108 protein-coding genes, 3 tRNA genes and 3 pseudogenes (2 of these 114 running past the window's edge) are annotated in these 112,042 nt (G+C 67.4%); 78 read left to right on the top strand and 36 right to left on the bottom strand.

The window, feature by feature from the left end:
* On the bottom strand, window positions 1–349 hold the 5' end (the start) of the coding sequence (gene alr / locus ABL308_11135; GenBank protein ID XBQ15506.1) for an alanine racemase. 743 nt of this gene lie to the left of the window's left edge; 349 of the gene's 1,092 nt are visible here — the first part of the coding sequence; it begins with the start codon at window positions 347–349; its stop codon lies beyond the left edge, outside the window.
* 166 nt (window positions 350–515) lie between these two features.
* Between alr and ABL308_11140 the strand changes: the two genes are divergently transcribed.
* The 3 genes from ABL308_11140 to ABL308_11150 are packed head-to-tail and all read left to right on the top strand — an operon-like array spanning window position 516 to window position 1,760.
* Complete coding sequence (locus ABL308_11140) at window positions 516–1,070, top strand: RNA polymerase sigma factor (GenBank protein ID XBQ15507.1); 555 nt, start codon at window positions 516–518, stop codon at window positions 1,068–1,070.
* Window positions 1,063–1,455: a DUF6768 family protein gene (locus tag ABL308_11145; GenBank protein ID XBQ15508.1), complete on the top strand. Its 393-nt coding sequence runs from the start codon at window positions 1,063–1,065 to the stop codon at window positions 1,453–1,455. The genes ABL308_11140 and ABL308_11145 overlap by 8 nt, the downstream gene beginning before the upstream one ends.
* Window positions 1,455–1,760 (top strand): hypothetical protein, encoded by a 306-nt coding sequence (locus ABL308_11150; protein ID XBQ15509.1) that lies wholly within the window; start codon window positions 1,455–1,457, stop codon window positions 1,758–1,760. The genes ABL308_11145 and ABL308_11150 overlap by 1 nt, the downstream gene beginning before the upstream one ends.
* Here the strand turns inward: ABL308_11150 and ABL308_11155 are convergent.
* From ABL308_11155 to rpsF, 6 genes are all read right to left on the bottom strand, one after another.
* A complete protein-coding gene (locus ABL308_11155; protein ID XBQ15510.1) occupies window positions 1,732–3,216 on the bottom strand; it encodes a replicative DNA helicase in 1,485 nt (494 codons plus the stop codon). The two genes, ABL308_11150 and ABL308_11155, sit on opposite strands and share 29 nt — an antisense overlap.
* 186 nt (window positions 3,217–3,402) lie before the next feature.
* Window positions 3,403–4,062, bottom strand: coding sequence for a hypothetical protein (locus tag ABL308_11160; protein ID XBQ15511.1), 660 nt, complete (start codon window positions 4,060–4,062; stop codon window positions 3,403–3,405).
* A gap of 82 nt (window positions 4,063–4,144) precedes the next feature.
* Window positions 4,145–4,633, bottom strand: a complete 489-nt coding sequence (locus ABL308_11165) for a GNAT family N-acetyltransferase (protein XBQ15512.1) — start codon at window positions 4,631–4,633, stop codon at window positions 4,145–4,147.
* 77 nt (window positions 4,634–4,710) lie between these two features.
* A complete protein-coding gene (rplI, locus tag ABL308_11170) occupies window positions 4,711–5,337 on the bottom strand; it encodes a 50S ribosomal protein L9 (GenBank protein ID XBQ15513.1) in 627 nt (208 codons plus the stop codon).
* A gap of 12 nt (window positions 5,338–5,349) precedes the next feature.
* Window positions 5,350–5,604, bottom strand: coding sequence for a 30S ribosomal protein S18 (rpsR, locus tag ABL308_11175; protein XBQ15514.1), 255 nt, complete (start codon window positions 5,602–5,604; stop codon window positions 5,350–5,352).
* Window positions 5,605–5,613: 9 nt separating this feature from the next.
* Window positions 5,614–6,009 (bottom strand): 30S ribosomal protein S6, encoded by a 396-nt coding sequence (rpsF, locus tag ABL308_11180; GenBank protein XBQ15515.1) that lies wholly within the window; start codon window positions 6,007–6,009, stop codon window positions 5,614–5,616.
* Between the two features lie 233 nt (window positions 6,010–6,242).
* Between rpsF and ABL308_11185 the strand changes: the two genes are divergently transcribed.
* The 13 genes from ABL308_11185 to ABL308_11245 all read left to right on the top strand — a co-directional run bounded on the left by ABL308_11185 (window position 6,243) and on the right by ABL308_11245 (window position 16,793).
* Window positions 6,243–7,178, top strand: coding sequence for a DUF5996 family protein (locus tag ABL308_11185; protein XBQ15516.1), 936 nt, complete (start codon window positions 6,243–6,245; stop codon window positions 7,176–7,178).
* 61 nt (window positions 7,179–7,239) lie between these two features.
* Window positions 7,240–7,836 (top strand): class I SAM-dependent methyltransferase, encoded by a 597-nt coding sequence (locus ABL308_11190; GenBank protein ID XBQ15517.1) that lies wholly within the window; start codon window positions 7,240–7,242, stop codon window positions 7,834–7,836.
* 73 nt (window positions 7,837–7,909) lie between these two features.
* The gene (gene fabD / locus ABL308_11195; GenBank protein XBQ15518.1) at window positions 7,910–8,851 is read left to right on the top strand and encodes an ACP S-malonyltransferase; all 942 of its coding nucleotides are present in this window, start codon (window positions 7,910–7,912) and stop codon (window positions 8,849–8,851) included.
* A gap of 5 nt (window positions 8,852–8,856) precedes the next feature.
* Entirely contained in the window at window positions 8,857–9,594 is a 738-nt protein-coding gene (gene fabG / locus ABL308_11200) for a 3-oxoacyl-[acyl-carrier-protein] reductase (GenBank protein XBQ15519.1), read from the top strand.
* Window positions 9,595–9,775: 181 nt separating this feature from the next.
* On the top strand, window positions 9,776–10,012 hold the full coding sequence (locus ABL308_11205) for an acyl carrier protein (GenBank protein XBQ15520.1): 237 nt from the start codon (window positions 9,776–9,778) through the stop codon (window positions 10,010–10,012).
* Between the two features lie 10 nt (window positions 10,013–10,022).
* Complete coding sequence (fabF, locus tag ABL308_11210; GenBank protein ID XBQ15521.1) at window positions 10,023–11,309, top strand: beta-ketoacyl-ACP synthase II; 1,287 nt, start codon at window positions 10,023–10,025, stop codon at window positions 11,307–11,309.
* 23 nt (window positions 11,310–11,332) lie between these two features.
* A complete protein-coding gene (mltG, locus tag ABL308_11215; GenBank protein ID XBQ15522.1) occupies window positions 11,333–12,385 on the top strand; it encodes an endolytic transglycosylase MltG in 1,053 nt (350 codons plus the stop codon).
* A 3-nt stretch (window positions 12,386–12,388) separates the two neighbouring features.
* Window positions 12,389–13,267, top strand: a complete 879-nt coding sequence (locus ABL308_11220) for a YicC/YloC family endoribonuclease (GenBank protein XBQ15523.1) — start codon at window positions 12,389–12,391, stop codon at window positions 13,265–13,267.
* A gap of 2 nt (window positions 13,268–13,269) precedes the next feature.
* The gene (gmk, locus tag ABL308_11225; GenBank protein XBQ15524.1) at window positions 13,270–13,923 is read left to right on the top strand and encodes a guanylate kinase; all 654 of its coding nucleotides are present in this window, start codon (window positions 13,270–13,272) and stop codon (window positions 13,921–13,923) included.
* A gap of 69 nt (window positions 13,924–13,992) precedes the next feature.
* A complete protein-coding gene (locus tag ABL308_11230) occupies window positions 13,993–15,258 on the top strand; it encodes a DUF2254 domain-containing protein (GenBank protein XBQ15525.1) in 1,266 nt (421 codons plus the stop codon).
* 144 nt (window positions 15,259–15,402) lie between these two features.
* Window positions 15,403–15,816 (top strand): NADH:ubiquinone oxidoreductase subunit NDUFA12, encoded by a 414-nt coding sequence (locus ABL308_11235; protein ID XBQ15526.1) that lies wholly within the window; start codon window positions 15,403–15,405, stop codon window positions 15,814–15,816.
* A gap of 3 nt (window positions 15,817–15,819) precedes the next feature.
* Window positions 15,820–16,275: an outer membrane lipid asymmetry maintenance protein MlaD gene (gene mlaD, locus ABL308_11240; protein XBQ15527.1), complete on the top strand. Its 456-nt coding sequence runs from the start codon at window positions 15,820–15,822 to the stop codon at window positions 16,273–16,275.
* A gap of 41 nt (window positions 16,276–16,316) precedes the next feature.
* A complete protein-coding gene (locus ABL308_11245; GenBank protein ID XBQ15528.1) occupies window positions 16,317–16,793 on the top strand; it encodes a DUF2155 domain-containing protein in 477 nt (158 codons plus the stop codon).
* Here ABL308_11245 and aat read toward each other — a convergent pair.
* From aat to aroQ, 4 genes are all read right to left on the bottom strand, one after another.
* Complete coding sequence (gene aat / locus ABL308_11250; GenBank protein XBQ15529.1) at window positions 16,760–17,410, bottom strand: leucyl/phenylalanyl-tRNA--protein transferase; 651 nt, start codon at window positions 17,408–17,410, stop codon at window positions 16,760–16,762. The two genes, ABL308_11245 and aat, sit on opposite strands and share 34 nt — an antisense overlap.
* Window positions 17,411–17,520: 110 nt before the next feature.
* Window positions 17,521–18,870, bottom strand: a complete 1,350-nt coding sequence (gene accC, locus ABL308_11255) for an acetyl-CoA carboxylase biotin carboxylase subunit (GenBank protein ID XBQ15530.1) — start codon at window positions 18,868–18,870, stop codon at window positions 17,521–17,523.
* A gap of 10 nt (window positions 18,871–18,880) precedes the next feature.
* Window positions 18,881–19,378: an acetyl-CoA carboxylase biotin carboxyl carrier protein gene (gene accB, locus ABL308_11260; protein ID XBQ15531.1), complete on the bottom strand. Its 498-nt coding sequence runs from the start codon at window positions 19,376–19,378 to the stop codon at window positions 18,881–18,883.
* 4 nt (window positions 19,379–19,382) lie between these two features.
* A complete protein-coding gene (gene aroQ, locus ABL308_11265; protein ID XBQ15532.1) occupies window positions 19,383–19,844 on the bottom strand; it encodes a type II 3-dehydroquinate dehydratase in 462 nt (153 codons plus the stop codon).
* Window positions 19,845–19,939: 95 nt separating this feature from the next.
* On the opposite strand from aroQ, the gene thiS reads away from it, so the two are divergent.
* Window positions 19,940–20,149, top strand: a complete 210-nt coding sequence (gene thiS, locus ABL308_11270) for a sulfur carrier protein ThiS (GenBank protein XBQ15533.1) — start codon at window positions 19,940–19,942, stop codon at window positions 20,147–20,149.
* Here thiS and ABL308_11275 read toward each other — a convergent pair.
* A complete protein-coding gene (locus ABL308_11275) occupies window positions 20,146–20,370 on the bottom strand; it encodes a hypothetical protein (GenBank protein XBQ15534.1) in 225 nt (74 codons plus the stop codon). The genes thiS and ABL308_11275 overlap by 4 nt on opposite strands.
* Before the next feature lie 117 nt (window positions 20,371–20,487).
* On the opposite strand from ABL308_11275, the gene ABL308_11280 reads away from it, so the two are divergent.
* Window positions 20,488–21,279 (top strand): thiazole synthase, encoded by a 792-nt coding sequence (locus ABL308_11280; protein XBQ15535.1) that lies wholly within the window; start codon window positions 20,488–20,490, stop codon window positions 21,277–21,279.
* A gap of 2 nt (window positions 21,280–21,281) precedes the next feature.
* Here the strand turns inward: ABL308_11280 and ABL308_11285 are convergent, their stop codons facing one another.
* From ABL308_11285 to ABL308_11295, 3 genes are all read right to left on the bottom strand, one after another.
* Window positions 21,282–22,028, bottom strand: coding sequence for a DsbA family protein (locus ABL308_11285; GenBank protein ID XBQ15536.1), 747 nt, complete (start codon window positions 22,026–22,028; stop codon window positions 21,282–21,284).
* A gap of 79 nt (window positions 22,029–22,107) precedes the next feature.
* A complete protein-coding gene (locus ABL308_11290) occupies window positions 22,108–23,517 on the bottom strand; it encodes a M48 family metalloprotease (protein XBQ15537.1) in 1,410 nt (469 codons plus the stop codon).
* A gap of 156 nt (window positions 23,518–23,673) precedes the next feature.
* Window positions 23,674–26,271, bottom strand: coding sequence for a ribonuclease E/G (locus ABL308_11295; GenBank protein XBQ15538.1), 2,598 nt, complete (start codon window positions 26,269–26,271; stop codon window positions 23,674–23,676).
* A 557-nt stretch (window positions 26,272–26,828) separates the two neighbouring features.
* Between ABL308_11295 and ABL308_11300 the strand changes: the two genes are divergently transcribed.
* The 3 genes from ABL308_11300 (at window position 26,829) to prfB (ending at window position 31,906) form a co-directional block, all read left to right on the top strand.
* A complete protein-coding gene (locus ABL308_11300; protein ID XBQ15539.1) occupies window positions 26,829–28,055 on the top strand; it encodes an N-acetylmuramoyl-L-alanine amidase in 1,227 nt (408 codons plus the stop codon).
* 114 nt (window positions 28,056–28,169) lie between these two features.
* Window positions 28,170–30,701, top strand: a complete 2,532-nt coding sequence (locus ABL308_11305) for a penicillin-binding protein 1A (GenBank protein ID XBQ15540.1) — start codon at window positions 28,170–28,172, stop codon at window positions 30,699–30,701.
* 79 nt (window positions 30,702–30,780) lie between these two features.
* A protein-coding gene (gene prfB, locus ABL308_11310) for a peptide chain release factor 2 (GenBank protein ID XBQ15541.1) occupies window positions 30,781–31,906 on the top strand; the annotation gives its coding sequence in 2 pieces (ribosomal slippage) (window positions 30,781–30,849 and window positions 30,851–31,906; 1,125 coding nt in all).
* A 49-nt stretch (window positions 31,907–31,955) separates the two neighbouring features.
* Here prfB and ABL308_11315 read toward each other — a convergent pair.
* The 4 genes and pseudogenes from ABL308_11315 to bcp form a co-directional block, all read right to left on the bottom strand.
* Window positions 31,956–32,453: a polymer-forming cytoskeletal protein gene (locus ABL308_11315; protein XBQ15542.1), complete on the bottom strand. Its 498-nt coding sequence runs from the start codon at window positions 32,451–32,453 to the stop codon at window positions 31,956–31,958.
* 61 nt (window positions 32,454–32,514) lie between these two features.
* Complete coding sequence (locus tag ABL308_11320; protein ID XBQ15543.1) at window positions 32,515–33,750, bottom strand: M23 family metallopeptidase; 1,236 nt, start codon at window positions 33,748–33,750, stop codon at window positions 32,515–32,517.
* A gap of 158 nt (window positions 33,751–33,908) precedes the next feature.
* Window positions 33,909–34,699 (bottom strand): annotated as a pseudogene (locus tag ABL308_11325) (ferritin-like domain-containing protein).
* A complete protein-coding gene (bcp, locus tag ABL308_11330) occupies window positions 34,690–35,157 on the bottom strand; it encodes a thioredoxin-dependent thiol peroxidase (GenBank protein XBQ15544.1) in 468 nt (155 codons plus the stop codon). The pseudogene ABL308_11325 and the gene bcp overlap by 10 nt, the downstream one beginning before the upstream one ends.
* 107 nt (window positions 35,158–35,264) lie before the next feature.
* Between bcp and ABL308_11335 the strand changes: the two genes are divergently transcribed.
* Window positions 35,265–38,726, top strand: coding sequence for an AsmA-like C-terminal region-containing protein (locus ABL308_11335; protein ID XBQ15545.1), 3,462 nt, complete (start codon window positions 35,265–35,267; stop codon window positions 38,724–38,726).
* Complete coding sequence (locus ABL308_11340; protein XBQ15546.1) at window positions 38,723–39,895, top strand: anhydro-N-acetylmuramic acid kinase; 1,173 nt, start codon at window positions 38,723–38,725, stop codon at window positions 39,893–39,895. Before ABL308_11335 ends, ABL308_11340 begins: the two co-directional genes overlap by 4 nt.
* On the opposite strand, the gene ABL308_11345 is transcribed toward ABL308_11340, so the two are convergent.
* Window positions 39,826–40,509 carry an alpha/beta hydrolase gene (locus ABL308_11345; GenBank protein XBQ15547.1) on the bottom strand — a complete coding sequence of 228 codons (684 nt, stop codon included), beginning with the start codon at window positions 40,507–40,509 and terminating at the stop codon, window positions 39,826–39,828. The genes ABL308_11340 and ABL308_11345 overlap by 70 nt on opposite strands.
* Window positions 40,510–40,739: 230 nt before the next feature.
* Here ABL308_11345 and ABL308_11350 point away from each other — a divergent pair, with 230 nt between their 5' ends.
* The 11 genes from ABL308_11350 (at window position 40,740) to ABL308_11400 (ending at window position 49,157) form a co-directional block, all read left to right on the top strand.
* Complete coding sequence (locus ABL308_11350; protein XBQ15548.1) at window positions 40,740–41,201, top strand: Rrf2 family transcriptional regulator; 462 nt, start codon at window positions 40,740–40,742, stop codon at window positions 41,199–41,201.
* Window positions 41,198–42,334, top strand: coding sequence for a cysteine desulfurase family protein (locus ABL308_11355; protein XBQ15549.1), 1,137 nt, complete (start codon window positions 41,198–41,200; stop codon window positions 42,332–42,334). Before ABL308_11350 ends, ABL308_11355 begins: the two co-directional genes overlap by 4 nt.
* An 18-nt stretch (window positions 42,335–42,352) precedes the next feature.
* Window positions 42,353–43,855, top strand: a complete 1,503-nt coding sequence (sufB, locus tag ABL308_11360; GenBank protein ID XBQ15550.1) for a Fe-S cluster assembly protein SufB — start codon at window positions 42,353–42,355, stop codon at window positions 43,853–43,855.
* On the top strand, window positions 43,852–44,175 hold the full coding sequence (locus ABL308_11365) for a hypothetical protein (protein XBQ15551.1): 324 nt from the start codon (window positions 43,852–43,854) through the stop codon (window positions 44,173–44,175). Before sufB ends, ABL308_11365 begins: the two co-directional genes overlap by 4 nt.
* Window positions 44,168–44,932 carry a Fe-S cluster assembly ATPase SufC gene (sufC, locus tag ABL308_11370; GenBank protein XBQ15552.1) on the top strand — a complete coding sequence of 255 codons (765 nt, stop codon included), beginning with the start codon at window positions 44,168–44,170 and terminating at the stop codon, window positions 44,930–44,932. Before ABL308_11365 ends, sufC begins: the two co-directional genes overlap by 8 nt.
* A 12-nt stretch (window positions 44,933–44,944) precedes the next feature.
* The gene (locus ABL308_11375; GenBank protein ID XBQ15553.1) at window positions 44,945–46,021 is read left to right on the top strand and encodes a SufD family Fe-S cluster assembly protein; all 1,077 of its coding nucleotides are present in this window, start codon (window positions 44,945–44,947) and stop codon (window positions 46,019–46,021) included.
* Window positions 46,018–47,259: a cysteine desulfurase gene (locus ABL308_11380; GenBank protein XBQ15554.1), complete on the top strand. Its 1,242-nt coding sequence runs from the start codon at window positions 46,018–46,020 to the stop codon at window positions 47,257–47,259. Before ABL308_11375 ends, ABL308_11380 begins: the two co-directional genes overlap by 4 nt.
* A gap of 6 nt (window positions 47,260–47,265) precedes the next feature.
* The gene (locus tag ABL308_11385) at window positions 47,266–47,697 is read left to right on the top strand and encodes an SUF system Fe-S cluster assembly protein (GenBank protein XBQ15555.1); all 432 of its coding nucleotides are present in this window, start codon (window positions 47,266–47,268) and stop codon (window positions 47,695–47,697) included.
* Between the two features lie 72 nt (window positions 47,698–47,769).
* Window positions 47,770–48,126, top strand: coding sequence for an iron-sulfur cluster assembly accessory protein (locus ABL308_11390; protein ID XBQ15556.1), 357 nt, complete (start codon window positions 47,770–47,772; stop codon window positions 48,124–48,126).
* A gap of 91 nt (window positions 48,127–48,217) precedes the next feature.
* Window positions 48,218–48,820 carry a glutathione S-transferase gene (locus ABL308_11395; GenBank protein ID XBQ15557.1) on the top strand — a complete coding sequence of 201 codons (603 nt, stop codon included), beginning with the start codon at window positions 48,218–48,220 and terminating at the stop codon, window positions 48,818–48,820.
* 1 nt (window position 48,821) lies between these two features.
* Window positions 48,822–49,157: a TfoX/Sxy family protein gene (locus ABL308_11400; protein ID XBQ15558.1), complete on the top strand. Its 336-nt coding sequence runs from the start codon at window positions 48,822–48,824 to the stop codon at window positions 49,155–49,157.
* Here ABL308_11400 and ABL308_11405 read toward each other — a convergent pair.
* The 10 genes from ABL308_11405 to ABL308_11450 form a co-directional block, all read right to left on the bottom strand.
* Window positions 49,141–49,872 carry a TMEM175 family protein gene (locus ABL308_11405; protein ID XBQ15559.1) on the bottom strand — a complete coding sequence of 244 codons (732 nt, stop codon included), beginning with the start codon at window positions 49,870–49,872 and terminating at the stop codon, window positions 49,141–49,143. The genes ABL308_11400 and ABL308_11405 overlap by 17 nt on opposite strands.
* A gap of 56 nt (window positions 49,873–49,928) precedes the next feature.
* On the bottom strand, window positions 49,929–50,981 hold the full coding sequence (locus ABL308_11410; protein ID XBQ15560.1) for a GGDEF domain-containing protein: 1,053 nt from the start codon (window positions 50,979–50,981) through the stop codon (window positions 49,929–49,931).
* A gap of 94 nt (window positions 50,982–51,075) precedes the next feature.
* Window positions 51,076–52,527, bottom strand: a complete 1,452-nt coding sequence (locus ABL308_11415; protein XBQ15561.1) for a DEAD/DEAH box helicase — start codon at window positions 52,525–52,527, stop codon at window positions 51,076–51,078.
* Between the two features lie 186 nt (window positions 52,528–52,713).
* A complete protein-coding gene (locus tag ABL308_11420; protein ID XBQ15562.1) occupies window positions 52,714–53,991 on the bottom strand; it encodes an amidohydrolase family protein in 1,278 nt (425 codons plus the stop codon).
* 1 nt (window position 53,992) lies between these two features.
* Complete coding sequence (locus ABL308_11425) at window positions 53,993–55,426, bottom strand: amidohydrolase (GenBank protein ID XBQ17735.1); 1,434 nt, start codon at window positions 55,424–55,426, stop codon at window positions 53,993–53,995.
* A 130-nt stretch (window positions 55,427–55,556) separates the two neighbouring features.
* Window positions 55,557–57,668 carry a DNA topoisomerase IV subunit B gene (gene parE, locus ABL308_11430; GenBank protein ID XBQ15563.1) on the bottom strand — a complete coding sequence of 704 codons (2,112 nt, stop codon included), beginning with the start codon at window positions 57,666–57,668 and terminating at the stop codon, window positions 55,557–55,559.
* 68 nt (window positions 57,669–57,736) lie between these two features.
* Window positions 57,737–58,345: a hypothetical protein gene (locus tag ABL308_11435; protein ID XBQ15564.1), complete on the bottom strand. Its 609-nt coding sequence runs from the start codon at window positions 58,343–58,345 to the stop codon at window positions 57,737–57,739.
* 196 nt (window positions 58,346–58,541) lie between these two features.
* Complete coding sequence (locus ABL308_11440; protein ID XBQ15565.1) at window positions 58,542–61,901, bottom strand: autotransporter domain-containing protein; 3,360 nt, start codon at window positions 61,899–61,901, stop codon at window positions 58,542–58,544.
* A 189-nt stretch (window positions 61,902–62,090) separates the two neighbouring features.
* Window positions 62,091–63,494 (bottom strand): type I glutamate--ammonia ligase, encoded by a 1,404-nt coding sequence (glnA, locus tag ABL308_11445; GenBank protein ID XBQ15566.1) that lies wholly within the window; start codon window positions 63,492–63,494, stop codon window positions 62,091–62,093.
* Between the two features lie 52 nt (window positions 63,495–63,546).
* Window positions 63,547–63,885 (bottom strand): P-II family nitrogen regulator, encoded by a 339-nt coding sequence (locus tag ABL308_11450; protein ID XBQ15567.1) that lies wholly within the window; start codon window positions 63,883–63,885, stop codon window positions 63,547–63,549.
* A gap of 146 nt (window positions 63,886–64,031) precedes the next feature.
* Here ABL308_11450 and ABL308_11455 point away from each other — a divergent pair, with 146 nt between their 5' ends.
* From ABL308_11455 to ABL308_11465, 3 genes are all read left to right on the top strand, one after another.
* Window positions 64,032–65,549, top strand: coding sequence for an NAD(P)H-hydrate dehydratase (locus ABL308_11455; protein XBQ15568.1), 1,518 nt, complete (start codon window positions 64,032–64,034; stop codon window positions 65,547–65,549).
* 65 nt (window positions 65,550–65,614) lie between these two features.
* Window positions 65,615–67,897: an NADP-dependent malic enzyme gene (locus ABL308_11460; GenBank protein XBQ15569.1), complete on the top strand. Its 2,283-nt coding sequence runs from the start codon at window positions 65,615–65,617 to the stop codon at window positions 67,895–67,897.
* A gap of 180 nt (window positions 67,898–68,077) precedes the next feature.
* Window positions 68,078–69,556: an MATE family efflux transporter gene (locus ABL308_11465; GenBank protein ID XBQ15570.1), complete on the top strand. Its 1,479-nt coding sequence runs from the start codon at window positions 68,078–68,080 to the stop codon at window positions 69,554–69,556.
* On the opposite strand, the gene ABL308_11470 is transcribed toward ABL308_11465, so the two are convergent.
* Window positions 69,553–70,167, bottom strand: coding sequence for a methyltransferase domain-containing protein (locus tag ABL308_11470; protein XBQ15571.1), 615 nt, complete (start codon window positions 70,165–70,167; stop codon window positions 69,553–69,555). The genes ABL308_11465 and ABL308_11470 overlap by 4 nt on opposite strands.
* Before the next feature lie 139 nt (window positions 70,168–70,306).
* On the opposite strand from ABL308_11470, the gene ABL308_11475 reads away from it, so the two are divergent.
* The 8 genes from ABL308_11475 to ilvE all read left to right on the top strand — a co-directional run bounded on the left by ABL308_11475 (window position 70,307) and on the right by ilvE (window position 79,963).
* Window positions 70,307–71,095: a hypothetical protein gene (locus ABL308_11475; GenBank protein XBQ15572.1), complete on the top strand. Its 789-nt coding sequence runs from the start codon at window positions 70,307–70,309 to the stop codon at window positions 71,093–71,095.
* 11 nt (window positions 71,096–71,106) lie between these two features.
* Window positions 71,107–71,916, top strand: coding sequence for a hypothetical protein (locus tag ABL308_11480; protein XBQ15573.1), 810 nt, complete (start codon window positions 71,107–71,109; stop codon window positions 71,914–71,916).
* A gap of 87 nt (window positions 71,917–72,003) precedes the next feature.
* Window positions 72,004–72,088: transfer RNA gene (locus tag ABL308_11485), tRNA-Leu, on the top strand.
* A 421-nt stretch (window positions 72,089–72,509) separates the two neighbouring features.
* Window positions 72,510–74,027 carry a trigger factor gene (gene tig, locus ABL308_11490; GenBank protein XBQ15574.1) on the top strand — a complete coding sequence of 506 codons (1,518 nt, stop codon included), beginning with the start codon at window positions 72,510–72,512 and terminating at the stop codon, window positions 74,025–74,027.
* A 93-nt stretch (window positions 74,028–74,120) separates the two neighbouring features.
* Window positions 74,121–74,744: an ATP-dependent Clp protease proteolytic subunit gene (locus ABL308_11495; protein ID XBQ15575.1), complete on the top strand. Its 624-nt coding sequence runs from the start codon at window positions 74,121–74,123 to the stop codon at window positions 74,742–74,744.
* Window positions 74,745–74,980: 236 nt separating this feature from the next.
* Window positions 74,981–76,249, top strand: coding sequence for an ATP-dependent Clp protease ATP-binding subunit ClpX (clpX, locus tag ABL308_11500; protein XBQ15576.1), 1,269 nt, complete (start codon window positions 74,981–74,983; stop codon window positions 76,247–76,249).
* A gap of 271 nt (window positions 76,250–76,520) precedes the next feature.
* A complete protein-coding gene (gene lon, locus ABL308_11505) occupies window positions 76,521–78,923 on the top strand; it encodes an endopeptidase La (GenBank protein ID XBQ15577.1) in 2,403 nt (800 codons plus the stop codon).
* Window positions 78,924–79,063: 140 nt separating this feature from the next.
* Entirely contained in the window at window positions 79,064–79,963 is a 900-nt protein-coding gene (ilvE, locus tag ABL308_11510) for a branched-chain-amino-acid transaminase (protein ID XBQ15578.1), read from the top strand.
* Window positions 79,964–79,967: 4 nt separating this feature from the next.
* Here the strand turns inward: ilvE and ABL308_11515 are convergent, their stop codons facing one another.
* Entirely contained in the window at window positions 79,968–80,603 is a 636-nt protein-coding gene (locus tag ABL308_11515; protein XBQ15579.1) for a peptidylprolyl isomerase, read from the bottom strand.
* Window positions 80,604–80,680: 77 nt separating this feature from the next.
* Here ABL308_11515 and ABL308_11520 point away from each other — a divergent pair, with 77 nt between their 5' ends.
* The 5 genes from ABL308_11520 to ABL308_11540 all read left to right on the top strand — a co-directional run bounded on the left by ABL308_11520 (window position 80,681) and on the right by ABL308_11540 (window position 83,596).
* Window positions 80,681–81,310 (top strand): TetR/AcrR family transcriptional regulator, encoded by a 630-nt coding sequence (locus tag ABL308_11520; GenBank protein ID XBQ15580.1) that lies wholly within the window; start codon window positions 80,681–80,683, stop codon window positions 81,308–81,310.
* A 171-nt stretch (window positions 81,311–81,481) separates the two neighbouring features.
* On the top strand, window positions 81,482–82,642 hold the full coding sequence (locus ABL308_11525; protein XBQ15581.1) for a prephenate dehydratase domain-containing protein: 1,161 nt from the start codon (window positions 81,482–81,484) through the stop codon (window positions 82,640–82,642).
* A 13-nt stretch (window positions 82,643–82,655) separates the two neighbouring features.
* Window positions 82,656–82,731: transfer RNA gene (locus ABL308_11530), tRNA-Val, on the top strand.
* A gap of 132 nt (window positions 82,732–82,863) precedes the next feature.
* The gene (locus ABL308_11535) at window positions 82,864–83,052 is read left to right on the top strand and encodes a hypothetical protein (protein XBQ15582.1); all 189 of its coding nucleotides are present in this window, start codon (window positions 82,864–82,866) and stop codon (window positions 83,050–83,052) included.
* 97 nt (window positions 83,053–83,149) lie between these two features.
* A complete protein-coding gene (locus tag ABL308_11540) occupies window positions 83,150–83,596 on the top strand; it encodes a hypothetical protein (GenBank protein XBQ15583.1) in 447 nt (148 codons plus the stop codon).
* On the opposite strand, the gene ABL308_11545 is transcribed toward ABL308_11540, so the two are convergent.
* Window positions 83,575–84,864: a hypothetical protein gene (locus tag ABL308_11545; protein ID XBQ15584.1), complete on the bottom strand. Its 1,290-nt coding sequence runs from the start codon at window positions 84,862–84,864 to the stop codon at window positions 83,575–83,577. The genes ABL308_11540 and ABL308_11545 overlap by 22 nt on opposite strands.
* Window positions 84,865–85,011: 147 nt before the next feature.
* Between ABL308_11545 and ABL308_11550 the strand changes: the two genes are divergently transcribed.
* A tRNA-Asp gene (locus tag ABL308_11550) sits at window positions 85,012–85,088 on the top strand.
* A 128-nt stretch (window positions 85,089–85,216) separates the two neighbouring features.
* On the opposite strand, the gene ABL308_11555 is transcribed toward ABL308_11550, so the two are convergent.
* The 3 genes from ABL308_11555 to ABL308_11565 are packed head-to-tail and all read right to left on the bottom strand — an operon-like array spanning window position 85,217 to window position 88,631.
* Window positions 85,217–86,470: an ABC transporter permease gene (locus ABL308_11555; protein XBQ15585.1), complete on the bottom strand. Its 1,254-nt coding sequence runs from the start codon at window positions 86,468–86,470 to the stop codon at window positions 85,217–85,219.
* Window positions 86,467–87,150, bottom strand: coding sequence for an ABC transporter ATP-binding protein (locus tag ABL308_11560; protein ID XBQ15586.1), 684 nt, complete (start codon window positions 87,148–87,150; stop codon window positions 86,467–86,469). The genes ABL308_11555 and ABL308_11560 overlap by 4 nt, the downstream gene beginning before the upstream one ends.
* Complete coding sequence (locus ABL308_11565) at window positions 87,150–88,631, bottom strand: efflux RND transporter periplasmic adaptor subunit (protein XBQ15587.1); 1,482 nt, start codon at window positions 88,629–88,631, stop codon at window positions 87,150–87,152. The genes ABL308_11560 and ABL308_11565 overlap by 1 nt, the downstream gene beginning before the upstream one ends.
* Window positions 88,632–88,957: 326 nt before the next feature.
* Between ABL308_11565 and ABL308_11570 the strand changes: the two genes are divergently transcribed.
* From ABL308_11570 to ABL308_11700, 27 genes and pseudogenes are all read left to right on the top strand, one after another.
* Window positions 88,958–89,323: an NADH-quinone oxidoreductase subunit A gene (locus ABL308_11570; protein ID XBQ15588.1), complete on the top strand. Its 366-nt coding sequence runs from the start codon at window positions 88,958–88,960 to the stop codon at window positions 89,321–89,323.
* Window positions 89,293–89,890 (top strand): annotated as a pseudogene (locus ABL308_11575) (NADH-quinone oxidoreductase subunit B family protein). Before ABL308_11570 ends, ABL308_11575 begins: the two are co-directional and overlap by 31 nt.
* A 25-nt stretch (window positions 89,891–89,915) precedes the next feature.
* Window positions 89,916–90,530, top strand: a complete 615-nt coding sequence (locus tag ABL308_11580) for an NADH-quinone oxidoreductase subunit C (protein ID XBQ15589.1) — start codon at window positions 89,916–89,918, stop codon at window positions 90,528–90,530.
* Complete coding sequence (locus ABL308_11585) at window positions 90,527–90,946, top strand: hypothetical protein (protein XBQ15590.1); 420 nt, start codon at window positions 90,527–90,529, stop codon at window positions 90,944–90,946. The genes ABL308_11580 and ABL308_11585 overlap by 4 nt, the downstream gene beginning before the upstream one ends.
* Window positions 90,939–92,129 carry an NADH-quinone oxidoreductase subunit D gene (locus ABL308_11590; GenBank protein ID XBQ15591.1) on the top strand — a complete coding sequence of 397 codons (1,191 nt, stop codon included), beginning with the start codon at window positions 90,939–90,941 and terminating at the stop codon, window positions 92,127–92,129. The genes ABL308_11585 and ABL308_11590 overlap by 8 nt, the downstream gene beginning before the upstream one ends.
* Window positions 92,129–92,512: a nuclear transport factor 2 family protein gene (locus tag ABL308_11595; GenBank protein XBQ15592.1), complete on the top strand. Its 384-nt coding sequence runs from the start codon at window positions 92,129–92,131 to the stop codon at window positions 92,510–92,512. The genes ABL308_11590 and ABL308_11595 overlap by 1 nt, the downstream gene beginning before the upstream one ends.
* Window positions 92,509–93,168, top strand: a pseudogene (nuoE, locus tag ABL308_11600) (NADH-quinone oxidoreductase subunit NuoE). Before ABL308_11595 ends, nuoE begins: the two are co-directional and overlap by 4 nt.
* A 291-nt stretch (window positions 93,169–93,459) precedes the next feature.
* Window positions 93,460–94,770 (top strand): NADH-quinone oxidoreductase subunit NuoF, encoded by a 1,311-nt coding sequence (gene nuoF, locus ABL308_11605; GenBank protein ID XBQ15593.1) that lies wholly within the window; start codon window positions 93,460–93,462, stop codon window positions 94,768–94,770.
* A 4-nt stretch (window positions 94,771–94,774) separates the two neighbouring features.
* The gene (locus tag ABL308_11610) at window positions 94,775–95,035 is read left to right on the top strand and encodes a DUF4258 domain-containing protein (GenBank protein XBQ15594.1); all 261 of its coding nucleotides are present in this window, start codon (window positions 94,775–94,777) and stop codon (window positions 95,033–95,035) included.
* On the top strand, window positions 95,032–95,226 hold the full coding sequence (locus ABL308_11615) for a DUF2283 domain-containing protein (GenBank protein XBQ15595.1): 195 nt from the start codon (window positions 95,032–95,034) through the stop codon (window positions 95,224–95,226). The genes ABL308_11610 and ABL308_11615 overlap by 4 nt, the downstream gene beginning before the upstream one ends.
* A gap of 21 nt (window positions 95,227–95,247) precedes the next feature.
* On the top strand, window positions 95,248–97,350 hold the full coding sequence (gene nuoG / locus ABL308_11620) for an NADH-quinone oxidoreductase subunit NuoG (protein XBQ17736.1): 2,103 nt from the start codon (window positions 95,248–95,250) through the stop codon (window positions 97,348–97,350).
* A gap of 3 nt (window positions 97,351–97,353) precedes the next feature.
* Window positions 97,354–97,557 carry a hypothetical protein gene (locus ABL308_11625; protein XBQ15596.1) on the top strand — a complete coding sequence of 68 codons (204 nt, stop codon included), beginning with the start codon at window positions 97,354–97,356 and terminating at the stop codon, window positions 97,555–97,557.
* 3 nt (window positions 97,558–97,560) lie between these two features.
* Window positions 97,561–97,755: a hypothetical protein gene (locus ABL308_11630; protein ID XBQ15597.1), complete on the top strand. Its 195-nt coding sequence runs from the start codon at window positions 97,561–97,563 to the stop codon at window positions 97,753–97,755.
* Window positions 97,755–98,813, top strand: coding sequence for an NADH-quinone oxidoreductase subunit NuoH (nuoH, locus tag ABL308_11635; GenBank protein ID XBQ15598.1), 1,059 nt, complete (start codon window positions 97,755–97,757; stop codon window positions 98,811–98,813). The genes ABL308_11630 and nuoH overlap by 1 nt, the downstream gene beginning before the upstream one ends.
* 13 nt (window positions 98,814–98,826) lie before the next feature.
* Window positions 98,827–99,315 carry an NADH-quinone oxidoreductase subunit NuoI gene (nuoI, locus tag ABL308_11640; protein XBQ15599.1) on the top strand — a complete coding sequence of 163 codons (489 nt, stop codon included), beginning with the start codon at window positions 98,827–98,829 and terminating at the stop codon, window positions 99,313–99,315.
* A gap of 110 nt (window positions 99,316–99,425) precedes the next feature.
* Entirely contained in the window at window positions 99,426–100,034 is a 609-nt protein-coding gene (locus tag ABL308_11645) for an NADH-quinone oxidoreductase subunit J (protein XBQ15600.1), read from the top strand.
* The gene (nuoK, locus tag ABL308_11650) at window positions 100,034–100,345 is read left to right on the top strand and encodes an NADH-quinone oxidoreductase subunit NuoK (protein ID XBQ15601.1); all 312 of its coding nucleotides are present in this window, start codon (window positions 100,034–100,036) and stop codon (window positions 100,343–100,345) included. Before ABL308_11645 ends, nuoK begins: the two co-directional genes overlap by 1 nt.
* A gap of 9 nt (window positions 100,346–100,354) precedes the next feature.
* Complete coding sequence (gene nuoL, locus ABL308_11655) at window positions 100,355–102,448, top strand: NADH-quinone oxidoreductase subunit L (GenBank protein ID XBQ15602.1); 2,094 nt, start codon at window positions 100,355–100,357, stop codon at window positions 102,446–102,448.
* A 7-nt stretch (window positions 102,449–102,455) separates the two neighbouring features.
* Window positions 102,456–104,003, top strand: a complete 1,548-nt coding sequence (locus ABL308_11660) for an NADH-quinone oxidoreductase subunit M (GenBank protein ID XBQ15603.1) — start codon at window positions 102,456–102,458, stop codon at window positions 104,001–104,003.
* Window positions 104,004–104,010: 7 nt separating this feature from the next.
* Entirely contained in the window at window positions 104,011–105,465 is a 1,455-nt protein-coding gene (gene nuoN, locus ABL308_11665) for an NADH-quinone oxidoreductase subunit NuoN (protein ID XBQ15604.1), read from the top strand.
* Between the two features lie 4 nt (window positions 105,466–105,469).
* Complete coding sequence (locus ABL308_11670; GenBank protein ID XBQ15605.1) at window positions 105,470–106,192, top strand: biotin--[acetyl-CoA-carboxylase] ligase; 723 nt, start codon at window positions 105,470–105,472, stop codon at window positions 106,190–106,192.
* Window positions 106,193–106,359: 167 nt separating this feature from the next.
* The gene (locus ABL308_11675) at window positions 106,360–107,145 is read left to right on the top strand and encodes a type III pantothenate kinase (protein ID XBQ15606.1); all 786 of its coding nucleotides are present in this window, start codon (window positions 106,360–106,362) and stop codon (window positions 107,143–107,145) included.
* Between the two features lie 80 nt (window positions 107,146–107,225).
* Window positions 107,226–108,839 carry a ribonuclease J gene (locus ABL308_11680; protein XBQ17737.1) on the top strand — a complete coding sequence of 538 codons (1,614 nt, stop codon included), beginning with the start codon at window positions 107,226–107,228 and terminating at the stop codon, window positions 108,837–108,839.
* 32 nt (window positions 108,840–108,871) lie between these two features.
* Entirely contained in the window at window positions 108,872–109,312 is a 441-nt protein-coding gene (gene mce, locus ABL308_11685; GenBank protein XBQ15607.1) for a methylmalonyl-CoA epimerase, read from the top strand.
* A complete protein-coding gene (locus tag ABL308_11690) occupies window positions 109,309–109,692 on the top strand; it encodes a DUF1467 family protein (protein XBQ15608.1) in 384 nt (127 codons plus the stop codon). Before mce ends, ABL308_11690 begins: the two co-directional genes overlap by 4 nt.
* 82 nt (window positions 109,693–109,774) lie before the next feature.
* Window positions 109,775–111,106: a proline--tRNA ligase gene (gene proS / locus ABL308_11695; protein XBQ15609.1), complete on the top strand. Its 1,332-nt coding sequence runs from the start codon at window positions 109,775–109,777 to the stop codon at window positions 111,104–111,106.
* Window positions 111,103–112,042, top strand: partial view of a lipoprotein-releasing ABC transporter permease subunit gene (locus ABL308_11700; GenBank protein ID XBQ15610.1) — the 5' portion only. The gene runs 380 nt beyond the window's last position; only the first 940 of its 1,320 coding nucleotides appear in the window; its start codon is at window positions 111,103–111,105; its stop codon lies beyond the right edge, outside the window. Before proS ends, ABL308_11700 begins: the two co-directional genes overlap by 4 nt.

The following is a 112,042-nucleotide window of genomic DNA, read 5'->3' on the forward strand; positions in this document are numbered from 1 at the left end:
GATCGGCCTCGGAGTTGAGGATCGCGCCCAGCCGCTCGGCGGCGTAGAGGTTCCGTAGATCGGCGCGATAGCCGTTGAACACCCAGATCTCCGCCTCCCCGCCGCCCAGCGCGCGGCGCAGCTCCGCGCCCTCTTCGGGCGTCGCGACGAAGAACGTCCGGCAGCCTTCGCGCACCAGCCGCCTGGCGACCGCCGCCGCGCCGAGCCCGTAGGCCTGCGCCTTGACCACTGCTGCGGTCTCCGCGCCGGGCGCGTTGCGCGCCAGGCTCTGATAATTGGCGGCGAGATTGTCGAGATCGATCACCAGGCGCGGGGAGATGCGCGGGTCGGGCGTGAAGGCGTCGGTCATGAAATCCTTCGCTGAGGCGGCGTCGGGCCAGATATGGCCCATTCGAGCCCGTTCGTCGCCCCCTGCGGGCTGTTTGACGCCCGGCCGCGAAGAAAAGTTCGTCCTCGATTGAACCGGATCGGCGGCGCAGCGCACCTTGATACCGTAACCGAGCCGGAGCGAACCCTTGGCGGATCGACATCTCGACCGGGCGCTTGACGCCTATCTCGCCGCCGCAGCGCGCGCCGGCGACCAGACCGCGCAGCGCGATCTGGTCAAACGCTGGCAGCCGCGCCTGAGCGCCCACGCCTGGCGTCTGCTGGGCGAGGCCGACGCTGCGCGCGACGTGGTGCAGGAGGCCTGGGCGCGCATCGTGCCGGGGCTGGGCCGTCTTAAGGACGACTACGCCTTTCCCGCCTTCGCCTACCAGATCGTCACCCGCTGCTGCGCCGCCGCGATCGCTGACAAGCGGCGGCGGCGGGCGCTGGGCGAGGCGGTCGCCGCCGAGCCTGAACCCGAGACCGCCGACCCTGACCGGGCGGCCGATCTCGACCGGACGCGCCGCGCCGTCGCTGCGCTTCCGGCCGATCAGCGCGCCGCGATCGCGCTGTTTCATTTCGAAGGATTGAGCGTGGCGGAGACCGCCGCCGCGCTCGACGTGCCGGCGGGCACGATCAAGACCCGCCTCATGCACGCGCGGCTGAAGCTGCGCGCGATGCTTCAAGGAGGAGCAGATGAGTAACAACCTCGACCGCATGATCGACCGGGCGCTGGAAGAAGAGCGCCGCGCGCCAGAAAGCGTGTTCGGCCACGAGCCGGGCCATTTCGAAGTCGGCCTGTCGCTGTTCAAGGGACCGCGCGGCTGGGTCCATCTGATCATGATGGCGGCGCAGACCCTGATGTTTGTCGCGGGCGTCTTTTTCGCCTGGCGCTTCTTTCAGGCCGGCGATCCGCTGACCGCGCTCAAGACCGGCCTGCCGGCCGCGACGCTTCTGATCCTGTCGCTGATCACGAAGACCGCGCTGACGCCGTTCATGGCGGAAAACCGGCTGCTTCTGGAGATGCGGCGGCTGGAGCTTCGCGTCGAACGGCTGCGGGCTGAGCTGGGGCGCGGAGAGGGGGCGTGATGCGCGGCGCGTTCCGCTTCGCAGGATGGCTGGCCGCAGCCGGCGCGCTCGCCGATCTCGCCGCGCTGGGCTGGCTGCTCGCCGCGGGACTGGCCTTCGAGGCGCCGCTCGCCAGGTTTCTGGCGAGCGGGCCGTCGATGCTCGACGCGGCCGGCGCCGGGCTGTCTTTGATCCTGCCCGAGCCTGTGTGGCGCGAGGTCGCCGGCTGGCCGGCGGGGCCGCTCTTCGCCTGCCGCGCCGCAGGGCTCGCCGCGCTTGCGCTGGTGCTGCTGACCGCTACTCGTAGCCGCTCTGCTGATAGCTGAGATCGAGATCGGAGAACTTGGTGCGTTCGGGATCGAAGGCGACCTTCACCGAGCCGATGGGACCGTGGCGTTGCTTGCCGATGATGACGTCGGCCTGGTTCCTGATCTCGCGCATCTCGTCTTCCCATTTGAGATGCTCTTCGGTGCCTTCCTTCGGCTCCAGGCGCTCCAGGTAATAGCTTTCGCGGTAGACGAACATGACCACGTCGGCGTCCTGCTCGATCGAGCCTGATTCCCGGAGGTCGGAGAGCTGGGGCTTCTTGTCGTCGCGCTGTTCGACCTGGCGGGAGAGCTGGGACAGGGCGATGACCGGAACGTTGAGCTCCTTGGCCAGCGATTTCAGCGCCTGGGTGACTTCGGAGATCTCCTGCACCCGGCTGTCGGACTTGCCCGAGCCGGTGACCAGCTGCAGGTAGTCGACCACGATGCAGTCGAGGCCCTTCTGGCGCTTCAGGCGCCGCGCGCGGGCGGTCAGCGCGCCGATCGAGATGCCGCCGGTGTCGTCGATATAAAGCGGGATCTGATTGATCTCGGCGACCGCGTCGCGGATGTCCTCGAACTGGGCCGCGTCGATCTTGCCCTGGCGGATGTGATAGCTCGAAATGCCTGAATAGTCGGCGATCAGACGGGTGGCGAGCTGCTCTCGGCTCATCTCCAGCGAGAAGAAGGCGACCACGCCGCCGTCCACCGTCTTGCGGACCCCGTCAGAACTTTCCTCGGCGCGATAGGCCTTGGCGACGGAGAAGGCGATGTTGGTCGCGAGCGAGGTCTTACCCATGGAGGGGCGGCCCGCCAGAATGATCAGGTCTGACCGGTGCAGGCCGCCGAGCTTGGCGTCCAGCGTCTTCAGGCCGGTCGAAATGCCCGAAAGGCCGCTGCCGCGCTGATAGGCGGCCGAGGCCATGGCGACGGATTCCTCCAGCGCCTCGTGGAAGGGACGCAGGGTTTTCTGCGTGCCGCCGGTCTCGGCCAGCGCGAACAGGGCGCGCTCGGTGTTTTCCAGCACTGCGGTGGCCGGGATTCCGTCCACCGAACCGATAGCGTTATGGGCGACTTCCTCGCCGAACCTGATGAGCTGGCGGCGCAGGGCGAGATCGTAGATCAGCCGGCCGTATTCCGCGGCGGAAGAGGATTCCGGCGCCTCGCGCATCAGGTCGGCCAGGTAAACCGGCCCGCCGATCTCGGCCATGCCGGGATCGCGCTCGAACTTGCTTTTGAGGACCACCGCATCGGCCAGCGAGCCGCCGATGATCAGCTGGGCGGCCGCCTCGTAGATGCGGCCGTGCAGGGGATCGTAGAAATGGTCGGGCTTCAGCCAGTCGCCGACGCGCTGATAGACCTCGTTGTCGAACAGCATCGCGCCGAGCAGCGCCTGCTCGGCCTCGATATTGTGCGGCGGGGCGTGCGGATCGGTCTCGGCGTCAGGGCCGGAGTCGTGAAGGGGATCGGCTGTCATGGGGCTGTGCTTAGCAGAGCCGTGACGGCGAATGCAGACTTGAATTCCGTGAGCGCTGAGTTTCGCGTTTCCACAGGTGGATGTGGAAAACCCCGAAGCGCCTTCAGCCGCCGCGATCTAGCCCGCAGAGGCGAAGCGGCGGCTGAGGCGAGGGCGATTCGCGAGGCTGTGGAAAAACAGCCGCGCTCAGTTTTTCAGACGGATCCGGCCGGCCTCATAAAGGCTCCGGCAGTCGGTCGCGTCCTTGAAGCGATGGTCGTCATTAAGCGTGATACCGAGCCATTCGTCGTCGCCGGTGAAGCGCGTGTCGTCGCACTCGCCGTCATTCGCCCAGGTGCTCGTGTCGTCACCGAAATTGATGCCGCCGTCGTCGTCCGCACCCAGGGCGGTGCGCACATACTCCGGATAGTTGCCGGCGATATTTGCGAAGACGGTGAAGTTCAGCGTCAGGTTCTCGAAGGTCTGACCGTGATCGAGGATGAGATAGCGCGTGACGTACACCGCGCCGTCGCTTCTTACAGCCGAGATCGCGGCGTAGCGAACGGAGAACCCGTTGACGACGTCAAGCGAGGGCGGCGAATCGAACTGCGCAATGAGATTCATTCCGGTGCAATCGCCGTCCGTGCAGCTCGTCCCAAAGGCGGTCGCGTTAAGCCCGTCGGGCGTCCGGAACTGCACGGTGGGCAGGGCGGCGTCGCCGCCTACGACCTCGTAGCCGGCCGCTTCGACCAGCCGTTCCATGTCGGCGTGCCGGACGCTGGTCAGAAGTTCCTGCGCCTGGGCGGCCGTAGCGGCGCCGGCTGCAAGCGCGGCGGCTAGAACGCCGGATTTGATTAAGTACGACATGCGTGGGACCCCCAGAAAATGGATGCAGGATCAGTACACTGCGCCCATCACACTGGATAATGCAAATTCCCCGCGACGCCGGTTATGAAGGCCCCGGCGGCCTGCCGAGCGCCAGTCGCATCCGGTGGTTTTCCATCGCCACGCCGTTCGGGCGAACGGTCTGCGTGGCGATCAGCGTCCAGCCGCGCTTTTCGAAGAAGCGGCGCGCGATATGGCTCGCCTGCACGGTGAGCGTTTCAAGCCCGCGCCGACGCGCCTCCGCGATGACCCCGTCATACAGGCGGCCCGCTAGGCCGTCGCCCTTCCGGTCCGGCCTGACATAGGCGAAGTCGATCTCGCCCTTAGCGGTCAGCGTGAAGAATCCGGCCGGGCCTGCCGCATCCTGGGCCATGACGATCCACTGCCCTCTCAGCCGCTCGGCCATCTCCGCTGCACTCCGTGGCGCAGGTGACCATGCGGCCTGCTGTTCCGGCGTGTAGGCGCCGGCGGCGCCCTCGTGCACGGCGTGGTGAAGCAGCGCGGCGAGCGCGGCCATGTCGCCGCAATGGGCGGTGCGGATCGTGTCGGTCATGGAGCGTGTCTCCCCATAACGAAAACGGGCGGCTCCAAGGAGCCGCCCGCGATCGTCGTCACGCGATGAAAAGCGGCTTACGCCTGCTCTTCGTCCTCGGACGCTTCTTCGCCTTCGGCGTCTTCGCCGCCTTCGAGGAGCTCTTCGGGCTCCTGGCCGGCTTCGAACAGGGCCGCAGCCTGGGCTTCGGCCAGGGCGCGGTCTTCCTCGGCGGCGGACTGGATGACGTCCTCGCCTTTGGCCTGACGCTCGGCTTCGTCCTCGGTGCGCGCGACGTTGATCGTCACGATGACGTCGACGTCGGGGTGCAGGACGAGGCGAACCTCGTGCAGGCCGAGGGTCTTGATGGCCACGTTGAGGTCGACCATGCCGCGGGTGACCGTCAGCTGGTCCGAGCTCGCCGCCTCGGCGATGTCGCGGGTGGACACCGAGCCGTAAAGCTGGCCGCTTTCGGACGCCTGACGGATCAGCACGAACTGCGCGCCGTCCAGGTGCGCGCCCTGCTGGCGGGCTTTCTCGGCACGCTCTTCGTTGAGCTTTTCGAGCGCTTCGCGCTCACGCTCGAAGCGGGCCATGTTGGCTTCGGTCGCGCGCAGCGCCTTGGCTTGCGGCAGAAGGAAGTTGCGGGCGTAGCCCGGCTTCACGTCCACCACGTCGCCGATGCCGCCGAGCTTGTCGACGCGTTCGATGAGAACGACTTGCATGGGTCTTCCTCCTTAATCGACCGCGTAGGGCAGCAGGGCGAGCACGCGGGCGCGCTTGATGGCGCGGGCGAGTTCACGCTGCTTCTTGGCGGAAACGGCGGTGATGCGCGACGGCACGATCTTGCCGCGCTCGGACATGTAGCGCTGAAGCAGCTTCACGTCCTTGTAGTCGATCTTCGGCGCGTTCTCGCCGGAGAACGGGCACACCTTGCGCCGGCGCTGGAAGGCGCGGCGGGCGGGAATGTTGGAAATCGAAAGGTCGGCCATGTCGTCCTCCTAGCGCCGGTCGCCACGGTCGCCGCGATCGCCACGATCGGGGCGGTCGCCGCGGTCGCGACGCTTGCGGTCGTCGCCCTTTTTCAGGATCGCGCTGGGCTCTTCGGTCAGCTCGTCCACCTTCACCGTCATGTGACGCATGACGTCGTCGGCGTATTTCTGCTTGTAATCGAGGGCCTCGAGGACGGCGTTGTCCGCCTCCATGTCCAGATAGCCGTAATGGCCTTTCCGGTTCTTGCTGACCCGGTAGGCGAGCGTGCGCAGACCCCAGTACTCGGTCTTGTTCACCTTGCCGCCTTTTTCCTCGACGAGGGCTTTGAGCTCCTCGATCGCAGATTCCATCTGCGCCGGAGACACGTCCGGACGCGCGATGAACACGTGCTCGTACTTGTTCATTAGACTTTTCGTCCCTTCGGTTAGGGCTGCGGCGCTGACGGTTCGAAGGGCCGGACCGCCCGCGTCGGTTCCCTCGATCCCCGCCCGGCCAAAGCCGGAACGGACCACGGACGAGGGACCGCAGCCGGTGAAGGCGCGGGCTATACGCCAAAGGGGCGGGCGGGGCAAGGCTGTACAACGTGCTGGGCGCCTCGCATCATAGCCTCATCGACACGTGCGCGAGAGGGGACGACATGACGGACTGGCCCGCTATTCCCTATGACCGGTTTCGCGCCACCGGCGCGTCGCTGCACATGTGGCTGCAGATCGCCGGCAAGCTTCGCCTCGCCATGGCGCCTTGGCTCAATCATTCCTGGCATGCGACGTTTTATGTGAACGCCCGCGGCCTGAGCAGCGGGTTCATACCCGGGGCCGGGCGCGGCCATGAAGTCGTGTTCGACTTTGTCGATCATCGTCTTGAAGTCCTGTCCACCCATGGCGAACGCAGCGGGTTCAAGCTCGCGCCGATGAGCGTCGCCGACTTCCGCGAGCGATTTATCGACGCCATCGAGCCTCATTGCGGTTCGGTCGACATGCATGGGGCGCCGAACGAGGTGCCGGACGCGACGCCGTTCGCAGAGCAGACCGAAATGGGCGCGTACGATCCGGCCGCGGCGCACGACTTCTGGCTGGCGCTCACACGGATCGCGCCCGTGTTCGAGACGTTCAGATCCGGCTTCTTGGGCAAGTCGAGCCCGGTGCATCTGTTCTGGGGGAGCCTCGATCTTGCTGTAACGCGCTTTTCGGGGCGGCGTGCGCCGCTCCATCCTGGCGGATTTCCGGCCTTGCCCGATGCGGTGACGCAAGAAGCCTATTCGCACGAGGTGAGCTCAGCCGGTTTCTGGGCGGGCGGGGGCGGGCTCGATGAGGCGGCGTTCTACGCCTACGCCTACCCGACGCCGGACGGGTTCAGGAACGCTGAGGTGGCGCCGGAGGCCGCCTATTGGCTCGATGCGCTCGGAGAGTTCGTACTGCCCTATGAAGCGGTGCGGTCGGCCCCCGACCCGGAGGCGGCGTTGCTGGCGTTTCTCACCTCGACCTATGCAGCAGCCGCCGATCTGGGCGCATGGGGCCGGGCGGCGCTCGAATGCCCCATGGGGATCCCGCGCACGCCGCGTCCGATTTCGTGAGAAAGACCGCTTTGGTGAGCCGGCGGCTGTCCGGCGCTTGGCGGGCAGACAAGGAGCAACCGTGATCGAGGGTGTTCAGGGCTATGACGCGGTCGGAGCAGACCGCCTCGCGGCGTGGGACGCCGTGCCGGTGGAGGCCGCGCCTGAGCCCGCCCTTGCGATGCTTTCCGGCCCTGCGGGCCAGGCGCTCGATATCGGGGCGGGCAGCGGACGGGTGAGCGCCTGGCTCGCGGCGCGGGGCTGGCGCGTGGACGCCGTCGAGCCGATGGCGGCGTTTCGCGCCCACGCCGAGGCGGCCCATCGCTCCGACGCGATCCGCTGGATCGACGGCGGCCTGCCTGATCTCGCCGGGCTCGACGCCGGCACCTATCAGCTCGCGGTCTGCTTCGCCGTGCTCGCGCATCTCGATGCAGACGCGCGCACCGCCTCGCTCGCTCGTATCGGCGGATTGCTTGCGCCCGGCGGCCGGCTCGTCGTCTCCTTGCGGATCGGCGACGGGCCGAAAGGCCGCCGTCATTATCCGATCGACGCCGAGGACTTCGCCGCCGCCGCTGCTGAGGCGGGCCTTGAGCGTGTCTTCCAGACCGAAGCGGACTCCCTGCAGGCGGAGAACCGGCGCTCGGGCGTGCGCTGGCTGTGGTTCGGCTTCACGCGCTGAGCCCCGCCTTGCCAGCCTCGCCCGCCCCGGTCTATCCCGCACCGGACAGACCAACGATCAGGGAGGCGCGCGCATGACGCTCGCATTCACGTTTCCGGGGCAGGGCAGTCAGGCCGTCGGGATGGGCAAGCCGCTGGCGGACGCCTTCGCCGGCGCGCGCGCGGTCTTCGACGAGGTCGACGACGCGCTGGGCCAGAAACTCTTCCAGCTGATGCAGGAGGGCCCGTCTGAGGAGCTGACCCTGACCGAGAACGCCCAGCCGGCGATCATGGCGGTCTCGGTGGCTGCGATGCGGGTGCTCAAGGACGAGTTCGGCGTGGACGTGACGGCGGCGAAATTCGTCGCCGGCCATTCACTGGGCGAATATTCCGCCCTGTGCGCTGCGGGCGCGCTGTCGCTGACCGACACCGCGAAGCTTCTGAAGCTGCGCGGCCAGTCGATGCAGAAAGCCGTCCCGGCCGGCGACGGCGCGATGGCCGCGCTGCTGGGCGCGGACATGGAGACCGCTGAAAAGGCCGTCGCCGCCGGGGGCCGCGAAGGCGTCATCTCCATCGCCAACGACAACGCCCCCGGTCAGATCGTGATCTCCGGCGCCAGGCCCGCTGTCGAGGCCGCGCTTGAAGCGGCCAAGGCCGAGGGGGTGAGGAAGGCGATGATGCTGCCTGTCAGCGCGCCCTTCCACTGCCCGCTCATGCTGCCCGCCGCCGACGTGATGGCCGAAGCTCTGGAAAAGGCCGACTTCAAGGATCCGGCCGTTCCGGTGGTGACCAACGTCTCCGCGTCCGCCGTCTCCGACGCCGGCACGCTCAGAAAACAGCTCGTCGAGCAGGTCACCGGCCGCGTGCGCTGGCGCGAGAGCGTCGACTACATGCACGGCGAGGGCGTCACCCGCTTCGCCGAGGCCGGCGCGAAGGTGCTCGTCACCATGCTCAAGCGTCACATCAAGGAGGCGGAGGGGATCGCGCTGGTCGAGCCGTCCGACCTCGAAGCCTTCGCCGCGACTGTCAAAGGATGACCGCCATGTTCGATCTCACCGGCAAGAAAGCCCTCGTCACCGGCGCGACCGGCGGTCTGGGCTCTGAAATCGCCCGCAAGCTGCACGCCGCAGGCGCGATCGTGGCCCTGTCGGGCACGCGCGAAGAAAAGCTCGAGGCGCTCGCCTCCGAGCTGGGCGAGCGGGCCCATGTCTGCCCGGCGAATCTATCCGACGCACAAGCCGTCGACGCGCTGCCCAAACAGGCGGGCGAGGCGATGGACGGGCTCGACATCCTCATCTCGAACGCCGGGATCACGCGAGACCAGCTTCTCATGCGGATGAAGGACGAAGACTGGGAGACCGTCATCAAGGTCAACCTCGAAGCCCACTACAGACTCTCCAAGGCCTGCTTGCGCGGGATGATGAAGCAGCGCTACGGCCGCATCATCGGCATCACCTCGGTGGTCGGGGTCACCGGAAATCCGGGCCAGACCAACTACGCCGCGTCGAAAGCCGGCATGATCGGCTTCACCAAGGCGCTGGCCCAGGAAGTCGCCTCGCGCGGGGTCACGGCCAACTGCGTGGCGCCGGGCTTCATCGAATCGCCGATGACCGACGCGCTCAACGAAGATCAGAAAAAGCTGATTCTCGGCACCATCCCTGCGGGCAAGCTGGGGACCGGCGCGGACATCGCGGCGGCCTGCGTCTATCTCGCTAGTGAAGAAGCCGGTTACGTGACGGGCCAGACCTTGCACGTGAACGGCGGCATGGCGATGATCTAGCCTCTGAAATCGCGGGCTGAACGCCGCGACTTGCCAGACGGGGGCCTGCTGGCGTACCTGCGGTGAGCGTGTTATCAGCCCGCACCACCCTCTCGGGGGCGCGAGCGTCCTCGACGCCATTCGATTACTCAGCCGCGGGCGCCGACACGGCCGGCCGCAAGACATTGGAAAAGGGTCCCACATGTCCGACGTTTTTGAGCGCGTGAAAAAGATCGTCGTCGAACACCTCGACGTCGAAGAAGACAAGGTCACCGAAAAGGCCTCCTTCATCGACGATCTGGGCGCCGACTCCCTCGACAACGTCGAGCTCGTCATGGCCTTCGAAGAAGAGTTCGACATCGAGATCCCCGACGACGCCGCCGAGCACATCCAGACCGTCGGCGACGCGGTGAAGTTCATTTCCGAAAAGCAGGGCTAAGGCCGGCCGCATGACCAAGCGCCGCGTCGTCGTCACCGGGCTCGGGCTCGTCACCCCGCTCGGCTGCGGAACCGACCATGTCTGGCAGCGCCTGATCGCAGGCGAGTCCGGGCTGGGCCGCATCGAGCATTTCGACGTGTCCGACCTGTCCAGCCATGTCGCCGGGATCGTCCCGCGCGTGGACGGGCGGAACGGCGGCGGCGCGGACGTCGCGGGGTCTTTCGACCCCGACGCGGTCATGCCCGCCCGCGAACGCAAGCGCATCGACGAGTTCATACTCTACGCGGTCGCGGCCGCGGACGAGGCGCTTGCGAGCTCGGGTTGGGAAGCGAAAAACGAAGACGAGAAGAACCGCGCCGGGGTCCTGATCGGATCGGGCATCGGCGGTCTTCAGACCATCTACGACGCTTCGGTCACCCTGCACGAGCGGGGTCCGCGCAAGCTGTCTCCGTTCGTCATCCCCGCCATGCTGATCAACCTCGCCTCTGGGCAGGTCTCGATCCGGCACGGTCTGAAGGGGCCGAACCACTCGGTCGTCACAGCCTGTTCGACCGGCGCGCACGCCATCGGCGACGCCGCCCGTCTGATCGCGTACGGCGATGCGGACATGATGGTCGCCGGCGGCGCGGAAAGCGCGATCACCCGCCTGGGATACGGCGGATTCGGCGCGGCCCGCGCGCTGTCCACCGATTTCAACGACAACCCCAAAGCGGCCTCGCGTCCCTGGGACAAGGACCGTGACGGCTTCGTCATGGGCGAAGGGGCCGGGGTCGTCATCCTCGAGGAATACGAGGCGGCCAAGGCCCGCGGCGCGACGATCTACGCCGAGGTGAAGGGCTACGGCCTGTCCGGCGACGCCTACCACATCACCGCTCCGGCCGACGACGGCGACGGCGGCTTCCGGGCGATGACCGCAGCGCTCAAGAGCGCCGGGCTCAGCCCCGCCGACATCGGCTATGTCAACGCGCACGGCACCTCCACGCCCAAGGGCGACGAGATCGAGCTGGGCGCGGTGGAACGGCTGTTCGGCGACGCGGCGAAGGATCTGGTCATGAGCTCGACCAAGAGCTCGATCGGCCATCTGCTCGGCGCGGCCGGCGCGGTCGAGGCGGTGTTCTCGATCCTGGCGATGGTGCGCGGCGTCTGTCCGCCCACGCTCAATCTGGACAATCCGTCGGTCGAGACCGTGATCAATCTCGCCCCGCATAAGGCCGTCGAGAAATCGTGCGACGCCGTTTTGTCGAACTCGTTCGGCTTCGGCGGCACGAACGCGTCGGTGGTGTTCGCCCGCGTCTGACGGGCCGCAGAAGGAGCCTCCGCATGGACGGCGACTCCGCAGACAAGACCGAAAAGAAAAAGCCCGGCGCTCTGGCGCGCGTTTTCGCGTGGCTGGCTGGCACGGCGATCGCGCTCGTCATCATCGCCGGCGCTCTTGCCTGGGGCGGCTGGACCTGGCTCGAAACGAAGTTCGAGGAGCCCGGCCCCGCTGGCGAGAACGAGACCGTCCAGCTGCCGCGCGGCTCGGGGCTCATCTCGATCGCCAACCAGCTCGAGCACGAGGGCCTCGTCTCCGACGCGCGCATCTTCCGGCTGATGGTGACGATCGACGGCGGGGACCGCGATCTCAAGGCGGGCGAATTCGCCATTCCGCCGGGCGCCTCGATGGCCGAGATCTACGAAATTTTGCGGGACGGCCAGACGATCCAGTACCCGATCACCATCGCCGAAGGGCTGACCAGCGCCATGGCGGTGCGCATCGTGGAAGCGTCCGAGTTTCTGACCGGCGAGATCACAGACCCGCCCGCCGAAGGCGAGCTTCTGCCCGAGACCTACATGGTCGACCGGGGAACCGACCGGCAGGCGCTGATTGACCGGATGGAAGCGGCCCAGGACGCGCTCATCGCCGAGCTGTGGCCGCAGCGCGCCGAGCAGCTGCCCTACAACACCCCCGAGGAAGCGATCATCATCGCCTCCATCGTGGAGAAGGAGACCGGCGTGGCCGAGGAGCGGCCGCTCGTCGCTGCAGTGTTCTTGAACAGGATGCGCCGCGGGATGATGCTGCAGTCCGACCCGACGATCATCTACGGGGTCAGCGGCGGCGAGCCGCTGGGCCGGGGCATCTACCGTTCCGAACTCGACGACGCGGACAACCCCTACAACACGTATCACTTTGTGGGCCTGACCCCGACGCCGATCGCCAATCCCGGCGAAGCGTCGATCCGCGCGGTGCTTAACCCGGTGCAGAGCGATTATCTGTTCTTCGTCGCGGACGGCACGGGCGGGCATGTCTTCGCCGAGACCTACGCCGAGCATAACCGCAACGTGGCCGCCTGGCGCCGGATAGAGCGCCAGCGCCGCCAGGCGGGGAACTAGGCCGTGGCCGCGCCGCTGTCGGGCATGACCGGATTCGCCCGCGCCGTTCGCACCGGCGCGTTTGGCGCGGTGACGATCGAGGCGCGCAGCGTCAACGGCAAGGGGCTGGACGTCCGCCTGCGCGCGCCGTCCGGGCTCGACGCGCTGGAGACGGCGATCCGCGAGATGGTCAAAGCGCGCTTTTCACGCGGTTCGGTCTCGATTTCGGTCAGCGTCGATCCGCCCGAGGGCGGCGCGGGCGTCTCCATCGACACCGCACGGCTGGAAGCTTACGCCCAGGCCGCCAAGGCGCTCGCCGACAAGGGTCTCGCAGCGCCCGCCACCGCCGGCGAGCTTCTGGCGATGAAGGGCGTGGTCCAGACCGAAGACCTCGAAGTCGATCCCGAAGCGCTCGCCGCCGCTGCGACCGAAGCCGCCGCCGAAGCGCTCGCCGGGCTTCAGGCCGCGCGCGAGGAGGAGGGCGCGGCGCTCGCGAGCGTGCTTGAGGAGCATCTGTCCGAGATCGAGGCGCTGCGCGAGGAAGCGGCTGCGAACGCCGCCGCACGCCCCGAAGCGATCCGCGACCGCATCAAGGCGAAGTTCGACGAGCTTCTGCCCGACGGCCTTGATCCCGACCGCCTCGCCCAGGAGGCCGCCGCGCTCGCGGTGAAGGCTGACGTGCGCGAGGAGCTCGACCGTCTGAGCGCCCATATCGACAGCGCCCGCGCGCTGATCGCCGGCGGCAGCCCCGCCGGCCGCAAGCTCGATTTCCTGTCCCAGGAATTCAACCGGGAAGCCAACACCCTGTGCTCGAAGGCGGCCGATCCAGCGCTCACGCGCGCCGGGCTCGCCATGAAGGCGGCCGTCGACCGGCTGCGCGAGCAGGTCCAGAACGTGGAGTAGTCATGAGTTCGGATCTCACCGGACCAGTGTTCCGCGGCCAGCGCCGCGGCCTGATGTATGTTCTGTCCAGCCCTTCCGGGGCGGGCAAGACGACGCTGTCCAAGCGCCTCATCTCGCTCAATCCCGACCTCGTGCTGTCGGTCTCGGCGACGACGCGCAGGCCGCGTCCCGGCGAGCAGGACGGCGTGGACTACCACTTCCTTGATGAGAAGACCTTCCTGGCTCGCGCCGAGGCCGGCGAGTTCTACGAATGGGCGAAGGTGTTCGACCACTATTACGGCACGCCGAAAGCGCCGGTCGAAGAAGCGCTCGACGACGGACGGGACGTGGTCTTCGACATCGACTGGCAGGGCGCGCGGCTTCTGGCAGAGCACAGCCCGGCCGACGTCGTGCGCGTCTTCATCCTGCCGCCTTCGATCAAGCTTCTGCGCGAGCGACTGAAGAAGCGCGCGCAGGATTCCGAGGACATCATCGAGGGCCGCATGGCCCGGGCGAAAGCCGAGATCGAGCACTGGTCGGAATACGAATACGTCGTGATCAACGACGATTTCTCCCGCGCGCTCGAGAAGCTCGGCGAGATCCTGCACGCCGAGCGCCTCAAGCGAGTCCGCCATCCCTGGCTCGAAGGCTTCGTCGAAGCGTTGATGGGCGAATAGGGCGGAACGGAACGTGCGCTGAGGCGTCGGTGAGGGGGGCGACCGAGCGCTCCGGCCGGACCCGCGCCCATGTTGTCAAAGCTCCGATTTGTCGCCGGCAAGATAACCGGCTCGCTCTGGTTCAGACCGGCCGCTTACGCGCTCGTCGCGTTGCTTGCGCTGGCCGCGACGCCGGTCGTCGAGCCGTTCGTGCCCTGGCAGTGGAAAGAGCTGGTCTCCTCGGAGACCAACGAGACCGTGCTCAGCATTCTGGCGTCGAGCCTGCTGGCGGTGGCGATTTTCTCGCTCTCGGCCATGGTGGCGGCGTTACGCGCAGCGTCGAATTCTGCGACGCCTCGTGCAAGGCCGCTTCTGGTGGGCGACGCAGCGGCGCAGAACGCGATCTCCACCTTCATTGGCGCCTTCCTGTTCAGCCTTCTGGGGGTGATCGGCACGCTTCTGGGCGTGTTCAGCCCGACCGGCCGCGTGCTCTTGTTCGTGGCCACGCTCGTGCTCGTGTTCATCGTGGTCGCGACCTTCATCAGATGGCTGCAGCGGCTGTCGAACATGGGCGACGTGATGGAGGCGATCCGCCGGGTCGAGCAGGCGGCTGACGCGGCGTTCAGGACCGGGGCGCCGCTTCGCCGCGCGGACGCGCCTGATCCCCCGCTTTATAAGGACGGCGCGGCGATCTACGCCGAACGCCCGGGCTTTGTTCAGGCGATCGCGCTCGAAAGCCTCGAAGGCCGCTGCGATGCGCTGGGCCGCCGCGCGAGGGTGACGGCGCGCATCGGCGACTTCGTCGACGCTCACGCTCCGCTTCTTCGGCTCGATGCGCCGGTCGCCGACGAGGATGAGGAGGCGCTCAGGGGCGCTCTCACGATCGGCGATGAACGCAGGTTCGACGAGGACCCGCGGCTGGGCCTGATCGTGCTCTCCGAGATCGCGTCCAAAGCGCTGTCGCCGGGCATCAACGATCCCGGCACCGCGATCGGGGCGATTCGCGCCGCCCAGCGCGTGCTCGACCGCTGGCGCCGCCGCGCCGAACCGCGAGAAGCGCTGGGCGGCGACACGCGCGTCCATCTGCCGCCGCTCAGTCCGGAAGAGGTTTTCGAATGCGCTTTCGGGCCGATCGTGTTCGACGGCTGGGATCGGCCTGAGGTCGCCTCGACCCTGCTCAGCGTCTACGCCGGTCTGCGCGACGCGCTTCCACGCCTTTACGGGCCTGCCGCCGAGGCCATGGCGGCAGACCTGATCGAGCGGTGCGGCGTTATGGACCATGAGGCGGACCGCAGGCGTATCAATGCCAAGGCGGCGCGGCTCGGGTTCGCGCCGGAGGGTGGAGGCCGGGCCTGAACAGCGTCGCCGCCGGCGGCAAGGTGCGGCTTAAACGCCGCGCCTTGCTGCGAACCGGGCCCGTCAGCGGCCCCGCGTACTGGACCGGGCCGGGCTCGCGTTGCATATACGAGGCGAAACCATAACCCCTGTCAGAGGACGGCCATGCTCGGTCTGCTCTCGAAAATCTTCACCTGGTGGAACGGCTCCACCGCCGGCGCGTCCTTCACGATCTGGCGCAGCGGCGAGCTTGTCGGTCAGGACGACTTCGGCAACCGGTATTTCCGGGAAAAGAAGGGCGGCACCGGCGCGGACGGCAAGCAGCGCCGCTGGGTGGTCTATAACGGCTACGCCGACGCCAGCCGCATTCCCGCCGACTGGCACGGCTGGCTGCACCACACCTTCGACGAGCCGCCCACCGAGGCGCCGCTGCCGCGCCGCGCCTGGGAGCTCGATCACCAGCCGAACATGACCGGCACGGTGCACGCCTACCGTCCCGGGGGCTCGCTCTGGGCCGGTCCGCAGCGCGAACGCCAGAAGACGGTCGGCGATTACGAGGCCTGGAAGCCGGGGGACTAGACGATGCGTGGTGGAGCGGTTCTGGAGACGGTGCTCGGAGTGCTGGTGCTGATCGCGGCCGGCGTCTTCACCGTCTATGCGCAGGGCCGGCTCACCGAAGGCCCGGGCCGCGACGGCTATACGGTCGTTGCGCGCTTTGATTCGGTCGGCGATCTCACTCGCGGCGCTGAAGTGCGCGTCTCCGGCGTGCCCGTCGGCGCGGTCGAGTCGATCTCGCTGGATTCCGAGACCTTTTTCGCGCGCGCCGAGCTCAACATTCGCGGCGACGTGCAGATCCCCGAGGACTCCACCGCCCGCATTGCTATGGCGGGCCTGCTCGGCGGCGCCTATGTCGCGATCGAACCGGGCGGGGCGATGGAGACGCTGGAGCCGGGCGGAGAGATCGAATTCACCCAAGGTGCGGTCGACATGTTCGACCTGATCGGCGAAGCGGTGATGAACCGCGGCGGGTCGAATTAGACGTCACGCTTTCGCCTGAAACCGGGGACAGGATCAGCACCATGCTTCGACCCATGCTTCTCATCGCCGGTCTGATCGCCGCCGCGCCCGCCCTTGCGCAGAACGTCGGCGCCGTTCAGGAGCCGCAGCCCCGTTCAGGTCTCGACGCGGTTCTGGCCGAGCGCGCAGAACGCCGACAAACCCGGAGCCAGGCGCCCGGCTCCGAGCCCGGCTCGATCGCGGTGCTGCGGGGCCTGGACAAGGTCACCGCGCGCACCCGCGACTTTGAAGCGCCGGTCGGCGAGACGGTCGAGTTCGGCGCGCTCGGGATCACAGTGCAGTACTGCCGCAAGCGGCCGCCTGAAGAGCCGCCCGAGGTGTTCGCCTTCGTCCAGGTCGACGACCGGCGCACCGACGGGTTCGGCGTGGAGACCGAAGGCCAGCGGATATTCTCAGGCTGGATGTTCGCGTCGAACCCGGCCCTCAATCCGCTCGAGCACCCCGTCTACGATTTCTGGGTCATCGACTGCAGGAGCTGAGCGCCCGGCAGGCCTTCGGGCAGGGCGAAGAGGTCCGCCTCTGAGTTCAGAGCCTCGGTCAGCATGCGCTGATAGCTGCGCCGGGGCACGGCGACCGCCCCGAAGCGCTCCAGATGCTCGGTCAGGAACTGCGCGTCCAGCAGCCTGAACCCGCCCGCCTTAAGTCGCGCCACGAGGTGCACCAGCGCCGTCTTCGAGGCGTCTGTGGCGCGGGAGAACATGCTCTCGCCGAAGAACGCCGCGCCCAGCTTCACGCCGTAAAGCCCGCCGACCAGATTTCCCTCAGACCAGCACTCGATCGAGTGGGCGTGCCCCTGGGCGTGCATGTCGAGATAGAGCCGCTCGATGCTCTCGTTGATCCAGGTTTCCTCGCGGCCCGGCGCGGGGCTCGCGCAGGCGCGGACAACAGCCGGAAAGCAGCGGTCGATGGTGACGTGGAAGACGTCCTTGCGGACGGTCTTCCTGAGGCTTTTCGAGATGTGGAAGGCGTCCAGCGGGATGACGCCGCGCTCGTCGGGTTCGAGCAGGAAGATGCGCGGATCGTCGCGCGCTTCGGCCATGGGAAACACGCCGCGCGCATAGCATCCCAGCAATTCCCTGACGCCGAATCCGCGCACCGCTCGCTCCCTTCGCCGCCGTCTCATGGCGGCGTCTGAAACGATGCTAACAGCGTGCAGGGTCCGCGGGGAGGGGGCCCGGCTGCAGTCCGCGCAGCCGGGCACAGGCCTCAGCCCTTGGCGCGGTCGGCCAGCCAGCTTTCCAGCCAGCGGATATGGTAGTCGCCGGCGAGGAAGGCCGGCTCTTCCAGAAGCGCCAGGTGCAGCGGGATCGTCGTCTCCACCCCGCCCACGACCATCTCGCCCAGCGCACGGCGCAGGCGCATCAGCGCCTCCTCGCGGCTGCGGCCGTGCACGATCAGCTTGCCGATCATGGAGTCGTAGTAGGGCGGGATCTGGTAACCGGTGTAGAGCCCTGAATCCAGGCGCACGCCGAGCCCGCCGGGGGCGTGGAACTCGGTGACCTTGCCCGGCGAGGGCGTGAAGGTCTCGGGGTTCTCCGCATTGATGCGGCACTCGATCGACCAGCCCTCGAACTTGATGTCGTCCTGCGTGAATTCCAGCGGCAGACCGGCTGCGACGCGGATCTGCTCGCGCACCAGGTCGATACGCGTGATGGCTTCGGTCACAGGATGTTCGACCTGCAGCCGGGTGTTCATTTCGATGAAGTAGAACTCCCCGTTCTCGTAGAGGAACTCCACCGTGCCCGCGCCGCGATAGCCGATCTTGCCGACCGCGTCGGTGACGATCTTGCCGATTTTCGCGCGCGCCTCGTCGTCCAGCGCGACCGACGGCGCTTCTTCGAGCACCTTCTGGTGGCGGCGCTGCAGCGAGCAGTCGCGTTCGCCCAGATGCACGACATTGCCGTGCTCGTCTGCGAGGACCTGGATCTCGATATGCCGCGGCTTGCCGAGATATTTCTCGATATAGACGGCGCCGTCGCCGAACGCGGCTTTCGCTTCAGACGAAGCGGTCTGAAGTGCGCTCTCTAGCGAGGCTTCGTCCTGAGCGACCTTCATGCCGCGCCCGCCGCCGCCCGAAGCGGCCTTGATCAGCACGGGAAAGCCGATCTCCTTGGCCACCCGGCGCGCTTCGCCCATGTCCTCGATCGCCCCGTCGGAGCCGGGCACGACCGGGATGCCGGCTTCGACCGCCGCCTTCTTGGCGGTGATCTTGTCGCCCATTAAGCGGATCGTGTCGGGCTTGGGACCGATGAAGGTCAGGCCGTGGGCTTCGACGATCTCGGCGAAGCGGGCGTTCTCGGACAGGAAGCCGTAGCCGGGGTGGATCGCCTGCGCGCCGGTCACCTCGGCCGCGGCGATGATCTGGGGCACGTTGAGATAGGACCGGCCGGCGGGCGGCGGGCCGATGCACACGCTCTCGTCGGCGAGCTTGACGTGCATGGCGCTGGCGTCGGCTTCGGAGTGCACCGCGACGGTCTTGATGCCCATCTCCTTGCAGGCCCTGTGGACCCGGAGGGCGATTTCGCCGCGATTGGCGATGAGAATCTTGTCGAACATGACCTGCGCCCTAGCCGATGATGAACAGGGCTTCGCCGTATTCCACCGGCTGGGCGTCGTCCACGAGCAGCTCGACGAGCTTGCCCGATTTCGGCGCGGTGATGGGATTGAAGGTCTTCATCGCCTCGACCAGAAGGATGGTCTCGCCTTCCTTCACGCTGTCGCCGGCCTTCTTGAACTGGTCCGCGTCCGGGCTGGGGCGCAGATAGACCGTGCCGACCATCGGCGAGGTGACCGCGCCGGGATGGCTCTTGGGATCGGCGGCGCCGGAGGCGGCGGGCGTTTCGGGCGGGCTGGACTGGGCCGGCGCGGGCGCCGCGGCGGGGGCGGGCGCGTGCATGGCGGGCGCGGCGTGGTAGACCGGCGCTGCGGTGATCTCGCGCGCCACGCGGATGCGCAGCTCGCCCTTCTCCACTTCGATCTCGGTCAGCTCGGTGTCCTTGAGGATGTCGGCGAGTTCGCGAACGAGCTTGGAATCGATCTGCGGGCGGGACGTGTTGGACGCCATGAGGTCAGGACCCTTCTTGTTCTTCAGATGCGCGCCGGACCAGCCGCGCGGCCGCTTCGAGGCCCAGCACGTAGCTGAACGCGCCGAAGCCGGTGATCGAGCCCTCGGCGGCCTTCGCGGCATAGCTCGTATGCCTGAAAGCCTCACGTCGGGCGGGGTTGGACAGATGCACTTCTACGGCCGGTACGTCCACCCCCTGCAGCGCGTCGAGCAGCGCGACGGAGGTGTGGGTGTAGGCGGCGGGGTTGATCACGATCGCCGAACCCTCGCGCCCGGCGCGCTGGACGAGATCGACCAGGCCGCCTTCGGAATTGGTCTGTTCGAACACGATGCCCACGCCCAGCCGCTCGGCGGTCTCGGCGCACAGCCGTTCGATGTCGGCCAGCGTGTCGCGGCCGTACACTTCCGGCTCGCGGCTCCCGAGCAGGTTCAGATTCGGGCCGTTCAGAACGAAGATCGGCTTCAACGGGACACTCCGGCGCCGCGCGCCTTGACGAAACGCGACGGTTCTACGACGTGAAGGCCTTGAACGACAAGCACGACCGGTAATCGGGAGCGGGCATGAGTGAAATCACGATCACCGTCAACGGCGAATCCCGGATCGCCCCGGCGGGCCTGACGCTCTCAGGCTTTCTGAACCATCTGGGGCTGGACCCGCGCAAGGTGGCCGTCGAGCGCAATCTCGAGATCGCGGCGCGGTCCGATTACGACACGGTCGAGATCGAATCCGGCGACCGGCTGGAGATCGTTCACTTCGTGGGCGGGGGCTAGGCCTTCGGCTTGAACGAGCCCGCCACCGACAGCACCACGCCGACCGCGGCGCAAACGAGACCGATGACCAGAAGCGTCAACGAGGCGCGATCCGGACCGCCCTCGAAGGTCCGCCAGAGGCTGTAGAGCAGGGTGACCGCGGCAAGGCCCCAGACGAACGCGACGATGTAGGCGACAGGTCCAGCGCTTTTCTTGACCGGCGTTTCTGGCGTCTCTGACATGACAGGCTCCCTCCTTTACCGTGCCGAATAAGGATATACGCGCTCACGCGCGCTGTCATTCGCTGCGGCGGCGCCGGGCGGGTGACGCCGCCTTCGCGGCGCGCTAGGAGACAGGCCATGACCCAGACCTCGACGCCTTCCACCGACACCCTGACCGTCGCCGGCCGCGAACTGAAATCGCGCCTGATCATCGGCACCGGCAAGTATGCGAGCTACGAGCAGAACGCCCGCGCGCTCGAAGCCTCCGGCGCGGAGATGATCACCGTTGCGGTCCGGCGGGTGAACCTGTCCGATCCCTCCCAGCCGCGCCTGGTCGATTTCATCGATCCTGAGAAATACGTCTTCCTGCCCAACACGGCGGGCTGTTTCACTGGGGAGGACGCCGTCAGGACGCTGCGCCTGGCGCGCGAGGCGGGCGGCTGGAGCCTTGTGAAGCTCGAAGTGCTGTCAGATCCCAAGCACCTCTACCCCGACATGGCCGAGACCCTGCGGGCCACCGAGATGCTGATCAGGGAAGGCTTCGAGGTGATGGTGTATTGCTCGGACGACCCGGTCTACGCCAAGCGCCTGGAGGAGGCGGGGGCCTGCGCGATCATGCCGCTGGGCGCGCCGATCGGCTCGGGCCTGGGCATCCAGAACCCGGTCAATATCCGGCTGATCATCGAAGGGGCGAAAGTGCCGGTGATCGTCGACGCCGGGGTGGGCACCGCGTCGGACGCCGCGATCGCCATGGAGCTCGGCTGCGACGCGGTTCTGATGAACACCGCCATCGCCGAGGCCAGGGATCCGATCTTGATGGCGAGCGCGATGAAGCACGCCGTCATCGCAGGCCGGCAGGCCTATCTCGCAGGCCGCATGCCGAAGAAGAAATACGCCGATCCGTCGAGCCCGCTGGCGGGATTGATCTGACCTCAGCTTTCCAGCTGACGGTCCAGAGCCTCCTGCAGGGCGTCGAGATCGGCGCCCGGGATCACCGCGTCGCCGACCACGAAGAAGGGCGTGCCGCGCACGCCGATCTGCCGGGCGAGGTCGTCGACCTCGGCGAGCTCTTCACGCACCGCGTCTGAGTCCATCGCCGCGCGCATGTCCGCCACGTTCACGCCCGACTGCTCGGCGAGCTCGTCGATACGCGCCGAGGGCAGGGGGCCGTTCGCGGTCATCAGTGCGTTGTGGAACTCGAGATAGGCGTCCGGCGCGATCTGCCAGACCGCGAGCGAAGCGCGCGCGGCCTCGAGCGACTGCTCGCCGCGCACCGGCCATTCCTTGAAGACGAACCGGACCTGATCGCCGTGCGAGGCGAGGGTCTGCTGCACCCAGTCGTTGGTCAGTGCGCAGAACGAGCAGCGATAGTCGAAGAACTCGACGATCGTCACGACGGGATCCGACGCGCCTGCGACCGGCGTTCCGCTGTCGCCTTCCAGAGCTGCGGCGTTGGCCGCGACCGCGTCCAGCGTGGCGCGCTGTTCGCGTTCGCGGGCGCGGCGCTGCAGCTCGATCAGGGCTTCCTCGATGATCTCCGGATTTTCCAGGATGTAGGCGCGAACGATCTCCTCGATCGCCTCGCGATCGCGCGGCTCGGCCTGGGCCGAGGCGTCGTCGCCGCCCGAACAGGCGGCCAGCGTGGCGGCGAAAAAGACGGCGGCGATCGCTCTGAACATCATAGGGCTCCGTAACATGGCCGGGCAGGTGTAACCGCTCGCGGTGCGGCGGTCCAACCGTTACGCGATCACGAGGGCGTCAGTTGAACGCGGGGTCGGTGAAGTTGGGCCTGCGCACGCGTTCGGCGCGGTTCCACTGGCGGATTTCGCGATCGCTCGGTTGTGTGACGGCGATGATCTCTGCGGCGCGGATCCAGGCCTCGGTGCCGCGCTCGAGCTCTTCCTTGGCGCGCTGAGCGAAGATGTGCGCCTGCATTTCGTCGCCGACATGATAGGCCCGCTCGGCGGTGGCCAGCTCGGCCATCGCGGTCTCGCCAAGCGCCTGATGGGCGAGCGATTTCTGGAACCAGCCGAACGCGTTGTCGGGCTCCTCGACCAGCGCCACGTTGAGATGGCCGACGGCCTCGCGCACGAGGTCTTCATCGCCCGAGGCGATCAGCGCGCCGGCGAGGCCGATCCGCAAGAGCGCCGCCTGCGGCAGGGCCTCCACCGCTACGCGATAGGGCGCGATCGAGTCCTCGATCCGCCCGCTCTCATAGAGCATCTGGCCCTTCAGCTCGTGAAAGAACGGGTTGTCCGGCTCTTCGGCCAGAAGGCCGTCGGCAGCCTCTACGGCGCGGTCGGTCAGCCCCTGCTTGTAATAGGCCACGGCGCGTGCGTATTGGGCTGGAACGGATTGGTCGCTTTCCGGATAGCGCTCGAAGGTCTGGGCGGGCGGCGCCATGAACCCGATGATCTTGGCCTGCAGCCGTCGAAGGGTGGCGATCTCCTCAGCCGTGTCCTCGACATCGGCGTAGGGGCTGCCTTCGACATTGCGGCGCAGGGCCGAAACCCGGTCCGCGCTGAGCGGGTGAGACCGGAAATACTCCCAGCGGCGCTGGAAGCTTACGCGCTCCTGATAGGCGAGGCGCTCGAAGGTCGCGACAAGACCGCGGCCTGACTGGCCGGTGGCGGTGAGGAAACGTACGGCTGCCTGGTCGGCGGCGGCTTCCTGGCCGCGCGAATAGCGCAGCATGTCCATGGTGGCGAACTGAGGCGCGGACGCGATGATCGCTGCTCCGGCGTCTCCCGCTCCGGCCAGCGCTGCGATGAGGCCGATGCCGATAGAGGCGGCCATGGTCGCCATGCCGCCGCGGGCGGCGTCCTGCATCCGCACGAGGTGGGCGCCTTCGATATGGCCGATTTCGTGCGCGATGACGCCTTTGATTTCATTTGGGTTGTGGGCGAGCACGATCGTGCCGGTGTTCATGAAGATGTTCTGCCCGCCCGTGACGAAGGCGTTGAACTCCATGTCGCCGACCAGATAGAAATCGACCGAGCGCGGATCGAGCTCCGCCGCTTGAAGAAGCGGGTCGGTATAAGCCCGCATCTCCATCTCGATTTCGGTGTCACGGATAAGGCCTTGGGCCGCAGCCGAGGCGGTGCCCAGGCTGACCGCGCCGAGCGCCGCAAGGGCGGTGCGTGTGATCGTTCGAACCAGTCCGGCCATCGCCGTCTCCGTCGCCGCGGCGCGCCGTCTTCAGCGCGCCTGCCGATCCCCCAGGCTTTCGATATATGCAAGACTAGCGCCGAATTAAGGCGCGAGGGACCCCTGTTGGCAGGAGCGGCCGCCGGGCGCCCCCTCGCGCCCGGCTCCGCCCGGTTCTCAGCTCAGGCCGAGAAATTTCGAAGATCGCTGCCACCAGCCGCGTTTGCGCGGCTTGGGCGAGCCGTCCTCGTCGGTTTCTTCACCGCCTGCAGCGCCGTCTCCGGTGGCGCCGGCCTTGCCCGGTTCCTGCTGGATAGAAGCGGGCGCTTCGGCTTTCGCCGCGGCCGGTTCGGGCGCGGGTTCGGGCCGGGGTTCGGCGGCGGGGCTTTCGTCGACGACGGGCGCCTCCGCAGTTTCGGGATCGGCCGCGGGTTCGGTTTTCTTCTTGCGAGTCCGGCGTTTGGGCTTGGGCTTTTCTTCAGCGGCGGGCTCGGCGGCGGGCGCCTCGTCGATCACCGGTGCGTCCGCTTCGGCGGGTTCAGCCGCTTCGGCTTCAGGCTCGGCGGCCTTGCGGCGGCGGCGGCGTTTGGGCCGCTCTTCGCTTTGCGGTTCGGGCGTCTCCTCGGCGCTGACGGGCGCGGACTCCACCGCCTCAGCCTCTGATTCCGCCTTTTCCGGCGCGGGTTTGCGGCGGCGGCTGCGGCGCGGCTTGCGCTCCCCCTCGGCGTCGGAGGACGAGGAGAAATCGTCGCCGCCGGTGGGTTCGACGACCTTCAGAACGTCGTCGGCATCATCCTGACCAGAGCGGCCGGCGTCATCACCGGAACCGCTTTCATCATCACCGCGGCCGTTTTCGTCGTGACCGCCGAGCGCGTCGTTCGCCTCGAAGTCGGACCGGCCGCTTTCCTCGCGGCGGCGGCGATTACGTCCGCCGCGCCGGCCGCGCCGGCGCCGCTTCTTGCCGTTCCCGTCGTCCTCGCCGGACGCCTCGCGGCGGTCGGAGCGGTCAGAGCGGCCCGATCGTTCGGACCGTTCGCTGCGTTCTTCTTCGTCGAGCTCGTCGATGACCTCGTCAGGCGTGGTCTCCTCGACGTCCGCAGCTGTGATAGCGGGCGCTTCAGCCGCGGCGACCGCTTCGGCGCGGGCGGCTTCCTTGCGGGTTTCCAGCCTGTCGAGCTTGCAGTCAGGGCGCACCAGGGAGGCGTCCGCGTCCACGGTCACGCGCATGTCGTAGCGCTGCTCGATCGCGTTCAGCGTCTCGCGCTTTTCGTTGAGCAGGTAGAGCGCGACTTCGGCGGGGCAGACCAGGCGCGCATGGGCGGTGCGGCCGCGCACGCCTTCTTCTTCCAGGGTGCGCAGGGCGACCAGGGCGCTTGATTCGATCGAGCGGACATGGCCCGCGCCGCCGCAATGCGGGCAGGTGTCGGTGGAGCCTTCGACCAGCGAGGTGCGCCGGCGCTGACGGCTCATCTCAAGAAGGCCGAACTGGCTGATCCGGCCGACCTGCAGGCGGGCGCGGTCGCGCTTGAGCGCGTCCTTCATCTTCTTTTCGACCTGACGGACGTTCTTGTTCTCGTCCATGTCGATGAAGTCGATGACCAGAAGCCCGGCCAGGTCGCGCAGACGCATCTGGCGCGCGGCTTCCTCGGCGGCTTCCAGGTTCGTGCGCAGGGCGGTCTGCTCGATATTGCGCTCTTTGGTGGACTTGCCCGAGTTCACGTCGATCGAGACCAGCGCCTCGGTCGGGTTGATCACGATATAGCCGCCCGATTTGAGCTGCGCGGTCGGCGAGTGGATCGCCTCGAGCTGGCTTTCCACCTGATGGCGCAGGAAGAGCGGGGTGGCGTCCTTGTAGTGCTGGACCTTCTTGGCGTGGCTGGGCATCAGCATCCGCATGAAGGCCTTGGCCTCCTTGTAGGCTTCCTCGCCCTCGACCTGCACCTCCTCGATGTCCTTGTCGTAGAGGTCGCGGATCACGCGTTTGACGAGATTGCCTTCCTCGTAGATCAGCGCGGGCGCGCTGCTTTCCAGCGTGGTGGTGCGGATGTTCTCCCACAGCCGGATCAGATACTCGTAGTCGCGCTTGATCTCGGCCTTGGTGCGGTCAGCGCCCGCGGTGCGAATGATCAGGCCCATGCCGCCGGGCACGTCGAGTTCGGCCACGGCGGACTTCAGCCGCTTGCGGTCGGCGGCCTGGGTGATCTTGCGCGAAATGCCGCCGCCCCGGGCGGTGTTGGGCATCAGCACCGAATACCGGCCGGCGAGCGACAGATAGGTGGTCAGCGCCGCGCCCTTGTTGCCGCGCTCCTCCTTGGCGACCTGCACCAGCAGAACCTGGCGGCGCTTGATCACCTCCTGGATCTTGTACTTGCGCATGAAGTTGCGGCGCTTCTTGGCCGCTTCGTCGACGAGATCGTCCTCGTCGTTCAGCGTTTCGGCCTCGTCGTCGCCGTCGCCCGATCCGCCGCTGTCGGAGAAATCCTTCGCCAGCTCGGCTTCCTGCTTGCGCAGCTCCTCGCGGTCGGCGTGCGGGATCTGGTAGTAGTCGGGATGGATCTCGTTGAAGGCGAGGAAGCCGTGCTTGTTGCCCCCGTATTCGACGAAGGCGGCCTGGAGCGAGGGTTCGACCCGCGTCACCTTGGCCAGATAGATGTTTCCTCGAATGGGCTTCTTAGAGGCGCTCTCGAAGTCGAATTCTTCAACGCGGTTGTTTTCGACCACGACCACCCGGGTCTCTTCCGGGTGGGCGGCGTCGATCAGCATCTTGCGGGACATGCACGAAAACTCCATGCCGAGCGCGTTCGGCCCGGGTCCTCGTCGGACACGGGCTGGAAAGGCTGCGGCGATTGCGGGAGCGCGCGGCGGGAGCGGGAGCCGAGGTCGGAATGATCTGAGCTGACTCGTGCGCTGCGCGCATGGGTTGGTTCGTCCTTCGAGGCCGCGTGCGGCGGAGGGCCGGCCTTCGCCGTTCCCTGCCGGACGCGCCGCGTCCCCGTAGCTTGTGTGGCGCCGGCGCGGGCGGGCTGAGCCGGCCTGCGCGTCGTCCAGGAAAATCGTTCGTTCCGGAGTTCGAGGGCGAGGGACGCCCCGGCGTCGTCCGGGTCTCCGAGACGCCCGAAGCCGCCTTTGCGAGGCGATCCGGACCGGTCTGCGGATAGCTCACATTGCACCATATCCGAAGCGATGAAAAGCGACCTTCGCCATGTTAGAAAGCGTTGACGGCTCGCTAACCGAATCGCAAGGCGTGCGGGTCTAGAGTGTGCTCCGATCGCGCGATCCGCCCGGCTTACAAGAGGCGGACGCGCAACGGCAGACCAAGGATGGTGACGGCCATGGCGCGGCTCGCAACAGCGTTTCTCGTGTTTGTCTTCGGCGCGCTCGGCGCGGCGCCGGCGTTCGCGGACGAGGTGACTGCGGTGCGATTCGGCGCGCACGCGGACTACACCCGCATCGTCATCGAGACGTCCGAGCCGGTGACGGCCCGCGCCTACACCCTGTCCGAACCCGTCCCGCGCCTGGTGGTGAGCTTCGACGCCGCCTCCTGGAACGTGGCCGGGCTGTCGAACGCCGCAGGCCGGGGAACCGGCGGGGTGGGGGCTTTCCGGTTCGACCGCGAGGCGCTGTCGCCGCGCATCGTCTTCAATCTCGACCAGCCCTACACCGTCACCCAGGAGCTGAGCCTGGAGCCCAACGGCGGAGGCTGGCGCACGGTCGTCGACATTGCGCCCGCCGCTGAAGCGACCTTCCAGCGCCTGTCGGGCTTTCCTGCGCCCGAGCTTACGCTCGACGACATTCTGATGCGCGAAGTCGGCGTCCTGCCGCCCAGCTGCGAGGCGATCAAGGTCGTCGTCGATCCCGGCCATGGCGGCCGCGATCCCGGCGCGACGGCGCGCTTCGGCGGCCTTCATGAAAAGGATATCGCGCTCGCCGCGGGCCTCGAGCTGCGCGATCTTTTGCGCGCGACCGGCCGCTATCAGGTGACCATGACGCGGGACACCGACGTGTTCGTCGATCTCTACGAGCGGGTGGACATCGCACGGCGGGCGAACGCGAACCTGTTCATCTCGCTTCACGCCGACGCTTCGCCCAACAGCTCCGGGCCGAGCGGCGCGACGATCTATTCGATGAACCCGCGTGCGGTCGCCCGCGCCCGCGACCGGGCCGAGCGCAACGGCGACTGGGTGGACTCCAACCGCCCGGAAGAGGTCACCGAGATCCTCCGCGACATGGTCGTCACGCTCAAGCAGAGCAATTCCGAGCAGTTCGCCGACGCGCTGCGCACCGAGGTGGGCCGGGCCGGTCCGCTGTGGAAGGACACGCCCATGCAAGCGAACTTCGCCGTGCTGACCGATCCCGAAGTCCCCGCCGTTCTGTTCGAGATGGGATTCATGACCAACCGGGCGGACTCCGCGCGGCTGAACAATGCGAACGAGCGCCGCCGGCTGATGAACGCCGCGCTGGCGGCCATCGAGTCCCACTTCGCCTATTGCGGCGGCGGCGAGCCTGCGCCGCGCTATGTCGCCCGCAACGGATCGGGCGCGGCCTCGACCGCGCGCTGATCGCGATGAGGCGGCGTTCGCCGCTGGTCTTTGGGGGCGGTCTCGCCATAATGTCGCCGACCGAGGGCGGCAGAAGTCCGGCGCGAGGGGCGCGTTCGGGCTGAAGAGGACGGCATGAAACTCCTGACGTTGAAGAACGCTTTGCGGCTGGTGCTGTGGGGCGGAGCGGCGGCGGCCGTGCTGGCCGTGGTCGGGCTGATCGCGGGCATCGTCTATGTCGTGCGCGTCACCGAGGACCTGCCTGACTACGAACAGCTCGCCGAGTACGAGCCGCCCATCATGAGCCGGGTGCACGCAGGCGACGGCGAGCTGATCGCCGAATACGCCATCGAGCACCGCGTCTTCGTGCCGATCGAGAACATTCCGCCCGACGTGATCGCCGCCTTCCTGTCCGCCGAGGACAAGAATTTCTACCAGCACGGCGGGGTCGATCTTCTGGGCATGATCCGAGGCGGCGCCCGCTCGGTGCTGACCCGGCTGCGCAATCCCGGCGCGCCGCTGCAGTCGGGCTCCACGATCACCCAGCAGGTGGCGAAGAACTTCCTTCTGACGGCTGATCAGCGCATCGAACGCAAGGTGCGCGAGATCGTCATCGCCCGGCGCATGGAGCGCGCCTTCACCAAGGACCAAATTCTCGAGCTCTATCTCAACGAGATTTATCTGGGGAACCGCGCCTACGGGATCGCGGCGGCGGCGCTCAATTATTTCGACAAGTCTCTCGACGAGCTGACGCTCGAAGAGGCGGCCTATCTCGCCGCGCTGCCCAAGGCGCCGAACAACTACCACCCGACCCGGCGCACCGAAGCTGCAGTCGGACGGCGCAACTACGTGCTCGGGCGAATGGCGGCGAACGGCTACATCTCCGAGGCTCGCGCCGAAGAGGCGATGGATCTGCCGCTGGTCACCGTCGACCGGCTGGAAGGCGAGCAGTATCTGGCCGCGGAATATTTCGTCGAGCAGGTCCGCCGCGAGGTGTTCGACCGCTATGGCGAGGACCAGCTCTATCGCGAAGGCCTGTCGATCCGCACCACGCTGGACACCCGCATGCAGCTCGCCGCGCGGCGGGCGCTGCGTGACGGGCTGGAAGACTATGACCGCCGGCACGGCTATCGCGGGCCGGTGGCGCGCATGGAAAACTTCGACGCCTGGCCGGATCAGCTCGCCGAAATCGAGCCGCCCGCCGACATCGACGAGGGTTGGACCCTGGCGGTGGTGCTGGAGCTGACCGAGGCTTACGCCGATATCGGCTTCGCCGACCGCTCGCGCGGCAAGATCCCGCTCTACGCCCTGCGCTGGGCGCGCGAGCCGGGCCGCGACGAGGACGGCTTCCCCCGGCTGGGTGCGCGCATCCAGCGCCCCGCCGACGCGCTGGAAATGGGCGACGTCGTTCTGGTCGAGAAGCTCACCGAGGAAGACGCGCCGGACGAAACCGTCGAGGCCGATCATTACGGCCTGCGCCAGATCCCCGAGGTGAACGGCGCGATCCTGGCGGTCGACCCGTTCACGGGCCGGGTGCTGACCATGGTGGGCGGGTATTCCTTCCAGCAGAGCCAGTTCAACCGCGCGGTCCAGGCCCAGCGCCAGCCGGGCTCGTCCTTCAAGCCCTTCGTCTACGCCGCGGCGCTCGATAACGGCTACACCCCGGTCTCGATCATCCTGGACGCGCCCTTCGTGGCCTCCGGCGACGAGTCCACGCGCTTCTACCGGCCGCAGAACTATTCGGAAGTCTTCTACGGGCCTTCGACCCTGCGCCGCGGGCTCGAGCTGTCACGCAACGTCATGACCGTGCGCCTGGCCCAGGAAATGGGCATGGGACCGGTCGCGCAGTACGGCGAGGCGTTCGGCATCTACGAGGACCTTCAGCCCACCCTGGCGATGGCGCTGGGCGCGGGCGAGACCCGGCTGATCGATCTGGTCGGCGCCTATGGCGCTCTGGTGAACGGCGGCCGGCTGGTCGAACCCTCCATCATCGACCGGGTGCAGGCGCGGTCGGGCGAGACCATCTTCCGCTCCGACGTGCGCGACTGCACCGGCTGCGACGTCGAGGAGTGGAGCGAGGGGCTGGCCGAACCCGACCTGCCCGAACCGGGCGAGCAGGTCGTCGATCCTGTCACCGCCTATCAGATCGTGCACATGCTTGAAGGCGCTGTGGAACGCGGCACCGCGACCGCGCTCAATAGCCTCGGCCGGCCGCTGGGCGGCAAGACCGGCACCACCAACGATTTCCGCGACGCCTGGTTCGTGGGCTTCTCGCCGGACCTGGTCGTGGGCGTCTATGTCGGCTTCGACACCCCGCTGCCGCTGGGTTCGGGCGAGGCGGGCGGCCGGGTCGCTGCGCCCATCGCGCGCGACTTCTTCGAGCCGGTGCTGGAGCGCTATTCGGTCGCGCCGTTCCGGGTGCCCGACGGGGTCAATCTCGCCCCGGTGGACCGCGAGACCGGCGAGCCTGGCGTGATCGGCCGTCCCGGCGTGATCCTGGAAGCCTTCCGTCCGGGTACCGAGCCGAGCCGCGGCGCTTCCAACGCCGAGGAATCGCTGAGCTTCGGCGCAGGCGCGCTTGGCGCGGGCTCCGGCAGGCGGTCCGGCGAAGGCGATCAGGCCGTTGACGAGGACGACGGCGAGGACGAGCTCGGCGATCTGTACTGATCGCGCTTGAACGCCTGCGCCGGCTCTTGGTAAAGCCGCGTGCCCAAACCTGTTTTCAAGAAGACCGAGGAGCGCCGCCATGCGCGCTGAAATCGCCGAGCTGAAATCCGCCGTCTCCGCGTCCACCGCCCTCCTACGGAGGCGTCTTTGACTGGGATACAGCCCAGAAACGCCTCGACGAGCTGAACGCCAAGGCTGAAGACCCGACGCTCTGGGACGATCCTTCGAACGCGCAGTCGCTGATGAAAGAGCGCAACAAGCTCGAAGCGGCGATGCGCGAGGTCTCAGAGATCGAGGCCGAGCTCTCCGACAATCTCGAAGTCGCCGAACTCGCAGACGAGGACAGCGACGAGGCGCTGCTCGAGGAAGCGCTGAGCGCGCTCAAGGCACTGAAGATGCGCGCCGGCAAGGCCGAGCTTCAGGCGCTCCTGTCCGGCGAAGCGGACGGCAACGACGCCTATCTCGAAATCCACCCCGGCGCGGGCGGCACCGAGGCCCAGGACTGGGCGGAGATGCTCGCGCGCATGTATACGCGCTGGGCGGAAGGCTCGGGCTACAAGGTCGAGGTGATCGAGGCCCAGGCCGGCGAGGAGGCGGGGCTGAAATCGATCACCCTGCTGATCAAGGGCGAGAACGCCTACGGCTGGCTGAAGACCGAGGCCGGGGTGCACCGGCTGGTGCGCATCTCGCCCTATGACAGCTCGGGCCGGCGGCACACCAGCTTCGCCAGCGTCTGGACCTATCCGCTCGTGGACGACACGATCGAGGTCGAGATCGAGGACAAGCACGTGCGTGTGGACACCTACCGGGCCTCCGGCGCGGGCGGTCAGCACGTCAACAAGACCGACTCCGCGGTGCGCCTGACCTACGACATGCCCGGCGAGGAGAACCCGATCGTCGTGCAGTGCCAGAACGAGCGCAGCCAGCACAAGAACCGGGCGAACGCCTGGGCGATGCTGCGCGCGCGGGTCTACGAGATCGAGCTTCAGAAGCGCGAGGCGGCGGCCCAGGCCGAGGCGGACTCCAAGACCGATATCGGCTGGGGCCACCAGATCCGCTCCTACGTTCTGCAGCCCTATCAGATGGTCAAGGACCTCAGGACCCAGGTGGAGACCTCCGACACCCAGGGCGTGCTCGACGGCGATCTCGACGACTTCATGGCCGCAGCCCTCGCCCAAAGGGTGGGCGCGGAGAACGAGGCGTAAAAAAAGGCGGGCCGGGCGGCCCGCCTTTTTCGTTCGGGCTGGTCGAGCCCTAGGTCTTGCTCAGAAACGGATCGCCGCCAGCCGCTTTCGGCGCGTCGGATTTCGCAGCCGTGGAAGGAGGCGGAGCGGAAGACGCCGCGGTCGCCGCAGGTGCGGAGGGACGGGTCGCTTCGGCTTTCGGCGCGGCGCTCTGCACGCGGGCGCCGGAGGAGGACTTCTCGCTCAGCGGATCGGAGCTGCGCTTGCAGTGACCGTCGAAATACGCGCCGCTCTCGATCGAGAGGCTGGCGTGAATGACGTCGCCTTCGACCCGGGCGGTGGAGGCGAGCTGGACCTGGCGGGCCCGCACCGAACCTTCGACCCGGCCGCGCACCGTGACGGTCTCGGCGACGACCTCGCCCTTCACCGTGGCTTCCTCGCCGATGGTGAGGTTGGCCGCGCGCACGTCGCCGTCGACAGAGCCGTCGAGCTGGACTTCGCCTTCCGAGCTGATCGAGCCGGTGACCGTCAGGTCGGCGCTGAGGATGGAGGGGGCTCTCGATTTCATGGCGGACCTCTTGGACGGCGCCGGCGCGGCGGCGGATTCGGCGGGGGCGGAACTGTCTTTTTTACTGAACATAGTAACCAGCTCTGATGAAGCTTTCGGGATCGGTGTGGTCGCCTCTGAACCACACCTCGTAATGCAGGTGCGTGGCGGTCGACCGGCCGGTGGAGCCCATGCCCCCCAGGCGCTGGCCGGCGACGACCATGTCACCGCGCCGAACGTCTATCGAATGAAGATGACCATACCGTGTCCGGAAGCCGTAACCGTGATCGACTTCCACGGTCCGGCCGTAACCCGCGCGCCAGCCCGCATAGACCACGCGGCCCGGCGCGGGCGCGATGATCGGGGCGTTGCGATAGGCGGCGAAGTCCGCGCCGGCGTGCATGGCCAGGCGCCGGGTGAACGGGTCGATCCGCGTACCGTAGGGCGAGGTGCGGCGGAACTCGCCCTCCACCGGCACGCCCAGCGGCGCTGAGGACAGGAGCTGTTCGAGCTGCTCGCTCTCGGCCAGGCGCGAGGCGATGCGGGCGACGCGGGCGTTGAACGGGTCTTCGAGATTGAGCCCGTCGGAGAACAGCGGCGCAGCGTCGATGTTCAGAAGCGGACCGCCGGTGCCGCCGTCGCCATCCAGCGGGCCTTCGTCCAGCGCCTCGTCGACGCGCATTCCCGTCAGGCGCAGCACGGCGCGCAGGTTTTCAAGTCGGCGCTCGGCGTTGTTCTCGGCTTCGGCCAGCGCGGCGTCCTGATCGGACAGAAGGGCCGCGACGCGTTCTTCGGCGAGGCCGTCGCCGGGGTTTTGCGCGGCCAGATCGATCAGCGCGCCCCGCGGATCGGGATCGGACGGGGCCGCGGCCATCAGGATGCGCCCTTCGTCGATGGACGGGCTCTGCCGGTCCTCGCCGACCGATAGGTCGTCGGCGAAATCGAGCAGGCGGCGCAGCGTGTCGTGGCGCAGCTGGAACTCGCCGGCCGTGCGGTCGAAGGCGTTGGTGCGCGATTCCACATAGGCGATCGCAGCGGCTTCGGACGCGCGCGCCTCTTCGAGTTCTTCGAGATGTCGTTCCTGCAGCGCCAGCATCTGGTCGCGGATGCGATCCTTGGCGCTGTCGGTCAGGATCATGTTCACCGAGGTGATGGCCAGCCAGACGGCGAGCACGCACACGCCGGCGATCGCAGCGAGCTGCATCTCCGTGGTCACGGCGAAATACCGGACCTGACCTTCCGTGCGGTGATAGATCTGCCGGTCCGGGAAGCGCGCCTTGATGTGCTCCCAGGGACCGGCGAGAAGATGTTTCACCATCCCGTGTCCGTCAGCCTTTTATGTACCCCTCTGCGCTGCGCAAATTGGCACATAATTCATGACAAGTTCAACTCGCGAGGAACAGCGTCCCCCGCGGGCCGTTAAGACGAGCTTGACGCCTAGGCGATTAACGGGGCCGGACGCAAGCGGTCCGCGCCTCAGACCGGCCCAGCGAGAGGCTCGTACCAGTCCGCCGGAAGGCCCGCCCGGTCGCGCGCCTCGGCGTTGAAAGGCCGCTTGAGATCGCCCCTGAAATAGCGCCGGACGAGCGCTTCGAAGCGGGCCTGCGGGTCGGCGTTTTCGCTCTCGCACACCGCATCGAACCAGCGCCTTCCCGCGGCGACATGGCCGACCTCTTCTTCGTATATCACCTTAAGAACGCTCGCGCTTTCGGCGTCCTCCGCACCGTTCAGCCGGTCGATCATGCCCGGCGTGACGTCCAGCCCGCGCGCTTCGAGCACCATGGGTGCGACCGCGAGCCGGGCGGCGAGATCGTGGGCGGTCGCCTCGGCCGCCTCCCACAGCCCGTCATGGGCGGGCAGGTCGCCGTAATCGCCGCCGAGCGCGCCCAGACGCTCCCGGACCATGACGAAGTGACTCGCCTCGTCGTCGCCCACGCCGATCCAGTCGTCGAGGAAATCGCGCCGGTCGGCGTCTGCGATTCGCCCATCCCCGCCGAACCGCGCCACCAGGTCGAACGCCAGATCGATGGCGTTGAACTCGATATGGGCGACCGCGTGCAGCAGCGCGAATCGTCCCGCAACCGTCCCCAGGCGCCGCCGGGGAACCTGTCCGGGCGGTTTCAGCTCGGGCCGATCCGGCCGGGCGGGGCGAGATCGCCCGCCCGCCAGGCCGCCGCGACCGCGCGCGCCCTGTCCGCCTTGCGGGCCGGGTCGGCGGTCAGAAGGACCGACCGCGCCGCGTCTGCGAGCGTGCCGCTCAAAGCGATTTCACCGCCTCCAGCACCGCATCGACATGGCCGGGCACCTTCACCTTGCGCCAGACCTCCCTGATCGCGCCGTCGGGGCCGATCAGGAAGGTGCAGCGTTCGATGCCCATATAGGACTTGCCGTACATCTGCTTCTCCACCCAGGCGCCGTAACGCTCGGTGACGTCGGAGTCCGCGTCGGAGACGAGGATCACCTTCAGCCCGTGCTTGTCCTTGAACTTGTCGTGCTTGGCCGCGGTGTCCTTGGAGATCCCGATCACCACAGCGCCGGCGGCGTCGAATTCGCCGATCTTCTCGGAAAAGCCGATCGCCTCCTTGGTGCAGCCGGGCGTGTCGTCCTTGGGGTAGAAATACAGAACCACCGCCTTGCCGGCGAAGTCGCTCAGCGAGACCTCGCGGCCGCCGTCGGCGGGCAGGGTGAATTCCGGGGCCTTGCTTCCGGGCTTAAGTTCGCTCATCAAAATCCTCCTCGTCCCCGCGGCGGGGACCGCCCCGGCCGCGTCGCCGGGAAGATCGTTCGCAGAGCCCGCCGCGTCCAGAGCCGGGCGGAAATCGCTGAAGGCTGATGCGCCGCGCCCTCCGCCTTGCTGTTCTCTATACGCTTGAAGCGCTCGCCGCCTTGCTTGCGCTTGCGATTTTTGCAGGCGGCGCGATCCTCTGGCGGCTGGCCGAAGGTCCCGTCGACGCCGAAATCCTGCGCGCGTCCGCGACCGAAGCGCTGCTCGACGCTGTCGGCGGCGACGTCGCCTCGATCGATTCCCTGCAGATCTCCTTCGATCCTGCGCTCGCAGCCCTCGTCGTGACCGCCCGGAACGTGAACGTGGCGCGCGCGGGCGGCGAAGTGCTCGTCGACGCCGACCGGGTGGAGACCGCGCTGGCGCTCGATCTGTTTCTCGCCGGCCGGGCCGCACCGGTGCGCATCGCAGCCGAGGGCGGAGCGTTCTCGCTGGTCCGCGGCGCGGACGGGCGGGTGTTCGCCGGGATCGGCGGGCCTGAAGCGGTGCGCGCCACCCCCGCCGGGGCCGGCCCTGGGCCGGGGCTCGGCGCGCTGACCAGCGGGCTCGATCCTGAAGGCGGGCTTTTATCGCGCCTGGTCACGATCGATCTGCGCGATGTCGATCTGCAGCTCGTCGACGAGGTGAGCGATCTCAGATGGCGGCTCCGCGACGCGCGGGCGGCGCTCGATCTCACCGGCGGGGTGATCGAAGCCGATCTCTCCGGCGCGCTGATCACGTCAGCCGGGCTCGCACCGGTCGCTCTGAGGCTCGAAACCGGCCGCGAGCTCGAGACCTTCTTCGTCGACCTCCGGCTGCGCGATCTGGTGCCCGCCGCCGCCGCGCCCCGGCGCGGACCGCTCGCCAGGCTCTCTGCGCTCGACGCACCGATGGCGCTCGATCTCGTATTCGACGCTTCGGCCGAGGCGGGGCTCGAGGCGGGCCTTCTGGAAGTTTCGGTCGGCGAGGGGCTGGTGCGCGCCGGCGGCCGGGCGCTCGATCTGCGCGGCGCGCGGCTCAGCCTTGGGCTGGACGCCAGCGAAGGCGTTCTCGAGATCAACACAGCGGAAGTGGACTCAGACTTCGTCAGCGCCGCTCTCGAAGGCCGGCTCTTTGATTTCGCGGGCTTCGACGACGCGCTGCCCGGCCGCGCGCGCTTCGACCTCAGCGCCGGCGCCGGCCGGCTCGATCTCACGCCGGCTTTTCCCGAAGCCATGGTCTGGGAGGGCGTCGAGGCTTCCGGTGCGCTCGACCGTACCGATCTGTCCGTGGTCTTCGAGACGCTGGTCGCACAGCTGCCGGGCAAGGTGGGCACGTTCGAAGGACGCTTCGCCTATGACCGAGAGCTCGGCGCGCCGGCGATCGCGCTGTCAGGGCCGGTGCAGGGCGAGATCACCAAGGCCGACGTTCTGCGCCACTGGCCGGTGAACTTCGCGCTCGGCGCGCGCGACTGGGTGCGCGACAGCATCATCGACGGCACGCTCAGCGGCGCGCGGCTCGACATCGACATTCCGCCGAGCGCCATCCTCGCCGACGCCCTGCAGGACGAACATCTGAGCATGGTGTTCGACTTCACCGGCGCGGACGTACGCTACATGTCCACGATGACGCCGCTCTACGGCCTGTCCGGATCGGCAGAGCTGCGCGGGGACTCTTTGAGCCTTCAGGGTCGGGGCGGCGCGATCGGCGCGATCGAGATCGACACCATCTTCGTGGACATTCCCCGCTTCACGCCCAAGGGCGGGCCGGCGCGTTTCGGCGGAACAGGCCGGGGCGCGGCGTCCGACTTCATCGCGCTGATCGACGAACCGCCGCTGGGTATCGCCACGACCTACGGGCTCGACCCGGCTTCGTTCGAGGGCAGGGGCGTAGTGGCCTTCGAGATCGTCCGGCCCATGCTGCGAAGCGTACCGCCGGAAGACATGGACTACGCCGTCACCGGCCGGTTCACCGGCTTCGGCGCGCCGACCGGCATCGGCGATCTGCGGCTGACAGGCGGCGTCGTCGATCTCGAGGTTGATCCGAACGGCTTCCGCGCAGAGGCCGAGGCCGATCTCGCCGGCGCGCGGGCCGATCTGGTGTGGCGGGAAACCTTCGGGCTCGAGGAGAGCGAGCCCTCCAGCATGGTGACGGTCTCCACCCTGATGAGCGCGCGCGATCTCGACCGGCTCGGCCTGCCGCTCAGGCGGTTTCTGGATGGGGCGGTGGGCGTTGACGCGCTGATCCGGGGGCGGGGCCTCGATTTTTCCAGCGTCGAGCTGGCGCTCGATCTCGGCTCGGCGGCGGTCGCGCTTCCAGCCGATCTGTGGAGCAAGCCCGCCGGACAGCCCGCCACCGCCCGGCTCGCCTCGAACTTCGCAGACGGCGGGGCGGTGACGCTCGATCGCTTCGCGCTAACCGGGCAAGGCGTCGAGCTTCAGGCCGCCGCAGCCCTGGCCGCGGACGGGCGGCTTCTGTCCGCCGATATCGACCGGCTGCGCGTGGATGGGCGCATCGACGTCGCAGGCCAGGCCCGGCGGCCCGACGGACCGGACGGGGCGCTGCATCTTCGGGTGACGGGCGAGTACTTCGACGCGGGCGAACTCTTCTCGCCCGGCGGCGAGGGGGAGAGCTTCATCAGCGCGCCGCTGGTGCTCGAAGCCGCGATCGCCCGGGTTCTGATCCGCGAGATCGCCTTCGACGGGCTGGGCCTCACCGCCGAGATGGGCCCCGAAGGCCTCGCACGGGCGAGCCTGGCCGCCCAGACGCGCGGCGGCCCGGTCGACCTGCGCTTCGAGCCTGAGGGGATGGACCCGGCCGCGCCGCGCCGTCTGACGTTGCGCGCGGCAGACGCCGGCGCCCTGCTCGCCGCCTTCGCCGGCTATGACAACGCCGAGGGCGGGACGCTGGAACTGGGCGCGGTCGCGCCGCCGCTGGGCGCGGAGGGGCCGGTTCAGGGCGCGGTGCTCGCCACCGGTTTCACCCTCGAACGCATGCCGCTTCTCGCGCGCATCCTGGCGGCAGGTTCACTGGAAGGCCTGGCCGTGCTTCTGAGCGGGCAGGGCGGGATCGAGTTCGAGCGCCTGCAGAGCGATTTCGTCTGGCAGGACGGCACGCTGGAAATGCGTGAGGCGCGCGTGGCCGGCCCCGCGCTCGGCGTGACATGGACGGGCGTGGTCGATTTCGACGAGCGGCGCACGGACGTGGACGGCACGATCCTGCCCTCCTACGGCGCAAACTCGATCCTGGGTTCGGTGCCGGTGGTCGGCGAGCTGTTCACCTCGCGGCGAGGTGAGGGCGTGTTCGGCGTGACCTTCTCCGCCGCTGGCCCCTTCGATGCGATCCGGGTGGTCTCAAACCCGCTGTCCGCCCTCGCGCCGGGCGTGTTCCGCCGGATCTTCGAAGGCACCTCGGCCGAGCGCGAGCTTCAGGCGCTGGAAGCGGAACGCCGGGCGCGCGAAGCCGCGCAGGCCGAAAACCCGGCTGCTGCTGAGACGCCCGAAGAGCCGGAGGCCCCCGACATTCCAGACGCCCCGGCGGGGCCGCAACCATGAAGATCGTCGGCTTGATGAGCGGCACTTCGCTGGACGGGGTGGACGCCGCCCTCATCGACACCGACGGTGAGACGATCTCCCGTTTCGGGCCGGGGCTCGAAATCGTCTACACCGCCCCAGAGCGCGCCGCGCTTCAGGCCGCCGTTGACGCCGCGCTCGCCTGGCGTTTCGAGGGGCCCGAGCCTGATGCGTTCAGGCCCGCCGAAGCCGTGCTCGCCGATACCCATGCGCGCGCGGTCGAGGCGGTGTGCGCTGCGGCGGGGATCACGCCGTCAGAGCTCGATGCTTTGGGCTTTCACGGCCAGACGGTGATCCACCAGCCGCCCGAAAACGGCGCGCCTGGGCGCACGCGGCAGATCGGCGACGCCGATGCGCTCGCCGCCCGGCTGGGCTGCCCGGTCGTTCATGATTTCAGAAGCGCGGACATGGCCGCCGGCGGTCACGGCGCGCCGCTCGCGCCGATCTACCACGCCGTGCTGGCCGCCAGCACCGGGCTCGAACGCCCGCTCGGCGTGCTGAATATCGGCGGGGTCGCCAATCTCACCCTGATCGGGTCGGACGGCGCGCTCACCGGCTTCGACACCGGGCCGGGCAACGGGCTGATCGACGGCTGGGTGGCGGAAAAGACCGGCGCGGTGATGGACGAGAACGGCGCGCTGTCGGCCAGAGGCCGTGTGCTGGAGGCGGGGCTGCAGGAGCTGCTCGCCCACCCTCATTTCAAGCTCACCGGCCCAAAATCGCTGGATCGCTGGGCCTTCTCTCTGGATGCGGCGCGCAATCTCACCGCCGAGGACGGCGCGGCCACGCTCGCCGAGTTCACCGCCAGAACGATCGCGCTCGGCGCCGATCAGCTGCCAGAACGGCCCGCGCGTCTCATCGTCTGCGGCGGAGGGCGGAAGAACGCCGACCTGCTCGCCCGCATCGCCAAGGCCTGCGGCCTGCCGGTCGTGCCGGCCGAACATGTCGGCTGGCGCGGCGACCTCATAGAAGCGGAAGCCTTCGCGGTGCTTGCCGCACGCACCCTGCGCGGCCTGCCGATCAGCTTTCCCGGCACGACCGGCGTGCCTGAGGCGATGGGCGGGGGGCGGGTGGCCCGCCCCTACCGCCGCGATCCCGCCGGCTGCTCGCGGCGCTCGACCTCCACCTCCGGCAGGCGGCGGTCGAGATAGGTGGTGATCGAGGCTTCCAGCGGTTCGAGGTGGTTGGTGAAGAGGTGACCGGCGCCCTTGATGATGTCGGTCTCGATCTTGATGCCCTTCTGGCTGCGCACCTTGCTCATCGCGCGCTCCATCTCGTCATGGGGCACGATGGCGTCCGCGTCGCCGTGGGCGATCAGGCCCGAGGCCGGGCAGGGCGCCAGGAAGGTGAAGTCGTACATGTTGGTGGGCGGGGCGACAGAGACGAAGCCTGCGATCTCCGGCCGGCGCATCAGAAGCTGCATGCCGATCCAGGCGCCGAAGCTGTGGCCGGCCACCCAGCAGAAGCTGGCGTTGGGATTGTGCGCCTGCGCCCAGTCGAGCGCGGTGGCCGCGTCCGACAGCTCGCCGAGACCCTGGTCGTAGGTCCCCTGGCTGCGGCCCACGCCGCGGAAATTGAAGCGCAGTACCGAAAAGCCGCGCGCCTTGAACTGGTCGTACATCATCGTGGAGACCGGCGTGTCCATGTGCGCGCCGCCCTTGGGGTGAGCGTGCAGGATCAGCGCGACGGGCGCGCCGCCGGTCTTCGAGGGGCTGTACTTGCCTTCCAGGCGCCCGGCCGGGCCGGGGATGATCACGTCGGGCATGAAGGTGTCACACGATGCTGGAGGTTATGTCCGAGTCCCGCACTCAGGCTTTGATTTTCGTTGCGAGGACCGTTAAGAAGTTTTTCGAGCCTAATTCTTGACCGCCCGGGTCGGGAACCTAGATCCCCTGACCGCGACGCCGGTCGAAACGAAGCGGCCTTCTAGCACAGGCTTTACGCAAAGTGCGAGCGGCGGGACGCGGCTTTCTCAGGGGAGGGAAGGGAAACCTGATGAAACTGAGCACCAAGGGCCGTTACGCCGTCATGGCGATGGCCGATCTTGCGGTCTCCAGCAAGGACGGCCCCGCGCCGCTGGGCGAGATCGCGTCACGCCAGGAAATCTCGCTGTCCTATCTCGAACAGCTCTTCGCCAAGCTGCGCCGGGCGGGGCTGGTCAAATCGGTGCGCGGTCCGGGCGGCGGCTATCGCCTGGCCCGCCCTGCCGGCGAAACCCGGGTCGCGGACATCATGATCGCGGTCGAAGAACCGGTCGACGTCACCCGCTGCCAGCACAAGCCCGCCGGCTGCATGGAGAGCGGGCGGCGCTGCATCACCCACGACCTGTGGGACGAGCTGGGCCGGCACATCCATCTGTTCCTGAACGGCGTCACCATCGAGGACGTCATCGAGCGCCGGGTCTCCGGGCTCGCCACCGCGCGCGAGCCGCTCGCGATGGGGCAGGCTGCGGAGTGAGCGTCTATCTCGACCATAACGCCACGGCTCCGGTCCGCCCCCAGGCGGCCGAGGCGATTGCGGCTGCGCTTGGTGCGGCCGGCAATCCGTCTTCGGTGCATGGTGCGGGGCGGGCCGCGCGCGCCACGGTCGAGCGGGCGCGCGGGGTGATCGCGCAGGCGGTCTGTGCGAGAGCCGAGGACCTGATCTTCACCTCCGGCGGCACCGAGGCGAACAACCTCGCCGTTCACGCCGGGATCGCGGCGGGCGCCGAACGCATCATCATCAGCGCGATCGAGCACGACGCAGTGCGCGCGAGCGCTGAGGCCAGCGGCCTGCCGGTCGAGATCTGGCCGGTGGACGCGAACGGACGGGCCCGGATCGACTGGCTGGAAGCGAAGATCGCCGAAGGGGGACCCAGGGCGCTGGTCTGCCTGATGGCGGCGAACAACGAGACCGGGGTGATCCAGCCGGTCGCCGAGGCGGGCTGGAAAATCCGCGAGGCGGGCTGGCTCTTCCATGTCGACGCGGTCCAGGCGCTGGGCAAGGCTGATTTCGACTTCGCCGGATCGGGCGCGCATTTCGCCGCGTTCTCCGCGCACAAGGCCGGCGGTCCGCAAGGGATCGGCGCGCTGGTCGCGGCCTGTGACGCGCAGGTCAGCGCCCTCATCGTCGGCGGCGGTCAGGAAAAGGGCCGCCGCGGCGGCACCGAGAACGTCGCGGGAATCGCAGGCTTCGCCGCAGCGGTGCAGGCCGCAATGGCCGACGCCGGCGTGCGAGACCGCATCAGGGCGCTGCGCGACCGCGCCGAATCGCAGATCAAACGCGCCGCGCCGGAGGTTCACGTCTGGGGGGCGGGCGCTGATCGCCTGCCTGGCACGCTGTGTCTTTCCGCACCCGGCTGGCCCAGCGAGATCCAGGTGATCGCGCTCGATCTCAGAGGTTTCGCCGTGAGCGCGGGCTCGGCCTGCAGCTCGGGCAAGGTGAGGAAAAGCAAGGTGCTCGAAGCCATGGGCGCGAGCGCCGAACACGCCGAAAGCGCCCTTCGGGTCAGCTTCGGCTGGAACAGCACTGAAGCGGAGGCCGACGCGTTCGCCGAGGCCTGGCTGGACGAATACGCCCGCGTGCGGCCCAAGGCGGCCGCCGCGGTCTAGCGAAGCGAAAGGATCGCCATGCCTGCGGTCAAGGAAACCATCGAGGACGTGCGCCGGCTCGAGGCCGACAAGTACAAGTACGGCTTCTCCACCGAGATCGAGCAGGAATACGCGCCCAAGGGGCTGAGCGAGGACACCGTCCGGTTCATCTCGGCGAAGAAGAACGAGCCGCAATGGCTGCTCGACTGGCGGCTGGACGCCTATCGCCGCTGGGAGAAGATGGCCGAGCCGGACTGGGCGAAGGTTGGCTATCCGCCGATCGACTACCAGGACGCGATCTATTACGCGGCCCCGAAAGATGCGGCGAAATACAAGAGCCTGGACGAAGTTCCTCAGGAATTGCTCGACACCTACAAGAAGCTCGGCATCCCGCTGAAAGAGGCCGAGGTCTTGCTCGGCGTGGAAGGCGCGGCGGAAAGCGCGGCCGAGGCGCGCGCCAGGCCGAAAGTCGCCGTGGACGCGGTCTTCGACAGCGTTTCGGTGGCGACCACCTTCAAGGAAGAGCTGAAGAAGGCCGGCGTGATCTTCATGTCGATCAGCGAGGCGGTGCAGGAGCATCCCGAGCTGGTGCGCAAATATCTCGGCAGCGTCGTGCCGCCGACGGACAATTTCTTCGCCACGCTCAATTCCGCGGTCTATTCGGACGGCAGCTTCGTCTACATCCCCAAGGGCGTGCGCTGCCCGATGGAGCTTTCCACCTATTTCCGCATGAACGCGGAAGGCACCGGGCAGTTCGAGCGCACCCTGATCATCGCCGATGAGGGCGCGTACTGCTCGTACCTGGAAGGCTGCACCGCGCCGATGCGCGATGAAAACCAGCTGCACGCCGCCGTGGTGGAGCTGGTCGCGCTCGACGATGCGGAGATCAAATACTCCACCGTTCAGAACTGGTGGCCGGGCGACGCCGAGGGCAAGGGCGGGGTCTACAACTTCGTGACCAAGCGTGCGGACTGCCGCGGGCGGAACTCCAAGGTCAGCTGGACCCAGGTCGAGACCGGTTCGGCGATCACCTGGAAATACCCCAGCTGCGTGCTGCGCGGGGATAATTCGCAGGGCGAGTTCTACTCGATCGCGGTGACCAACGGCCGCCAGCAGGCCGACACCGGCACCAAGATGATCCATCTGGGCAAAAACACGAAGAGCCGGATCATCTCCAAGGGCATCTCCGCGGGCCGGTCCGACCAGACCTATCGCGGCCTGGTCTCGGTGCACAGAAACGCGACCGGGTCGCGCAACTTCACCCAGTGCGACTCCCTGCTGATCGGCGATCAGTGCGGGGCGCACACCGTGCCCTATATCGAGGCCAAGACCCCCAAGGCGACGCTGGAGCACGAGGCCACGACCTCCAAGCTCTCAGAAGAGCAGCTCTTCTACGCCCGTCAGCGCGGCCTCGATGAGGAGAGCGCGGTGGCGCTGCTGGTCAACGGTTTCTGCCGCGAGGTGCTGCAGGAGCTGCCCATGGAGTTCGCCGTCGAGGCCCAGGCGCTGCTGAAAGTGTCGCTGGAAGGGAGCGTGGGGTGACCCGCCGCTACTGGTTCGCGCCGCGCCGCCGTGACGGGGCGGGACAGTCCGCTCTGATCGGCCGGGTGCGGCCTGTCAGCTGGCAGGGCTGGGCGTGCGTGGCGCTGTTCGGCGCCTGCATGGCGATCGGCCTGGCGCTGTGGACCGAGACCGCAGCGCAGGGCCTGCCGCGCGGCTGGGTCGGCTTCGCCTTTCTGACGATCATCGGAGCCGGGGTCCTGTTCGCCGCGATCAGCGCGAAGAGCGATCCCGACCACACCGCCGCCGATTACCGCGCGGGCCGGGTGAAGAAGACAACGGACGGACCTGAAAATGCTTGAGATTTCCAACCTTCACGCCCGCGTCGAGACCGAGGAGGGCGACGGCCGCCAGATCCTCAAGGGCGTCACGCTGAACGCGCCGTCCGGCGAGGTGCACGCCGTGATGGGCCCGAACGGCTGCGGCAAGTCCACGCTCTCCTACGTGCTTTCGGGCCGCGAGGGCTATGAGATCACCGAGGGCGGCGCGACGCTTCACGGCGAGGATCTTCTTGCGATGGACCCCGAGGAGCGCGCGGCCAAGGGCGTGTTCCTGTCCTTCCAGTACCCGGTAGAAATCCCCGGCGTGCCGACGCTCACCTTCGTGAAAGAGGCGCTGAACGCCCAGCGGCGCGCGCGCGGCGAAGACGAAATGACCGCGCCGGACTTCATGAAGCTCGCGCGGGAAAACGCTGCGAAACTCGGCATTTCGAATGAGATGCTGAAGCGGCCGGTCAATGTCGGTTTCTCCGGCGGCGAGAAGAAGCGTATGGAGATTTTCCAGGCGCTGATGCTCGAACCCAAGCTTCTGATTCTTGACGAGACCGATTCCGGGCTCGACATCGACGCGCTGAAAGTCGTCGCCGAGGGCGTGAACGCGCTGCGCAGCCCCGAGCGCACCATGCTGGTGATCACCCACTATCAGCGCCTGCTCGACTATCTCAAACCCGACGTCGTTCACGTGATGAGCGCGGGCAAGATCGCCGCCACGGGCGGGCCGGAGCTGGCGCTGGAACTCGAAAAAGAGGGCTACGACAAATATGTCGAGGCCGCCGCGTAAATGACTGTTCCGGTGAAACTCTCCCCGTTCGAAGAGGCGATGGCGCAGCTTCTGCCCGCCGGCGATCTGCGCGACGCGCTGGCCAGCCGCGGCCTGCCGCACCGCCGCGTCGAAGAGTGGAAATGGTCCGACCTCAGGACCGTGCTCGCCCGGTTCGACGGCGCGACTGCGCCGCTCGTCGCCGAAGGCTCGCGCCAGGCCGATTTCGAGCCGAAGCCGGGCTCAGATCTCGTGATGGCGCAGCTCGCCGCAGCGCTCGGCGGTCCGGCCCAGGGCTTTACGCTGGAAGACGGCGAGACGCTCCGGCTCGACCTCGCCGCCTCGCCCGGCGCGGCCCATCAGGTGTTCGAGATCGTCGTGCCCGAGGGCGCGACCGCGACCGTGCGCGAGACCTATGCGGCCAGCGAGGGCGCGTTCGCGAACATCGCCGTCGTTCTGAAGATCGGCCGGGGCGGGACCCTGCACCGGGTGATCGAGCAGGACCGCGCCGCCGGCGGGGTTCTGGTGGTCACCAGCGAGATCGATCTGGCCGAGGAAGCGGCGCTCTATCAGACGACTCTCGGTTTCGGCGCGAAGCTCTGCCGGCTGGAGACCCATGTGAACCACGCCGGGCGCGGCGCCGGGCTGAGGCTCGACGGCGCCTATCTGGTCGGCGAGGGGCTGCATCTCGACCAGACCACGCTGGTGCGCCATCTGGGCCCTGACGGGACGACCGAAGAACTGTTCAAGGGCGCGGCGAAGTCCGGCACGGGCGTGTTCCAGGGCAAGATCTTCGTCGATCAGACCGCTCAGAAGACCGACGCGCAGATGCAGCATCGCGGGCTTCTGCTCGACGATCGCGCCGAGATCGACGCCAAGCCCGAACTCGAGATCTACGCCGACGACGTGGTCTGCGCGCACGGCAACGCCTTTGGCGCCATCAACGAGGACGCGCTGTTCTACATGCGCCAGCGTGGGCTTTCGGAAACCAAGGCGCGCGCGCTGCTGACCGAGAGCTTCCTGGCCGAACCGCTCGACCGGATCGCCGACGAGACCCTGCGCGAGACGCTGACCGCGCGCCTGCGCGCCCGCCTGCAGGAGATCGCATGACCGCGCTCGCCCGCACCGAACCGCGCTTCGACGCCGAGGCCTTGCGCGCCGAGTTCCCGATCCTCGCGCGCGAGGTGAACGGCAAGCCGCTGGTCTATCTCGACAATGCGGCTTCGGCGCAGAAGCCCGAAGCCGTCATCGAGGCGGTCGCGAACGTCTGGCGGCATTCCTATGCGAACGTGCATCGCGGGCTTCACACGCTGGCGAACGAAGCCACAGAGGCGTTCGAGCTGACCCGCCGCAAGGTGGCCGACCTGCTGAACGCGGCCGGCCCTGAGCAGATCGTCTTCACCAAGGGCGCGACCGAGGCGATCAACCTCGTCGCCGACAGTTTCGGTGCGACGCTGGAACAGGGTGACGAGATCATCCTGTCGCAGATGGAGCACCATTCGAACATCGTGCCCTGGCATTTCCTGCGCGAACGCAAGGGCGTGGTGATCAAATGGGTCCCGGTGGACGAGGCCGGCGCGCTCGATCTTGACGCTTATGAGAAGCTCTTCACGCCGCGCACGAAGCTTGTGAGCCTGGTGCACATGTCCAACGTGCTGGGCACGGTGAACCCGGCGAAACGCCTGACCGAGATCGCCCACGCCAAAGGCGCGGCGATCCTGTTCGACGGCACGCAGGCGACCGTGCACATGCCCGTCGACGTCGCCGAGATCGGCTGTGATTTCTACGTCTTCACCGGTCACAAGCTCTACGGCCCGAACGGGGTGGGCGCGCTCTGTGCGGCCGGCGACTGGCTGCAGCGCCTGAGGCCCTATCAGGGCGGGGGCGAGATGATCGCCGAGGTGAGCGAAGAGGGCGTGGTCTACGCCGACGTGCCCCACAAGTTCGAGGCCGGCACCCCCGCCATCGCCGACGTGATCGGCCTGGGCGCCGCCATCGACTGGGTGAACGCGCTCGATCGCACCGCCGCGCTGAACCATGAGCGGGCGCTGCTGGACCGGGCCGAAGCCGCGCTGAGCGAGATCGACGCGATCCGGCTGTTCGGCCGCACCCAGGACAAGGGCGCGATCGCGAGCTTCGTGATCGAGGGGGCCCATCCCCACGACCTCGCCCAGCTGATGGACAAGTACGGCGTCGCCGTGCGCGCGGGCCATCACTGCGCCCATCCGCTGATGAAACGCTACGGCGTGCCCGGCACGGTGCGCGCCAGTTTCGCCGTCTACAACACCGAGGCCGAAGTCGACGCCATGATCGAGGCGTTGAACAAGGCCAAGAGCTTTCTCATCTAGGGGGCGATGATGAACGATGTGAGCACAGAGCGCCGCGAGCGCGACATGATCGACCTCGACACGCCCGCCGCGCCGCAGGTCGAGACGAAAGCGCCGCCCGCCGGCGCCGAGCCCGACCTGCCGCCCGAGGAGATCGAGCGGATCACCAATGACGTGATCGCCGCGCTGAAAAGCGTGCACGATCCCGAAATCCCCGCCGACATCTACGAGCTGGGGCTGATCTATCAGGTCGATCTCGAAGCCGAGGGCGTGCTGAAGGTCGAGATGACGCTGACCGCGCCGGGCTGCCCGGTCGCCGGCGAGATGCCCGGCTGGGTCAAGGACGCCTGCGAGACCGTGGAGGGCGTCGAGCGCGCCGACGTCACGCTGACCTTCGATCCGCCCTGGACGCCGGACCGCATGTCCGACGAGGCCAAGCTGACGCTGAACATGTTCTAATTGAGTGGTCGCCTTTTCGAACTGCAAAACCGGTCCCCACTTTTGCTGAAAAGGCTCCAGAGGAGTTAGCGAATGCGCGAACGACCCAAGGCCGTCACCCTGACCGACGCCGCCGCAGAGCGCGTCAAATCGCTCATGGCCAAGAGCGAGAAGGGCTTTCTGCGCGTCGGCGTGAAGAACGGCGGCTGTGCGGGGATGGAATACGTCATGGACTATGTCGACGAGCCCGACGCGCTCGACGAACGGGTCCAGGACAAGGGCGTGGAGATCGTGGTCGACGCGAAATCGCTGCTCTTCCTTCTGGGCAGCCAGCTCGACTACGAAGTCACGCCGCTGCACGCGAAATTCGTGTTCAGAAACCCCAACGAGACCGACGCCTGCGGCTGCGGTGAAAGCGTGACGCTCACCGCAGCTAAGCTCGACGGATAGGGCGCGTCGCCGGATAAAGCGGGCTGCGCCGCAGCCTTGCCTTCGGCGCGCGGTGGGGCAGATTGGATCACGCCTATCGGGGATGTGATCTGTGAAGCTCTACTACTCGCCGACCTCGCCTTACGCCCGCAAGTGCCGGGCGCTGATCATCGAAAAAAGCCTCGAGCGGAAGGTGGAGTGCGTGGAATGCGCGCCGCTCGACGATCCCGCCGAGCTGCAGGCGCTCAACCCGCTGGGCAAGGTGCCTGCGCTGGAGCGCGAGCGCGGCCCGGCGCTGATGGATTCCCCGCTGATCTGCGATTATCTCGACGGGCTCACCGAGGAAAACTGGATCCCGAGAAACGGCGAGAGCCGCATTCTCGTGCTGCGCCAGCAGGCGCTGGCCGACGGGCTGATCGATCTGACGATCGGCCGCCGCATCGAGCTGATGCGCGAGGAAAACCTGCGCTGGGAGTTCTGGTCGGGGCGCTGGGAAGCCGCGATCGGACGCACGCTCGCGAGCCTCGACGCAGAGCGCGGCCAGTTCGAGCGCTCGGTCGATCTCGGCGCGCTCTCGGTGGCTGTGGCCCTGTGCTATCTCGATCTTCGCTACGCCGAGCTGGACTGGCGCGGCCAGTACCCCGAGCTCGACGCCTTTGCGAAGCGGTGGAGCGAGCGCGAAAGCTTCAAGCTCACCGAGCCGCCGGCGGCCTGAAATGGCTGTCTCGGCGGCGTTTCTCGATTTCGCCTGCGAGCTGTTCGCCCCGATCGGTCCGACGCGCCCCCGCCGCATGTTCGGCGGGGCGGGAATCTACGCCCACGACCTGATGTTCGCGCTCGTCGCGGACGATACGATCTATCTCAAGGCCGACGAGGCGCTGGCGGCGGACCTTGAAGCAGAAGGGTGCGGGCCCTTCATATTCACGCCGAAGTCCGGCGAGCCAGCGCAGATGAATTACTGGCGGCTACCTGAAGCGGCGCTGGACGATCCCGAACTCGCCGAGCGCTGGGGGCGGCGCGCGTTCGAAGTCGCGCTCAGGGCGAAGCGGTAGCGCCGCCGCCTGCGGCGTCCGCCCGCCGCTGGGCCAGCACGCCGCAGCCATAGGCGACCGCGCCGATCAGCGCGAAGAGAAAGCCCGCCATCGGCCCGAACGGCTCCGGCAGCAAATAACCGCAAGCCACCACGACCACGGTGATCGCCATGATGCCGATCGCCACCTCTACCTCGTAGCGCGTCCAGGCGCGCTCGGTCGGATCGAGCCCGATCTCGTCGGCGCGGTTCAGCGCATGAGCGTAAAGCAGGGCGAACACGATCTGCACGCCGATGTAAAACAGGCCGAACACCAGATAGAGGGTGGGGACCTGATCGATCTGCAGCATGGCGACGATCTCGGACTCGGTCTCGAACCCGCCGGTGAAGAAGGTGATCACGAAGTCCGCCATAAAGCGCAACGGGTAGACGAAGATCAGCACCAGCAAGAGCAGCACGGCGTTCAGCAACACCGTCCAGCCGTCCTGCAGCCCGTAGCGGCGGAAAAAGACGTGATGGGTGTGCCAGATCGTCAGGATCAGCGCGAAGCACGCCGTCACTGCGATCGCGTCGCGCCAAAGCCCTGAAAGATCGGCGAAAGAGTCAGGTACGCCCTGCGCCGCCGTCAGCGTCAGCACCAGCGCGAACACGATGTCGGACAGGTTCTCGACGCGGCTGACATCCGGGCTGCGCCAGCTGAAATGCGGTTCGCCGCGGAGGAGAGGGTGGCGGGCCATGAAGCGCTCCTTGGTCAAGGAAGCTTAGGCCCGCCGCAGGCTCACGTTAAGCGTCTTCAGGCCGCCGCTTCGGCCGCGCCGCCGGCGGCGTCGACCGTGATGCGGTTCCGGCCGGTCTGCTTGGATTTATAGAGATTGGTGTCGCAGCGCTCGATCAGGCACTCGACCGATTCGCCTTCGCGGAATTCCGACACGCCCAGCGAGACGGTGATGTTGCCGAGATCCTCGTTGGTGGATTTGCGAAGCAGGCGCTTGCTTTCGACCGTGGCGCGGACCTTCTCGGCCAGGTCGCGGGCTTCGGCGACGCCGGCGTTGGGCATCACCACGCCGAATTCCTCGCCGCCATAGCGGGCGACCACGAAGCCTTCCTTGGAGAAGCGCGACAGGCAGGCCGCCACGAAGCGGATGATCTGGTCGCCGGTCTGGTGGCCCCAGGTGTCGTTGAAGCGCTTGAAGTGGTCGATGTCGCACAGGATCAGCGAGAAGGGCTCGCCCTTCAGGTCCGCGTCCCGGCGCGCCTTGCGCATGGTCTCGTCGAAGCGCTTGCGGTTCGCAACGCCGGTCAGCGCGTCGGTCATCGCCTCTTCGCGGACCTTTTCGAGATTGTTCTTCAGCTGATCGACCTCCTGGGAGGTCTCCTGCAGCCGGCGTTCGAGCTCGCGCGAGCGGCGCTGCATGCGCGCGGTGGCGGCGACGAGGCCTTCCACCATGCGCTTGACCGATGCGGAGTCGGTCGCCTGATCGAGCTGGCCGGACGCGCCGGCGAGCGCTTCGCCGTAAGCGGCGGTGTCGCGTTCGGCGGCCTCGAGTGTTTTCACGACCGCGCCGAGCTCGCGGCTCATCGCGCCGCCCGCGTCGATCACCGCATCCTGGATGCGCTTGAAGGTGAAATGCTTGTCGTAGAGCCCGTCGAGGAAATCCTGGTCGAGCGCCTCGCCCTTTTCGAGCTTCTGGCCGAGTTCGGCGCACAGCTCGGGGTAGGTGTCCGAGACGTACGCGGTGAACAGCGAATAATTCTGAGCGGTGGGCGCCAGCCCGTGCTCAGCCATGAAGTCGAGCGCCTTTCTGGCGAGCTCGATACCTTCGGCGGTTTGAAGTCGACCGTTCACCTGTGAACCCCGTTTAGCCACGGGCGCATTCTGCCATACGCCTCTTCTGGGTTCACACCCTAGGGACCGAATGGAAAAATCAGGTAAACGCCGGTCAGATCGCCGGACGGAGCAGGAAGTCCGGCACGTGGTCGCCGAAACCCGGCGCTGCGGTCGCCTTGTCGCGAGGGCGGCGAGAGCGATCCTCGCGCGGCGCGTCGCGCTCGGCCTTCGCTTCAGATCTGGCGGGCTCGGGCTTTTTCGCCTCGTCCTTCGCCTCGACGGTCTCGGCGTCGTTCGCAGCCTCGGCCTCGGCCTTCTTCCGGCGGCCGCCGCGGCGGCGCTTGGGCTTGTCCCCGGAGGCGGGTTTGTCAGCCGCCTGCGCCTCCGCCGCAGGCGTCTCGGCGGGCGCTTCGGCGGGTTTTTCCGCCTTGGCCTTTCCGCCCGACAGATCGAGCGTTTCCGGTTCGCGGCCGATCAGCTCGACGACTTTGGCGAGCGACTTGCGGTCTTCGGGCGTGACCAGCGTCACCGCCTCGCCCTTCATGCCCGCCCGGCCGGTCCGGCCGATCCGGTGCACGTAGTCGTCAGCGTTCCGCGATACGTCGTAATTGAACACGTGGCTGACCGCCGGGATGTCCAGACCGCGCGCCGCGACGTCGGAGGCGACCAGCAGGCGCAGCTCGCCGGATTTGAACTGGGCCAGCGTCTTGGTGCGCTGTGACTGATCGAGATCGCCGTGGATCGGCGCGGCGGACAGCCCGTGGCGCTGCAGCGAGCGGGCGACGATGTCCACGTCGCGCTTGCGATTGCAGAAGATGATCCCGTTCTTCACGCCCTCGCGGTCGATCGCCTTGCGCAGCGCGTCGCGCTTGGACTTGGCCTGGTTGTCGCCGACCTTGACGATGTACTGGGTGATCGTCTCCGCGGTCGAGGCCGGACGGGAGACTTCCACGCGCTCGGGATCCTTCAGGAAGGTGTCCACCAGGCGCTGGATCTCCTTGGGCATGGTCGCGGAGAAGAACAGCGTCTGCCGGCGCGGCGGCAGCAGCTTCATGATCCGCTCGATGTCGGGGATGAAGCCCATGTCCAGCATGCGGTCGGCTTCGTCGATCACCAGGATCTCGATGCCCATCAGCATCAGCCCGCCGCGCTCCACCAGATCGAGCAGGCGGCCGGGCGTGGCGATCAGGATGTCCACGCCCTGGTCGATCAGGCGCTTTTGCGGCTCGAAAGCCACGCCGCCGATCAGCAGCGCCATCTGGAGCTTGTGGTTCTTGGTGTAGGTCTTGACGTTGTCGGCGACCTGGTCGGCCAGCTCGCGCGTCGGCGCCAGGATCAGCGAGCGCGGCATGCGCGCCCGGGCCCGTCCGCGCGACAGGCGCTCGATCATCGGCAGGGTGAAGCTGGCGGTCTTGCCCGTACCGGTCTGGGCGATGCCCAGAACGTCTCGTCCGGTCAGCGCCACCGGAATCGCGCCGGCCTGGATCGGAGTGGGGGACGTGTAGCCGGCGTCGGCGATGGCCGAAAGCAGGGCCGGGCTGAGCCCGAGATCGTCGAAAGTCATGCGCCTCGCTGGGATCGCTCGTTCGGTCGCCTGTCGGAAAAGGCGAATCTGCGCCGTGCGTCGGCGCTCCGCGTCGGCCCGGAACATAAGAAGCCCGGCCGCGCTGTCAACGCGGCCGGGCCTGCAAGTGCTGACAAAGCCTTACGGTGTGGCGCTCAGGACAACCTGCCCGTCACGCCGCGCCGCTCAGTGGCGGTAGGCGAAACCGCCCTCGCGGACGACTTCGGCGTACCGGTCGCGCAGCCGGGTCTGCCGTGTCTCCATAGACTGCGGCTCGCCATCGATGATCACTGCCACCGGCGCGCTCATCACTTCCAGCGGATCGCCGTCCCAGACCACCACGTCCCCGGCATAGCCCGGCGCCAGAGCGCCGTAACGGTCGCCGACGCCGTAGATTTCAGCCGGGGTGAGGGTGATCGCCCGGAAGGCGTTCGACCAGTCCGCCCCGTGCGCGACCGAGATCGCGGCGTGCTGGGGCAGGAGGCGCGGGTTGAAGTAAAGGTCCGACCCCACCGTGGTGTAGGCGACCGGCACGCCGGCATCGAACAGGATCGACGCGCCCTCGGTCGTCGAGGCGAGGGTGGCGAAGCTGTCGGGCAGGTTGCGCATCGGATCGTAGATCACCGGAACGCCCGCCTCGGCCAGCTCGTCCGCGACGAGATGGGCTTCGGCCCCGCCCGCAATGACGATACGGATCGAGGGATAGCGCTCGGCGAAGTCGAGCGCCCGGCGGATGTCCGACGCCCGGTCCATGATCATGACCAGCGGCATCTCGCCCCGGACGACCTGGACCATGGCCTGCGCGTCGTAGCGGTCGATGGCGTCGCCTTCATGGTGAGCCATGAAGCGGCCCGGATAGAAGCGCGCGTCTTCGATCGCCGCCCGCAGGAAGGCCCAGGCGGCGGTGCGTGCGCCGCCCGCGGTCGAGGCGCCGGAATCAGACAGATCGACCAGCATGAAGCGCCGGGGCGCGAACAGGCTGTCAGGCTCGCCGGTGGAGTCCGCCAGCGCGCCGCGGCCCGCCAGGATCGCCGACCCGGTCGCCGGATACACTGCGAAACGGGTGATCCCCTCGGTCCGCGCTTCGTCGATATGGGTGCCGGCGGGGTTGAAGCCGTCGGCCACGTCCAGCGCCGCGGTGAAGTGGCTTTCGTCGGCCGCGTCGTCGCGCGTCGAGCCTTCCGCGCCGACCTCGACCAGGCCGAGCTCGGTGTGCGGATGAAACAGGCCCGGCGTGATCCAGCCGCCGTTCGCGTCGATGACACGGACTTCGCCGCCGTCGATCTCGATCGGCTCGCCGACCGAGACGATCGAGCCGTCACGGATGACCACCGTGCCGTTCTCGATGATGCCGCGCTCGGTGTTGGTGACGACCCGGCCGTTCTGGACGACCACGATCTCCTGGGCGATCGCCGGAGCCGCCGTGAGGGCCGCCGCAGCGAGGGAAAGGAGCAGCTTTTTCATATCAGTAGTCTCCTTCGCCGGGCTGGCCGAGCATGAAGTCGCGGATCGTCCGCCGCTCCGGATCGGCGCGGTCGTACATCAGCGCGCCGTCGATGAAGACCTGATCGGCGAGGCTGTAGCTGGAGAAGGGATGACCCGACCAGATCACCAGGTCGGCGCGCTTGCCTTCTTCGATCGAGCCGGTCTGTTCGGCGATCCCGAGGGCCTGCGCCGGACGCGAGGTGAGCCAGGCCATGGCTTCGGCGTCGGTGATGTCCAGACCCATGCGGCGGCCGTCCGAAAGCGCCTTGGCGACTTCCTGATTGAGCCGCTGGATGCCGAGATCGGAATCCGAATGGATCATCGCGCATGCGCCGCCGGCATGGGTGATCGCGAGGTTCTCGGGGATGGAGTCGTAGGCCTCCATCTTGAACCCGCCCCAGTCCGCCCAGACCGCCGCGCAGGCGCCGTGCTCGGCCAGAAGATCAGGGATCTTGTAGGCCTCCACCGCGTGGTGGAACGTGGTGACCCGATAGCCGAACTCGTCGGCCATATCCATGATCTGGGCCATCTCGTCGGCGCGGTAGCAGTGCATCTGCACCAGGATTTCGCCGTCGAGCACGCCCATCAGCGTATCGAGTTCGAAATTGCGGGTCGGCGGGTTCACGTCCTCGCCGGCTTCTGCGTCTTCCCAGTAATTGCGCCAGCCGCGGCGGTACTCCACAGCGCGCTGCCAGGCTTCGCGATAGCCCGCGACATTGCCCATGCGCGAGCCCGGCGCGACGCCGCGATTGCCATAGACGCGCTTGGGGTTCTCCCCGCACGCCATTTTCAGCGTGTAGGGCGCCTCGGGAAATTTCATGCCCTGCACCGTGCGCGAGGGCACGTTGCGCAGGGTCACGCCGCGGCCGCCGAACAGGTTCGCGGAGCCGGGCAGGACGTGAAGCGTCGTCACCCCGCCTGCCAGCGCCGTGTCGAAGCCAGGATCCTGCGGCCAGATTCCGTGTTCGGCCCAGACCTCGGCGGTCACGGGGCTCGTGATCTCGTTGCCGTCCTGGTGCGCGTTCACGCTGGGCGAGGGATAGACGCCGAGATGGGAGTGGATGTCGATGACGCCCGGCGTGACGAACCGGCCGGCCGCGTCAACCACGCTCGCGCCCTCCGGCGCTTCAAGTCCCTGGCCGATCGCCGCGATGCGGCCGTCCTCGACGAGGATGTCGGTGTCTTCGAACCGCCCGCCGACGCCGTCGAACACGGTCGCGCCGCGCAGCAGCGTCACGCCGCTTTCAAACGGGGCGTAGGTGGAGGGAAACGGGTTCTGGTCGTAGCGGACGACGTCCGCATCGCTGCTCGCCGCGCCGGAAGACGCGCCCGCGTCTTCGGCCTCGCCGTTCGAGCACGCGGCCAGCCCCAGCGCGGCCAGCGCCGCCGCCGAGGCGCCGAGCGCCTTGATCATGATGTTCAATCTGTTCTCCCCGGATGGTCCCGCGCCGAAGGTCGGCGCGCCGTCAGGCCGCGGAGGCTGGCCGAAAAAGCCCCGAGAGGAAAGGGGTGATAAAATTACGTTCCAGCGAGATGCGGCCTCGCTAAAGGTCCACGGCTTCCACGAACGGGGCGTGTTCCTGGATGTACTGGAAGCGCAGCTCAGGCTTCTTGCCCATCAGGGTCTCGACCAGCTGGTCGGCGAGTTCGCGCATCTCCTCGGTCACCGTGACCCGGGCGAGCGAGCGCGTCTCCTTGTTCATCGTGGTCGATTTCAGCTGGGGCGGGGTCATTTCGCCCAGACCCTTGAAGCGGCCCACTTCGACCTTGCCCTTCTTGAACTCGGTCTCGATCAGCCGGTCCTTCTCCGCGTCGGTGTCGGCGTAGAGCGTCTTGCCGCCCTGGGTGAGCCGATAGAGCGGAGGCTGGGCCATGTAGAGCCGGCCCGCTTCGATGAGGCCGGGCAGGAATTTGTAGAAGAAGGTCGCGAGCAGGGCTGCGATGTGCGCGCCGTCCACGTCGGCGTCGCACATGATGATGACGCGCTCATAACGCAGATCGTCGAGGTGAAACTTCTTGCCCGGCTGGACGCCGAGGGCGAGCAGCAGATCGGAGATCTCCTGGTTCGCGGCGATCTTGTCGGCGGTGGCCGAGGCGACGTTCAGGATCTTGCCGCGAAGCGGCAGGATGGCCTGGGTCTTCCGGTCGCGCGCCTGCTTGGCCGAGCCGCCCGCCGAATCGCCCTCGACCAGGAAGATCTCGGTGCCGTCGGAATTGTTCTGCGAGCAGTCGGCGAGCTTGCCGGGCAGGCGCAGCTTGCGCGTCGCGCTCTGGCGTTTGACCTCTTTCTCGCGCTTGCGCTTGAGCCGGTCCTCGGCGCGCTCGATCGCCCATTCGACAAGGCGCGCAGCGTCCTTGGGCCGGGCCGCGAGCCAGTGATCGAACCGGTCGCGGATCGCCTGCTCGACCAGGCGCTGGGCCTCGGCGGTCGAGAGCCTTTCCTTGGTCTGGCCCTGAAACTCTGGATCCTTGATGAAGACCGAGATCATCGCGCCAGCGCCGCCCATGACGTCGTCGGCGGTGATCTGGGCGGCCTTCTTCACGTTCGACAGCTCGCCATAGGCCCTCAGGCCCTTGCTGAGCGCGGCGCGGAAGCCCTGCTCGTGCGTGCCGCCCATGGGCGTGGGCACGGTGTTGCAGAAGCTCTGCGAAAACCCGTCGGCGTCGGAGAAGCCGTTTTCGGAAAAGGCGACCGCCCATTCCACCGCGCCCATCCGGCCTTCGGCGCGCTCCACCCGGCCGGCGAAGGCTTCGGTGACCAGGGACGCGCCCTCGGTCAGCTCTGTCAGGCGATCGGCGAGGCCGCCGGGGAAGCTCAGAACCGTCTCTGACGGGATCTCCGAGCCTTCAACCAGATGCGGCGCGCACTTCCAGCGGATCTCGACGCCGGGACGCAGGAAGGCTTTCGAGCGCGCCATGGAGAACAGGCGCGCAGCCTTCAGCGCGGCGCGGGCCCCGAAGATTTCCGGATCAGGCTTGAAGCGCACCGACGTGCCGCGGCGATTGTGCACCGCGCCCAGATTCTCGATCGGGCCCTGGGGCAGGCCGCGCACATAGACCTGACGCCAGAGCGTACGGTCGCGCGCGACTTCGACGACGAGTTCTTCAGACAGCGCGTTCACCACAGACACGCCCACGCCGTGAAGGCCGCCGGCGGTCTGGTAGGCCTTGTCGGAGAACTTGCCGCCTGCGTGCAGGGTCGTCAGCACCACTTCGAGCGCAGACTTGTCGGGGAATTTCGGGTGCGGGTCGACGGGGATGCCGCGGCCGTTATCGGTCACCGTCACCCGGCCGTCCTCGTCGAGCATGACCTCGATCCGGTCGGCGTGGCCGGCCACGGCCTCGTCCATCGAGTTGTCGAGCACTTCGGCGAACAGGTGGTGCAGGGCGCGCTCGTCGGTGCCGCCGATATACATGCCCGGCCGCTTGCGCACCGGCTCCAGCCCCTCGAGGACCTCGATCGAACTCGCGTCATAGCCGCCGCCGTCGCCGCCTGCCGCCGGCTTGCGCGGCGCAGGTTTGCTCGGCGCGGGCGCAGCCTTGGCCGCCGGTTCGGACTCTGCCGGTTTCGGCGCAGGCGCCGGGGACGCGGCCGGTTTGTCGGGGCGCGGCGCGGGCGAAGCGGAGAAGAGATCGTTTTGCGAATCGTCAGCCATGGCGGAACACACAGTGCACGTTCACGCCGGTTCGGGAAAAGCCCGCCGCTCAGCCAGGGCCGGTTTATCTACAGAAACGGGATCCAGCCACGATTGAGCCGGCCTTCGCACCGGTCGAGCTGGGCGTCGAAGGTGCGCGCGTCGCGCTCGACCCGGCGGGCGGCGTCGATCAGCCAGGAATTGCCCCGGTAGGTGCCGCGATTATACCCGCCATGGCCCTGGTGGTAGGCGAGATACAGGTTGTACGCGTCGTTCGTGTCGATGCCGCTTTGCCGCTCGCTCATCGCCGCGTACCAGCCGATGAAATCCACCGCGTCGCCGAAATCGTCCCGGTCCGCGCCGCGCCGACCGGTGTCCTCGCGATACCAGTCCCAGGTGGTGTCCAGCGCCTGGGCGTAGCCGTAGGCCGAGGAGGGGCGGGCGCCGGGGATGAAGCCCAGAAGCTTGCGCCGGGCGGGCCGCGCATCGTGCTGAAAGCTCGATTCCTTCTTCAGGATCGCCAGCTGCACGCCTGGCGACACGCCCCAGCGCCGCTCGGTGCGTCTGAGATCGCGCCACCAGGCGCGATTGTCTTCAAGGATCAGGCAGGCGTCATGCTGCTGGGCCGGCGGGGGCGTGGCGCACCCGCTGGCGAGCGTCGTGGCCGCAGCCGCCCAGATCAACGCCGATCGAAGCATGGCCCGATCATGCGCCGGCGTGGTTAATCGAGCGTGAAAACGCGCGCCTGACGACGGTGGCGTGCTGAAACGAAAGAGGCGGGCTTCCGGAAATTCGGAAGGCCCGCCTCAGGTCTTCGCCGTCTTGCATGGGGGTCAGAACCGGGGAAGACGCTGCGACTTTACGTCAGCGCTGAACCGGTTGCAAGCCCTTCCCCTAGAAGGTGAGTCGAATCACCAGCCGCGCCACGTGCCTCACGAAGTCGTCGCGTACGTCGGCGTCGTAGGCGAAGGTGAAGGTCGAGTAGTTCGACCCCGCGCTTAGCCCGAAACCGATCAGGGCGCCGGAGCTGGCGATGCTGGTCGAGCGCAGCGTGAACGGAGAGCCGGTCTCGCCGAACTGGGCGGTGGTCTCGTTCTCGTCGTTCAGGAAGTCGCCGCGATAGCCGACGCTGAGCGAGGGAGCCCACCAGGAGATGTCGGTGCCGAAGCGCCGCGACAGGGTGAACGTCGCCGCGCCAAGCAGGGCCGCGCTCTGCCGGTCGTCGACGATCAGCGCCAGCGGCGCGTTTGCGTTGTCCTCGACGGACTCGGTGTATCCGCTTTCGAACAGGCTGAGATAGGTCAGGCTCGCTTCAGGGCGCAGCACCCAATTGTTCCACACGAAATCACGCCCCGCCTGCGCGCTGGCGGACACGTGCCAGCCGTTCCACTCCGCAGTGTTTATCGAGGCGAAATCGCCGATCAGGATGTTGCGCTCGCTTTCGAAATAGTCGTAGCCGAGCGAGAGCGCGCCGGAGATGTCCACGCCGCCCAGATCAAGGCCGGCATAGGTCCCCAGCTGACCGGACAGCGCGACCATCGGCTCGTCGAAGCCCTCGACCGATTCCACTTCGCTGGCCGCGCCGAGCAGGCTGACGCCCACTGCGTAGAACGGACCCACCGGCCGGTCGAGGCCGATCGCGAGGCCCACGCCCTGGCCGCGATAGCCCGGGCCGAACGCGCCGCCTGCGCGGTCTGCGAAATAGGCGAATTCCTGCGCCCAGACCCCGGCCAGTTCGTCTGGCGCCATGCGCGCATTGCGCAGCCGCACCGACAGGGCCCCCGCACCGGCGTCGTTCGCCGCCAGAGCGAACTGAAGCGCGCTTGTCGCATATTCGGGCAGAAGTTGATTATAGCCGGCGAAGAAGGCTTCCTGGGTCCGGATCGCCGCCATCGCCGAGCTGAGCGAGTTGACCGCCTGAAACGCCGAGAACGCCTCGTCGTAGGCCGCCGCACGCGAGGCGTCGAGGCCCAGCTCGTCGGCGGTTTTCCGGCGCAGGGTGAGCACGAGCGTGTCCGGATCGGTGTCCGAGCGCGCCAGCGAAGCCTGGTAGAGGAAGGGCGCTTCAGTGGCGTCCAGCGTATCGGCGTCCGCAAGGTTCAAGCCGCCGCCGGCGCTCAGGATTTCGACCTCGGTCTCGGTCTCGGGGATCAGGTTCGCCAGGCTCACCGAGAGGTCCGAGCCGGAATTGAAATTGATTGCGCCGGAGCTGGTCAGGAACTGCGCCTGCGCGGCCGAGCTGACCTCAAGTTCCAGAACGCCGCCGGCGTTGAAGTTCGCTTCGGTGACTTCCAGCGTTTCGGTGTTGGTCAGCGCAAGCGTGCCGTCGGTCACGTCGATCACGAGATCGACGGTGACGTCGTCGTCGCTCACTGCGCCGCGCAGGCTGGCGCCGTTGATGATCAGCTGGTCGGCGCCTTCGCCGAACGACACGTCGCCGATGAGTTCGCCCGCCAGAAGCTCCAGACGGTCGTCGCCCGAGCCGAACAGTACGTCGCCGCGAATGGCGACGTCGTTGTCGACAGGCTCGCCCTGATCGTCCAGCGCACGCTCCTGAAGCACGTGAAGCCCGGTCGTGCGCGTGCTGGCGTCGATCGCCACGAGGGAGATCTGATCTGCGGTGTAGGGCGCTTCGAGATTGGACAGGCTGGCGCTGATCAAGCCGGTGTTCTCGAGGGTCTGCAGGGACTCGGTCGAGACCTTGATCGCTGTGCCGGACTCAGCTCCGCCGATGACGAATGCGAGGATCTGGCCCTGATCGTTGAGCAGCCGGCTGATCTCCGAGTTCTCGTCGAGCACCAGGCCGAAGGCGCGGCCCGAACCGAGACGGCTCTCGTTGGCGAGCGTGGCGGGATCGTCGTCGCCGAACCCGTCCTCGTCATAGCCGAGGCGCGTGGTCGCGCTGATGCGTCCGGTGTTGCGCAGCTCCAGGGAACCACCGGTTCCGGCCTGCACGCCGCCGCCGAGATGCAGCGCCGTGGCCGTGCCGTCGAAGGCCACCGCCTCGATCGCGCCGGTGTTGAGCATGCCGCCGGCGTTCAGCACCACGACGCGAAGATTGTTGGACTCGTCGAACCCGCCGATGAGAAAGGCGGTCGAGTCCCGGCCGTCGAAAATGCCCGAGGCGTTCACATTGCCTTCGTTCACGACGCTGTAGCCCAGCGCGGTGGGATCGGAATCGTCGTCGGTGCGGGCCTGATCGAAATCGTCAGGCAGAACGGTCTCGCCGATTTCGATCTGGGAATCCCCGCCGATTTCGATCGCGGCGCCGCCGCCGGACAGATGGGTGACGTTCGCCGTGGAGGCGACGAACACGCCGTCCTCAATGCTCCCTGCGATGATCACTGCAGCGCGGCTGTTGATGTCGTCGCCGCCGTCGTTGTTGTCAGGATCGAGGATCTGGAAGACTTCCTCGAACACGCGGCTGCGGACCCGATAGCCGGAGACCTCGACTGTACCGGTGAGCCGCAAGCCGCCGCCGACGTCGCCGCCGATCCGTGCGCCCACGCCCCGCGGCGTTGTCGCGCCGATCTGCCGGATCTGCACGTCGCCGGTAATGTTGTTTTCGATCGAGACGGCGGCGGAATCTTCGCCGCGCATGGTGATGGTGCCGTTTAGGAGAAGGTCGCCGTCGAGCGGCGCCGCTACGCGGACGCCGTAGCTGTTCTGACCGGCGACTTCGATACGTCCGCTCGTCCCCTGGTTCACATCGCCGGTCACCGCCGCCTGGCCGGGAACCGCATCAAAATTGCCGTCGACCGCGCCGATGAGCAGGCCTGTCTTGTTCTGATCCTGGGCGAAGGGCCCGTCCGGCTCGCCGTCCGGATCGAGATCGCCGTCCTCGTCGCGGTCGGCCAGATCGTCGGTCTCGTCGTCTTCGGGGGAATAGCTGTCGCCCAGACTGACGAGCCCGTTGAGGTCGAGATCCGTGGTTACGCCGGGATCGACTTGCACGCCGACCGCGCCGTCGACGTTCACTTCATTGCCGTCAGCGTCGGTGTCGCGAATTTCGATCTGAGCGCCGCTCGCGATTTCCAGCGTGTTGTCGGAGTTCACCCGGACCGCCGGTCCGGTCCCGCCCGTCAGCCGGACGCGGCCCGATCCGCTGATGACGATGTTCGCCGGCTGGCCGTCGTCGATGGTGGCGGTGTCGACCGGATCGGTGACCTCGGTGTCGATCGTCTCCTCCTGCGCCCAGGAGGTCGAGGTGGCGATCGCGGCGATCGAGGCGGCGGCGAGCAGGCTGCGGCGCATATGTTTTCTCCGGTCGGGCGCGGGGGTTCTTTTACAGAACCTTAAGCGTCGGCTCAGGGTTTTAGCCCATGGTTTCGCGCGCGTCGACTATTGCGCAACCCTTCCGAACAGCGGCGGCGAACCGTTGCAGACATGAAACGGCCGGCCCCGGGGCTCCGGAGCCGGCCGTTCGGTAAGATGCGGGTGTGATCAGACCTTGTAGTAGAGCTCGAACTCCACCGGGTGGGGGTGGTGTTCGATGCGGGTGACCTCTTCCATCTTCAGGTCGATGTAGGCGTCGATCTGATCGTCGTCCATGACGCCGCCCTTCTTCAGGAAGTCCCGGTCCGCGTCGAGCGATTCCAGCGCTTCGCGCAGGTTCCGGCAGACGGTCGGGATGTCCTTGAGCTCCTCGGCCGGCAGGTCGTAGAGGTCCTTGTCCATCGCCTCGCCGGGATGGATCTGGTTCTCGATGCCGTCCAGGCCCGCCATGAGCAGCGCCGTGAAGGTCAGGTAGGGGTTGCCCGCCGCGTCCGGGAAGCGGGTCTCCAGACGCTTGGCCTTCGGGCTGGAGACGTGCGGGATGCGGATCGAGGCCGAGCGGTTGCGCGCCGAGTAGGCGAGCAGGACCGGGGCTTCGAAGCCGGGCACCAGACGCTTGTAGGAGTTCGTCGAAGCGTTCGCGAAGGCGTTGATCGCCCGGGCGTGCTTGATGATCCCGCCGATATAGTAAAGGCAGGTCTCCGACAGGTCGGCGTACTTGTCGCCGGCGAAGAGCGGCTTGCCGTCCTTCCAGATCGACTGGTGCACGTGCATGCCCGAGCCGTTGTCGGCGTAGATCGGCTTGGGCATGAAGGTCGCGGTCTTGCCGTAGGCGTGCGCCACGTTGTGCACGATGTACTTATAGTACTGCATGTTGTCGGCCATCTTCAGAAGCGTGGCGAACTTCATGCCCAGCTCGTGCTGGGAGGGCGCGACCTCGTGGTGGTGCTTTTCCGGATTGAGGCCGAGTTCGGCCATCACCGAGAGCATTTCCGAGCGCATGTCCTGGCCCGAATCAATCGGGTTCACGGGGAAATAGCCGCCCTTGGGTCCCGGGCGGTGGCCCATGTTTCCGCCCTCGATCCGCTTGCCCGAGTTGTACGGGCCTTCCTCGGAATCCACCTCGTAGAAGGTGTGGTTCTGCTGGGTGGACCAGCGCACGTCGTCGAACACGAAGAATTCCGCTTCGGGGCCGAAGAAGGCGGTGTCGCCGACGCCCGAGGCGGCGAGGAATTTCTCCGCCTTCTTCGCGGTCGTGCGCGGGTCGCGGTTATACGGCTGCATGGAGCTCGGTTCGAGCACGTCGCAGATGATCGCCAGCGTGGTCTGCTGGTAGAACGGGTCGATCAGCGCGGTGTCCGGATCGGGCATCAGCACCATGTCGGACTCGTTGATCGCCTTCCAGCCGTTGATCGACGAGCCGTCGAACATCGTGCCGTTCTCGAAGAAGTCGTCGTCCACCATCGAGGGATCGAAGGTGACATGCTGCAGCTTGCCGCGCGGATCGGTGAAGCGCAGGTCGACGTACTCGACGTCTTCTTCCTTGATCCGCTTGAGGATTTCTTCCGACATGGTCAGGTCCCTTTAGGTTAGGCGAGGTGGATGCGATGAGGTTTGCGTGCGCCTAGAGCGCGTCGTCGCCGGTCTCTCCGGTGCGGATCCGGATGGCGCTTTCGACCGGGGTGACGAAGATCTTGCCGTCGCCGATGCGGCCGGTGCGCGCGGCGTTCTGGATCGCCTCCACGGCGGCGTCCACGCGGCCGTCGGACACGACGAGCTCGATCTTGATCTTGGGAAGGAAGTCCACGACGTACTCGGCGCCGCGATAGAGCTCGGTATGCCCCTTCTGCCGGCCGAAACCCTTGGCTTCGGTCACGGTGAGCCCTTGCAGACCGATCTCCTGGAGCGCTTCCTTCACGTCGTCCAGTTTGAACGGTTTGATGATCGCTTCGATTTTCTTCATGGAGGCCTCCGTTCGAGCGGGCACGCTAGCCGCGCCCGCGCGCCGCTCAAGCGCAACCCGGCGTGCTGCGGCGCCGAAACCGCGCGGCGCCCGTTTGCGAGGCGCCCGTGCACGCCGATGAAGCAGACCGACCTGAAGGACGCGCCATGACCGATCCCAGACACGCCGTGCTCGACGTCGAGGCCATGGGCCGCGCGGACCGGTTCGCGATGGATCACGGCCGCTCGGGCGGCGCGCTGATGGACGCCGCAGGCGCGGCGATCGTCGAGGCGATATGCGCGCGCTGGGCGCCGCGGCCGGTCGCCGTGCTCTGCGGGCCAGGCAATAATGGCGGGGACGGCTGGGAGGCGGCGGCCGGGTTGAAAGCGCGCGGCTGGCCGGTCGAGGTTTTCGCGATGAAGCCGCCTGGCGAACTCGAGGGCGACGCGGCCCGCGCCGCTGCGAAATGGGACGGGAGTTTGAACAGGCTCGAAGACTGCGACCCGGCCCGATTCGGTCTCGTGCTCGACGCGCTGTTCGGCGCCGGGCTGTCCCGGCCGCTGGAGGGCGAGCCTGCGCGCCTGGCCGAAGCCTGTGCGGGCGCGCTGGTAGTCAGCGCGGACGTGCCAAGCGGTGTTCACGGCGACAGGGCGCGCGCCGACGGGCCGGCCTTCGCTGCGGCGCTGACGGTGACGTTCCACCGGGTCAAGCCGGCGCACCTGCTGCATCCGGGCCGGGCGGCCTGCGGCGAGATCGTACTGGCCGATATCGGAATACCTGACGGCTGGGAGGCCGAAGCAGCGCCCTGTGCGGCGCACAATCACCCTGATCTCTGGGACGTGCCCGGCCTGCAGATCGATCCCGGCGCGCACAAGCACCGGCGCGGCCGGCTCTGCGTGCTGTCGGGCGGGAAGGGGGCTTCGGGCGCGGCGCGCCTCGCCGCCGAGGCCGGGCTTTCAGGCGGCGCAGGCTATGTCACGCTGCTCTGCCCGCCCGACGCGCTGGCTGAATGCGCCGCCTCGATGCAGGCGGTGGTCACGCGCGCTTTCGATACCGAAGCGGACTTCGCTGAAATTCTTGACGGCCATCGCGCCGATTGCGCCGTGATGGGGCCGGGCGCGGGCAAGACCGATGACACCCGCCGACGCGTGCTGCAGGCGCTGGGGCAGAAGGCGGCGCTGGTGCTCGACGCCGATGCGCTCACCGTTTTCGAAGACGATCCCACCGTCCTGTTCAAGGCGCTGCACGGACGCTGCGTCCTGACCCCGCACGCGGGTGAATTTTCGAAGGTTTTTCCGGACCTGGGTGAGAACGGGCTAAACAAGATCGAGACCGCCCGCGCGGCGGCGCAGCGCTCTGGCGCGGTCGTCGTGTTCAAGGGCCCGGACACGGTGATCGCCAGCCCTGACGGCCAGGTTCGGGTGAACACCCACGCCAGCGCCCGGCTCGCGACAGCGGGGACCGGCGACAGCCTGGCCGGGCTGATCGGTGCGTTCCTGGCCCAGGGCGCGGACGCGTTCGACGCCGCGTCCGCCGCAGTCTGGGTGCATGGCGAGGCGAGCCTTCGGATGGGGCCGGGCGCGCATGCCGGCACGCTGCTTTCGCTGCTGCCCGAGGCGCTCTCAGCGCTGCGGGACCGGCGCGAACGCATGGCCGCTCTGCGGCGTGTCATGGCTGGGGCGTAGCCGAACGGCGCGCCCGCGGTTATACGCGAGGCCCGCCCGCGCGAACCCCCGCCTGGAAGCCCCCGATGTCCGACGACGCCAAGCTCTCGAAGACCGACGAAGAAGCCCTCGCGCTGCACCGCGCCGAGCCGGCCGGCAAGATCGCCCTCAAGGCCACCAAGCCCATGGCGACCCAGCGCGATCTCGCGCTCGCCTACAGCCCCGGCGTCGCCGCGCCGGTGCGCGCGATCCACGAGAACCCCGACGCGGTCTACGACTACACCTCCAAGGGCAACACTGTGGCCGTGGTCTCCAACGGCACCGCGATCCTGGGGCTGGGCAATCTCGGCGCGGCGGCGTCCAAGCCCGTGATGGAAGGCAAGGCGGTGCTGTTCAAGCGCTTCGCCGACATCGACGGGTTCGACGTCGAGGTGAAGTACACCGACGTCGACCGTTTCGTGGAATGCGTGGCCGGGTTCGGCGACAGCTTCGGCGGGATCAATCTTGAAGACATCAAGAGCCCCGAGTGCTTCGAGATCGAGCGCCGTCTGCGCGAAGAACTCGACATCCCGGTCTTCCACGACGACCAGCACGGCACGGCCATCATCGCAGCTGCAGGCCTGATGAACGCGTGCGCGCTGACCGAGCGCAAGCTCGAGGACGTTCGCGTGGTGCTGATCGGCGCGGGCGCGGCGGGGCTCTCGGTGCTCGAGCTGATCAAGTCGCTCGGCGTTCAGCACGACAACGTCACCATCGTGGACGTGCACGGCGTGGTTCATGACGAACGCGACGACCTTCACGACAAGCTGCGCGGGCACGCCCGCAAGACCGATCTGCGCACGCTGGAAGAGGCGATGGTCGACGCCGACGTCATGCTGGGCCTGAGCGCGGGCGGCATCGTGAAGCCCGCCATGGTGAAATCGATGGCGCGCGATCCGATCATCTTCGCGATGGCCAACCCCACCCCGGAGATCATGCCCGACGAGGTGAAGGCGGTGCGCTCGGATGCGATCATGGCGACGGGCCGGTCCGATTTCCCCAACCAGGTCAATAACGTACTGGGCTTTCCTTATATCTTCCGCGGCGCGCTCGACGTCCGCGCCAAGACCATCAACGAGGAGATGAAGCTCGCCGCCGCCCGCGCGCTCGCCGACCTCGCCCGCCAGGACGTGCCTGACGAGGTGAGCGCGGCGAACCGCTCCGAGGGGCTGAAATTCGGCCGCGACTACATCATTCCCTCGCCCTTCGATCCGCGCCTGATCAGCTTCGTGCCGCCCTATGTGGCTCAGGCGGCGATCGAATCGGGCGTCGCGCGAATCCCGATCGAGGACGAGGACGGCTATCGCCGCAGGCTCGCGCGCCGGCTCGATCCCACCGCCGCGCTGCAGCAGCGTGTCACCGAGCGCATCCGGGGGCTGGGCAAGCGCATCGTCTTCGCCGAGGGCGAGGAACCGTCGGTCATCCGCGCCGCGCACGCCTTCAAGAGCCAGGGCCTCGGCGAGCCGGTTCTGGTCGCCCGCGAAGACGTCGCCAGGGCGAACATGCGCGAGCTGGGCCTGCCCGACGGCGAGCTGGAAATCTGGAACGCGCGGATTTCCGACCGCAATTCGGCCTACGCCGACTGGCTGTTCAAGCGCCTGCAGCGCAAGGGGTATCTGCGCCGCGACGTGCAGCGCCTGGTCAATAACGACCGCAACGTCTTCTCCGCCTGCATGCTGAAATTCGGCGATGCGGACGGGATGGTCACCGGCGTGACCCGGCACTTCACCAACACGCTGTCTGACGTCCGGCTGGTGCTCGACGAGGCGCCGGGCAAGAAGGTGATCGGCCTGTCGGTGGCGATCTCCGGCGGGCGCACGCTGGTGATCGCGGACACCAACGTCACCGAGTTTCCCGACGCCGAAGGCCTGGCCGACATCGCCGAGGGCGCCGCGCACGCCGCCACCCGGCTGGGGCTCAGCCCGCGCGTGGCGTTCATGAGCTACTCGACGTTCGGCAACCCGCCGGGCGACCGGACCGAGAAGGTCCAGGCGGCCGTCGCGCTGCTGGACGAGCGCGGCGTAGACTTTGAATATGAAGGGGAAATGGCCGTCGACATTGCGCTCGACCCCGATCATCACCGGGTCTACCCGTTCTCGCGGCTGTCGGACGCGGCGAACGTGCTTGTCATGCCGGCGGTGCATTCGGCCTCGATCGCCACGCGGCTTCTGAAGTCGGCAGGCGGGGCGACGGTGATCGAAGGGCTGCTGATCGGGCTCGAGAAATCGGTGCAGGTTGCGCGGGTGGGCGCGAGCGTGTCCGACATCGTCAATCTGGCGGGCATGGCGAGCTACGATCTGACCGGTGAGGGCACCGCGGCGGCGGAGTAATCCCCGCTTTATTCGTGGTGGTCTGCGCCGGCTTCGTCGCCGGCCCGACGGCGCCGCCGTGCGCGATCGTGCCGGCGATGATGGTCCGGGCTTCGAGGAAACATCACCTTTCCGTCACCGCCATGGAAGCGGAGCGCGGATCGGCCTAGCTTGGCCCCCGACGCCAGCGAAGGGACAGCCATGGCCGCGGGCCGATCCGCCAGAGACCTCACGCAAGGTGACGTGTTCGGGCACATCGTGCGCATGGTCGCGCCGATGAGCCTGGGCATCGTCGCGATGATGCTGGTCGGGGTGATCGACAGCTACTGGGTGGGCAAGCTCGGCACCGCCCAGCAGGCCGCCGTCCAGTTCGTCTTCCCCGTGACCATGCTGGTCATGAGCGTGGCCATCGGGCTCGGCGCAGGCGCGGTCTCTGTGGTCGCGCGCGCAGCCGGGCGCGGGGACGGCGAGCGGACCCGGCGGGTGGCGACCGACGCGGTGACGCTTTCTCTGATCATCGTGGTGTGCACGTCGGCGATCGGGATTGCGCTGATCGGGCCGCTGTTCCGAGCGATGGGCGCGACCGAGGAGATGATGCCCTACGTACGCGACTACATGACGATCTGGTTCGCCGGTATCGTCTTCGTGGTCGGCCCGATGGTGGCGGGCAATATCCTTCGCGCGCTGGGCGACGCGATCCTGCCCAGCGCGATCATGATCCTGGCTGCCGTGATCAATATGGGCCTCACCCCGGTCTTCATCTTCGGCTGGGGCCCGGTGCCCGAGATGGCGGTGCAGGGCGCGGCGCTGTCGTCGCTGATCGCGAATTTCTGCGTCTTCCTGATCGCGCTCGCCATCATGGTCTTCCGGGAGAAGCTGCTCGATCTGAGCTGGCCGGGCTTTCACGAGATCTTCTGGAACTGGCGCGAGATCGCGCGCATCGGCGCGCCTGCGGCCGGCTCGAACATGATCGGCCCGGCGGCGAACGCGATCGTGCTCGCCTCGGTCGCCCGGTTCGGCGAGGCAGCGGTGGCCGGGTTCGGCGTGGCGATGCGGGTGGAGGCCTTCTTCATCATCCCGCTGTTCGCCCTGTCAGGCACGATCGGCCCGATCACGGGGCAGAACGGCGGGGCAGGGCTGACCGGCCGGGTGCGCGAGGCCTTCTTCAAGTCCTTCGTCTTCTGCCTCGCCTGGGGATCGGCCATCGCGGTCATTCTGTTTTTCGCCGGCGAGCATCTCGCCCCGCTTTTCCTGCCGAGCGAAGACGGACGGCAGGTGGCGGAGGTCTTCTGGGACGTCGCGCCGTTCGCAGTCTTCGGCTACGGCGTGGCGATGGCGGCCTCGGCCGGGTTCAACGGGCTGGGCCGGCCGCTTTACGGCGTGGCGGTGAACGCGCTGCGCGGCTTCGTGCTGATCGCGCCGCTGGCCTGGCTGGGCGGCAGCCTGGGCGGGGCGACCGGCGCGATCTGGGGCGTGTTCGCCGCAAACCTGATCATCGGCGTGCTGGCGGCGGTCTACGTGCTGAAGTTCGCACCCCTGACCGCGGTCGAGGGCGGACGCCGGCCGCAGCCCAAACCGGGCAAGCCGGCGGGCGCCGCCCAGGCGGCCTACGCCGAGGGGGAGGCCGAAGCGCCGAGCCCGGCGATCACCGCCACCAAGAGCCGCGCGGAAGACCTCTAGCGCCGCTTCAGCACCCCGCCGAGTTCGGCCTTGCCGCCGAGGGCCGGGTGAGGAAAGGCGGTGAAGCGGTCAGCCTCCGGCCACGCCCAGCGATCCTCGCTGAAGAGCTCGCGCATCGCGGGCAGCGAGCAGCCATAGGGCGGCCCGCCGCGCTCGTCCTTCTGCATGAACAGCGCGATCAGCCCGCCGCCGGGTTTGAGCGACTCGAAGGCTGTCGCCTCATAACGCGCCCGATCGTGGGGATGGATGGCGCACAGGAAGGTCTGCTCCCAGAGAAGGTCGAAGGGAACGGCGGGCCGCCAGTCCAGCCCGTCCGCCTCCATCACCGAGGCGTTCACCCCGGCCGCCGTGATCTGGTCGCGCTGGAATTTCACCGCGCTGGGCGCGACGTCGCTCGCGGTCACCCTGAGGCCGAGCTTCGCCAGCGCGACGGGCTCGGCCCCGCGCCCGCATCCGGGCACGTAGATCGAGCTTCCCGCGGTCAGAACGCCGGCCTTGCGAAAGTGCGCGATTGCAGGATGCGGACCGGCCCGCTCCCAGGGCGTATCGTCGTCGCGAAACCGCGCCTCCCAGTCGAACGGCGTACGGTTTTCAAATTCAGGGTCGCTCAAAATCTGTTTCCTCTCAGCAGTTTGCGCGCGTCGCCACATTCGCGCCAGATTTCGTTCATCTGCAGATCAGCCCCTTCGTGACAGCGTAGCAAAGACGGTGTTGAATATCGCCATTCGGGGACGCAAGAAGGGGACGACAGTGAAACAGCTTGTCATGATCGCCGCGGCCGGTCTCGGTCTGGGCTGCGCGGCGGACGCGCACGCCGACCGGTACTATGACTGCGAAGCGACGATCGTCACTCAGGCCGACGGGCCGGTGCAGGGTCAGCTCTGGCTCAGCGACCGCGGCCGCGGCGACGCAGTTCAGTTCCGCCGTGTGGCGGGACGCTACGAGTTTACCGAAACGAGCGGCGCCAGCTGGCGCGACGATCGTGTGAGCTTCACGATCGACGGCGAAGCCGTCTCCGGTCACGCGGAAACAATCGGCGGCGCCGTGCGCTTCACCGGAGTGTACGGTGACCGTTATGACGGCGTCTGGTGGGCCGACTGCAACGCCGGCGCCTCAGCGCCGGCGTGGTCGCGCGATATGGAAACGGTCGCCGGCGCCGAACTCGAACTCAGAGCGTTGCAGGGGCTCGATCTCGATACAGGCGGGATCGTCGCGGTGGGCGCCTCTCAGGACATCGACATCTTTCTCGGGATGTACGAGGGCCGCATTCCTTTGATCGTCGCCGGGCCGCGTGCGCGCATCAAACTCAGCGAGTCCGCGCCGAGCTTTGAAGAGCTCGAACCCCGCCGCCTCGGGTGTGACGGCGTCGCCGCCGAGCGGGTCGGCCAAGGTTTGCCTTTCAGCTCGATCGAGCGCGGATCGGCGATCTGCGTGATGACCGACGAGGGCTATGTCGGCGCGGTCAGGGTGATCGAGGCGAACGCGGGCGGGGCCCCGTTCCTGCGCTTCTCGTTCGAGCGCTGGGACGTGCTGCGGTGATGGAGGGGATAATGAAAACGCTCATCAAGTCTACGCTTCTGGCGGGCGCCGCCGCGCTCTCCACAGCCGTCGCCGCCGACGCTCAGGACTCCATGGCCTGCAGCTTTATCGCCTTCGACCGCAGCGGGAACCCTTCGATCACCGGCGAAGCGACGCTTCAGCGCAACGTCTCCGCACGCGCCGGGGTGATCGGCTCGATCACCGCGCCGGGCGAGGGGACCCTGCCGGTCACCGGCGCCTGGGAGGACGGCGCGGCGGTCTTCTATCTCGGCGACGAACGCGAGCCTTTCAGCGGGCGGGAATACCGCGCTAGAAGCGGCGGTGACGACTGGGTGATCGCCGGGCGCAGCGGAAGCGGCCGAACACCGGTGTTCTTCTACTGCCGCGAAGACGAGCGCGCCGCGCCGCCGCCGCCCGAACCCGATCCTGATCCCCGTCCCGAACCTCCGCGTGAGGAGGGGTATGCGGGCGGACTGACGCTGGCGCCGGGGCTGTTCGCCGATCTGGACCGGCCGGCGGTGGAGGCGGCGTTCTCCTCACGCGCTGATCTGGTCATGGTCGCAACGGCTGAGGAAGCGAGCTTCGTCACGGTCGGCGCGGCGTTGACCGGCGATCCTTACGGCTTTTCGTCGATGTCGCTCGAGCGGCGGTGCGAAAACGCGCGCGAGCGTGGCCGGCTTTCCGCCGGCGCGATTCCCGAGGTGACGCTGCGGCGCGACGAGGAAGTCTGCTTCGTAACAGGCGAGGGGCGTCTGGGCGCGCTGATCGTGCGCTCGGTGAACCCGCGTGACGCGGTCTTCGACGTCTATCTGTACGAATAGGGTGAAGGCAGACGGGATCGCGCCTGCGGACCGCGTGCAGGCGCGATCTCGTCAAACCGGCGACCCTGTCGTAAAACCGCCTGCGCTGCGGGTGTGGCGGAACTGGTAGACGCGCTGGATTTAGGTTCCAGTGTCTTACGACGTGGAGGTTCGAGTCCTCTCACCCGCACCATTCAAGCCGGTTCGCCGCAGGCGAAAAAATCGATCCGGGGGATCGATTTTAGGCGCAGAATGCCCCGGCAGGGGCTTTCCTGTTCTCCCTCGCCTCCGCTCGGTCGATCCTCCCCCGGCTTGAAGCCGGGGTGCGGGCGGGCGGTCGCCCTTGCGAACCCTGCGGGCTCGAGGCGGGGCCGCCTCCCATTCTTTCGGCCCTCCCTGCGCGTCTGTAAGTGCCAGAGCCGACTGCCGCCTGGGCGGCCGCCAGCGCGTCCCTTCACCCCGCTTTCACATCAACCGCCGCGGGGCCGTTGCGTCCGCAGAATCTGCGTGACATAACGCGCGCTCGTTTCCGGCCGCCGCCGGCGCGCTCGATCCTTCATGGCCGGGCGTCGCCCGTCAGGCGGCGCCGTATCCATGACAAGGCCTCGCATCCGATGAACGTTGTTGAAAAATCTTCCGAAGGGCTGTCGCGCACGTTCGAAGTCACCGTGCCCGCCAAAGAGCTCGACGCGAAGCTGTCCGCCAAGATCGAAGAGATCCGCCCCGACGTGCGCCTGAAGGGCTTCCGTCCGGGCAAGGTCCCCGCGAGCCACATCCGCAAGATGTTCGGCGCCTCGATCATGGGCGACATCCTTCAGGACATCGTGCCCAAGGCCACCCAGGAAACCCTGGACGAGAAGAAGCTGCGCCCGGCCTCCCAGCCGACCGTCGACGTCAAGTCCGACGCCGAGGACGTGATCAAGAACGGCGCGGACTTCGCCTTCGAGATCAATGTCGAGATCATGCCGGAGTTCGAACCGGCCGATCCCAAATCCTTCAAGGTCACCCGCCCGGTCGCTCCGGTCGCCGACGAGCAGATCGACGAAGCGCTCGAAGAGCTGTCGCGCCAGTCGCAGGCCTATGAAGAGAAGTCCGGCAAGGCCGCCGAGGGCGACAAGGTCGTGATCGACTTCGTCGGCTCGATCGACGGCGAGGAATTCGAGGGCGGCGCAGCGGAAGGCGCCGAGCTGGTTCTGGGTTCGGGCCAGTTCATCCCCGGCTTCGAAGACCAGCTGGTCGGCAAGAAGGCCGGCGACGAGGTCGAGGTGAAGGTCACCTTCCCGAAGGATTACCAGGCCGAGCACCTGGCCGGTAAGGACGCGGTGTTCAAGACCACCGTCAAGGACGTCCAGGCGCCCGCCGAGAGCAAGATCGACGATTCGCTGGCCGAGCGCTTCGGCCTGTCCGATCTGAACGCCCTGAAAGAGGCGCTGAAAGGCCGCTTCGAGCAGGAGCACAAGCAGGCCTCGCGCATGAAGGTCAAGCGCGCCCTGCTTGACCAGATCGACGAGACCCACAAAGAGATCGACCTGCCCGCCAAGATGGTCGCTCAGGAGTTCGAGGCGATCTGGCGCGAGGTCAAGAACGCCATCGAGAACGACCAGCTCGACGACGAGGACAAGGGCAAGTCCGAGGACGAGCTGCGCGCCGACTACATGGCGATCGCCGAGCGCCGGGTGCGCCTGGGCCTGGTGCTCGCCGAGATGGGCCGCAAGGCCAATATCGACGTCACCCAGGAAGAGATCGCCCGCGCCGTGAACCAGGAAGCCGCGCGCTATCCGGGCCGTGAGCGCGAAGTCGTCGAATACTTCCAGAAGAACCCCGGCGCGGTGCAGGGCCTGCGCGCGCCGATCTATGAAGAGAAGGTCGTCGACTACATCCTCGAACTCGCCGACGTGAGCGAGGAAGAGGTCAGCCGCGATGCGCTGTTCGCCGAAGACGGCGAAGGCGAGGCGGCCGAGAAGAAGCCCGCCAAGAAGGCCCCGGCCAAGAAAAAGGCTCCGGCCAAGAAGGCGGCTGCGAAGAAAGACGACGCCGAAGCCAGCGCCGAGGACAAGCCCAAGAAGGCTCCGGCCAAGAAGAAGGCGCCGGCCAAGAAGACCGCCGCGAAAAAGGCCGCCGGCGAGGACTAAGCTGACCGCAGCGTTTGCGCCCCGCCGCGCGCCTTGCCAGAGTGCGCGCGGCGGGCCGTTTCGCCCGCAGTCCGGCGTTTATGGGAGCACGCGATGAACGATCCGCAGGATGCGATGATGAGCCTGGTGCCGATGGTGGTCGAACAGACCGCGCGCGGCGAGCGGGCGTTCGACATCTACTCCCGGCTCCTGAAGGAGCGGATCGTATTCGTGACCGGCGTGGTCGAGGACCACATGGCCAGCCTGATGGTCGCCCAGCTGCTCTATCTCGAATCGGAAAATCCGAAAAAAGAGATCGCGATGTACATCAACTCGCCCGGCGGCTCGGTGAGCGCGGGTCTCGCGATCTACGACACCATGCAATACATCCGCTGCCCCGTGGCGACCGCCTGCGTTGGCATGGCCGGCTCGATGGGTTCGCTGCTTCTGGCCGCGGGCGAGAAGGACATGCGCTTCGCCACGCCGAACGCGCGCATCATGATGCACCAGCCGTCGGGCGGCTTCCGCGGCACGGCTGCGGACATCGAGCGCCACGGCGAGGACATCCTGAGAATCAAGCGGCGCATGTACGAGATCTACGAGCGCCACACCGGCCAGCCGATCGAGACAGTCGAGAAGACGCTGGACCGCGACACCTATCTGAACGCGGAAGAAGCGCGCGATTTCGGGCTGATCGATCACGTCTACGAGAAACGCGGCGGGCCCGAGGCGGCGTAAGCCGCGTTATCCACGCGAAATGACAGCGATCCGCGCTGCGCACGGCCTGCGCGGCGCGGTTCTGCATGCTTGATCATTGCGCGCCGCGTGTGGTCGAATACATCTTGAAAACGTTTCGCTAAGGTCCGGCCCCGATCTTGCGAGGGGTGAGACGTCACGATCTCGCCGTCCGGGACCGGAACCCTTCCAGCGGACGGCGCGAGCGTTGCGCGAAGGCGGGACCGACTGGAGCAAGCATGACCAAGGCGACAACAGGCGACGGCAAGAGCACGCTGTATTGCTCTTTCTGCGGCAAGAGCCAGCACGAGGTCCGCAAGCTCATCGCGGGCCCGACGGTGTTCATCTGCGACGAATGCGTCGAGCTGTGCATGGACATCATCCGCGAGGAGAACAAATCCTCCCTGGTCAAATCCAAGGAGGGCGTGCCCAGCCCGCAGGAAATCTTCGACGTCCTGCAGGACTACGTGATCGGCCAGCAGACCGCCAAGCGGGTGCTCTCGGTCGCGGTGCACAATCACTACAAGCGCCTCAATCACGCCAGCCAGAATCAGGACGTCGAGCTTTCGAAGTCGAACATCCTGCTGATCGGTCCCACCGGCTGCGGCAAGACGCTGCTGGCCCAGACGCTGGCGCGCATTCTGGACGTGCCGTTCTGCATGGCCGACGCCACCACGCTGACAGAAGCCGGCTATGTGGGCGAGGACGTGGAGAACATCGTCCTGAAGCTGCTTCAGTCGGCGGACTACAATGTCGAGCGCGCCCAGCGCGGCATCGTCTATATCGACGAGATCGACAAGATCTCGCGCAAGTCCGACAACCCCTCGATCACCCGGGACGTGTCCGGCGAGGGCGTGCAGCAGGCGCTTCTGAAGATCATGGAAGGCACGGTGGCCTCCGTCCCGCCCCAGGGCGGCCGCAAGCATCCGCAACAGGAATTTTTGCAGGTCGACACCACCAACATCCTGTTCATCGTCGGCGGCGCCTTCGCCGGCCTCGAGCGGATCATCGCCCAGCGCGGCAAGGGCAGCGCGGTCGGCTTCGGCGCTGATGTCCGCGATCCCGACGCCCGCCGTCAGGGCGATGTGCTACGCGACGTCGAGCCCGACGATCTGCAGCGCTTCGGCCTGATCCCGGAATTCGTCGGCCGTCTTCCCGTCATCGCGACGCTGGAAGATCTCGACGAGCCGGCCCTGGTGCAGATCCTGACCGAGCCGAAGAACGCCCTGGTCAAGCAGTACCAGCGCCTGTTCGAGATGGAGGGCGTGGGCCTTTCCTTCACCGAGGACGCGCTGACCGCCATCGCCGAGAAGGCGATCGCCCGCAAGACCGGCGCGCGCGGCCTTCGGTCGATCATGGAAGGCATCCTTCTGGACACCATGTTCGATCTTCCGAGCCTGGACGGCGTGGAAGAAGTCGTGGTCAACGCCGAGGTCGTCACCGGCGACGCCACGCCGCTCTTCATCTACGCCAAGCAGAAAAGCGAAAGCGGGTCGAAAGGCGCGTAAGCCCCTTCGCGATCGCCATGAAACGGCGCCGGTCCCTCGCGGGGCCGGCGTTTTTCGTTTCGCGCTGCACTGCGGCGGATCGGGCACGCGTTCAATCCTTGAACACCCTGACGCTCAGCGCCACTTGAGTCCTCACGCGAACGCGGCGAGGCTTCGGGTCGAGGGTCGAGCGAAGCCGATACGCCGCCGGCCGGCTGCGGATTTTCCGCGCCGGCGCTTCGAAGCCGTCCGCCGCTCATGAGAGGGCGGAGGCGACCGAAAGGACGAGTGAATGACCGAGACCAGAACCCTGCCGCTGCTGCCGCTGCGCGACATCGTGGTCTTCCCGCACATGATCGTGCCGCTCTTCGTGGGGCGCGAAAAATCCGTGCGTGCGCTCGAAGAGGTGATGCGGGCCGACAAGCAGATCCTGCTCGCCACCCAGAAGAGCGCGGCCGACGACGATCCCGATCCCGACGCGATCTACGAAACCGGCGTGCTCGCCTCCGTGCTGCAGCTTCTGAAGCTGCCCGACGGCACCGTGAAGGTGCTGGTCGAGGGCGGCCAGCGTGCGCAGATCACGCGCTTCTTCGACAACGAGGCCTATTTCGAGGCCGAGGCGGCCCTTGTGGACGAGAGCGTCGGCGACCCGGCCGAGGTCGAAGCGCTGATGCGCGCCGCCGCCGAGAAGTTCGAAGACTACGTCAAGCTCAACAAGAAGGTGCCGCCCGAGGCGCTGTCCGCCGTCGCCGAGATCGCCGATCCGGCCAAGATGGCCGATACGATCGCCGCGCACCTGGCTGTGAAGATCACCGACAAGCAGGAGCTTCTGACCAATCCCGACGTCGCCCGGCGCCTCGAGAAGGTGTTCGGCCTGATGGAGGGCGAGATCTCCGTGCTGCAGGTCGAGAAGAAGATCCGCAACCGCGTGAAGCGGCAGATGGAGAAGACCCAGCGCGAGTATTACCTCAACGAGCAGATGAAGGCGATCCAGCGCGAGCTCGGCGAGGGCGACGACGGCAAGGAGGAGCTGGCCGAACTCGAGGAGAAGATCGAGAAGACCAAGCTCACCAAGGAAGCCCGGACCAAGGCCGAGGCGGAGATGAAGAAGCTCCGCCAGATGAGCCCGATGTCCGCGGAAGCCACGGTCGTGCGCAACTATCTCGACTGGCTGCTCTCCATCCCGTGGAACAAGAAAAAGCGGGTCAAGGCGGATCTGGCCAAGGCCGAAGCGGTGCTCGACCGCGACCATTACGGCCTCGAGAAGGTCAAGGAGCGCATCATCGAGCACCTGGCCGTTCAGGCGCGCACCAAGAAGATCAAGGGCCCGATCCTGTGCCTGGTCGGCCCTCCCGGCGTGGGCAAGACCTCGCTGGGCCGCTCGATCGCGGAAGCCACGAACCGCGAGTTCGTGCGCATGTCGCTGGGCGGGGTGCGTGACGAGGCGGAAATCCGCGGTCACCGGCGGACCTATATCGGCTCGATGCCCGGCCGGGTCATCCAGTCGATGAAGAAGGCCAAGCACTCCAACCCGCTCTTCTTGCTCGACGAGATCGACAAGCTGGGCGCGGACTATCGCGGCGATCCGGCCGCGGCCCTGCTCGAAGTGCTCGATCCCGAACAGAACGCGACGTTCGGCGACCACTATCTGGAGGTCGACTACGACCTTTCCGACGTGATGTTCATCACCACGGCGAACACGCTGAACATGCCCCAGCCGCTTCTGGACCGGATGGAGATCATCCGGATCGCGGGCTACACCGAGGACGAGAAGGTCGAGATCTCCAAGCGCCACCTCATCCCCAAGCAGACCAAGAACCACGCCCTGAAAGAGGGCGAGTGGGTCCTGACCGAAGAGGCGCTGCGCGACGTCATCCGCTACTACACCCGCGAAAGCGGCGTGCGGAATCTCGAGCGCGAGATCGCGCGCCTGGCCCGCAAGGCCGTGCGCAAGCTCGTCGCAGGCGAGTCCGACCAGATCACGGTCACCCCTGAAAACCTCGCCGATTTCGCCGGCGTGCGGAAATTCCGCTTCGGCGAAACCGAAAAGGAAGATCAGGTGGGCCTGGTGACGGGTCTGGCCTGGACCGAGGTCGGCGGCGACCTGCTCACCATCGAGGCGGTCAAGATGCCCGGCCGCGGCCGGATGACCGTCACGGGCAATCTGCGCGACGTGATGAAGGAATCGATCTCGGCGGCGAACTCCTACGTGCAGAGCCGGGCGCCGGCGCTGGGCGTGAAGCCGACCGTGTTCAGAAACACCGACATCCACGTTCACGTGCCCGAAGGCGCGACGCCCAAGGACGGGCCGAGCGCGGGCGGCGCCATGATCACGGCGATCGTCTCCGCGCTCACCGGCGTGCCGGTGAGGAAGGACGTGGCCATGACCGGGGAGATCACCCTGCGCGGCCGCGTCCTGCCGATCGGCGGGCTGAAGGAGAAGCTGCTCGCCGCGCTGCGCGGCGGGGTCACCAAGGTGCTGATCCCGGCCGAGAACGTGAAGGACCTTGAAGAGGTGCCCGACAACGTCAAGAGCGGGCTGGAGATCGTCGCGGTCGAGACCGTGGACGAAGTGCTCAAGCACGCCCTCGCCGCCGAGGTCGAACCGATCGAGTGGACCGAGGACGACGAAGCCGCGCTCGCCGCCGTCCCGCCCCCCGGCGAACCCGGCGCGGGCGAGGTGCGCGCGCACTAGGCGCGGCCCCGAGACGCTGAAACGGAAAGGGCGCGTCCAGCCGGGCGCGCCCTTTTTCGTTGGACCTCGCGCCTGCGCCCGCTAGCTTCCGCTCGCGGCCGGGCCGAACCACACCTGGCGCGAAGCAAGGGGAGGGCGTCATGGCCGGGTTTCCGCCGTTCGACGATCGCGACGGGTTCATCCATCTCGACGGGGCGCTGATCCCCTGGCGGGAGGCGCGGACGCATCTCTTGACCCATGCGCTGCACTATTCGACCGGCGTGTTCGAGGGCGAGCGCGCCTATGGCGGGACGATCTTCCGCTCGCGCGATCACTCCGAACGCCTTCTGAGATCGGCTGAAGCGATCTTCCTGCCCCTGAAAGTGAGCGTGGAGGAGATCGAGCGGGCGAAATACGCCACGCTGGAGGCCAACGGCCTCACGGACGCCTATGTCCGCGCCTTCGCCTTCCTGGGCTCGACGAAGATGGGCGTGGACATCGCCGGCGCGGGCGATGCGCACTTCGCCGTGGCGGTCTGGAACGACTGGGCGAGCTATGTCGACCCGGCCACGCGCGACAAGGGCGTCGATCTCGTCACCGTGCCGACCCGCCGACCGCCGCCTGAGTGCATGCGCGTGCAGGCCAAGGCCGCCGGCAACTACCAGATCAGCATCTGCGCGAAGGCCGAGGCGAAGGCGATGGGCGCGTTCGACGCCCTGATGCTCGACTGGGAAGGCTATGTCGCCGAATCGAGCGGCTCGAACATCTTCTTCGTGAAGGACGGTGCGGTGTTCACCCCGAAGGCCGACCGGTTCCTGAACGGCCTCACCCGCCAGACCGTGATCGCGCTCTGCCGGGAGGCGGGCCTCGAAGTGATCGACGACCGGCGCGTGACGCCTGAAGAGCTGCTCGCAGCCGACGAGGTCTTCCTCACTGGCTCGGCCTTCGAAGTGGCCCCGGTGATGAAGATCACCCACGAAGGCCGCGCGCACCACTTCGCCAGCTCAGACCGCGCGGTCTGGGTGGCGGAGCGGTACGGGGAGCATGTGCGGGGGCGGTGATCCCTCACTCCACCCTGACCGTCTCGATCCTGACGGGCTCGACCAGGAACTGGGCGTACTGGAAGTCCTCCGGCGCGTTTTCGATGCTGGTCTCTCCGCTCCAGATCGTTTCGACCACGTCCATGCCCTCGATCACCTCGCCGAAGACCGCGTAGCCGAGTTCGTCGGGATTGCGGGTGCCCGGCCCGGCGTCGAGGCCCGGATAGTCGGCGACCATGATGAAAAATTCCGTCGTCGCCGTGCCCGGATCGAACCGGGCCATGGAGATCGCGCCTCGCTTGTGGCTGAGGCCGGTCTGGGTCGTGGGCTCGTGCGCGATGGGTTCGGCGCCGGACGAGCCGTCGAAATCGTAGCCGCCCTGAATGAGGCTCATCGGCTCGACGTCCGGCCGGTCGTTGTCGGGCCGCACCGAGCGGTAGAAGAGCCCGCCGTCATAGGCGCCGGCCTCGGCGTGCCGGACGAAGTTCGCCACCGAGATCGGGGCGGCGTCTTCGGCCAGCGCGACGCGGATGTCCCCGGCGCTGGTCTCGATGACGGCGGTGCGCGGGCCGGCGTCCGCGGCGGTTTCAGCGGGCGGTTCGGCGTCGGGCGTGCAGGCGGCCAGCGCGACGGCTGCGGCGAGCAGGGCGTAGTGTTGCATGTCTCTCCCCCATGCGCCGGCCGGCGTGCTGACTCGGCGCTTTTCCTTTCTTCATTCTCTCATGCTAGATCGCGCGCATGGACGACGCCATACGCCCCAAACGCCGGCGCGGCCGGCCGCCGCTGGGACCTGAACATCGCGAACGGCTGATCAGGGCCACGCTGCACCTTCTCGACCGCAAGGGTCTGGAGGGGCTGCAGGCGCGCCTGATCGCCGCCGAGGCCAAGCTGTCTGTCGGCTCGCTGTACAAGCTCGTCGGCGATATCGACGACGTGGCGCGCGAGGCGGCGCTTCAGACCTATCGCGCCCTTTACGATCACGAGACGGCGATTTTCGCCACGGTGAAGGACCGGCCGGTCCGCGAGCAGCTTCTGGCGATGGCGCGCGGCTATGTCGAGTTCGTCAGCCGCCACGAGAAACGCTGGAGCGCGATCATCGCGCGCCGCCGCGCCGAAGGGCTGAGGCCGGAATGGTACGACGCGGCGGAAACGCGCATGTTCTCGCTGATCACCGAGCGGCTTTCGGAAGCCTTGCCCGGCGCGCTGGCCGAGCCCGACCGGCTGATGGCGGCCCGCGCGCTGTGGGCCGCGGTGCACGGCATCGTCACCGCCGCGAGCCATGACGACGGCGACCCGGCCGAGCAGGAGGCGATGATCACGCTGATCATCGACGGGGTTCTGGGCGAGCTCGCACGAAAAGCGGGTTGACCGGGAAAAGCCTGGCGGCTCATTCTTTGCCCATGAGCACGGCGCGCACCTTCTTTTATGCGATCTATTTCACCGGCCCGCGGGGGACCGGCTGACCACGCTCGCGCCGAGCCGATCAGTCTGCCCCCGCCCGAAAGGCGGGGGTTTTCGTTTGCGGGGAGCCTTCGACCGATGACCGAGACCAGAGACGACCGCGCCGCGCTGAGATCGGCGATCGACGCTGCGGACCGCGAGCTGCTGCGCCTTCTGGCCGACCGCAGGCGGCTGGGTGAGGCGCTGGGCGCGCTCAAGGCCGGAGAAAGCACGCCGGTGCGCGATCTCGAACGCGAGCGCGACGTGATCGACCGGGCGATGACCGCCGGCCGCGCGCAGGGGCTCGATGCAGGCTTTGTCGAAAAGCTGTTCCAGCTCATCATCGACGACAGCCTGCGCCGCCAGCGCGACGGTCTGGACGCGCGCGCGCACGGCCGCATGCTGACCGAGGCGCGGGTGGCGTATCTGGGCGGGCCGGGCAGCTATTCGCATTTCGCAGCGCACGCGCACTTTTCCGGCCGGTACTCAGGGCTGTCGCCGGTGATCAAGCGCGACTACGCGGCGGTCTTCGGCGCAGTGGAGAGCGGCGAAGCCGATTACGGCTTCCTGCCGATCGAGAACACCTCCACCGGCGGCATCGTGGAGGTCTACGACCTGTTGCGCGACACCAGGCTAAAGATCGCCGGCGAACGTCATCACCGGGTCGAACACGCGCTTTTAGGCAAATCGACCGATCTGGGCGCAGTGCGCACGGTCTACGGTCACGCCCAGGCGCTGCGCCAGGCGCAGATCTGGCTGAACGCCCGGCCTGAACTCAAAAAGGTCCCGGTGGCCTCGAGCACCCGCGCGCTCGAACGCGCGCTCGACGAGGGTCCGACCGTGGCTGCGGTGGCGGGGCCGGAAGCGGCGGGCCTGTTCGGTCTGAACGTGATCGAGCCGTCGATCTCCGATCATCCCGGCGCACAGACTCGATTCGTGGCGCTGGCGCTCGATCCCGAACCGGCGAGCCCGCTTTTGCCGTGCAAGACCTCGCTTGTGTTCGTGACCTCCGACGAGGCGGGCTCCCTGGTCGACGCGCTGGACGGGTTCAGGGCCGAGGGCGTCAATCTCACCAAGCTTGAAAGCCGGCCCGTGGCGGGCGCGCCCTGGGAGCAGATGTTTTTCCTCGATTTCGAAGGCCATGAAGAGGACGAGCCGGTCGCCCGCGCGCTCGCCCGGCTTCAGGGCCACGCCAAAAGCGTGCGCAGTTTCGGCTCCTACGGCTCGGACCGCTTGAAGCCCGCCGCACGCGAAGGCTAAAGACGTTGACTGAGGGCGGTTAGCTCAGCTGGTAGAGCATCTCGTTTACACCGAGCAGGTCGGCGGTTCGAACCCGTCACCGCCCACCAGCCTTCGCTCGCTGGCGCGAGCTTCGGCTCGGCGGACAATCATCCGGCGCGTAGTAGGCGTTGATTGAGCGAGCCGGAGCAAGCGATTCGACCCCTTTCTTTTTCACCGAGGCGGAAGTTACACTTCGCGCCATGAAAGACGGCTATGAACATCCGATCGCCGTGCCGCTTTTCTTTCTGGCGAGCTTCTGCGTGATCACTGGAGCAAACGCCGGCGAGGCGTCGGAGGGCGACCTGTTGGCGATCGTCGCAGTGTTGGCGGGCGTCATCGGAGCGGGGATTGCGCTCTTTCAACTCGCCCGCGGAATTTTGCGACGCTGAGCAGGTGTAGCGCGGCTCCGCGACGGAAACCGGCCGCCCCATCCGTATCGGTCTCAACGGCGCAGCCCTGCGCCGCTCAGCTGAGGAGCCCGATCCCATGAGCTTTCGTCCCTTGTTCGCCGCTGCATTCACGGTGCTGTTCGCCGCGCCCGCCTTCGCCCAGGCCGGTCCTGGCGCGATGTTCGACCGGTTCGACGCTGACGGAGACGGAGCGATCACCCGAGCCGAAGTCCGCGACTGGCGCGACCGATTCTTCACTGGCGCGGACGCGGATGCGGACGGGTACGTCACCCGCGAGGAGCTCGACGCCCTGCGCGCCCAGGCCGCCGACGCGGCAGAGGCCGCCGGTTACGGTCAGACCCGGCGCGGCCGTGCGGGCGGCATGGGCCGCGATCCCATCGCCCAGCACGACGCGGACGGTGACGGCCGGCTCTCACGCGCAGAGTTCGTCGATGCGCCGTTTCCTGCGCTCGACCGGTTCGACGCGAACGGCGACGGTGCGCTGAGCCGGGACGAGCTGCCTCAACGCCGCCGCGGCGGCTGACGGGCCGTCGCCCGGTCCGCCGCCGCGAGGAAGGCGGTCCAGTCTTCTTCAGTCACGCCATGCGTTCCCGGCCGGAGATGGCTGCTGACACGGGCGCCCGGGTCTTCGCCGTAGAGCGTCCAGGCTGGCGCTGCGGCGCGGGCGGCGGTTTCGGCGCCTTTGGGGTCGGCCCAGCTGTCGCGGTTGGCGCCGCCCAGATGGAGGGCGCGCGGGGCGAGAAGGGCGATGAGCTGGTGCTGGTTGACCGACAGGGCGGCTTCGTTTCCGGCGTAGCGGCTGAAGCGCGGCGTGAACCAGTGCGGGTAGGATTTCACCATCGAAGCAACGGGTTCGCCGGTCGCGTCGGCGTGAGGCGCGGCGCCGGTGGTTCCCGACTGGTGGACGAGGGTGAGTGCGATCCGGTCGTCTCGGGCCGCAGCCAGGAGCGCCGCCTTGCCGCGTCTGGAATGGCCGTAGGCGAAGACCGGCGCTGATCCGAGCTCGGGGTGGTCTTCAATGGCGTCGATCATCGCTGACAGGGTCCAGGCCCAGACCGAGATCAGGCCGGGCCGGTTTTCAGCGCCCGAATCAACGCCCAGACGGAGAAGCGCTGCGTCGAACCGGTCCCGCTCGTCAGGCCCGATCGCGCCGTCGTGGAAGAGAGCGGCGGCGTAGCCGGCCTCGAGAATCCGGTCGAGCGGCGGGGTGAGGATGTGCTTTCCAAACAGGGCCCCGACGAGACCGCCAGGGTCCCCGCCCAGGCTCTCGGGAGGGCCGCACCAGCTTGACCTGTAGTCGGTCGGCGGATCGATGCGGTGATCGGAGAGCGCGGCTCTGAGTCCGCAGTCTGCGGGGATGAAAAACACCCCGTTTACAGAGCCTTGCGGCCTGACGACGGCGAGGGTGAGGGCGATCGGATCGGCGCTTTCAGGGGTGATCGTGATCCGGCGCAGCTCCAGAACGCCGGTCCCGACCCAGTCCGGAGCGGGCAGGGTCTCGACTTCCAGCGTCGTGACGGCGGGTTCGGCCGGGGCGGCGCCGTAGATTTCACGTTCAAAAACAGCAAGCAGCGCGGTTCGTCGCGCCTCCCAGTCCGCCAGAGTGTCCACAGCTTCCTGACCATACCCTTCGGCGAAAAGCGGCGGGGCGAGGGGGGCTCTGGCGGGGGTGTTCTCGGCTGTGGCGAGGAGGTGGCGCACGGGTGTGGCGCTGGCCAGAAGACCGGCGAGGAGGGCGGTGAGGAGGGCTGCGGCGAGGGCGAGCCTGGCCTTGCCGGTGGGAGCGGACATGGGGACAGACTAGCGCCTGTCCGGGGGATCGTCAGCGCGTGTGCAGACAGGTGCGAAAGCAGCGCGAAACCTGCTTGACCGCATCCGGCCCCCGCTTTAGGAAAGCGCCTCTCCGGGGCGGCCACCCGCGCCGGGGAAGCGATCTGGGCGGGTGTAGCTCAGTTGGTTAGAGCGCCGGCCTGTCACGCCGGAGGTCGCGGGTTCGAGCCCCGTCACTCGCGCCAGTTCCAGATCGAAACCGTGCAAAGCGCCCGCCCTTATCCGGCGGGCGTTTCGCGTTTCGGGCCCGTCGGATTCACCTTCTGAAACCGCCCTGACGTCATGGGGAACCGCCCCGGCGTCATCAAAACCGCTATTCGTGTCGGAGCGCCTCGATCGGGTCGAGCCGGCTGGCTCTCAGGGCGGGATAAAATCCGAACAGGACGCCCACCAGGGTCGAGGCGCCGATCGCGATCGCCGCGATCGAGGGATCGACCGAGACCGGCAGCTGCTGCAGCCCGAGCGCGGGGGCGAACTGTTCGAGCGCGACCGCCGAGGCGACGCCCAGGCCGAGCCCGAGCACCCCGCCGACCGAACACAGCACGACCGATTCGATCAGGAACTGGTTCCTGATGTCCGCGCGCCGCGCGCCGACCGCGAGCCTGAGGCCGATCTCCCGCGTGCGTTCGGTCACCGAGACCAGCATCACGTTCATGATGCCGATGCCGCCCACCAGAAGCGTGATGAGCCCGGCCGCGGCGAGCAGCACGCCCAGCACGCGTTCGCTTTCGTTGAAGGCGCGGATGAACTCGGCGAAATTTCGCACCGAGAAATCGTCTTCCGCGCCGGGTTCGATTCCGCGCAGACCGCGCAGATAATCGGTGATCTCGGCCTGGGCGACTTCCATGTCCTCGCCGGCGGCGACCTCGACCCAGACGGTCTGGACCGGATCGCGCACGCCCGCGCGGGAAAAGCCCGACACCCGCTCGCGCACGGTGGAGATCGGCGCGATGATGATGTCGTCCTGATCCTGCCCCCAGCCGCCCTGGCCGAGTTCCTCGAGAAGGCCGATCACCTCGAAGGGCTGGCCGTTCAGGCGCACCGTGGCCCCCAGAGAGCCGCCGGAAGGAAACAGCTCCTCGGCGACGGTCTGACCCAGAATGGCGACCCGGGCGGAACGCTGGTTCTCGGTGGGCGTAAAGAGCCGGCCCTGATCGATCTCCCAGTCGCGAATCTCGATATAGTCAGGATGCACGCCGACGATCTGGGTGGGCCAGTTCACGCCGTCGACCACGGCGGTGACCTGGCTCTGCACCGTGCCCGATGCGGCGACGATCACCGGCACGTCGCGCCGCAGGGCGTCCACGTCATCGGAGGAGAAGGGGGTGGCGCTGCCCGCCCCGCCGCGCCGCCCGCCGCGATTGTCCGAGCCCGGGCGGATGTTGAGCGTGTTCGCGCCCAGCCCGGCGATCTGGTCTTCCAGCGCGGCGCTCGCGCCTTCGGTCAGCGACACGGTGGTGATCACCGCGGCCACGCCGAAGATCACGCCGAGGATCGCGAGAAAGCTTCTGAGCGCATTGACCCGCAGGGCGGTCAGCGCGACGGAGATCGCAGCGAGAAAGTTCATCGACTGTCCTCCACGATCTGCCCGTCGCGGAAGACGATCCGGCGGCGGGTGTGCGCGCCCACATCGTCCTCGTGGGTGACGAGAATCACGGTGATGCCCTGCGCGTTCAGCGAATCGAAGATCGACATGACTTCGTGGCTGGTTTTCGTGTCGAGCGCGCCCGTGGGTTCGTCGGCGAGCAGGATGGAGGGCTCGCCCGCCAGCGCCCGGGCGATCGCAACGCGCTGCTGCTGACCGCCTGAGAGCTGGGAGGGATGATTGGCGAGCCGGTCGCCCAGCCCCACCATTTCAAGACATTCGATCGCGCGCTTGCGGCGTTTCGCCGTGCTCCAGCCGCGATAGACCAATGGCAGGGCGACATTGTCGACCGCGCTGGTCCGGGCGAGCAGGTTGAACTGCTGGAAGACGAAGCCGACAGAGCGGTTTCTGAAGGCGGCGAGCTCGTCGGGCGTGCGGTCGTTCAGCTCCTCGCCGTCGACCACCAGCTTGCCGCCGTCGGGCCGGTCCAGCGCGCCGAGCATGTTCATGAAGGTCGATTTGCCCGAGCCCGAGGCGCCCATGATCGCCACGTACTCGCCTGCGTCGATGTCGCAATCCACGCCGTCCAGCGCCCGGATCTCCGAGCCGCCGAGCGTGTAGGTGCGCACAAGCCCGCGCGCCCGGATGAGCGGCGGGCTCATCAGCCCGCCTCGCGCACGCGGGTGACGACCGCCTCGCCGGCCTCGAGCCCCTGGCCGAGGATCTGGGTGTATTGCCCGTCGGACAGACCCAGCCCGACCGGGCGGGCGGCGATCCGGCCGTCTTCGGTCTGAACCCACAGCGTGCCGCGGCGCACGTCCTGGCGGGCGTTGGCGCGTTCGGCGGCCAGCGCATCGTAGCGGGCGAGCTGTTCGGTCGTCAGCACGTCAGACAGGGCCCGGCGGATCACCGCCTGGAAGTTCGGCGGCCCGCCGCCGCCCCCGGCCGCGCCGGCCTGCATCTGCGCGCGCATCTGGGCGAAGGCGTCGCGAAGCGCGGTGCGCGCTTCGTCTTTTTGTTCATCGGTCATGTCGAGCTGTTCGGCGAGGCCGTCGATCATCGCGTCCATGCCGCCGCCGCGCCCGCGCCCGCCGCCACGGCCTTCCCCGCCGGGCGCTTCGGCGACCAGAGCCTCGGCCGCGCCGCGCGGGGTGAAGCGCAGCGCCGCGTTGGGCGCGGCGAGCACGCCGTCGACCGATCCGGTGACGATGGTGACGTTCGCGGTCATGCCCGGAAGCAGGCGCTGGCCGGGATTGTCCGCTTCGATGACGACCGTATAGGTCACCACGTTCTGCGCGTCCTGCGCGGCGAGGCGGACCTGCGTGACCTGACCGTCGAAATTCTGGCCGGGATAGGCGTCCACGTCGAAGCTGACGGTCTGGCCCTCCTCGATCTGGCCGATATCGGCCTCGTCGATCTGGGCCTCGATCTGGATGCGGCCGAGATCCTGCGCGATCAGGAACAGGACCGGCGCGTTGAAGGAGGCGGCGACGGTCTGGCCCTCGTCGATCTGGCGGTCGATCACCACCCCGTCGATGGGCGAGCGGATGAAGGTGCGCTGAAGATCGACCTGCGCGCTTTCGAGATTCGCCTCGCGCTGCTGCAGGGCGGCGCGCGCGTTCCTGAGATTGGCGTTGGCCACCGACAGCCCGGCGCGGGCGTTCTCATAGGCGGTCTCGGCCTGATCGTACTGGGCTTCGGAGAAGGTGCCGCGCTCGCGCAGGGACTGGGCGCGGTCGAAGGCCCGGCGCGCGGCGTTCAGTTCGGCGTCGGCGCGGGAGACGTTGGCGCGGCTCACCTCCACCTGGGCACGGGCGACTTCGAGGGCGGCTTCGGCTTCACGCACGCGGGTTTCGAAGGTCTGCGGATCAATACGGGCGAGCAGGCCGCCAGCCTCGACCGGGTCGTTGAAATCCGCGTCGATCGAAAGAATCTGACCGGACAGCTGGGAGCCGACCTCGACGGTGATCAGCGGGGCGATCTTGCCCGAGGAGGCGACGACGCGGGACAGGTCGCGGCGTTCGAGCTGGGCGGTCTCGATCCGAAGATCGCCGCTCGCCGCGCCGTCATCGCGGAGAAAGAAGAACCAGCCTGCGGCCGCAGCGGCGGCGACGACGACGAGCACTGTGAGAATTCGCGCCATGAACACCCCCCCAAAGCGCGCCGGAAAAATGCGCGGCGCAGCAAGATACGGATCGGTAGCACGCGAGCCGTCGCGGCGAAAATGAACATGAAGACAGGCTCATTTCAGCAATTGAAAATCACTTGCAGATAAAGCCTGTAAAACCCGGCCGGAACGGGCGTTCCGGGCGGTGCTTTCGTCTTGCGGCGCGGAACGGGTCGAACTAGCTTCCGCCCCGACCGCGACCGGGGTCTCGTCGCGGGCGTCCGGGTGCGCGGAAACGCCCCATGCGCGCCGGCGGTCTCCCGGACCATATGGATCATCACGCCGGAAAGGTGAGACGCGACATGAACGCGCTCCTTCTCGAATATCTGCCGATCCTGATCTTCTTCGGAATCGCGACCGTGCTGGGCCTTGCCTTCATCCTGGCCGCCTTCGTGCTCGCGCCGTCCGATCCCGATCCGGAAAAGGTGTCGACCTATGAATGCGGGTTCAACGCCTTCGACGACGCGCGGATGAAGTTCGACGTCCGGTTCTATCTGGTGGCGATCCTGTTCATCATCTTCGACCTCGAGGTCGCCTTCCTCTTCCCCTGGCTGTTCCCGATCTTCGAGGGGAACATCTTCGCCTTCTGGTCGATGATGGTCTTCCTCGGGGTTCTGACGGTGGGCTTTCTCTATGAATGGCGCAAAGGCGCCCTGGACTGGGAGTAGGCGATGGCCGACGCGACCTATCCGGCGGGCGGCGCGGGCAAGGCCGCGACCCCGCTCTACGACCCCAAGAAACACGATCCGTTCTTCGACGGCGTTTCCGACGCGCTGGCCGACAAGGGCTTTCTCGTCGCGCGGGCGGACGATCTGATCACCTGGGCGCGCACCGGCTCGCTGATGTGGATGACGTTCGGCCTGGCGTGCTGCGCGGTGGAGATGATGCAGGCCTCCATGCCGCGCTACGACATCGAACGCCTGGGCGCCGCGCCGCGCGGTTCGCCCCGGCAGTCCGACGTGATGATTGTCGCGGGCACGCTGACCAACAAGATGGCTCCGGCCCTGCGCAAGGTCTACGACCAGATGCCCGAGCCGCGCTACGTCATCTCGATGGGCAGCTGCGCGAACGGGGGCGGGTATTATCACTACTCGTACTCGGTGGTGCGCGGCTGCGACCGCATCGTGCCGGTGGACATCTACGTGCCCGGCTGCCCGCCGACCGCCGAAGCGCTGATCTACGGCATCATGCAGCTTCAGAAGAAGATCCGCCGCGAAGGCTCGATCGAGCGCTAGCCGCTCGGACCTGGGAGAGGGCGCCTTGAGCAAACCCGAAACACTCAAAGAGCTCGGCGAGCACATCGCCGCGAGCCATGACGAGGACGTCAGGGGCTTTGCGGTCGAGAACGGCGAGCTGACCGTGGAGATCCATCGCGACCGCGTGGCCAAGGTCATGCGCTTTTTGCGCGACGATCCGGTCTGCCGCTTCACCACGCTGATCGACATCTGCGGGGTGGACTGGCCCAGCCGCAGCGACCGGTTCGACGTGGTCTATCACCTTCTGTCGATGCACCATAACCAGCGCATCCGGGTGATCCTGACCACCGACGAGGACAGCCCGGTGGAATCGATCACCTCGATCTTCCCGGCCGCGAACTGGTTCGAGCGCGAAGCCTTCGACATGTACGGGATCCTGTTCGACAACCATCCCGACCTGCGCCGGATCCTCACCGATTACGGCTTCCACGGCTTCCCGCTGAGGAAGGACTTCCCGCTGACCGGCTTTACTCAGGTCGTCTATGACGACGAGCAGAAGCGGGTGGTCTACGAGCCGGTGACGCTGGTTCAGGAATACCGCGAGTTTGATTTCCTGTCCCCCTGGGAAGGCGCGAAATACGTGCTGCCCGGCGACGAGAAGGCGGAGGACAAGGCGTGACCATTGCCGCTTCCATTCTTGCGGGCCTGATCGGGGCCGTCTCCGCCGGGGGCGCGCCGGCGGCGGAGTTCGGCAAGGCGCATGCGGTCGGCTGCTACGCCAATTACGTGCCTTTGCTCAACCGTGACGGCGCCCAGATCGACCGGCTGGCGCCGGGCGAGGAGAAGGACGTGCTGACCGAAGAAAGCGTCTTCTGGTCCGCGCGCGTCGGCGCGTTTTCCGAGAACGAAGAAGACGCCGAACTCGACCGTCAGCTGGCCGGCGCCCAGCGCGCGCTTGCGCTCGCGCGCACGGTGCTGACGACCGGCCCGCAGGACGCGCAGAGCGATATGACCGGTGCGCTCGCCCAGTGCCGGACCGACCGTAGCGCGATCGAAGCAGAGACGAGCGAACCGGCGGAGCCGACCGATGGCTGAAACAGACATCCGCAATTTCACGATTAATTTCGGCCCCGTTCACCCGGCCGCGCATGGCGTGCTGCGCATGGTGCTGGAGCTGGACGGCGAGGTGGTCGAGCGCGTCGATCCCCATATCGGCCTTCTGCACCGCGGCACCGAGAAGCTGCTCGAGCACAAAACGTACCTGCAGGGCATCGGCTATTTCGACCGGCTCGACTACGTCGCGCCGATGAACCAGGAGCACGCCTTCTGCATGGCGGCCGAGAAGCTTGCCGGCATTCCGGTGCCCAAGCGCGGCTCCTATGTGCGCGTGCTCTATTCCGAGATCGGCCGGATCCTGGCGCACCTTCTGAACATCACCACCCAGGCGATGGACGTGGGCGCGCTGACCCCGCCGCTGTGGGGGTTCGAAGAGCGCGAAAAGCTGATGGGCTTCTATGAGCGCGCGTCCGGCGCGCGCCTGCACGCGCACTTCTTCCGGCTGGGCGGCGTGCACCAGGACCTGCCCCAGGCGCTGATCGACGACATCTATGCGTGGTGTGAAAACTTCCCCAAGCATGTCGACGATCTCGAAGCGCTTCTGACCGGCAGCCGCATCTTCCGCGCCCGCAATGTCGATATCGGCGTGGTCAGCAAGGAAGACGCGCTGGCGTGGGGCTTTTCCGGCGTGATGGTGCGCGGCTCGGGCATGGCCTGGGATCTGCGCCGCGCCCAGCCCTACGAGGTTTATGACGAGCTCGACTTCAAGATTCCGCTCGGCAAGAACGGCGACAATTTCGACCGCTATCTGTGCCGCATGGAAGAGATGCGCGAGAGCGTGAAGATCATGAAGCAGTGCTGCGAATGGCTCTCCAGGGCGGAGAACCAGGGCGAGGTGCTGCCCACCGACACCAAATGGGCGCCGCCGCGGCGCGCGGAGATGAAGCGCTCGATGGAAGCGCTCATCCACCACTTCAAGCTCTACACCGAAGGCGTGCACGTGCCCGAGGGCCAGGCCTACGCCGCCGTCGAGGCGCCCAAGGGCGAGTTCGGCGTCTATCTGGTCTCCACTGGCGGCAACAAGCCCTACCGGGTGAAGATCCGCGCGCCGGGCTTCCCGCACCTGCAGGCCATGGATCACCTGAACAAGGGCCACATGCTGGCCGACGTTTCCGCGATCCTGGGCTCGCTGGACATCGTGTTCGGGGAGATCGACCGGTAATGCTCTCCGCTGCGACAGCCGCCAATGAGGCTCTGAGCCCGGCCATGCTCGCCGAGCGCCAGCTCGCCGCGTACAACGCGCGCGATCTGGACGCGTTCGCGGCGTGCTTCGCCGAGGACGTGGAGGTCTACGACTTCCCCGGCGTGCTTACGCTGTCGGGCCGGGACGCCTTCCGCGCGCGCTATGTCGAACGCTTCAAGTCCGAGGGGCTCGAAGCGATCGCGGTGCACCGGGCGGTCGTCGGAAACCGCGTCGTCGATCACGAGCGCGTCTGGCTGGAAGGCCGGTCGAGGAGCGCACCGATCGATCTGGTCGTCATCTACACGGTGCGGGAGGGCCTCATCGCCCGCGTCGATTTCATCAAGGAGGGGACGCCCTCATGAGCGTGCGCCGTCTCGCCGCCGAGCAGCCTGAAAGCTTCGCCTTTTCAAAGGAGAGCGAGGAAAAGGTCGCGTTCTGGCTGAACAAGTATCCGGACGACCGGAAGGCCTCTGCGGTGATCCCGCTTCTGTGGATCGTGCAGAAGCAGGAGAACTGGATCTCCGAGCCGGCCATGCGCGAGATCGCGGAGCGGCTGGCCATGCCGTATATCCGCGTCTACGAGGTCGCGACTTTCTATACGATGTTCAACCTCGCCCCGACCGGCCGGCACCTGATCCAGGTGTGCGGCACGACGCCGTGCTGGCTGCGCGGCGCGGACGGGCTGAAGGCGGTCTGCGAGAAGAAGATCGGGCCCAAGGGCCGGGGCCACGTCTCCGCCGACGGCGCGCTCGCCTGGGAAGAGGTGGAATGCCTGGGCGCGTGCGCGAACGCGCCGATGGTGCAGATCTCCAACACCGAGGGCGACTTCTACTACGAGGACCTGACGCCCGAGGCGCTCGAGCAGATGCTCGACGATCTCAGCGCCGGCAAAGCGGTCGAACACGGCCCGATCACCAAGCGCCATGCGTCCGAACCGACCCAGGCCAAGGTGAAGGTGCTCGAAGACGCCGGCCTCTATGACGGCTCGCGCGCTGAGCCGATCACCGCGCTGCCGAACACCACGGCGAAGACCGATCCCGAGCCCAAGGCCAAGCCGGTCAAGGACGACCGCCAGGAGACCGAGGCGAAGCGCCCGGCCGCCGTCGCCAAGCCCGCGGCCAAGGACGAGGCCGAGGCGAAGAAGCCTGAAGAGGCGCAGCCGAAGACCCCGGCGAAGAAGCGGCCTGCGGCGAAGAAGGCGACGGCCGCTAAAAAGCCGGCCGCCAAATCCACCGCGGCGAAGAAGCCCGCGGCGAAGAAACCGGCTGCGAAAAAATCGCCGCCGAAGAAGAGCGAGGAGTAGGGCGCCATGACCCAGCTTCTGCAGGACAAGGACCGCATCTTCACCAATCTCTACGGCCGCCATGACTGGCGCCTGGAGGCGGCGAAGACGCGCGGTTCGTGGAACGGCACCAAAGAGATCCTCGAACAGGGCCGCGACTGGATCATCGATCAGGTCAAGAAGTCCGGCCTGCGCGGCCGGGGCGGGGCGGGCTTCCCGACGGGTCTGAAATGGTCGTTCATGCCCAAGGAAGTCGGCGCGCGGCCGCACTATCTGGTGGTCAACGCCGACGAGTCCGAGCCGGGCACGTGCAAGGACCGCGAGATGATGCGCCACGATCCGCAGCACCTCATCGAGGGCTGCCTGATCGCGAGCTACGCCATGCGCGCGCACGCCTGCTACATCTATATCCGCGGCGAGTACCAGCTGGAGCTGTCCCGCCTCGAAGCGGCGATCAAGGAAGCGTACGACGCGAAGCTGATCGGCAAGGACAACATCCACGGCTGGGATTTCGACCTCTACGTCCATCACGGCGCGGGCGCGTATATCTGCGGTGAAGAGACCGCGCTTCTCGAAAGCCTGGAAGGCAAGAAGGGCCAGCCGCGCCTGAAGCCGCCGTTTCCGGCGAACGCAGGCCTCTACGGCTGCCCCACCACAGTAAACAACGTGGAATCGATCGCGGTCGTCCCGACCATCCTGCGCCGCGGCGCGGACTGGTTCGCCGGCTTCGGCCGTGAGGGCAATGCGGGCACGAAAGTGTTCTCGATCTCGGGCCACGTGAACGCGCCGTGCAATGTCGAAGAGGCGATGAGCATCCCGCTCAGGACCCTCATCGAGAGCTATTGCGGCGGCGTGCGCGGCGGCTGGGATAACCTCAAGGCCGTCATCCCGGGCGGGTCGTCGGTTCCCCTTCTGCCGAAGGAGATCTGCGACGACGTGCTGATGGATTTCGACGCTCTGAAAGAGCACAAATCCGGCCTCGGCACCGCAGCGGTCATCGTCATGGACAAGTCCACCGACGTGGTGAAGGCGATCGCGCGCATTTCGTACTTCTACAAGCACGAAAGCTGCGGCCAGTGCACGCCGTGCCGCGAAGGCACGGGCTGGATGTGGCGCGTGCTCGAACGCATGGCGCGCGGCGAGGCGCAGACCAGCGAGATCGACGATTTGCTCGACGTGGCGGGCCAGGTGGAAGGTCACACGATCTGCGCGCTCGGCGACGCGGCGGCCTGGCCGGTCCAGGGCCTGATCCGGCATTTCCGCCACGAGATCGAAGAGCGGATCGAAAACTATCGCGCCGGCAAGCCGGTGTTCACCCCGGCGGTGGCGGCGGAGTAGAGGGATGCGCATCGTTCTGACCGCCCATGCGCGGGAGCGATGCGAAGAACGGGGCGTGAAGCCCGAATGGATCGACCGGACGCTGGCTGAACCCGACTGGGTTGAGCCGGACCCGAGCGATCCGGACGCGAAACGGTGGTTCAAGGCGGGCGTCGCCGGAGACGGACGCGTGCTGCGGGTCGCCGCGAGAGTTGAAAAGGATGCGGCCGTCGTGATCACAGCCTTCTTTGACAGAGGCGCGCGGCGGACGAGGAGCGAAACATGAACTGGCGCTATGACAGTGAGGCGGATGCGGCTTATCTGAGCCTCGCCGACGCCAAGGTCGCCGAGAGCGAGGAGGTTGCGCGCGACGTCGTCGTCGATCTCGACGCGGACGACCGCATCGTCGGGATCGAGGTGCTCCACGCCTCGCGCCGCTTGCCGGACGCCGTCATCCACCCTGAAGCGGCGGAGTAGGGACGCATCATGACCGACACCATGCGCACCATCGTCATCGACGGCGAGGAAGTGACCGTCCCGCAGGAGTATAACCTCCTGCAGGCCGCCGAGGCGGCGGGGCGGGAAATCCCGCGCTTCTGCTATCACGAGCGGCTTTCGGTCGCCGGCAATTGCCGGATGTGCCTTGTCGAGCTGGTCGGCGCGCCCAAGCCCGTGGCGTCCTGCGCCTTCCTGGTGCGCGACATGCGCGGCGGGCCGAACGGCGAGCCGCCGCAGATGCGAACGCTCAGCCCGCTGGTGAAAAAGGCGCGCGAAGGGGTGATGGAGTTCCTGCTCATCAACCACCCGCTCGATTGCCCGATCTGCGACCAGGGCGGGGAGTGCGATCTGCAGGACCAGTCGATGGCGTACGGGCGCGCCGGCTCGCGCTTTGCAGAGAACAAGCGCGCGGTGGAAGACAAGTATATGGGTCCGCTGATCAAGACGATCATGACCCGCTGCATCCAGTGCACGCGCTGCGTGCGCTTCGCCACCGAGATCGCGGGCGTGCCCGAACTCGGCGCCATCGGCCGCGGCGAGGACATGGAGATCACCACCTATCTCGAACAGTCCATGACGTCGGAGCTGTCCGGCAACGTCATCGATCTGTGCCCGGTGGGCGCGCTGACCTCCAAGCCCTACGCCTTCAACGCGCGGCCCTGGGAGCTGAACAAGACTGAAAGCATCGACGTGATGGACGCGCTGGGCGCGAATATCCGCGTGGATGCGCGCATGGGCGCGGTGCTGCGCATCATGCCGGTGACCCATGACGCCGTGAACGAGGAGTGGATTTCCGACAAGACCCGCTTCGTCTGGGACGGGCTCGGCCGCCAGCGCCTGGATCGCCCCTACGCGAAGAAAGACGGCAAGCTCGCGCCGGTCGATTGGTCCGAAGCGCTCAAAATCGCGGCGGAAAAGCTCTCCGGCGACGCCTCGAAGATCGGCGTCATCGCAGGCGATCTCAACGAGGTCGAGGGGCTGAAGGCCGCGAAGGATCTGTTCTCTTCTCTCGGCGTCACCTCGATCGACTGCCGCCAGGACGGCGCGAAGATCGGCGGCGGGCCGCGCGAGAGCTATCTGTTCAACTCCACCATCGCGGGCATCGATAAGGCGGACGCGATCCTGCTCGTCGGGTCCAATCCGCGCCTTGAGGCGCCGGTGCTCAACGCCCGGATCCGCCAGCGCTGGCTGAACGCTCAGCATGTGGAGATCGGCCTGATCGGCGAGCCGGCCGATCTGACCTATGATTTCGAGCATGTCGGGGCCTCGCCGAAGGACCTTGAAGGGCTTGCCCGCAAGCGTTCGGGTATCGCGAAAGCGCTGAAAGACGCCGAACGCCCGATGATCATCGTCGGCGCCGGCGCGCTGGCGCGCGAAGACGGCGCGGCGGTGCTGCGCGCGGCCGGTGAGCTCGCCGACAAGGTGGGCGCGGTCAAGGACGGCTGGAACGGCTTCAACGTGCTGCACGGCGCGGCGAGCCGGGTCGGCGGCCTCGATCTGAAGTTCCTGCCGGGCGAGGGCGGGCGCGACACGACCGCCATCCTCGACGGCGCGGGTAAGGGCGAGGTCGAGACGGTCGTGCTTCTGGGCGCGGACGAGATCGACATGGACCGGCTGGGCGGCGCCTTCGTGATCTATGTCGGACACCATGGCGACAAGGGCGCCATGCGCGCCGATCTGATCCTGCCGTCAGCGGCTTACACCGAGAAGAACGGGCTTTACGTGAACACCGAGGGCCGGGTCCAGATGGGCGCGCGCGCAGTGTTCCCGAAGGGCGAGGCGAAAGAGGACTGGGCGATCTTCCGCGCGCTGTCCGGCGTGATGGGCAAGACGCTGCCCTATGACGATCTGAACGCGCTGCGCGCCCAGCTGATCGAGGAGATCGAGACCTTCGGCCAGATCGACCATGCCCCGGGCGCAGCCACAGCGGCGGAGTTCAAGGTCGCCGAGATCGGCGAGGCGGGCGATCTGTCCGACGCGCCGTTCCGCTCGCCGGTCGCGGACTTCTACCTCACCAACCCGATCGCGCGGGCCTCGAAAACCCTGGCGGAGTGCTCGGCCATGGTCGCCGCGGCGCGCGCCGAGCTGCAGGCGGCGGAGTAGACGATGCGCGCCGGAGCCCTCGCAAAGCGGATGTTCAACGCGCGCACCAACGTGCCCTGGGTGCTGGCGATGATCACCGGCCTAGGCGCGGGCGCGTCGCAGGACATGATGGGGCGCGGCCTTTTGCTCGGCCTCGCGCTGGGGCTGATCTGGGCGGTGCTGTTCGGAAACGTGCGCGAGCGCGAAGATCACAGCGGCGAGGCCTAGACGATGGCGCGCTGGCTCAATACCAACACGCTCGCCGGGCTGCTGATGGGCGTGGGCATGGGGCTGACGATGGGGCTTCTGCTCGGCCCGGCCGCTGGCGTTCCGATCGGGCTCGGGGTCGGGATCGTATGGGCCGTGGTGTTCAACACCAGCCGGACCGCTTCAGGCGGCGACAAGACTGACAAGGACGCGGACTGATGTACGATTTCGTCACCCAGTGGGGCCCGGTCTGGGGCACGCTCGCCGCGGTGGGGCAGATCCTGGGCTTCACGGTCGTCCTGCTGCTCTCGCTCGCCTTCCTGCTCCTTATGGACCGCAAGGTGTGGGCGGCGGTGCAGATGCGGAAGGGCCCCAACACGGTGGGCGCCTTCGGCCTGCTGCAGTCCTTCGCGGACTTCATCAAGTTCGTGGTCAAGGAAATCATCGTGCCCGCGGGCGCGGACCGGCCGCTGTTTCTTCTGGCGCCGCTTCTGACCTTCATCTTCGCCTTCATCACCTGGGCGGTGATCCCGGTCGCGCCGGGCTGGGTGATCGCCGACCTCAACGTTGGCATCCTCTACATCTTCGCGATCAGCTCGCTGGGCGTTTACGGCATCATCATCGGCGGCTGGGCGTCGAACTCGAAATACCCGTTCCTGGGCTCGCTCCGGTCGGCCGCTCAGATGGTCTCCTACGAGGTCTCCATCGGCTTCGTGCTGGTGACCATCCTTCTTATGGCCGGCACGATGAACCTCTCCACCCTGGTCGAGGCGCAGGCCGGCGGGTTCTGGAACTGGCACATCCTGTCTCTGGACATGCTGCCCTGGCCGGTCTTCCTGATCACCATCCCGATGTTCGTGATCTTCTTCGTCTCCGCCCTGGCCGAGACGAACCGTCCGCCCTTCGACCTGCCCGAGGCCGAATCCGAACTCGTGGCCGGCTATCAGGTGGAATACTCCTCCACGCCCTACCTGCTCTTCATGATCGGGGAGTACCTCAACATCGTGCTGATGTGCGCGCTGATGACGGTGCTGTTCCTGGGCGGCTGGCACGCCCCGTTCGACATCGCGCCGTTCACCTGGATCCCGCCGGTGTTCTGGTTCGCGATCAAGGTCGTGTTCTTCTTCTTCCTGTTCGCCATGGTGAAGGCTCTGGTCCCGCGCTACCGCTACGACCAGCTGATGCGCCTGGGCTGGAAAATCTTCCTTCCGACCTCGCTCGCGGCCGTGGCCGTAATGGGCGGGATCGTCGTGTACACCCAAGCGGCCGCAGGCTAACCCGAGGCTTGATATGAACCGCATCGCGCAAACCCTTCGCGGCGCAGCCCTTCTGGACTTCTGGGGCGCCTTCGGACTGGGCATGAAGTACTTCTTCAAGCCCAAGCCGACGATCAACTACCCCTTCGAGAAGGGCCGTCTCAGCCCGCGCTTCCGCGGCCAGCACGCCCTGCGCCGCTATCCCAACGGGGAAGAGCGCTGCATCGCCTGCAAGCTGTGCGAGGCGGTGTGCCCGGCCCAGGCCATCACCATCGAGGCCGAACCGCGCGCGGACGGCTCGCGGCGCACCACGCGCTACGACATCGACATGGTGAAATGCATCTATTGCGGCTTCTGCGCGGAAGCCTGCCCGGTGGACGCGATCGTGGAGGGCCCGAACTTCGAGTTCGCCACCGAGACGCGCGAAGAGCTTTACTACGACAAGGAAAAACTCCTCGACAACGGCGACCGCTGGGAACGTGAAATCGCACGGAACCTCGAACTCGACGCGCGCTACCGGTAGCGCTATTACGGCGCCCGACTCCCGACCCGGCGAAGGGATTCCTTCTTCGCCGTAGACCTTCCCCAAGCGGCGCGGAGCCTTTCGCGCCGATCGCTCAAAAGGGGGCGAACGTGCTGCAAGCGGCGGCCTTCTACATCTTGTCCGCAGTCGCGGTCCTGTCCGCCTTCATGGTGGTGGCGGCCAGGAACCCGGTCCGTGCGGTCCTGTTCCTGATCCTGGCCTTCTTCGCGGCGGCGGGGCTGTTCGTGCTTCTGGGCGCGGAGTTCCTGGCGATGATCCTGGTCATCGTCTACGTCGGCGCGGTCGCGGTGCTGTTCCTGTTCGTGGTGATGATGCTGGACATCGACTTCGCCGCGCTGAAGGCGGGCTTTTCGACCTATGCGCCGCTGGGCGGCCTGGTCGCGCTGGCGCTGGCGGCGATCCTGGCGATGACCGGTTTCGCCTGGGTCAGCGCTGAAAGCGCGGGCGCGAACATCGCAGCCCCGACCCCCGCGGACATGACCAATATCGAGGCGCTCGGCGCGCTCATCTACGACCGGTACGTCCTGTACTTCCAGATGGCCGGCCTGATCCTGCTGGTGGCGATGATCGGCGCGATCGTGCTGACGCTGCGCCATCGCGACGGGGTCAAGCGCCAGGACATGCACCGGCAGACCACGCGCTCGCGCGAGGACTCGGTGGAAGTGGTCGACGTCGAACGCGGCGAGGGGATCGGGTGATGCTCGAGATCGGACTTGGACACTATCTGGCGCTCGCCGCCGCCCTGTTCACGATCGGTGTGTTCGGCATCTTCGTGAACCGCAAGAACGTGATCATCCTTCTGATGTCGATCGAGCTTCTGCTGCTCGCGGTCAACATCAACCTGGTGGCCTTTTCGGTCCATCTCGGCGATCTCGCCGGGCAGGTCTTCGCAATGTTCATTCTGACCGTCGCCGCCGCCGAGGCGGCCGTCGGCCTCGCCATTCTCGTCGTCTTCTTCAGGAACCGCGGTGACATCGCGGTCGAAGGCGCCAATCTGATGAAGGGCTAGCGCCAGGCTATGGCTTATATCGTCGTCTTCGCGCCGCTCCTCGCAGCGATCATCGCCGGGCTGTTTCAAAAGCAGATCGGCGACCGCGCCGCCCAGATCCTGACCACCGGCGCGACAATTCTGGCCGCCGTGGTTTCGGTCGCCGTCTTCTTCGACGTGGCGGTGGGCGGAAACGCGCGGACCCACGAGCTCGCCACCTGGATGGCGATCGGCCAGTTCGAGGTGAGCTGGGCGATCAAGCTCGACACGCTCTCCGCGGTGATGCTGGTGGTGATCACCAGCGTCTCCAGCCTCGTGCACGTCTACTCCTGGGGCTACATGTCCCACGACCCGCACCGGGCGCGCTTCTTCGCGTACCTGTCGCTGTTCACCTTCGCGATGCTGTCGCTGGTGACCGCGGACAACCTGATCCAGATGTTCTTCGGCTGGGAGGGCGTGGGGCTCGCCTCCTATCTGCTGATCGGCTTCTGGTACAAGAAAGAGAGCGCCAACGCGGCCGCCATCAAGGCCTTCGTCACCAACCGGGTGGGCGATTTCGGCCTGGCGCTGGGCGTGATGGCGGTGTTCGCCGTGTTCGGCACGGTGAAGTTCGACGAGATCTTCGCACAGATCCCTGAGATGTCCGACGCGGTGCTGACCGTGTTCGGCATGCAGTTCCAGGCGCTGGAGCTGATCGCTTTCCTGCTGTTCATCGGCGCGATGGGCAAGTCCGCGCAGTTCTTCCTGCATGTCTGGCTGCCCGACGCGATGGAAGGCCCCACGCCGGTCTCCGCGCTCATTCACGCCGCGACCATGGTGACCGCGGGCGTGTTCCTGGTCTGCCGGATGTACCCGGTCTACGAGCTCGCGCCGAACACCAGCGCGGTGATCACCTTCATCGGCGCGATCACGGCGATCTTCGCCGCGACCGTCGGCGTGGTGCAGAACGACATCAAGCGGGTGATCGCGTATTCGACCTGCTCGCAGCTGGGCTACATGTTCTTCGCGGCGGGCCTGGGACTTTATTCCGCGGCGATGTTCCACCTGTTCACGCACGCCTTCTTCAAGGCGCTGCTGTTCCTGGGCGCGGGCTCGGTCATTCACGGCCTGCACGACGAGCAGGACATGCGCAACATGGGCGGCATCTACAAGCTGCTGCCGATGACCTGGATCCTGATGATCATCGGCACGCTGGCGCTGACCGGCGTGGGCGTCCCGCTGCTCGGGATCGGCTTTGCGGGCTTCTATTCGAAGGACATGATCATCGAGGAAGCCTTCGCCATGGGCCAGGAAGGCCTGCCCTTCGGCCTGTTCGCCTTCTGGATCGGGATCCTCGCGGCGGGGCTGACCAGCTTCTACTCCTGGCGGCTGATCTTCATGACGTTCCACGGCAAGCACCGCGGCGATCCTGAAAACCTCAAGCACGCCCATGAAAGCGGCTGGGTGATGCTCACCCCGCTGATCCTGCTGGCCGTCGGCGCGGTGTTCGCGGGGGCGGCGTTCAAGTCCGACTTCGTGGGCGAGCGCGCCCAGACCTTCTGGGGCGAGTCCCTGCCGGCCGGCGCGTACTCGGACTACAAGTACGGCCCCGACAGCGGCTACGGCGATCACGGGACGGGCGGTTACGCTGACGAGGCGACTGCAGCCGCGGCCGCTGAAACCGGCGAGGGCGCTTACCGCGACGAGGCCTATGGCGAAGACGACTATGGCGGAGAGACCGCCAGCCCGCGCCACCCCGCCTGGGTGCTGATCCTGCCGGTGGCGGTGTCCGCGCTCGGCTTCGCGCTGGCCTGGTTCTTCTACATGGCCAATCCGGGCCTTCCTGCGCGCATCGCCGCGCGCGGCGGTCCGCTTCACGCCTTCCTTTACAACAAGTGGTATTTCGACGAGCTCTACGACGCGGTCTTCGTGCGCGGGTCACGGGCGCTCGGCGACCTGTTCTGGAAGTTCGGCGACCGTAAGGTCATCGACGGGCTCGGCCCGAACGGCTTTGCGGCCACCGCGCTCGCAGGCGCGCGCCGCATCGCCAAATTCCAGAGCGGATACGTCTACCACTACGCATTCGTCATGCTGATCGGGGTGCTGGGTCTGGCGCTCTGGGTCGTCGCACGCGCCGGGGTGTAACGGGGACATGCTGAGCCAGCTTCCAATCCTTTCCGCCATCACCTTCCTGCCGGCGCTGGGCGCGGTGGCGATCCTCATCCTGCGCGCGCTCATGCGCAAAGAGGACGCCGCGGCGCTGGACACCAACGCCAAGGGCGTGGCGCTGTTCATCTCGGGCTTCGTGTTCGTGCTCAGCGTGCTGATGGTGCTGGAGTTCGACGCCTCGAACCCGGCCTATCAGTTCGTGGAGACCGCGCCCTGGCTCGCCGATCTCGGGATCGCCTACAAGATGGGCGTGGACGGAATCAGCGTGCTCTTCGTGCTGCTGACCGCCTTCCTGCTGCCGATCTGCATCCTGGCGAGCTGGGGTCTCAAAAAGCGCGTGGCCGACTACATGGCCGCCTTCCTGCTTCTGGAGACGCTGGTCATCGGCGTGTTCTGCGCGCTGGATCTGGTGCTGTTCTACATCTTCTTCGAAGGCTCTCTGATCCCGATGTTCCTGATCATCGGGGTGTGGGGCGGGGCGAACCGCATCTACGCGGCGTTCAAGTTCTTCCTGTACACCTTCGTCGGCTCGGTGCTGATGCTCGCGGCGATGATCGTGATGTTCATCACCGCAGGCACGACCGACATGGAAGTGCTGGCGACCTTCCCGTTCGCCGAGAGCCTGCAGACCTGGCTGTGGCTGGGATTCTTCGCGAGCTTCGCGGTGAAGATGCCGATGTGGCCGGTGCACACCTGGCTCCCCGACGCGCACGTCGAGGCGCCCACCGCCGGCTCTGTCATCCTGGCGGGCATCCTTCTCAAGCTCGGCGGTTACGGGTTCCTGCGGTTCTCGCTGCCGATGTTCCCAGCCGCGAGCGACTATTTCGCGCCGCTGGTCTTCGTGCTGTCGATCATCGCGATCGTGTACACCTCGCTGGTCGCCTTCCGGCAGACCGACATCAAGAAGCTCATCGCCTATTCCTCGGTGGCCCACATGGGCTTCGTGACGCTGGGGATTTTCGCGGGTAACGAGCTCGGCGTTCAGGGCGCGATCTTCCAGATGATCAGCCACGGGCTGATCTCGGGCGCGCTCTTCCTTCTGGTGGGCGTGATCTACGACCGCTTCCACACCCGCGAGATCGCCTTCTACGGCGGGCTGGTGCACAAGATGCCGGTCTACGCCGCCTTTTTCGGCCTGTTCGCGATGGCCAATGTGGGCCTTCCGGGCACGTCGGGCTTCGTGGGCGAGATCACCACCATGATGGGCGCGTTCGAGGTCGATCCGCGCGTGGCCTTCGGCGCCGCGCTCGGGGTGATCTTCTCGGCGGTCTACATGCTGACCCTCTACAAGAAGGTCGTGCTGGGCGAGCTGGGCAATCCCAAGCTCGAGGCCGCGACCGATCTGAACGGCAGGGAGTGGATCAACCTGTCCATTCTCGCCGCGCTCACCGTGTATTTCGGCTTCTTCACCACGCCGATCACCGAAACCACGCGCGCCAGCGTCGAGGCGCTGATCGCACAGTACCAGACCGCGATCGAAGCGCCGTTCGAACCGATCGAACCCGCGCCGTTCCAAGACATCGAAGGCTGATCGTCCCATGACCGCTCAGGCGCTCCTCTCCGATCTCGGACACATGATCCCCGAGCTGATCCTGGCGATCGGCGCGATGGCTCTGCTGATGCTGGGCGTGTACTGGAAGAACGCCGAGGCGGGCGCGAAGCTCGTCATGCGGCTTGCGACCGGGCTTCTGGTCGTCGCCGCGGGCGCGGCGGTCTTCACCGCGACCGGCGAGCCGGCGGACCTGTTCTTCGACGCCTTCTCGGTGGACGCCTACTCGCTCTACGCCAAGACCGCGGTCTTCCTGGCCGCGGCGGTCGCGCTCATCCTGGCCTCGCGCTATCTCGAAACCGAGCGGCTTCTGAAGCCCGAATATCCGGTTCTGATCACGCTGGCCTCGCTGGGCATGGCCTTCATGGTCAGCGCGGACGACCTGATGACGCTCTATCTCGGCCTCGAGATGCAGTCGCTGGCGGTCTACATCCTCGCCGCCTTCAACCGCGACAGCCTCCGGGCGTCCGAGGCGGGCCTGAAATACTTCGTGCTCGGCGCGCTCAGCTCGGGCCTTCTGCTTTACGGGGCGTCGCTGGTCTACGGCTTCACCGGGTCGACCAGCTTCGAGCTCATCGCCGTCGCCGCGGCCGAGGAGGGGACCAATATCGGTCTTCTGTTCGGCATGGTGTTCGTGATCTCCGGCATCGCCTTCAAGATCTCCGCTGCGCCCTTCCACATGTGGACCCCTGACGTCTACGAGGGCGCGCCCACGCCGGTCGCGGCCTTCTTCGCCACCGCGCCGAAGCTCGCCGCGATGGCGCTTCTGTCGCGCGTCCTGTTCGAGGCCTTCGGCCCGCTGGTCGACGACTGGCGGCAGATCGTGATCGTGATCGCGATCCTGTCCATGGCGGTGGGCGCGTTCGGCGCGCTGATGCAGACCAACATCAAGCGCCTGATGGGCTATTCCTCGATCGGCAATGTCGGCTACGCGCTCGTCGGCCTGGCCGCCGGCACCCAGCTCGGCGTCTGGTCGGTGCTCCTTTACATGACGCTCTATGTCGTCGGCGTGGCCGGCGCGTTCGCGGTGATCCTGTCCATGCGCCGCGCCGAAGGCATGGTGGAGCGCATCGAGGATCTCGCCGGCGTCGCGCAGACCCGACCGGTGCTCGGCCTGTCGATGACCGCGCTGATGTTCTCGATCGGCGGCATGCCGTTCCTGGTGGGCTTCTTCGGCAAGCTGATGGTGTTCTACGCCGCGGCCAGCGCGGGGCTGGTCTGGCTGGTGGTCGTCGCGCTGCTCTTCTCGGCGGTGTCGATCGCCTACTATCTGCGCGTCGTGAAGGTGATGTGGTTCGACGAGCCCCAGGGCGAGTTCCAGCCCGCGCCGGGCGGGGTGGCCTTCGTGAGCCGCGCGGCGGGGCTTGCGACCGTGGCGCTGGTGCCGTTCGTGGCGATCCTGTTCGTGCAGGTGATCCGCGCGGGCGGCGGCATCGGCGGCTAGCGCTTTGCGCGTCGAGGTCTTCGACGAACTGGACTCCACCAACGAGGAGGCCAAGCGCCGCGCCGCCTCCGGCGAGGCCGGCCCGCTCTGGATCATGGCCCGCGCGCAGACCGCAGGGCGCGGCCGCCGCGGCCGGGCCTGGACCAGCGCAGGCGGCAATCTCTTCACTACAGGGCTCTACCGGCTCGACGCGACGCCGGCCGGGGCTGCGAACCTGTCTTTCGCCGCAGCGCTGGCGGTCGGCGATCTCGCCGCCAGCGTGATCGATCCCGCGCTGGTGAAGCTCAAATGGCCCAACGACGTCCTGATCGGCGGGCGGAAGACTTCCGGCATTCTGCTTGAAAGCGGCGCGCATCAGGCGGGCGGGCTGTGGCTGGCGGTCGGGATCGGGGTCAATCTCGCCCACCATCCCGAGGACTCCGAACGTCCCGCCACGGATTTCTCGGTCCACGGCGCGTCCCTGACGCCCGAAGCCGCGCTCGAGACCCTGTCCGGGCGCTTCGAGCACTGGCGTCTCCAGCACCAGCGCGAGGGCTTCGCCCCGCTCAGGCAGGCCTGGCTCTCCCGCGCGCACGGGCTGGGAGAGCGCTGCACGGTCAGGCTCGAAGGCGAGACGCTGGAAGGCGTGTTCGCGGACCTGGCCGAGGACGGTGCGCTGAGGCTTGATTTGCCCGGCGGCGGACGGCGCCTTATCTCGGCGGGCGACGTGTTTTTTCCGCAAGGGTGAAGCCTTTGCGGCGCGCTTTTCCTCCCCCGTTCACGGGGGAGGGGGACCACGAAGTGGTGGAGGGGGGAGCGGCTCGCAGAACCGCCGCAATCCCCCCCTCCGTCCGCTACGCGGACACCTCCCCCGCAGGCGGGGGAGGAAAGAGCGTTGAGGATGAAGGAACGCCCATGCTTCTCGCCATCGATTGCGGCAACACCAACACGCTCTTCGCCGTCCATGACGGGGCCGGCTGGCGGGCGCAGTGGCGCACCTCCACCCAGACCACCCGCACCGCGGACGAGTACGCGGTCTGGCTGAGCCAGCTTCTGCAGCTTCAGGACCTGTCGCTGAGAGACATCGAGAGCTGCGTGATTTCCACGGTGGTGCCCCAGTCGCTGTTCAATCTCAGAAACCTCGCCCGGCGCTATCTGGGCGGAGAGCCGATCGTGGTGGGAGAGCCGGGCGTCGATCTCGGCGTCAGCGTGAATCTGCGCCGTCCGTCCGAGGCGGGCGCGGACCGGCTTGTGAACGCGCTGGGCTGCCGGGTGAAATACGACGGCGCGCTGATCATCGTGGATTCAGGCACCGCGACAACGTTCGACGTGGTCAGCGCCGAGGGCGCGTTCGAGGGCGGGATCATCGCGCCGGGCATAAACCTCTCCATGCAGGCCCTGCACCAGGCCGCAGCCCGCCTGCCGCGCATCGCCATCGAAAAGCCCGACCGCGTCATGGGCACCGATACGGTCGGCGCGATGCAGTCGGGGGTGTTCTGGGGCTATATCGATCTCATCGACGGGCTTGTGACGCGGCTTAAAGCCGAGTACGGCCAGCCCATGACCGTCATCGCGACGGGCGGGGTCGCCTCTCTGTTCGAGGGCGCGGCCCGCACCATCGATCATTACGATCCCGACGTGACCATCAGGGGTCTTTACGAAGTCTGGCGGCGCAACGCGCCGGGAGCCCGCGCCGCGTGAGCAAGAAAAAGAACAAGCCCGCCGGAGACGAGACCGAGGCGCTGTATTTCGTGCCTCTGGGCGGATCCGGCGAGATCGGCATGAACCTCAACCTCTACGGCTACGGGCCGAGCGAGGAAGAGCGCACCTGGATCATCGTCGATTGCGGGGTCACCTTCGGCGATCTGACCACGCCGGGGGTGGACATCATCACCCCCGATCCGCGCTTCATCGAGGATCGCCGCCACCAGCTGGCCGGCATCGTGCTGACCCACGCTCATGAAGACCATATGGGCGCGGTCGCCCATCTGTGGCGCAGGCTGCGCTGTCCGATCTACGCCACGCCCTTCACCGCCTGGCTGATGCGCGACCGTCTGGCCGAGCACGGGCTTCTGGGCGAGGCCACGCTGATCGAGATCGGGCTGCACGACCGGTTCGAGATCGGCCCGTTCGACCTGCAGCTCGTCACCCTGACCCACTCCATCCCCGAGCCCAACGGGCTGATCGTGCGCACGCCCGCCGGGCTGGTGCTGCACACCGGGGACTGGAAGATCGATCCCGAGCCGCTGATCGGCGCCTCCACCGACGTCGCCGCCCTGGAGGCGGCCGGCGAGGAGGGGGTGATGGCGATGGTGTGCGATTCCACCAACGTCTTCACAGAAGGCGTGTCCGGCTCCGAGGCCGGGGTGCGCGAGAACCTCACCCGGCTGGTCGGCGAGTTCGACGGCAAGGTCGCCATCGCCGCCTTCGCCTCGAACGTCGCAAGGCTCGAGACCGCCATCAAGGCGGCCGAAGCCAACGGTCGCCGGGTCTGCCTGGTCGGCCGCTCCATGCACCGCATGACCAGCGCGGCCAAGGCGGTGGGCCTGCTCGCCGACGTGCAGCCTTTCGTGGAGGAAGAGGAGGCGGGCTACTTCCCCGCCGACAAGATCCTCTATCTGTGCACCGGCTCCCAGGGCGAGCCGCGCGCCGCGCTGTCGCGCATCGCCGAGGGAACGCACCGCAACGTCACGCTCGGCAAGGGCGATGCGGTGATCTTCTCCTCGCGCATCATTCCGGGCAATGAACGCGGCATTTTCGATCTGATGAACAAGCTCGCCGGTCAGGGCGTGCAGATCGTCACCGAGAAGGACGAGCACATCCACGTCTCCGGCCATCCCTGCCGCGACGAGCTCGCCCAGATGTACGCCTGGGCCAAGCCCAACGTGGCGATCCCGGTGCATGGCGAGCTGCGCCACCTGAAGGAACACGCCGCCTACGCCAGGACCCTGCAGGTGCCCCACGCGCTGGCGCCCTTCAACGGCGCGGTGGTGCGGATCACCAAACAGGGCGCGTCCATCGTCGACGAAGCGCCGGCCGGCCGGCTGCACGTGGACGGCAATTTCATCGTCGCCGCGGACGCCGAATCCATCAAGGAGCGCCGCAGGCTGGCCGCCTCGGGGCACGTCACCGTGGCCGCGGTCGTCTCCGGCGGCGATCTCGTCGGCGATGTCGACATCCGCTTCATGGGCGTGCCGGAAAGCCACGAATACGATCTCGACGACTTCTTCGACGATCTCGCCCGCGCCGCCGAGGACGCCTTCAAGCGCCTGGGCAAGAAGGACCGGCGCGACGAGGACGCCATCGAGGAAGCGCTGCGCCGCGCGGTGCGCCGCGAGGCCAATCGCGTCTGGGGCAAGAAGCCCCATGTCGAAGCCGTCGTGCTGAGCGTCTAACCGGCGCTTGAGTGCGTGAAAGGAGCCCGAAGATGAAGATCGGCCGCCTCAACCATGTCGGCGTCGCCACCCCCGACGTCGAAGCCGCCGCCAAGGTCTACGCCGAGCTTTACGGCGCGACCGACGCGACGCCTGCGAAGACGTTCGCCCATCTCGGGGTGAAGGTGATTTTCGTCACCGTGCCCAACATGCAGATCGAGCTGATCGAGCCGGCCGGCGAAGGTTCGCCGATCCACAAATTCCTCGAAAAGAACCCCAAGGGCGGCCAGCACCATATGTGCTTCGAAGTGCCCGACATCATACAGGCCCGTGACGCGATGAAAGCGCGCGGCGCGACTGTTCTCGGCACCGGCGAGCCCTATATCGGAGCGCACGGCGTGCCGGTCATTTTCGTCCATCCCAAGGACACCGGCGGCGTGCTGATCGAGCTGATGCAGGACCCGCAGGTCCGTCTGGGGGAGGGTGGAGATTGAGCGCCGCTGCGAGCCCTACCCCGCTGTTCCGATGGCTCGGTCTGGTCCTGGGCGGAACCGCCTTCCTGCTCTGGGTCGCCCAGCTTTTCCTGCCTGATGCGGGCGTCGGCTTCGTCACCGGGATCGTGGTCTATCTGATCGTGTGGTGGATGGTGTTCTTCACCGTCCTGCCGCTGCGCGTCACCGGCCAGCACGAGACCGGAGAGGTCGTGCCCGGCTCCGAACCCGGCGCGCCGTCAGACCCGCGCCTGAAATACAAGCTCGCCCTGACCAGCGTCATCGCGGCGGGTCTGTGGCTGGTCTATTTCGTGCTGTTCGAGTTCGAACTGGTGAGCCTCGACATGATCCCGATGGGGCCGAGCTTTCCGGCCGAGGGGTAGGGCGCTTGCAACCGCCCGCAGGCGCGGTCTAAGTCATCACAGATGACAACGCCGCAACCCGGCCCGCTCCCCGAGACCCCTCATGCGCCTGTCCCGCTTCTTCCTGCCTGTCCTTAAGGAAACTCCGGCCGAGGCGCAGATCGTCTCGCACCGGCTGATGCTGCGCGCGGGCATGATCCGCCAGGAGGCGGCGGGCATCTACGCCTGGCTGCCGCTGGGCCACCGGGTGCTGAAAAAGATCGAGGGCGTCGTCCGCGAGGAGCAGGACCGGGCCGGCGCGATCGAGATGCTGATGCCCACGCTTCAGCCCGCCGATCTGTGGCGCGAGAGCGGCCGGTATGACGGCTACGGCAAGGAGATGCTGCGCATCGTCGACCGCCATGAGCGCGACCTTCTGTACGGACCGACGAACGAGGAGATGATCACCGAGATCTTCCGCTCCTATGCGCGGTCCTACAAGGACCTGCCGAAGATCCTCTACCACATCCAGTGGAAGTTCCGTGACGAGATCCGCCCCCGCTTCGGCGTGATGCGCGGCCGCGAGTTCCTGATGAAGGACGCCTATTCCTTCGATCTGGACGAGGCCGGCGCGCGGGCGAGCTATAACCGGATGTTCGTGGCGTATCTGAACACCTTCGCGCGGATGGGGCTGAAAGCGGTGCCGATGCGCGCCGACACCGGCCCGATCGGCGGCGATCTCAGCCATGAATTCATCATCCTGGCCGAAACCGGCGAGAGCGAGGTGTTCTGCGACGCGCAGCTGGTCGAGATGGGCGCGCCGGGCCTGGATATCGATTTCGACGGCGATCTTCAGCCGATCGTGGACGAGCGCACCGCGCTTTACGCCGCGACAGACGAGATGCACGAGCCCGGCCGCTTCGAGGCCGAAGTGCCCGCCGAACGCCGGCTGAGCGCGCGCGGCATCGAGGTCGGCCATATCTTCTATTTCGCCGACAAGTACTCGAGGCCCATGGGCGCGAAGGTCGCCCATCCCGACGGGACCGAGCGGGAGATCCACATGGGCTCGTACGGGGTGGGCGTGTCCCGGCTCATGGGGGCGATCATCGAGGCCCATCACGACGAGAACGGCGTGATCTGGCCCGAAGCCGTCGCGCCCTTCGGCGCAGGGATCATCAACCTCAAGCCCGGCGACGATCAGACCGACACCGCCTGTCAGGGCGCCTATGAAGCGCTGTCGCTGGCCGGCCGCGAGCCGCTCTATGACGACACGTCCGAACGCGCCGGGGCGAAATTCGCCACCATGGACCTGATCGGCCTGCCCTATCAGCTGATCCTGGGCCCGCGCGGGGTGAAGGAGGGCAAGGCCGAGGTGAAGATCCGCAAGACCGGCGAGCGCCACGAGCTCTCCATCGAGGACGCCGTGGCCCGGCTCGCCGAGGGCGCGTTCTCGTGAGCGCGGCCGCCCGCAAGGCCGACGGCGCGCCGCCGTTTTCCGGGTTCGAGTTCCTGCTCGCCTGGCGGTATCTGCGCGCGCGGCGCAAGCAGGGCGGCGTCACCCTGATCTCCATCATCTCGTTTGTCGGCATCATGCTGGCGGTGACCGCGCTCATCGCGGTGATGAGCGTGATGAACGGCTTCCGGCACGAGCTTCTGACCCGGCTTCTGGGCGTTCAGCCCCATGTCTATGTCTACCTGCCCCAGGGCGAGGACATCGACGCGGGCGCGTTCGCCGACCAGATCCGGGATCTGCCCGGCGTGCGCCAGGCGGGCCCCGTGGCGGTCGGACAGGCGCTGGTCACATCGGGCCGCGCCGCCGCCTTCGCCCAGGTCGCGGGCGTCCGCGCTGAAGACCTCGCGCGCTTCGATCTCGTCACCGGCGCGAACGGCGCGGACGAGGCGGGCGGCGGGATCGTGCAGGGCTCTGTCGCAGGCTTCGGAGAAGGCCGGCGCGGCGGCGACGAGATCGTCATCGGCTCGGCCATGGCCGGCCAGCTCGGGGTGAGGGCGGGCGACCAGGTCACCCTCGTCAGCCCGCGCGGCGCGCAGACGGCGCTGGGGACCACGCCGCGCTCGAAAGCCTATACGGTCGGTGCGATCATCACCGTGGGCGTGCAGGATCTCGACCAGATCCTCGTCTACATGCCGATCGAGCAGGCCGCCCTGTTCTTCAACCGGCCCGAGAACGGCGACTATATCGACGTGCGCATCGCGAACCCCGACGATCCGGATCCGGTGAAGGACGCGATCCGCGAGATCGCGCCGCAGAACACGCTGGTCTTCGACTGGCGCAGGCAGAACGAGGCGTTCTGGCGGGCGCTGCAGGTCGAGCGCGTGGCAATGCGGCTGATCCTGATGATCATCGTGCTGATCGCGGCGATGAACATCATCT

Origin of the sequence: Oceanicaulis sp., from assembly GCA_040112665.1 — a bacterium.
Classification (GTDB): Bacteria; Pseudomonadota; Alphaproteobacteria; order Caulobacterales; family Maricaulaceae; genus Oceanicaulis.

Excerpts from the sequence above, each read along its gene's own strand:
- ABL308_11165 (XBQ15512.1), bottom strand. The coding sequence starts at position 4,633 with ATGACCGACACGATCCGCACCGCCCATTGCGGCGACATGGCCGCGCTC.
- ABL308_11675 (XBQ15606.1), top strand. The coding sequence starts at position 106,360 with ATGCTTCTCGCCATCGATTGCGGCAACACCAACACGCTCTTCGCCGTC.
- ABL308_11150 (XBQ15509.1), top strand. The coding sequence starts at position 1,455 with ATGCGCGGCGCGTTCCGCTTCGCAGGATGGCTGGCCGCAGCCGGCGCG.
- ABL308_11540 (XBQ15583.1), top strand. The coding sequence starts at position 83,150 with ATGAGCTTTCGTCCCTTGTTCGCCGCTGCATTCACGGTGCTGTTCGCC.
- ABL308_11610 (XBQ15594.1), top strand. The coding sequence starts at position 94,775 with ATGCGCATCGTTCTGACCGCCCATGCGCGGGAGCGATGCGAAGAACGG.
- nuoF (XBQ15593.1), top strand. The coding sequence starts at position 93,460 with ATGACCCAGCTTCTGCAGGACAAGGACCGCATCTTCACCAATCTCTAC.
- ABL308_11595 (XBQ15592.1), top strand. The coding sequence starts at position 92,129 with ATGCTCTCCGCTGCGACAGCCGCCAATGAGGCTCTGAGCCCGGCCATG.
- ABL308_11630 (XBQ15597.1), top strand. The coding sequence starts at position 97,561 with ATGGCGCGCTGGCTCAATACCAACACGCTCGCCGGGCTGCTGATGGGC.
- nuoN (XBQ15604.1), top strand. The coding sequence starts at position 104,011 with ATGACCGCTCAGGCGCTCCTCTCCGATCTCGGACACATGATCCCCGAG.
- ABL308_11535 (XBQ15582.1), top strand. The coding sequence starts at position 82,864 with ATGAAAGACGGCTATGAACATCCGATCGCCGTGCCGCTTTTCTTTCTG.
- nuoG (XBQ17736.1), top strand. The coding sequence starts at position 95,248 with ATGCGCACCATCGTCATCGACGGCGAGGAAGTGACCGTCCCGCAGGAG.
- lon (XBQ15577.1), top strand. The coding sequence starts at position 76,521 with ATGACCGAGACCAGAACCCTGCCGCTGCTGCCGCTGCGCGACATCGTG.
- ABL308_11560 (XBQ15586.1), bottom strand. The coding sequence starts at position 87,150 with ATGAGCCCGCCGCTCATCCGGGCGCGCGGGCTTGTGCGCACCTACACG.
- ABL308_11460 (XBQ15569.1), top strand. The coding sequence starts at position 65,615 with ATGTCCGACGACGCCAAGCTCTCGAAGACCGACGAAGAAGCCCTCGCG.
- ABL308_11160 (XBQ15511.1), bottom strand. The coding sequence starts at position 4,062 with ATGTCGTACTTAATCAAATCCGGCGTTCTAGCCGCCGCGCTTGCAGCC.
- tig (XBQ15574.1), top strand. The coding sequence starts at position 72,510 with ATGAACGTTGTTGAAAAATCTTCCGAAGGGCTGTCGCGCACGTTCGAA.
- mlaD (XBQ15527.1), top strand. The coding sequence starts at position 15,820 with ATGCGTGGTGGAGCGGTTCTGGAGACGGTGCTCGGAGTGCTGGTGCTG.
- ABL308_11285 (XBQ15536.1), bottom strand. The coding sequence starts at position 22,028 with ATGTTCAGAGCGATCGCCGCCGTCTTTTTCGCCGCCACGCTGGCCGCC.
- ABL308_11230 (XBQ15525.1), top strand. The coding sequence starts at position 13,993 with ATGTTGTCAAAGCTCCGATTTGTCGCCGGCAAGATAACCGGCTCGCTC.
- proS (XBQ15609.1), top strand. The coding sequence starts at position 109,775 with ATGCGCCTGTCCCGCTTCTTCCTGCCTGTCCTTAAGGAAACTCCGGCC.
- ABL308_11495 (XBQ15575.1), top strand. The coding sequence starts at position 74,121 with ATGAACGATCCGCAGGATGCGATGATGAGCCTGGTGCCGATGGTGGTC.
- ABL308_11205 (XBQ15520.1), top strand. The coding sequence starts at position 9,776 with ATGTCCGACGTTTTTGAGCGCGTGAAAAAGATCGTCGTCGAACACCTC.
- ilvE (XBQ15578.1), top strand. The coding sequence starts at position 79,064 with ATGGCCGGGTTTCCGCCGTTCGACGATCGCGACGGGTTCATCCATCTC.
- clpX (XBQ15576.1), top strand. The coding sequence starts at position 74,981 with ATGACCAAGGCGACAACAGGCGACGGCAAGAGCACGCTGTATTGCTCT.
- ABL308_11440 (XBQ15565.1), bottom strand. The coding sequence starts at position 61,901 with ATGCGCCGCAGCCTGCTCGCCGCCGCCTCGATCGCCGCGATCGCCACC.
- mce (XBQ15607.1), top strand. The coding sequence starts at position 108,872 with ATGAAGATCGGCCGCCTCAACCATGTCGGCGTCGCCACCCCCGACGTC.
- ABL308_11425 (XBQ17735.1), bottom strand. The coding sequence starts at position 55,426 with ATGATCAAGGCGCTCGGCGCCTCGGCGGCGGCGCTGGCCGCGCTGGGG.
- ABL308_11340 (XBQ15546.1), top strand. The coding sequence starts at position 38,723 with ATGAAGATCGTCGGCTTGATGAGCGGCACTTCGCTGGACGGGGTGGAC.
- ABL308_11185 (XBQ15516.1), top strand. The coding sequence starts at position 6,243 with ATGACGGACTGGCCCGCTATTCCCTATGACCGGTTTCGCGCCACCGGC.
- ABL308_11660 (XBQ15603.1), top strand. The coding sequence starts at position 102,456 with ATGCTGAGCCAGCTTCCAATCCTTTCCGCCATCACCTTCCTGCCGGCG.
- rpsR (XBQ15514.1), bottom strand. The coding sequence starts at position 5,604 with ATGGCCGACCTTTCGATTTCCAACATTCCCGCCCGCCGCGCCTTCCAG.
- bcp (XBQ15544.1), bottom strand. The coding sequence starts at position 35,157 with ATGAGCGAACTTAAGCCCGGAAGCAAGGCCCCGGAATTCACCCTGCCC.
- ABL308_11405 (XBQ15559.1), bottom strand. The coding sequence starts at position 49,872 with ATGGCCCGCCACCCTCTCCTCCGCGGCGAACCGCATTTCAGCTGGCGC.
- ABL308_11390 (XBQ15556.1), top strand. The coding sequence starts at position 47,770 with ATGCGCGAACGACCCAAGGCCGTCACCCTGACCGACGCCGCCGCAGAG.
- ABL308_11235 (XBQ15526.1), top strand. The coding sequence starts at position 15,403 with ATGCTCGGTCTGCTCTCGAAAATCTTCACCTGGTGGAACGGCTCCACC.
- ABL308_11385 (XBQ15555.1), top strand. The coding sequence starts at position 47,266 with ATGATGAACGATGTGAGCACAGAGCGCCGCGAGCGCGACATGATCGAC.
- rplI (XBQ15513.1), bottom strand. The coding sequence starts at position 5,337 with ATGCAAGTCGTTCTCATCGAACGCGTCGACAAGCTCGGCGGCATCGGC.
- ABL308_11570 (XBQ15588.1), top strand. The coding sequence starts at position 88,958 with ATGAACGCGCTCCTTCTCGAATATCTGCCGATCCTGATCTTCTTCGGA.
- fabF (XBQ15521.1), top strand. The coding sequence starts at position 10,023 with ATGACCAAGCGCCGCGTCGTCGTCACCGGGCTCGGGCTCGTCACCCCG.
- ABL308_11315 (XBQ15542.1), bottom strand. The coding sequence starts at position 32,453 with ATGAAATCGAGAGCCCCCTCCATCCTCAGCGCCGACCTGACGGTCACC.
- ABL308_11320 (XBQ15543.1), bottom strand. The coding sequence starts at position 33,750 with ATGGTGAAACATCTTCTCGCCGGTCCCTGGGAGCACATCAAGGCGCGC.
- nuoI (XBQ15599.1), top strand. The coding sequence starts at position 98,827 with ATGAACCGCATCGCGCAAACCCTTCGCGGCGCAGCCCTTCTGGACTTC.
- ABL308_11435 (XBQ15564.1), bottom strand. The coding sequence starts at position 58,345 with ATGCTTCGATCGGCGTTGATCTGGGCGGCTGCGGCCACGACGCTCGCC.
- ABL308_11525 (XBQ15581.1), top strand. The coding sequence starts at position 81,482 with ATGACCGAGACCAGAGACGACCGCGCCGCGCTGAGATCGGCGATCGAC.
- sufB (XBQ15550.1), top strand. The coding sequence starts at position 42,353 with ATGCCTGCGGTCAAGGAAACCATCGAGGACGTGCGCCGGCTCGAGGCC.
- fabD (XBQ15518.1), top strand. The coding sequence starts at position 7,910 with ATGACGCTCGCATTCACGTTTCCGGGGCAGGGCAGTCAGGCCGTCGGG.
- sufC (XBQ15552.1), top strand. The coding sequence starts at position 44,168 with ATGCTTGAGATTTCCAACCTTCACGCCCGCGTCGAGACCGAGGAGGGC.
- ABL308_11290 (XBQ15537.1), bottom strand. The coding sequence starts at position 23,517 with ATGGCCGGACTGGTTCGAACGATCACACGCACCGCCCTTGCGGCGCTC.
- thiS (XBQ15533.1), top strand. The coding sequence starts at position 19,940 with ATGAGTGAAATCACGATCACCGTCAACGGCGAATCCCGGATCGCCCCG.
- ABL308_11680 (XBQ17737.1), top strand. The coding sequence starts at position 107,226 with ATGAACCTCAACCTCTACGGCTACGGGCCGAGCGAGGAAGAGCGCACC.
- ABL308_11515 (XBQ15579.1), bottom strand. The coding sequence starts at position 80,603 with ATGCAACACTACGCCCTGCTCGCCGCAGCCGTCGCGCTGGCCGCCTGC.
- nuoK (XBQ15601.1), top strand. The coding sequence starts at position 100,034 with ATGCTCGAGATCGGACTTGGACACTATCTGGCGCTCGCCGCCGCCCTG.
- ABL308_11565 (XBQ15587.1), bottom strand. The coding sequence starts at position 88,631 with ATGGCGCGAATTCTCACAGTGCTCGTCGTCGTCGCCGCCGCTGCGGCC.
- mltG (XBQ15522.1), top strand. The coding sequence starts at position 11,333 with ATGGACGGCGACTCCGCAGACAAGACCGAAAAGAAAAAGCCCGGCGCT.
- ABL308_11345 (XBQ15547.1), bottom strand. The coding sequence starts at position 40,509 with ATGCCCGACGTGATCATCCCCGGCCCGGCCGGGCGCCTGGAAGGCAAG.
- parE (XBQ15563.1), bottom strand. The coding sequence starts at position 57,668 with ATGGCTGACGATTCGCAAAACGATCTCTTCTCCGCTTCGCCCGCGCCG.
- gmk (XBQ15524.1), top strand. The coding sequence starts at position 13,270 with ATGAGTTCGGATCTCACCGGACCAGTGTTCCGCGGCCAGCGCCGCGGC.
- ABL308_11145 (XBQ15508.1), top strand. The coding sequence starts at position 1,063 with ATGAGTAACAACCTCGACCGCATGATCGACCGGGCGCTGGAAGAAGAG.
- ABL308_11415 (XBQ15561.1), bottom strand. The coding sequence starts at position 52,527 with ATGACTTTCGACGATCTCGGGCTCAGCCCGGCCCTGCTTTCGGCCATC.
- ABL308_11555 (XBQ15585.1), bottom strand. The coding sequence starts at position 86,470 with ATGAACTTTCTCGCTGCGATCTCCGTCGCGCTGACCGCCCTGCGGGTC.
- ABL308_11420 (XBQ15562.1), bottom strand. The coding sequence starts at position 53,991 with ATGAAAAAGCTGCTCCTTTCCCTCGCTGCGGCGGCCCTCACGGCGGCT.
- ABL308_11450 (XBQ15567.1), bottom strand. The coding sequence starts at position 63,885 with ATGAAGAAAATCGAAGCGATCATCAAACCGTTCAAACTGGACGACGTG.
- fabG (XBQ15519.1), top strand. The coding sequence starts at position 8,857 with ATGTTCGATCTCACCGGCAAGAAAGCCCTCGTCACCGGCGCGACCGGC.
- glnA (XBQ15566.1), bottom strand. The coding sequence starts at position 63,494 with ATGTCGGAAGAAATCCTCAAGCGGATCAAGGAAGAAGACGTCGAGTAC.
- accC (XBQ15530.1), bottom strand. The coding sequence starts at position 18,870 with ATGTTCGACAAGATTCTCATCGCCAATCGCGGCGAAATCGCCCTCCGG.
- ABL308_11545 (XBQ15584.1), bottom strand. The coding sequence starts at position 84,864 with ATGTCCGCTCCCACCGGCAAGGCCAGGCTCGCCCTCGCCGCAGCCCTC.
- ABL308_11625 (XBQ15596.1), top strand. The coding sequence starts at position 97,354 with ATGCGCGCCGGAGCCCTCGCAAAGCGGATGTTCAACGCGCGCACCAAC.
- ABL308_11465 (XBQ15570.1), top strand. The coding sequence starts at position 68,078 with ATGGCCGCGGGCCGATCCGCCAGAGACCTCACGCAAGGTGACGTGTTC.
- ABL308_11295 (XBQ15538.1), bottom strand. The coding sequence starts at position 26,271 with ATGTCCCGCAAGATGCTGATCGACGCCGCCCACCCGGAAGAGACCCGG.
- ABL308_11155 (XBQ15510.1), bottom strand. The coding sequence starts at position 3,216 with ATGACAGCCGATCCCCTTCACGACTCCGGCCCTGACGCCGAGACCGAT.
- ABL308_11455 (XBQ15568.1), top strand. The coding sequence starts at position 64,032 with ATGACCGATCCCAGACACGCCGTGCTCGACGTCGAGGCCATGGGCCGC.
- ABL308_11520 (XBQ15580.1), top strand. The coding sequence starts at position 80,681 with ATGGACGACGCCATACGCCCCAAACGCCGGCGCGGCCGGCCGCCGCTG.
- ABL308_11590 (XBQ15591.1), top strand. The coding sequence starts at position 90,939 with ATGGCTGAAACAGACATCCGCAATTTCACGATTAATTTCGGCCCCGTT.
- nuoH (XBQ15598.1), top strand. The coding sequence starts at position 97,755 with ATGTACGATTTCGTCACCCAGTGGGGCCCGGTCTGGGGCACGCTCGCC.
- ABL308_11245 (XBQ15528.1), top strand. The coding sequence starts at position 16,317 with ATGCTTCGACCCATGCTTCTCATCGCCGGTCTGATCGCCGCCGCGCCC.
- ABL308_11305 (XBQ15540.1), top strand. The coding sequence starts at position 28,170 with ATGAAACTCCTGACGTTGAAGAACGCTTTGCGGCTGGTGCTGTGGGGC.
- accB (XBQ15531.1), bottom strand. The coding sequence starts at position 19,378 with ATGGCGTCCAACACGTCCCGCCCGCAGATCGATTCCAAGCTCGTTCGC.
- ABL308_11350 (XBQ15548.1), top strand. The coding sequence starts at position 40,740 with ATGAAACTGAGCACCAAGGGCCGTTACGCCGTCATGGCGATGGCCGAT.
- ABL308_11300 (XBQ15539.1), top strand. The coding sequence starts at position 26,829 with ATGGCGCGGCTCGCAACAGCGTTTCTCGTGTTTGTCTTCGGCGCGCTC.
- ABL308_11275 (XBQ15534.1), bottom strand. The coding sequence starts at position 20,370 with ATGTCAGAGACGCCAGAAACGCCGGTCAAGAAAAGCGCTGGACCTGTC.
- ABL308_11480 (XBQ15573.1), top strand. The coding sequence starts at position 71,107 with ATGAAAACGCTCATCAAGTCTACGCTTCTGGCGGGCGCCGCCGCGCTC.
- nuoL (XBQ15602.1), top strand. The coding sequence starts at position 100,355 with ATGGCTTATATCGTCGTCTTCGCGCCGCTCCTCGCAGCGATCATCGCC.
- rpsF (XBQ15515.1), bottom strand. The coding sequence starts at position 6,009 with ATGAACAAGTACGAGCACGTGTTCATCGCGCGTCCGGACGTGTCTCCG.
- ABL308_11335 (XBQ15545.1), top strand. The coding sequence starts at position 35,265 with ATGCGCCGCGCCCTCCGCCTTGCTGTTCTCTATACGCTTGAAGCGCTC.
- ABL308_11380 (XBQ15554.1), top strand. The coding sequence starts at position 46,018 with ATGACCGCGCTCGCCCGCACCGAACCGCGCTTCGACGCCGAGGCCTTG.
- ABL308_11400 (XBQ15558.1), top strand. The coding sequence starts at position 48,822 with ATGGCTGTCTCGGCGGCGTTTCTCGATTTCGCCTGCGAGCTGTTCGCC.
- ABL308_11615 (XBQ15595.1), top strand. The coding sequence starts at position 95,032 with ATGAACTGGCGCTATGACAGTGAGGCGGATGCGGCTTATCTGAGCCTC.
- ABL308_11280 (XBQ15535.1), top strand. The coding sequence starts at position 20,488 with ATGACCCAGACCTCGACGCCTTCCACCGACACCCTGACCGTCGCCGGC.